Below are 115,343 nucleotides of genomic sequence, written 5' to 3'. Positions count from 1 at the left end.
GCTCTCGATAAGCCTGGGGCGTCACTGACAAGGCCCGCAGAAAGCTGCGGCGCAAAGTCTCTTCACAGCCAAAACCGCATTGCATGGCGATACGTTTGATGGAGGTCGTGCTGTCTGCCAGTTGCCGGCGTGCGTTTTCGACGCGAATCAGTTCCACGGCCCGCGCCGGTGTTTGGCCAGTCTCGGTGCGGTAATGGCGTACAAAGCTGCGCTCGCTCATGCCAGCCTGGGCTGCCAGGGTGGCGATGCTCAAATCCAGCGTCAGGTTATCGGCGATCCAGGCATGCAGCTCGGCAAAACGGCTGTCGCTTTTTTGCAGAGATAACGTCACGCTGAATTGCGACTGACCGCCAGGGCGCTTGAGGAACACCACCAAGTGGCGCGCCACCTCCAGGGCAATCGCACGCCCCAGGTCATCCTCTACCAGGGCCAGGCACAGGTCGATCCCGGCGGTCACGCCAGCAGACGTCCACACCGCGCCCTGCTGGATGAAAATCGGATTGGCCTCCACCGTGAGTGCAGGGAACTTGCGCGCCAGTTCTTCACAGCGCGTCCAGTGCGTGGCCACGCGGCAACCATCAAGCAGACCACTGGCGGCCAGCAGAAAAGCCCCGGTGCAGACCGAGGCCATGCGCCGGGTGTGCAGGGATTTATCACGCACCCATTGCACCAGCGTCGGGTCCTCGGCAACACCGTACACACCCCAGCCACCGGCGATCACCAGCGTGTCGCAGGGCTGGTCAATGGCGGGCAGCAGCTCGGCCAGCAGCGCCAGGCCGGCCGACGTCATTACCGGCCCAGCCTGAGTAGCAATGACGTTGACCGCGTAGGGCAATGGCAAACCACGTTGGCGCGCGAGATCGTTAGCCGATGCGAACACTTGTAGAGGCCCGGTGACATCGAGCACCTGGGCATTCTCAAACGCGAGTACATGAATAATTTTTGGCATGATTGGCGAGATTAGTGGGCTCAATGGCGTATTCGCCAAAGCCTAGGCTTCTACAGTGAGGACGTCCATTCCTTTTCGGAGCTTGAACCATGACCTTGCAGATCGGTTTTCTATTGTTCCCCGGCATCCAGCAACTGGACCTTACCGGCCCCTATGATGTCCTCGGTTCGCTGCCAGACGTGAAACTGCACCTGGTGTGGAAAGACCTCGCGCCGATCACCTCCAGCACGGGCTTGGTGTTCACGCCGACCATCACTTATGCCGACTGCCCGAACCTGGATGTGCTCTGCGTACCCGGCGGCGCCGGTGTGGGCCCTTTGATGGAAGACCCGCAAACCCTGGATTTTCTCAAGGCCCAGGCACAGACAGTGCGCTACATGACCTCGGTGTGCACCGGTTCATTGGTATTGGGCGCGGCAGGGTTACTGCGCGGTCGCAAGGCCACCACCCATTGGGCCTACCACCACCTGCTCGCCCCGCTCGGTGCTATTCCCGTACAGGAACGTGTGGTGCGTGACGGCAACCTGTTTACCGGCGGCGGGATCACCGCCGGCATCGACTTTGCCCTGACTCTGGCCGCGGAGTTGTACAGCGAAGCGGCGGCGCAACTGGTACAACTGCAGATCGAATACGCGCCGGCCCCACCGTTTGACTCAGGCCGCCCGGAGACGGCGCCCCGGCATGTGCTGGAGGAAGCCAACAAGCGCACGGTGGAGTCACGCAGAGTGCGCGGGGAGATTGTTGCGCGGGCAGCTGCGCGGCTGGGGTGAATGTTTATTCGTGGCGAGGGAGCTTGCTCCCGCTGGGGCGCGAAGCGGCCCCGTTCTTGGTTCGAGAAGAATGGGACTGCTACGCAGTCCGGCGGGACGGTTCGACGCCTCGACAAGCTCCCTCGCCACAGTACAGCGCTGCTTCTTAACTGACGGGCATCGCCGTTACTGCGCTCGCGTCTCGCCGCCTCCCTCTACTACCCGATCAACCAGCAACTGAACGCCCTCCACCATTCGGCAAATCCCCAGCACTACACTGCGCTGCGAACCTTCAACCTCAAAGGCCAGGTGCGCCGCAATGGCATTGATGGAGTCCAGATCCTGAGAGGCATTGACCAGCAGGGTTTCGGTGTCGAGGTTGGGATGGAGGGTGAAGAGCAGGTTTGAATCTGAAGGAGGATTGGGGCTGTCTTTGATCATGATGTAGTTCCTGAGAGTAATGGACTACCACCGAGTTTTTCTCACGAACTGAAGGTGGCAGCTGTACGCGGAGTGAGAAAACCAAGACCCCAGGAGCTTGGCCACGCCGAAGCGTGCCCGCGCACAGCCGCCATAACAGCGAGCCGAAAAGCGCGTGCACTGTATACGGTGAGCGCTTTTGCGCCAATGGAGTAGTTCGGATTTCTCACGTCCGGTCGCTGAATTGGCAGCGACTGGGCAAGACTAGTGATGACCATTCTTAGCAGCAACCTTAAAGGGTTGTGGGAAAAAACCGGCTTCAGCGCCTGGACGCAAGGTGAGTCCTAGGCTGCTGTACGAAACTTCTTGCGATTCTTTCGGTGCTAAACGGCCTGTCCGGTTGTAGCCGACTGTAACCACGATGCGAAGCGAGCCGCTCTTGATCTTGATCTTGATCTGCTTTTGATCTTAGGCGCCCCGTTAAACCACGCTGGCCGGAATTCGACAGGGATTTGGGGGGTAAACCGGCAGGGATGCCGGTTTAGCCGCCCCGCGCCATGGATGGCGCGTGGCGGCGGCCCCCCAAATCACTGGCGGATTACGGGCACACCGAGCCTAAGCGAGGTGCCGAGTGGTGGGGCAAGAGCGCTTTGCTTACTTTCGCGCTTTTCGAAAGTGAGCCGCCGTCAGGGCGGAACCCTAAGTAGCCGTTACCGCAGGAATGGATATGCTCTCGGTATAACTGCGTCGCCTGTTAGGCCGCCTTCGCGAGCAAGCCCGCTCCCACAGTTTGATTGCGGGGTGCCAAGTAGATAGGCGTCGGCTGGCATGCCGTCATCGCAGGCAAGCCAGCTCCCACAGTTGGATTGCGGGGTGTCTGGTAGATGAGCATTGGCTGTCGGGCCGTTGCGGAAGCAAGCTCCCCCGCCACAAAGAAACTTGCTTGGCTTCCCGCCTGTCATTCAGGCAGGACGCGACATCACCGCCAAGCGCACGGCCAACGCCGTCAGCACCGCTGCCAAGCCCCACTTCTGCAGCCAGGCGCTTTTGGTGCGCTTGGCGAAGAAGCGGCTGAGCGCCCCGCCAAACAGGCCCAATAGCATGTGAAACACGCTCGCGATCAACGTCAGCACGCCGCCCAGCACCATCAGTTGCAAGGCGATGGGCCCCGCCTCGGGCCGCACAAACTGTGGCAGGAACACCATGAAAAACAACAACGCCTTGGGGTTGAGCAAACTGTTGAGCATGGCCTGCAGAAACACTCGGCCCAACGCCACGCGGCCGACGTGAGCGGTGTCCAGGCCGGGGCGTTTTTGCAAGGTTTTGAAGGCCAGCCACAGCAGGTAAATCACGCCCGCATAACGGATCAGGTCGAACGCTGGCGGCCAACTGGCGACCAACGCCGTCACCCCCATGGCGGTCAACGCTGTCAGCAACAGGTCGGCCACGCCAATGCCCAGGGCCGAAGCAACGCCGCCGCGCCAGCCATGGGTGACGCCCTGACTGATGACAAATGCCATGTTCGGCCCCGGTGACAGCAACAACAGCAACACAGCGCCGGAAAAAACACCAAGTGTGACGAGGCTGATCATGGTCGAACCGTCCGCTGGGAAAAAATCCAGATTAATCGGCGCTGGCAGGCGCTACAAAAAATTGTGCTGGATACATTGCTCACGCAGCGAACCGAGTGATTGCTGAATGCCACAACCAACGTCTAGAATGCGAAACATTATCAATTAAGCCTGCTGCGCCAGGATGACCATGTCGAGCAATCACCCACTGGACCTTGCTGCCATCGGCCAGCTTTACCAAGCCCACCATTCCTGGCTGCGGGGCTGGTTGAGCCGGCGCACGGGTTGCCATGAGCGCGCCGCCGACCTCGCGCAGGACACCTTCGTGCGCCTGCTCAACGCGCGTCAGCAACAGACCTTGCAGCAGCCGCGCGCGTACCTGAGCAGCATCGCGCGCAGCTTGATGATCGACCAATACCGGCGCCGCGAACTGGAACGCGCCTACCTGGAAAGCCTGGCGCACTTTGCGCAAATGGAGGTGCCGAGCGAGGAAACACGGCTGCTGATCCTCGACAGCCTGGAGCGCATCGACCGTTTGCTCGACCAGCTCAAGCCACGGGTGCGCGAGGCGTTTCTGTTGGCCCAATTGGACGGCCTGACCTGTCCACAGATCGCCCTGCGCCTGGGCGTGTCCAAGGCCACAGTGGAGCGCGACCTGTCCAAGGCGCTGCACGCCTGTTACCGGTTGCGCTATGCCGACTCCTGACTCGCGCCTGGTCGACCAGGCCATCCAGTGGATGATCAAGCTGCGCTACAACACCGCCGACGACGCCAGCACCGCGGCCTTTGAGCAGTGGCTGCAGACCAGCGAGGCGCATCAGCAGGCCTGGCAACGGGTCGCCACCCTGAATGACGATTTCAACCACTTGCCAGCGCATGTCAGTCGCCATGCACTCGACGGCGCACGCCGGCACATCAGCCGTCGTGAAGGCCTGAAAATGCTCGGGCTGTTTGCCGGCGCCGCAGGTTTAGCCTGGCTGGGCCGCGACTACACGCCCCTGCCCGCCTTGATGGCGGACTACCGCACCGCCACTGGCGAGCGGCGCTGGGTAGCATTGGAGGATGGCAGCAAAGTCCAGCTCAACAGCGCCAGCGCCGTCGACATTACCTCCAGCGCCGAACAACGGCTGGTGAACCTGCGCCAGGGTGAAATATTGATCAATACCGGCGTCGACCGCCGTCCGCTATGGGTGCATACCCGCGACGGTTACCTACGCGCCCTGGGCACACGCTTGCTGGTGCGCGAAGAACCCCAAGGCACCCTGCTGGCCGTGCAGCAGGGTGCGGTGGCGGTGTTTGCCGACCGCCATGACGGCACGGCACGCCAAGTGATCAAGCCTGGCGAACAGGTAGTGTTCAACCGTAGCGGTATCCGCCCGTCCCCCAACAACGGCCTGGACCCTTGGGCCTGGAGTGACGGGGTGATCAGCGCCCACAACATGCGTCTGGAGGACTTCCTGGCCGAGCTGGGCCGCTATCGCAATGGGTTGCTGCGTTGCAGCGAAGCCGTGGCGGGGCTGCGGGTGTCGGGTACTTACCAACTGGACGACACCGACCAGGTGCTCAAGTTGGTGGCGCAATCGCTGGCAATCGATGTGACCTACCGTAGCCGTTACTGGGTGACCGTCTCCGCTCGCGTGTGACCTTGCAAAATAAATGAGGTGAATTCTCATTGCCATTCGACCTGTAAGGAGAGGCCGATCAACAGGCCCGTGTTGTCCACTTCCTTCAGGAGCATCCCGCGGTCATGCAAGCGTTCCCCTCCAAACGTTCACCCCTCAGACACGCCCTCAATGCCACCCTCCTTGGCGCGTGCGTGGCGGCCAGCGCCTTGCCGTATACCGCAAGTGCCCAGGAGCCCGGCAGCGAGCGCCAGGCCCGCGCCTGGAATATTGCGCCTGGGCCGCTGGCGGGCGCCCTTGATCAGTTTGCGCGGCAGGCCGGTATCAGCCTGTCGTATGACGCTGGCAGCGTGGCAGGCAAAAGCAGCCCGGGGCTGAGCGGCACCCTGGCCCCACAACAGGCCCTGAACCGGTTACTTCAGGGCCAGGGTTTGCAGGCGCAAAGCCAGGGCCAGAACGCTTGGTTACTGCTACCCCAGCAGCAAGCCGGCTCGACGCTGAACCTGGGCGCCACCACCATCACCGGTGATCGTTTGGGCGCCACCACCGAAGGCACCGGCTCCTACACCACCGGAGCCGTGACCATCGGCAAGGGCGAACACAGCCTGCGACGCACGCCGCAATCGGTGAGTGTGATGACCCGCAAGCTGATGGATGACCAGAACATCACCACCATCGACCAATTGCTGGAGCGCACCCCAGGCATCACCAGCTACGAATCACCCATGGGCGGCAAGTATTTTTACTCCCGGGGCTTCAAGATGCTCGGCCAATACCAATTCGACGGCGTGCCACTGGATATCGGCAAGGACTACGTACAGGCCGACAGTTTCAGCGCGAACATGGCGATCTATGATCGGGTGGAAGTCCTCAAGGGCGCTGCTGGCATGCTCAAGGGCGCCGGCACCGCCAGTGGTGCGGTGAACTTCGTACGCAAACGGCCCCAGGACAAGCCCACCACCAGCCTTGGCCTCTCGGCGGGCACCTGGGATAACTATCACACCGAATTCGACACCGGCGGCCCATTGAACGACAGCGGCACGGTGCGTGGCCGCGCGGCGGTTAGCCAACAGAATCGTGGCTCGTACATGGACCTTGCCAAGCGTCAGGACCAGGCGTTTTACGCGGCCCTGGACATGGATGTCAGCCCTGATACCACCCTGGGCTTCGGGGCCAGCTATGAGGATGTCGACTCCACGCCGTGCTGGAGCGGCCTGCCGCGTTATCGCGACGGCAAAAGCCTCGGCCTGAGCCGCTCCACCTGCCTGGGCCAGGCCTGGAACGATTGGCAAAGCCAGCGCACCACGCTGTTCGCCGATCTGACCCATCACTTCAACGACGACTGGAAGCTCAAAGTCAGCGCCGTGCATAGCCGCAACCTGCAAGACATCAAATACGCCGCCAGCGAAAGCACCGTGGACTATGGTAACCCGGCCCCCACGCTCACCAGCTATGCAGCCTTGCTGGACTACGATCACAAAGACTACGGCCTGGACGCCTACATCGATGGTCAATTCGAAGCCGTTGGCCTGCAACATGAGTTGATCCTCGGCGCCAATGGCAGCCGTGGCACCCAGGACGATGTCTATGCGATCCGCAACCTGCCCCAGCGCCAAAGCGTCTTCAACCCCAACCACCACTTCCCGGAACCTGCCGACGACACCTTCTGGCCCAACATGTACCGTGGCGGCACGGTCAAGGAAACCGCCACTCAATACGGTGCCTACGCCACCTTGCGCCTGCGTCTGGCCGAACCTTTGATGCTGGTTTTGGGCAGTCGCGTCAGTTGGTATGAAAACCGCCGTGAGTCCCTGAACCTGGCCTGGGGCGAGTGGACAGACCAGGATGCACGCACCAAGGAAACCGGGGTGGTCACGCCGTTCGCCGCGCTGATCTACGACCTCAATGACAACCTTTCGGTGTACACCAGCTACGCCGATATCTTCCAGCCACAAAGCTCCTACGCTACGGTCAGCGGTTCGGCCCTCAAGCCGAAAATGGGTGAGAACTATGAGTTGGGCATCAAGGGCGAATGGTTTGACGGGCGCCTGAACAGCTCCCTGGCGCTGTTTCGCGCCGTCGAAAAAAACGCCGCCCAAACCGATTTCGAGACCCGCTGCGGCAGCTCCTCCGACGGCTACTGCTACACCGACACGGGCAAAGTTCGCGCCCAAGGGGTCGAGGCCGAGCTGAGCGGCGAATTGATCGAGCGCCTGCAAGTGTTTGGCGGCTATACCTACACGCAAACCAAGAACCTGAAGAACATCGACAGCGCAGCCGAAGGCGCGGTGTCCAACACTTACGTGCCACGGCATATGCTGCGCTTGTGGGGCGACTACCAGTTGGACGGTGCGCTGTCGAAATGGACAGTCGGCGCAGGGGTCAACGCCCAAAGCAGCAACTACCGGCTGCAAACCATCAAACTGGAACAGGCCGGGTATGCGTTGTGGAATGCACGCCTGGCGTATCAGGTGGATGACACCTGGACCGTGGCGCTCAATGGCAACAACCTGTTCGATAAAAATTACTACCAGACCGTGGGCACCTCAGGCTGGGGTAATCTCTATGGAGAGCCGCGCAACCTGACCCTGAGCCTCAAAGGCAACTTCTAGGCACTGCCCCTCCTGTAGGAGCGAGCATGCTCGCTCCTACAACTTCCCCTTCCTGCCATCGTCAGAAAGCTTTTTTTCGCTGCCAGGCAAATCCCTACGTTTGTTCCTACACTCCAAAAAGCCAGCATCAATTCTCGATTTTTCTGAAAGCGCCCCCTCTTATGTCAATTAATCGTCATATCATGGAGGCCTTACGAGAGCCATTGACGGCAAAGGCCAAAAAGCCAAAACATTGACACGGACCCTCAAGAGAGCCACTATTTAGCCATCACTCCGTAAATTCCTGCGTCTGAACAGGCATTACGTATTACCCAGCAACAGCAGTTGTTCGATTTGCACCACTTGTAAAGCAAAGCTGCCTTATGGATGAGCAAACGAATAGGAACGTTCTGGTGGTGTATTGAGGATCTGATTTATGCGCGGTAAATCGTCGGTCGATAGCCTGTTTCTGACTCGTCCCGGTTTCGTTGAGTTTTTTGTCGTTTTCGTGAAACTGATCCACGGCCTTACGGCTGTGGTGCCGGCCATTATTCTGTTGTTCTACCCGGACCCCGTCGCCGAGCACATGCGCAACCACTACCTGGGCCTGCTGGTGTTTTTTGCGCTCCTGACCATCATTCTGTTCCAGGCTCTGGGGGTGTACTCCGAGGATCTGTTCAGCAACCGCCTGCGTTTTCGCGTGATGCTGGTGGCCTGGGTCTCGGCGTTTTGCATCCTGCTGTTCATGTACCAGATCCTGCTGCTCTTCCCACAGTTGAGCCCACGCAACCTGGCGGCCTGGTTTTCCATGAGCCTGGTGCTGTTTGGCGTGGAGCGGATATTGATGCTGCGCCTGTACCGCCATCTGATGGATAACGGCAAATTCCTCCAGCGCACCGTGATCCTGGGCTTTACCGACACGGCCGTGCATGTGGCTGAACACCTGTCGCGCAACAGTGACATCCGCTCCGGCCTGATCGGTTTTATCGACGACCGTACCGAGCGCATTCCCAAGGAATTGAGCCGCCTGCCGTTGCTGGGCAATACCCGCGACCTGGAAAAGCTGATCCGCTCCGAACAGGTCAACCAGGTGATGATCACCCTGCCCTGGGCTGCCGAGCAGCGCATCAATGGGTTGGTCAAGCGCCTGCGGCAGATGTCGGTGAACGTCATGCTGGTGCCGGATATGGCCGCCCTGCGCTACGGCCATAACCGCATCACCGATGTGGGCGGCATCCTGATGTTCAACACCTCGCAGTTGCCACTGCGGGGCTGGTCGCCCTTTATCAAACGTTGTGAAGACCTGCTGCTGGCCAGCATCGGCCTGCTGCTGCTGTCGCCGGTGATGCTGGTGACCGCCATCGCGATCAAACTCGATTCCAAGGGCCCGGTGCTGTTTCGCCAGAAGCGCTTTGGCTACAACGACAACCTGATCCGGGTATTCAAGTTCCGCTCAATGTACGTCGAACAGACCGACCTCAACGCCGAAAACCAGACCACGCGCCAGGACCCGCGCATTACCCGGGTCGGCAGGATCATCCGCAAGACCAGCATCGATGAGCTGCCCCAGCTGTTCAACGTACTGCTGGGCAATATGTCGATGGTCGGCCCGCGCCCCCACGCCACGGCCACCAAGGCGGCCGGGATTCCTTTCGAGCAAGCGGTCAGCGAATACAGCTCGCGCCATCGGGTCAAGCCTGGCATCACCGGCTGGGCGCAGATCAATGGTTACCGCGGCGAGACCGACACGCTGTTCAAGATTCAGAAACGGGTCGAATACGACCTGGAATACATCGCCAAATGGTCCGTGTGGCTGGACCTCTACATCGTTTTCATGACGGTCCCGGCCGTTCTTTCCACCAAGGAAGTCTATTGATGAACCCACTTAACGGATTGATCCCGTGCATCATCTCCGGTGGTTCGGGTACGCGGCTGTGGCCGGTTTCGCGGCAGAACATGCCCAAGCCGTTCATGCGCATGCGCGACGACCAGAGCCTGTTGCAGAAGACCTTCCTGCGGGCCAGTCACTTGCCGGGCGTCGACAGCATCCTGACCGTGACCAACCGCGACCTGCTGTTTCGCACCCTGGACGACTACCGCGCGGTGAACACCCAGCGCCTGGGCCTCGACCTGCTGCTGGAGCCGTTTGGCCGCAACACCGCCGCCGCCATCGCCGTGGCTGCGTTGCATGTGCAGGAGCATTTCGGCGCAGACGCGCAGTTGCTGGTGATGCCGGCCGATCATCTGGTCCTCGATGAAGACGCCTTTGCCCAGGCGGTGGAAAAAGCCCGCGCATTGGCCGAGGCCGGTTACCTGGTGACCTTTGGCATCCAGCCTGACCGAGCAGAAACCGGCTTTGGCTATATCGAACAAGGGCCGGCACTGGGCGCTGGGTTTCGGGTGCAGCGCTTTGTCGAAAAGCCCGACCAAGCCACCGCCCAAGGCTACCTGGACGGCGGCAAGCACCTGTGGAATGCCGGCATGTTCTGCTTCAAGGCAGCCACCCTGCTGGAAGAATTGGCCAGCCACGCCCCGGCGGTTCTGGAGGCGGCCAAGGCGGCACTGGAGCACAGCCAGAGCCTGCAAAACAGCAGCAGTCGCCAGCGCGAACTGAGCCCTGAAGGTTTCGGCACCGCGCCGGATATCTCCATTGATGTGGCGCTGATGGAAAAATCCGCCCAGGTCGCGGTCGTGCCCTGCGACATTGGCTGGAGCGATATCGGCTCCTGGGAAGCCCTGCGCCAACTCACGCCCAGTGATGACAATGGCAACCAGATCAATGGCGAGGCGATCCTGCACGACGTACATAACTGCTACATCGATTCGCCCAAGCGGGTACTCGGTGCGGTGGGCGTGCGCGACCTGATCATCGTCGACACCCCGGACGCCCTGCTGATCGCCGACGCCCATCGCAGCCAGGACGTGCGGCATATCGTTGCCGAACTCAAGCGCCAGAATCACCCGGCGTTCAGCCTGCACCGCACTGTCACCCGGCCTTGGGGCACCTACACGGTGCTGGAGGAAAGCACGCGGTTCAAAATCAAGCGCATCGTGGTCAAGCCCAAAGGCTCGCTGTCTCTGCAAATGCACCATCACCGCAGCGAGCATTGGGTAGTGGTCAGCGGCGCAGCGATGATCACCAATGGCGAACGCGAGATCCTGCTCAACATGAACGAGTCCACCTACATTCCCGCCGGGCACAAGCACCGCCTGACCAACCCCGGCATCATCGACCTGGTGATGATCGAGGTACAGAGCGGTGAGTACCTGGGTGAAGACGACATCGTGCGTTATGACGACATCTACGGCCGCGCGCCAGTTGAAGTGAAGCCCTGATGCGTACGTCATTGATCATCCCCACCCGCAACGCGGCCAGTCACCTGGACCGCCTGTTGCCAGCGCTGCGCATGCAGACGTTGCAACCGGACGAGATGCTGGTGGTCGACAGCGCATCGAGCGATGACACCGTGGCGCGCTTTCGCGAGTTTGGCGCACGTGTGGAGGTGATTGATGCCCGCGACTTCAACCACGGCGGCACCCGGCGCTGGGCCAGTGAACAGGTGGGCGGCGACGCCTTGATCGTGATGACCCAGGACGCGATTCCCGCCACCGCCGAGACCTTCGCCAACCTGATCAGCGAGCTGCAACTGGAGCCGCTCAATGGCGTGGCCTATGGACGGCAGCTGCCGCACCCCGGCGCCGGCGTGCTCGGCGCGCAGTCGCGGCACTTCAATTACCCGGCGGCCAGCCGCACCAAGCGCCTGGACGATGCAGCGCAACTGGGCATCAAGACCTGCTTCAGCTCTGACTCGTTTTCGGTGTACCGGCGCAGCGCCCTGAGCGCGGTGGGCGGTTTCCCCCAGGATGTGATTGGCAGTGAAGACGCCTATGTGGCCGCGCGCATGCTGCTGGCCGGTTACCAGGTGCGCTATGCCGCGAGCGCGCAGGTGTATCACTCCCACGATTACCGCTTGCTGGAAGAGTTTCGCCGCTACTTCGATATCGGTGTGTTCTACGGCCGCGAACCGTGGATTCGCCAGGCGTTTGGCGACGCCGGCGGCGAAGGCAAACGTTATGTGCTGGCCGAACTGCACGCATTGCGCGAGGCCAACGCGCTGTATCGCGCCCCCGAAGTGGTGGTGCGCAGTGCCTTTAAATTGCTGGGCTATCGCCTCGGCCACCTTGAACGCCACCTGCCCAACGCGCTTAAACGGCGCCTGGGCATGTTTTCCACCTACTGGACTTGAGCCGTCATGAAGACTATCAACCGACGTTTCCGTCTTACCCTGCTCGGCCTTTTGAGCACCTCAATCTGGCTGGCCGGTTGTTCGACCCCCGCGCGGGTGCCGCTTCCTGACAACACTACGCTCAAGGCCGGCCATCAAGCGGCGCTGACCCTGGCCGACCTGCCACCGCCGCAGGTGCTGATCCAGAGCGGCGACTCGCTGCGTATCGTGCGTGATGCCCAGGAGCCGGCGGCGGCCGATGACATGACGATATTCGTGGTGCGCCCCGACGGCGTGATCTCGGTACCCAACATTGGCCGGGTCAAGGCGGCCTTGCGCACGCCCGAAGACCTGGGCAAGGAGATCACCGAGAAGTACAAGCGCATCTACCGCGAACCTGCGGTGACGGTGAACATCGCCAGCGCACCGAGCAACAAGGTGTTTATCGGCGGCGCGGTGTCCAACCCGGCGTTTTTCGACCTGGCCGGCAACGTCAGCGTCGAGCAGGCGCTGCTCAGCTCCGGTGGTGTATTGCCCTCGGCGGATGCCTCCAACGTGGCCTTGCTGCGTACCGGGCCCGACGGCAAGTACAGGACGTACTTCATCAGCCTGGAAAGCATGCTGACCAACCCCAATCACCCGCGGGTGGCGTTGCAGCGCGGCGATTTGATCTTTGTGCCGCAGTCGGGCATCGGCGCGACGGTGGAGGCCGTGGACATGTACTTCACCAAGCTGTTTCCGATCAACAAAGGGATTGGCATTGGCTTGAATTACGACCTGAACAAGAGCGACGTGAAAAACAGCGGCAACACCATCTACAACAACCCAACCATCAACGCAGGCCAAGGATTATGAAGCGGGCTTCGTATCACTCGAACCAAGCGTTCCCGCCTTTCGTAACCCCCATATGCAATGGAGTGATCCTGTGATCGAAATCCGCTCTCTTCGCGACCTGCTGCGGCTGTTTTTCATCTACCGCCGCGAATTCAAACTGGCCGTGATCACCACGATCGTCGTTGCCGTGCTGGGTGCCTTCCTGTTGCCGGCTCGCTACGAGTCGGACGCGCGCTTGCTGGTCAAGCCGGGCCGGGACAACACCACGTTGCCGATCGAAGCCGCCAACCGTCAGACGCTGATTGCCCCGAGCACCCAGCACGACCCGATTGTCGACGAAGAAAAAATGCTCACCGGCCGGCCCATCGTGCATATCGTCGCCGAGCGCTATATGGCGATGACCGCCGAACCGCCGCAAGGCTTCTGGAAGGTCACCAAGTTCTACATCAAAAAGGGCGTGGGCGAAGTCATCAATGGCATTCGTAGTGTGCTGCAGTTCGTCGGCCTTGCCGAGAAACAAAGCCCGCTGGAACGCCTGGCGACCTCACTGGAGAAGAACTTCACCGCCGGTCACGAGCCGGGTTCTTCGGTGATCGAGATTTCCTTCACCTGGGACGATCCGGCGGTGGCGCAAAAAATCGTCGAGGAATGGGTCAATGCCTACCTTGAAGAGCGTGCACGAATTCTCGGGCGCAAGAGCCTGCACACCTTCTATGAAACCGAACGCGCCAAGGTGGCAGAGAACATCCAGAGTCTGAAAGATCAGTTGCAAGGCCGCTTGAAGCAGATCGACTCGATCAGTGTCGATGCACGCCTGAAGAACCTGACCAACCAGATCGACCGCGTCACCGATGCCAAGGTCAGCGCACAGAACCAGATATCGGGGATTCGCAGCCTCCTGGCCAACGCCAGCCAGCAGATCAAGAGCCAGCCGGCAGACGTGGTCACGATGCGCGAAACCAGCCTCAACCCCACCCAGCTCGACCTCAAGCGCCAGCTCAATGCGCTGCAAGTGGAGCGGGCTCGGCTGCTGCGCACTTACCTGCCGGGCACGCCGCAGGTCAATCAGATCGAGCAGAACATCCGCGACATGGAAGCCCTCAGCGCCCAGGAAGCTACACGCCTGGAACGCTCGCAGAACACCGCGCCCAACAGCCTGGTGATCAACGTTAAACAGCAAATGATCGACGCCCAGTTGCAAGAGCGCAAACTGGCCGGGGAAATCGAGAACTACGACAAGACCCTTGCCGAACTGCGCGCCCAGCGTGACCAGGCGATGACCGATGAACCGCAACTCAACACCCTGAGCCAACAACTGCGCACGGCCGAAAAGAGCTATGCGTTGTACTCGGACAATCTTGAACAGGCGCGAATCGACCACGAACTGGACAATAGCCAGATCAGTAACATTGCCCTGATCGAACACGCCACCCTTAACCCGGCCCGCGTGTTTCCCAAGAGCCTGCTGATGCTGTTGTTCGCCATTCCCGCCGGCGTGGCCGTGGGCTTGCTGACCATCTATGTGCTGTACCTGCTGGACCAGCGCATCCACGATGGCACGCGCTTGCAGGAGATGTTCCATGTGCCGCTGTGGAGCAGCATTCCCGATGTGCAAGACGCAACGCCGGCAGCCGTCACCGCCAGCCTCTACCGCTTGTACAGCCTGCTGCCCCTGGATCGCATTGCCGCCGAAGGTTTTGCCCTGGGCCTAACCTCGGCGCGCCATGGCGAGGGTGTGACCTTTATCGCCTCGCAACTCAAGCGTCTGCTGGAGGAACGTGGTCACCGCGTCTCGGTCGATGGGGCGAGCGCGCCAACGCCGGGTGAGGTGTTGCTGCTGGACGCCTCGGCGCTGTCCTCCAACCCGCAGGCCTTCCTGACGCTGCGCCGCGCTGACCAGATCGTACTGGTGATCGAGGCCCGCACCAGCACCGTACCGACGATCGAAAATGCCGTGTCGTTGCTGACCACCGCGTTCGGCAAAGTCGACGGCATGATCCTCAACCGCCGTCGCTTCGAAGTGCCGGCCAAGGTGCTGGCACGACTCAACAGCTGGCGCGGGGCGGCCTGATGCGTATCGCACTGCTGGCGCCGCTGCCACCGGAGCAGACCGGGATCGCCGATTACGCCGCGCATCTGCGCCATGCGTTGATCGAACAGGGGCTGGAGGTGGTGACCCCGCTCGCCGGCTGCCTGGAATTGCCTGAACAGTTGAAGCGCCTGCAGGCCTTCGACTGGCGCGGCGTGGACCTGGTGCATGCCGAACTGGGGGGTGGGCGCTTCGGTGAGTTCCAGGCGCTGGAGTACCTGCGCCGGGCGCAACCGCACCTGCCGTTGACCGCCACGGTGCATGACCCGGAGCGCCTGATCTGGCGCCGAGCCAAGCTGTTTTTCCCCTTGACCCTGCTTGAACGCCTGCCCCACCCGCTGCCCCATGCGGCAGCGCTGCTGGCCGACCCGTTGACCTTGCACGAGGAACGGCGCCTGGCCAAAGGCATGCGCCGGCTGATCACCCTCACCCGCCTGGGCGGCGACTGCCTGCGCCAGCGCATGGGCCTGCGCCCGCAACAGGTGGCGGTGATTGCCCATGGCAACCTGCCCATCGTGCCCCAGGCGTTGCCGCCATTGGCGCCACTGCGCCTGTTGTATTTCGGTTTTATCTACCGTGGCAAGGGCATTGAAGACCTGCTCCAGGCCCTGGCCCAGTCACTGGCCGCCCACCCGCAATGCCGAAGCCAGGTACGCCTGACCCTGGCCGGTGGCACCGCGCCGGAAATGACCTTTGACCCCGCCGGCAACTACCTTGATGGCCTGCGCGAGCAGATCAGCGCCCTGCATCTTGAGGATGTGGTGGACTGGCAACTGGACCTGCCATCGGCGCAGATCCCTTCTACGATCCAGGCGCACCACGTGATGGTGCTGCCCTATCGCGAATCGAAAAAACTCAGTTTCCTAGGGCAAATGCGCGGCACCAGTGGCGCGCTGTCGTGGGCCAATGCATGCGGGCGCGGGGTGATCACCTCCAACGCCCGCGCCTTTGCCGAAGAGGTGGCTGGCGGTAATGGCATCACCTATCAGCAGGGCGATACAGCGTCCTTGAGCAACGCCTTGAGCCGATTGATCCTCGACCCGCAACAGGCGCAGCAATGGGCCGCCCGGGCTGGAGAAATCGGCCACCAACGCCAGTGGGCCAACACGGCCCAGCGGTTTGCTGAATTATTTCGGGATGCTTGTGAGGAGCCGTTGCGATGAACCTGTCATCCGTTCGCCCACTGTGGCGCTACTTGCCGCTGGCGCTGTCAATCGCCGTCGGTAGCGCCCTGCTGTTGAGTGAAAAAGTCGATGCGCAGCCGGTGAACCTGGCCCCGGAGCGCACCGTCGTCTGGAAGGACTTTCTCGGCGTAAACGCACACTTTCTGTGGTTCACACCCGAGCAGTACCACAAGCAGATCAAGCAGTATAAAAAGCTTGGATTGCAATGGGTGCGGGTCGACCTGCACTGGGATCGCCTGGAGCCCAAAGAAGACGGTTATCAGCTCAACACCTTCGATGAACTGGACCGCACCCTGACCGCTGAAAAAATCCGCTCGGTGTTTTACCTGGTGGGCTCGGCGCCCTTTATCACCACCGCCCCCAAGGGTGCGCAGTTCCAGGATCAGTACCGACCGCGGGATCCGGAAGTGTACGCGCTGCGCCTGGCACTTCTGGCCAAACGCTACCCCACTATTGATGCCTGGCAGGTGTGGAACGAGCAGAACCTGCCGAACAACTGGCGCCCCAAAGTCGACGCCAAGGAGTACGGGCAATTGTTATTGGCCAGTCACCAGGCCCTGAACCTTGCCGCGCCCGGCAAACTGCAGGTCATGGGCGGCATGGCGTACTACAGCCAAATGCCGCCGCGTGGCAAAACCCTGATGTTCGAAGCACTCGGCGCGCTGGGTGTGCAAAACCTGGGCATGGTCGCGGCCTATCACCCTTATTCGATGACCCCGGAAACCGATGAGCCGGGCAAGAACGAAGTGCTGCTGCGCGGTGATCAACTCAACTCAATGCTGCACGGCGCCGGGATCAAGAACGTATGGGCCACCGAGTGGGGCTGGTCCAGCTACGCCGGCCCCAAGGAGATGCAGGACCTGATCGGTATCGACGGGCAGGCCGACTACACCTTGCGCCGCCTGGCGTTGATGGCGTCCCAGGACTACCAGAAGATTTTCCTGTTCGCGCTGTCCGACCTCGACCAACGCGCCTCGCCACGCGACCAGCATTACGGCCTGTTGAACCTTGATGGCGAACCCAAGCCGGTATACACCGCCCTCGCCCGCTTCCTGGAGATTACCGGCCCCACGCTTGAACCCGGCAACACGCCGCAGTTGCAGGATGTACCGGACAGCTTCTACAGCGTGGCCTGGACCCGCCCTGACGGAAAACACCTGCTGATGTATTGGAGCGCCAAAGGCAGCAGCATCAGCCTGCCCGGCATCAAACACGCAGAACTGCTGGACCCGCTGACCGGCGCCCGGCAAACCCTGAGCGACGACAACGGTATTCGCCCAGCGGTGAAGCCAAGTTTGCAGATACTGGTGTGGTAGCCCCGGGCATGGAGAGCTGTACATGAGAATCCTCTGGATTGTGCCCTACCTGCCGTGGCCGACCACCAGCGGCGGCAAGACGCGGCAGTACCATTTGCTGCGCACCTTGAGTGAGCGCGGGCATCGCATCACGCTGCTGGCGCAATCGAAAACGCCGGCCGATGACGCGGCGCATGCGGCCTTGGAGCCGTTACTCGAACGCCTGATCGTCGTTCCACGCCGGCCGCTGAAACATCCGCTGACCCTGCTCGGCGGCCTGTTCGCGCCCTGGCCGCTGTTGACCACGGTCAACGGCCTGTCGGCACCGTTGCAGGCCCAGTTTGCGCAATTGTTGAATGAGCGCTGGGACGTGATTCAGGTAGAACACAGCTACAGCCTGCAGCCGTTTCTGCGCACCTTGCAGCAGCAACGGCGCGAGTTTGTGCTGACCGAGCACAACCTGGAATCGAGCCTCGGCGGCGCCACTTACGACCGTTTCCCCAAGTGGGCCACACCGTTTGTACAGTATGACCAGTGGCGCTGCCGGCAATGGGAACGCAAGGCGTTCGATGCCGCCGCTCATGTGGTCGCCGTGACCGAGGCGGACGCTCAGGCCATGCGGCCGTTGTCGTCGACGCCGGTAAGCGTGGTGGTCAATGGGGTCGACAGCCGCGCCTTTGCCGAGGTCAGCGCCGATGCGCAGAGCCAGCGCCTGTTGTTCGTCGGCAATTACGAGTACGCACCGAACCTGGACGCCGTGCAGTGGCTGCTCGACGAGATCTTCCCCAGGCTCTGGTTGCAGTGCCCGAGCGCACGCCTGGCAGTGGTCGGCTATGGCTTACCCGAACACTGGCGCGAGCGCTGGCCCGATGAACGTATCGAGTGGCTGGGGTTTGTTCCCGACCTGTGTGCCTTGCAACGCCGCTGCGCCGGTTTTGTCGCCCCGTTGCGCCATGGCGGCGGCTCCAAGCTCAAGGTGTTGGAGGCGATGGCCGCCGGCTTGCCGCTGCTGAGCACGGCCCAGGGCGTGTCCGGGTTGGCGGTACAGCCACAGGTACATTACTTGGCCGGCGAAAACGCTGAGGCCCTGGCCGACGCCGTTGTGCGCCTGCTGGATGAACCGGCGCTGGCCGGGCGACTGGCCGATGCGGCACGCGACTACGCGCGGCAATACCACGACTGGGCGGTGGCGGCTAATGAACTGGAGCACCTCTACCGCAGCTTGCTCACCGCCAAGGAGTCTCAGCCATGCGTGTAGCCCTGGACTATCGCCCCGCCACGGTTGCGCCGTCTTCGGGCATCGCCCGCCAGGTCGTGGCCCTGGAAGACGCCCTGCGCGCGCGGGGCAACACCGAGGTGGTGCTGTTCAGCGAAGCGCCCCTGGAGCATCCGCAGCGCCAGACTGCCGTTTGCCCGGCCTGGGCCAGCCCGCTGGACGGCCTGCAACGCCCACAAGTGCGCCTGCGGTTCGAGCGCGGGTTCTTGCCCAGGGCGCTGCACGAGCAGCAGATCGACCTGTACATCGCCACCGCCAATATGGGCTTGCCGTTGTGCCGTAAACCCGCCGGCACCCGCTATGTACTGGTGCTGCATGACCTGTTTCAGTTGACCCACCGCAACTTCCATCGCTCCAAACTCAAGGCCCTGGCCTACCGCCTGATCGACGGGGCCTCGATTGCCTGGTCGGTGTGGCAGGCTGATCGGGTGTGGTGCCCGTCGCAGTTTTCCTGCAATGAAGCCGCGCGCCTGTTCCCCTGGGCACGGGCCAAGTTCCGCGTGCTGAACAACTTGGTGCCCGAATTGAATGCAGCGCCAGAACCGCTGCCCGCCAACCTGCCGGCGCGTTACTGGCTGGTGGTGGGCACGCGGGAGCCGCGCAAGAACATGGAGTTCTTTCTGCGCCAATGGCAGGCCTGCCGTGCGCTGAACCCTGATGTGCCGGACTTGGTTCTGGTGGGCCACGCCAGCGATGTACCGGCGGCACTCGGTGAGCTGCCGGGCCTGCATTGGTGCAGCGGTTTATCGGACGGGCAACTGCAAGCGCTCTACCGTCATGCCGCGTGCCTGTGGCAGCCATCCTATGCCGAAGGCTTTGGCCTGCCGGTGGTGGAAGCCTTGAGTGTCGGCACGCCAGTAGCGGTGGCACGCGGCAGCGCCCTGGATGAAATCGCGCCGCCCGATGCCCCGCGCTTCGCCCCCCATGACGCCGAGCAACTGCACAAGGTCATGCAACAACTGGCCGGCGCCGAGGCCACGCAAGACGGCGAAACACACCGCGCCTGGGCCCGGCAATTTGCCGAACCGGCTTATCGCGCGCGCCTGGACACTTTGCTCAAGGAATTGGACCGCTAATGCTGCCAGGAAAATTCGTCAGTCTGCTGCTGGGCCTGGTGTTCGGCGGGTTGCTGTTGGCCCTGTCGCCGATCAAGGTCATGCTGGTGGTAGCCGGTGTGGCCGTGGCCTTGACCCTGATCCGCTTTCCCCTGTGGGGCTTGCTGATTTTCGCGGTACTGGCCACCAGTATTCCCTACACCACCTTGCAACTGGGCATCCGTACCACCGTCAGCGAGGCGGTGTTGGGGCTGACCTGGGTCGGGGTGTTCTGGCAATCGTTCATCGGCAAGACCCGCGGTTTCATGCTGTGGCGACCGACCGAGCGGGCGCTGATGTGGCTGATGCTGTTCAGCACCATTCCGTTTATCTGGGGCATGCTGATCATCCATGCCGAAGGCAACGGGCCGGTGAACTGGGTGCGCTGGCTGATGAACCTGTCGATGTTGTTTATCGTGCCGCTGTTGCTGCGCACCGACGCCGACCGCGACAAGGTGGTGGTCGCCCTGTTGCTGGGTAACCTGGCGATGCTGCTGCTGTCGATCTTCATGTTCCTGAAGACGCGCAATGCGATGTCGATGATCGATATTCTCACCGACCTCAAATACGCCCACCCGGAAGCGGTGAAGGATATTTTCTCTGCCAACTACACGCGCATGGCCTCGCCCTGGGTGCACCCCAACCTGACCGGTGGCGTGCTGGTGCTGTTTATTCCCCTGGCGCTGTTCTATGGCTGGACCCGCAGCGGCGGGCGTCGGGCCCTGGGCCTGGCGGTGGCGGTGCTGGGGTGTGCCGGCCTGCTGCTGAGTATTTCCCGTGGTGCCATCGTGGCCCTGGCGCTGGTATTGATCTGGCTGGCCTACAAGCGCGTGCCGAACAGCGGACGCATTATCGGTATCGGGGCGGCGTTCGCCGTTGCGCTGGTGATGTTCTATCCGCCGTTGCAGGAGCGCTTGCTGACCATCTTCTCGACCACCAACGCCAGTACCGAAATCCGCTTTGACGAGTACGCCCGGTTCCCCACCGCCATGGCGACCTACCCCCTGGGGATCGGCTTCAAGATCGACCCGCCCGTGCCCGGCTCCAATCTGTTGGGGATCTCCAACCTGTGGCTGAACTTCATCTACAAAGTCGGCATTCCAGGGATGCTGCTGTTTATCACCGTCACCCTGTTGTGGTGGCGCGAAGTGCGCCCCCTGGGCCAGGTGCGCAAAGTCACCGCCGACAATGCGCTGTGGCTGGGGTGCCTCTGTGGTGTGTTGGCGGCACTGCTGACGGGGATTTTCGACCATTATTTCAGCTTCACCTTTGTACTGATCGCGCTGTTCTGGCTGTTGATGGGCATGAGCCTGCAACAGGTGCGTCTGCGCCCCTCCATTACCGCCCCTGTTGCTGCTATTGCGCCAAAGGATAACCAACCATGAAGCACCGGATGATCCACTCCACCGACTTGCGTGACCGCCTCCCCACGCTGGCCGCTGAAATGGGCGTGAGCCTGCCGGACCTGGAAGAGGCGCTGGACTGGTGCCTGGCCAACGACGTGGTATTTGAAGAAGGCGAAGGCGACAACAAGCGCTTCTGGATCAGCTCCATCGATCTGGAAACCGCGATTGAGCACCCGGTGGCGCGCCGCCTGTTCCACCGGATGAAACAGGACCTTGCGGCCCAGCTACTGCCGCGTTACGGCAAAAACTGGGCGACCGTCAAAGACCGGTGGCGCAGTGTCTGGGACATGGCCTACAACATCTTGATCAACAAGATCCCCAGCCACCATGTACGCATCGCCTGGCTGCGCCTGGGTGGCGCGAAGATCGGCAAGGGCTCCAGCTTGTGGCGTAACACCGAGGTGCTGGGCATGCACAATCTGGTGGTCGGCGACGATTCGGTAATCGGTTGGCATTGCCAGGTGGACGCCCGCGCCGGGCTGGTGATCGGTAACCACGTGGCGATCGCCTCCCACGTGCTGATCATCGCCGGCAGTCATGATTTGCAGGCACCAGAGTTCTGGTCGATTTCCGGGCCGATCTACATCGACGACTACGTATGGATCGGCAGCCGGGCATTGATCGGCTACGGCACGCACCTGGGCTATGGTTCAGTGATCAGCGCCAATACCGTGGTGGCCAAGGCAGTAGCCCCCTACAAAATCATTGGCGGTTCCGGGGCCAAAATCATGGGCGAACGTTGCCATGATCTGAACTACAAGGTGGGTGGCAAAGGCCTGTTCACCCTGTTTCACTGATGTTCGGCAGCACGCTCTGGCTGACCATCGCGACCCTCGCAGGGCTGGTCGCCGGTTTCGCCCGCGAATGGCTGCTGGTGGCGGCCTGGGGCGCGGGCAGTCGCAGCGACGGGTTTCTGGTGGCGGTGTTTTTGCCCGAAGCATTGCGCATGACCCTGGCCGCCGGCTTGCTTGCGGCGGCTGCCCTGCCCCTCTATCAACAACGCGACCCACACCGCCAGCAGGCCTGGCTGGCCAGCCTATCCCCACGCCTGCTGGGAGTGGGCCTGGCGCTGTTTGCCGTACTGGCGCTGGGCGCGCCACTGTGGGTGCGCCTGATCGGCCCCGGCCTGGACGTGGCGGCCCATGCCGAAGCCGCCGCTAACTTGCGTTGGCTGGCAGCCTGTGCGCCGGGCCTGGTGATGCATGGGCTGTTCAGTATTCCCTTACAGGCACGCCAACGTTTTGTCCTGCCGGGCCTGGGCTCTTTACTGTTCAATCTGCCACCGGTGCTGTACCTGTTTATCCGTGGCAGCTCCAGCGACAGTGCCGAACTGGCCATGAGCTTTTTTGCCGGCAGTGTGTTGATGTGCCTACCGTTGCTGGTGCCGGTCTGGTCTTTCGGCTGGCGGCCGTGGCAGATCAGCGGCGACCCGCTGGCAGGCCGCGAATTGCTGGGCCGCATCGGCCCGTTGTTGGCCAGCAACGTGGCCAGCCAGGGCCTGGCGCTACTGGAGCGATTGATCGCCAGTTTCCTGGGGGAAGGCGCGGTGACGTGGGTTAACCTCGCACGCAAGCTGATCAACCTGCCATTGATCGCCCTGATGAGCCTCAACCAAGTGCTGCTGGGCATGATGAGCGGCGAACAAGGTCAGCAGCGCCTGGCCCTGCTGCGTCGCGGCCTGGATGCAGCGACCCTGCTGAGCCTGCCTGCGGCCTTCGGCCTGATTGGCGCCAGCCCCACGCTGATCCATCTGCTGATGCCCGCCCAGAGCGTCGATGGCCCACTGCCGGCGCTGCTGGCCTGGTTCGCCACGCCTCTGGTGTTTGGCGCCTGGAACGCGATGCTCGCTCGCTATGCCTATGCCAGCGGCGACACGCGCCTGCCGCTCAATTGCGAACTGCTGGGCAGCCTGGTCAACGCCGCCTTGCTGGTGGTGCTGCCCTATTGTATCGGCCTGCCGGGGATCGCCTTGGCGGCGTTGGGTGGCGTCGTGGTGACGAACTTGTTGCTGATGCACCGCCAGCAACTGCTCGGCCAACTGGGCTGGCCATTGCAGTGGGGCTTGAGCGGGGTGCTGTTGGGTGTGGCGGCGCTGGCCCTGCACCCCTTGCACAACGATGGGTGGCAGTTGGGGTTGAGTAGCCTGGCCGGCGCGCTGGTGTTGGTGGGGTTGGGGCTTTGGCTCAAGCCGTGGAAAGCCTGAGGCCGGTTCCCACCAGAACGGTGGGAGGGGACCTGTTCAATCTTCCAGCGGCTTGGGGGCTTTGTTGCCGGGCTTGGCGGGCTTGGTGCCCTTGGCCGCAGCCGCTGGCGCGGCTGGAACAGGCTCCGGCTCCGCAGGTGCGGCAAGCTCCTTTTCCGCCTGAGGCATCTGGTCAATGGCGCTGAAGAACTCCTTCAGGTCAAGGCTGTCCGGTGGCACGGTTTTTTCGAGTTTCTTCTCACCGTCCTTGCCGATCAGAATCACCTTGGTGCCGCTGCCGACGCCGAGCTTGAGGGCGCGGATCAGCGCGTTGGTTTCAGGCGGCGTGAGCTTTTTGCTGTCCTTTGGGTCCTTGGCGAACTTCTCTCCTTCAGCGCCAATGCTGCCGAACTTCACGGTATAGAACACCATGCTGCGCTCTTCGAAGGACTGCTTGGTGGCAGCCTCTTCCAGTTGTTTCTTCAGCGTTGCCAGTGTCGGGTTTCCAGCATCAAGCTCCACGACCACCAGGGGGCGCGTCTTGCCCAACTCCTGCTTGAGCGGATTATCATCAGCGGCCAACAACGGCCCCGTAAAAGCCATCAAGGTAGCCAGGGTCAGCGACCGGATGAGCATGCGCACCTCCTTTGAATTCCATGCAGGGTTCTTGAGTTTCATGTCTGCGACAGCCAAATTCAAGGATGATTCCTACACCACCTTGAGAAGCGTAGGTCAGGAAGCCCGCTACGCAAGGGCTTGGACAGTGGCCTGGTCATTGTTTCTTCCGGTTACGAGACCTTCCACTGCGGCCAATGCCGGGCAAAAACGGGGGCCACGACAGGGTCGGCGTCTACCCGCTCCAGGCTCTGCGCAAAGCCCGGCGCCAGGTTGCCGAGCACCTCGCGCGCATCGTCCCAACGCGATACCGCCGCCGCCATGATGCCCAGTGCATTCGGCGCGTTGCTGGGTGTAAACAGTTGGCCGGCAAACTGATCGGCAAACACGACCCAGGCCTGATGCAGGTAGCGCCGTGTGCCGCTGACCAGTTGTGCTTGCTGCGCCTCATCGGCATTGCCCAACCAGCGTTGCGGGTAGTCGATGATGCCGATCGCCGAATAGCAGTTGGCGGCGATGTACAGCAAGCCGCGCAGGATCTGCGTACGATCGCCGGCCAGCAACTCGGCCTTGGGATACTCCAGGCCGAGGTGGATCAGGATCGCGGCGCTTTCGGTCAGTACCTGGCCATTTGGAGTGACCAGGGTGGGGATCTGCTTGAGTGGATTGATACGTGCAAGGGCGTCGCTACCCTCGCCGTCCTGCCAGGAACTGGCCTGCACGCGATGCCACGGCACTGCGCAGCGCTGCAGGGCGATTTCGATCATGCAGGATCCGGATTCGTCGGTGCCGTAAAGGGTGTACATGGGCGTTTCCTCCTGAGCGATGGGCAATATTGAGCCTGTGGTGATTACCTAGAATAGCCCCATCTGCCCGCCTACCAGGGTACCGAAATCGTCATTCACGAACGGCAGGATTGCGTCAGCCACGGGCTGCAATTGGCGCGTGACGTAGTGGTCGTAGTCGATGGGCGCCTGCCGCACTTCCAGCGGTTCCGGGCCGTTGACGCTGATCACGTAGCTGATCCAGCCACCGCGCTGGTACTGGCGCGGGCGGCCCAGGCGATCGTTGTACTCGTCCGCCAGGCGCGCGGCGCGTACGTGGGGCGGGACGTTGCGTTCGTAGTCGTGCAAGGGCCGGCGCAGGCGTTTGCGGTAGATCAGCAACTCATCGAATTCGCCGCTCAAGGTACGCCGCACGTAATCGCGTATGTAGTCTTGATGGGGTTGGCGATGGAAGATGCGTTGGTAGAGTTCCTGCTGGAATTGCCGGGCCAGGGGCGACCAGTCGCTGCGCACGGTTTCCAGGCCTTTGTAGACCATTTCTTCGCCGCCATCTTCGCGCACGACCAGGCCCGCATAGCGCTTTTTGCTGCCCTCCTCGGCGCCACGAATGGTCGGCATCAGGAAGCGGCTGAAGTGGGTTTCGTATTGCAGCTCCAGGGCGCTTTGCAGGCCGTACTCGTTGCTCAGGTGCGCGCGCCACCAGTCGTTGACGTGCTGCACCAGCGCCAGGCCGATGCGATTGGCGTCCTGCGCAGAGTGCGCGCTGCCCAGCCAGACGAAGGTGGAGTCGGTGTCACCGTAAATCACCTCGTACCCTTGGGCCTCAACCAGCGCGCGGGTCTGGCGCATGATCTGGTGCCCCCGCAGGGTGATCGAGGATGCCAGCCGGGTGTCGAAGAACCGGCAGCCGCTGGAGCCGAGCACACCGTAAAAGGCGTTCATGATGATCTTCAGTGCCTGGGACAACGGCGCATTGCGCTCGCGCTTGGCCTCTTCGCGGCCTTCGGACACCCGGGTGACGATGGACGGCAGGCAATGCCGGGTGCGGGAGAAGCGTGCGCCGCGAAAGCCTTCCACCGAGTCGCTGTCGTCAGGATGTTTGAGGCCTTCGATCAAGCCGACCGGGTCGATGAGGAAACTGCGGATGATCGATGGGTAAAGGCTTTTGTAGTCCAGCACCAGCACCGATTCATAGAGGCCCGGGCGCGAGTCCATGACAAACCCGCCGGGGCTGGCTTGGGGCGGTTTGTCACCCAGGTTCGGCGCGACGAAACCCTGGCGGTGCATCAACGGCATGTACAGGTGGGTGAAGGCGGCCACCGAGCCGCCGTTACGGTCGGCCGGCAACCCGGTGACGCTGGCGCGTTCGAGCAAGAACTTGAGCAGCTCGGTCTTCTCGAAAATCCGCGTGACCAGTTCGCAGTCCTTGAGGTTGTAGCGCGCCAGGGCGGGTTTGTCCTCGGCGAACATGCGGTTGATTTCGTCCATGCGCTGGTACGGCGTGGAGATGTCCTTGCCTTCGCCAAGCAGGGTTTGCGCGACGTTTTCAAGGCTGAAGGATTCAAAACTCCAAGTGGCCGAGCGCAACGCTTCGATACCGTCGATGATCAACCGCCCCGCCGCCGCCGCAAAGTAGTGATTGCGGCTGCCATGTTCGCGCCAGGCCATGGTTTCACCGCCACGCCCCAGCAACAGCGGCACGTTCAGGCGCTGGGCGTGTTCGTGGAGTACGCGCAGGTCGAACTGCACCACATTCCAGCCGATGATCGCGTCGGGGTCGAAAGTGGCCAGCCATTGGTTGAGGCGCTCGAGCAGTTGAGCACGGGTGTCGCAATAGTCGAGCTTGAAATCCACCGCGTCGGTTTTGTTCGGCGGGCCGAGCATGTACACCTGGCGCTCGCCGCAGCCTTCGAGGGCGATGGAATAGAGATCGCCCTGGGCGGTGGTCTCGATATCCAGGGACACCAGCTTCAAGGGCGGGCGATAGTCGGGGGCAGGCTTCATCTGCGCGTCGAGCACGGTGCCGCTTGCATCAGCGGTGCCCCCGAACCAGACGGGAGCGGTGATAAAACGCTCCATCATGTAGCGCTCCGGCGGGCGCACGTCACCTTCGTAGACATCGACTCCGGCAGCGCGCAGGCGCTTCTCGATATCCATCAACTGGCGGTGCTGGCGCGCATAGAGGCCCAGAACCGGGCGGTGATGAAAGTCGCATAGCTGCAAGGGGCGCAACTCGAGATCACGTTCACCCTTGAGCAGCCAATCGAGCGGCTTGCGGTGGGCTTGCGGGATGAACACCACCGAGGTCTGCACGGGTAGGCGAATGCACCGTGGCCCTTGGTCGGTGGCCAGCCAGAAGCTGACCTCGGTACCCGCCGGGGTATCGCGCCAATGCCGGGTCAGGACAAACCCCTGCTGTAAATCCACCGTACCGCACCTCAAGAATCGCGTTCAGGGCGTGATTCTACTCGGCATCCGGGCCAAGGCGTCGGGTAAACGCACATCTAGCGCGCAATATCATAAAAAGGATGTCATCGCTTTTTAGGATAAGAATGCGCTGGCAATATCAAATGGCTATATAGGAAGATAGCGCGATTCAAGAAAAGGATTTCGCGCATGTCGTTCGTCCCCCGCCGTCTGGCCCTGACTATTTCGTTGATTGTTTCCGGCGCCTCGCTTTCTCCTGCCAGCCTTGCTCAAGCATTCATCGATACCCCAACCAATACCCCGCTCACCGTGGGCAGTGGCTATTTTTACAATCCCAGTTTGTGGGTGACCAAGACCGGCAGCATCACCACCCATACGACCGCCGTCAGCGTTCGCCAAAACCTGCCTGATTGGCAACGCAATGTCTTCATTCAAAATGACGGCTCGATCAGTGCCGATAAATTAGACGCGATCAGCCTGGGCGCTGCGACCGATGTGCGCATCGACAACACCGGGGTAATCTCGGGCGCCCGGCATGCAATCTCAGGCGAACAACTCAATTTGCTGAGCAATAATGGCACGCTTACCGGACGTGACGGCGCTGGGGTTTCGATAACGGGTGATGCCACGGTTTACAACGACGGCACGATCACTGGCGCACGAGAAGGACGCCTGGAGAATATCGACGGCGATGGCCTACGCATAGGAGGCATTGCCCACATCGAAAACTCTGGCGTTATCCGGGCATTGGGCGCCAGTGGAGCGGACAATAATGGCCGAGCCAACACCAGCGATGGGGTATCGATTGGCGGTGGCTACCTGTTTAACGGCGGCAGGTTTGATCCTTCCACAGGCATTCCACGTACCGGCTCAATCACAGGTACCAACAATGGCCTCTTAGTCAGTGATGGCCATGATGGGCCGGCAACCGGCGCAACGGAGCTGAGAAATTTCGTCGACCTGCGTGGGCTTGATGGCTATGGCGCACGCTTTATCGGTAATTTCGACGACCGGGTATTCAACGGTGCCCTGATCAGCGGGAGTAATGGTGTAGCCCTGGACATGGGGGGCGGCAACGACACCTTGACGCTGTACCCCGGCGCCCGTTTTGAGGGGTTAGTTGACGGCGGCGCAGGGCATAACACCATGATTCTGGAGGGCTACCAATATTATCCTTCAGATACGCGTGAACCCGACGGGACGGTCGAGGCGACGCGCAATTTTGACGTACTACAAGTGAGTCGCGGCTACTGGGTACTCAATGGTCGCGGCGATTTCAGCGAAGGCGCACGCCTCTCTGCCAATGGTCACTTAAACAACCAGGGCAACATCGCTGGTGACGTGATCGTCGACCAAGGCGCGACTTACCGGGGCCGAGGCTCAGTCAACAATCTTACCGTCAGCGGGAGATTGATCACGGATACCGTTGTCGGCGCTCCTCAGGTCAACGGCAACCTGATCATGAAGCCAGGCTCTGCATTCGAGTTCGCTACTTATCCCGACGGCAGTGCTGCGACCACCCATGTGGTCGGCAATGCCAGCCTCAACGGTGCCTATTTGTGGCCGCAGCCGGGTTACTCGATGGACTATCCCTGGCACAGCACGTACACGGTCCTGCAAGCAGGCAGCATCACGGGGACCTTTGATGACTCCAACCTGCGCAGCTACTACGCCTTCCTGACGCCAACACTCAGCTACGACAATAACCGGGTGAACCTGAGCTACACACGCAACGATGTCGAGTTCATCGATTACGCCCGTACCCGTAACGCCGCCCACGCAGTCAACAGCATCGAGTCCATCACGTGGCGCCACTGGAGCAACTGGGATGGCAGTTTCCCCCCGCCCTCCATGATGCGAAACCCCAACCCGCTCTACGACGCGCTGCTGGCCACCTCGGAGACTACGGCCAGCGCCGCGCTCGAGGCCCTGGCAGGCAGCAGCAACGCCAACCTCGCCAGTGCCACACTGGCGGCCAGCAGCCAGGTGGCCACGTCCATGCTGTCGGCCATGCGCCAGATGAGCAGCAGTTCAAGCTTGCTCGTCGGGCTTGATCCAGTACAAACACCTGAGCTGGCCATAAGTGGCATCCCCAGCAGTGCCCGCAACTTGAATGATCCAAACGCGCGAGGCCGCGTGTGGCTGCAAGGTATCGGCAGCTACGGCAAGCTTGATGGTCAACACGGCAATGCGTCTTCACAGCAACGCACACAAGGCAGTCTGCTGGGTATTGACTGGTCCTTGTCGCCTCTCTGGCGCCTGGGTGTACTGGGCGGCTATTCGAAGACCGATATGGACAGCCACAACGTCGATAATTCATTGCGCAGCTGGCACGCGGGGGCATATGCCGTACGCCAGGATGGCCCAGTTGCGTTGCGCCTGGGGGCTGCGTACAGCCAGCACAGGGGTAACAACAAGCGCACAGTGGAATTCGCAGGTTTCAGCGAGCGCCCCAAGGGTGATTACGATGCCAATAGCCAGCAAGCCTTTGCCGAGATGGGTTACATGCTGGGTAACGGCCGATTGAATATCGAACCCTTCGCCAACCTCGGCTATCAGCGCTATCACCGCGACAACTACCGCGAGAAAGGCGGCGATGCTTCACTCAAGGTGGATGCACAAACCCAGGACAATGTCAGCAGTACCTTCGGGGTGCGCCTGGCTCATCTGAGCCAACTGGACAATGGCATCAGCCTGACCCCGCAGGCCAGCTTCGGCTGGCGGCACCTCTATGGCAATGTCGACAGTAAGACTCGGCAGGCTTTTTTGATTGGCGGCGACGCGTTCAATATTGAAGGCAGCGCACTGGACCGCGACGGCTTGATGGTTGAAGTGGGGTTGGCGGTGGGTTTGTCTGCGCAGCAGAACCTGAGTGTCGGTTATAACGGCGAGCTGGGTAGCAATAGCCGCAATCATGCGGTGGTCGGCCAGTGGCAGATGAGTTTCTAAAGCAATCGAATGCACGCTGGCGTGAAGCCGGGCATCAACCATGATGCCCGTTCGGGTCAGGCTTGATTCAGATAGCTTTCGATATTGCTCATTTGTTCGTCCCAGCCACGGGAGTTCATCTTGAAGGCTTTCTGGCGCCGCGCTTCGGGGATCTGGTCAAAACCGGACTCGACGACCCGCAAGAGGATGCCTGGAGCGCGATCCTCAATCGTGAACTCCACCAGCGTCGGTGTTTCCTTGTCGTAGTCGACGCCCTCTTCCACTGCAAAAGGATGCCACCAGAAAGAAAACAGCGTTTGGGGCAGGATGCGTTCGATCCTGGCCTTCCACACGACATGTTCGTAACCTGGGTAGGTAATTGGCGCTTCGATGGTTTCTCCGGCCACAAAGGTTTTACCTTTAAGCGCGATACCGAACCAGTTACCAAATTGCTCGGCCTGCGTGAGTGCCTCCCAGACCTGTTTACGTGATGCGCTGAGCAGCACCTTGCGTTCGATGCGATCTAATACGTGCATGAGTCACCTCCTTCACTGAACACTAGGCGACATCAACCAATGCGCAACCTTGCGTTGTGCGCGATGATGATGACCCCCTCCTTGCCTGGCCATAGGTTATGACTGACCCACTGAATGGAAGTTGCTTGTGCAAAGGTGTGCGCTACCAAGTCGACAGCCTGGACATGCCCATCAGCCACTGCCACTGCGAAAGCTGCCGCAAGGCACACGCGGCCGCGTTTGTTGCCACGGCCGGGGTGATGCGTGAGCATTTTCGCTGGACGCAGGGTGAGGAGTTGCTGTCGTCCTTTGAATCTTCGCCGGGCAAATTCAGGCATTTCTGCTCGCGTTGCGGCGCGCATCTGATTGCTGAACGTGGGCATCAGCCCCACGTGATCGTGCGGGTGGCGACGCTAGATGATGATCCGGGCGTCAGGCCCACCTCGCATATCTGGACGGCCCATGAAGTGCCTTGGCTGGCCTATGACGGCGTAGCGCGCTGGGACGAGTGGAAGGTCTGAGTCAAACCCGTGGATCACCCGGTGCCTTGGCCGGCGCCGCATATTGCGGCTTGAGGTGGCCTTCCTGGTCGAGCAGCCAGGCATCCATGATCTGGCGCACCACAGGCCCGGCTACACGGCCGCCGGCCTCACCGTTTTCGATCATAACTGAAATCACGATTTTCGGATGTTCGGCCGGCGCGAAGCCGACGAACAAGGCGTTATCGCGATGCCGCTCCAAGGTCTTGTTGCGGTTGTAGCGCTCACCCTGTTTGATCGCCACCACCTGGGCGGTGCCACTCTTGCCGGCGATGCGGTATTGCGCGCCTTGCGCTGCCGCTCGGGCGATACCGCGGGGATCGTGCATCACCAATTGCATGCCGTGGTTGACCTGCTCCCAGTCACGCGGGTCCTTGAGCACCACGTTGGGCATTGGGTGCTCATCTACAGGCGCCACGCCATTGATGGTCTTGGCCAGGTGCGGGCGGTTCCATACACCTTTGTTGGCAATCAATGCTGTGGCCTGGGCCAATTGCAGTGGCGTCACCTGCATATAGCCTTGGCCAATGCCGAGGATCACGGTTTCGCCTGGGAACCACGGCTGGCGACGGGTCGCACGCTTCCAGGCTTGGGATGGCATCAGGCCGGCAGACTCTTCGAACATATCCAGGGACACTTTCTGGCCCAGGCCGAACTCGGCCAGATAGTCGTGCAGGCGGTCGATCCCGAGCTTATGGGCCAGGTCGTAGAAGTAAGTGTCGTTGGAACGCATGATGGCCGCGTCCATGTCCACCCAGCCGTCACCGCTGTGGTTCCAGTTGCGGTATTTGTGGTCAAAGTCTGGCAACTGATAGTAACCCGGGTCGAACACTCGGGTTTGTGGGGTAACGACACCGCTGTCGAGACCGGCAATGGCCACTTCCGGCTTGATGGTTGAACCTGGCGCGTAGAGCCCGCGTAGCACGCGGTTGAACAGCGGCCGGTCAATGGAGTCGTGCAGCGCGGCGTACTCCTTGAAGCTGATGCCGGTGACGAACAGGTTCGGATCGAAACTCGGTTTACTGACCATAGCCAGTACTTCACCGGTTTGCGGGTCCAGGGCGACCACTGAACCGCGACGGTCGCCCAAGGCCTCTTCGGCGGCTTCCTGTAGCTTGACGTCGAGGCTCAGGACGATGTTTTTGCCAGGGATCGGATCGGTGTGCTTGAGCACGCGCAGCACACGGCCCTGTGCGTTGGTCTCGACCTCTTCATAACCGACATGGCCATGCAGTTCTGACTCGTAAAAGCGCTCGATTCCGGTTTTGCCGATGGATTGGGTACCGCGGTACTCCACCGAATCCAGGGTCTTGGATTCTTTTTCGTTGATGCGGCCGACGTAGCCGATGGAGTGGGCAAAGTGCGCGCCCAGGGGGTAGTGGCGAACGAATTGTGGCTCGACGTCCACACCAGGTAGACGGAACTCGTTAACGGCCAAAACGGCGATCTGCTCTTCGGTCAATTCGTAGAACAACGTGACGGGAACAAACGGGTGACGGGCCTGCTTGAGCGCCTTATCAAACACCGCACGGTCTTCGGCAGGCAGGTGCAACAGATTGACGATTTCGTCCAGCTCACCCTTGAGGTCGGCGGTGCGCTCACGGGTGATGGTCAGGTTATAACTAGGGCGGTTGTCGGCCAGCACCACGCCATTACGGTCATAGATCAAGCCGCGAGTCGGTGTGATAGGCAGTACGTGGACCCGGTTGTTCTCCGAAATTGTGGAGTGGTAGTCGTACTGCACCACCTGCAGGAAATACATGCGCCCTACCAGCGCACAGGTGATCCCAATCACCAGCACCGCACAGGCGAGCAAGCGCTTGTTGACCAGGCGGTTTTCTTTTTCGTGATCTTTGATAGGTATCGGTTCAGGCATTTCTACAGCATCTCGTTGGAAAAGGTCGACGCCGCATCCTGCGGATAAGGATCAATCCTTGTGAAAATGTGCTGCACCATAGCAAAAATGCAGAAACACTTTGTATCGAATTCCCTCAACGGCAGCTTATTTAATGTTGCCAGAAGCGCTGGAATTTTCGAGCGCCCAAAACAAAACCCCAACTGCTTTCGCAATTGGGGTTTCGGAATTTAATCTTGACGATGACCTACTCTCACATGGGGAAACCCCACACTACCATCGGCGATGCATCGTTTCACTGCTGAGTTCGGGATGGGATCAGGTGGTTCCAATGCTCTATGGTCGTCAAGAAATTCGGGTACTGAGTCGTGACCAGTTGGTCTCGCTTCAGCAAATTGGGTATGTGATAGATCGTGGTGTTTGTGAGCGTCGAACTTTCGGTTCATTGCGTCTTCACACACCGCAATCTGGTCTCTCTCGAGTTCGCAAATTGCTTGGGTGTTATATGGTCAAGCCTCACGGGCAATTAGTATTGGTTAGCTCAACGCCTCACAGCGCTTACACACCCAACCTATCAACGTCGTAGTCTTCGACGGCCCTTCAGGGAACTCAAGGTTCCAGTGAGATCTCATCTTGAGGCTAGTTTCCCGCTTAGATGCTTTCAGCGGTTATCTATTCCGAACATAGCTACCCGGCAATGCCACTGGCGTGACAACCGGAACACCAGAGGTTCGTCCACTCCGGTCCTCTCGTACTAGGAGCAGCCCCTCTCAAATCTCAAACGTCCACGGCAGATAGGGACCGAACTGTCTCACGACGTTCTAAACCCAGCTCGCGTACCACTTTAAATGGCGAACAGCCATACCCTTGGGACCGGCTTCAGCCCCAGGATGTGATGAGCCGACATCGAGGTGCCAAACACCGCCGTCGATATGAACTCTTGGGCGGTATCAGCCTGTTATCCCCGGAGTACCTTTTATCCGTTGAGCGATGGCCCTTCCATACAGAACCACCGGATCACTAAGACCTACTTTCGTACCTGCTCGACGTGTCTGTCTCGCAGTCAAGCGCGCTTTTGCCTTTATACTCTACGACCGATTTCCGACCGGTCTGAGCGCACCTTCGTACTCCTCCGTTACTCTTTAGGAGGAGACCGCCCCAGTCAAACTACCCACCATACACTGTCCTCGATCCGGATAACGGACCTGAGTTAGAACCTCAAAGTTGCCAGGGTGGTATTTCAAGGATGGCTCCACGCAGACTGGCGTCCACGCTTCAAAGCCTCCCACCTATCCTACACAAGCAAATTCAAAGTCCAGTGCAAAGCTATAGTAAAGGTTCACGGGGTCTTTCCGTCTAGCCGCGGATACACTGCATCTTCACAGCGATTTCAATTTCACTGAGTCTCGGGTGGAGACAGCGCCGCCATCGTTACGCCATTCGTGCAGGTCGGAACTTACCCGACAAGGAATTTCGCTACCTTAGGACCGTTATAGTTACGGCCGCCGTTTACCGGGGCTTCGATCAAGAGCTTCGCGTTAGCTAACCCCATCAATTAACCTTCCGGCACCGGGCAGGCGTCACACCCTATACGTCCACTTTCGTGTTTGCAGAGTGCTGTGTTTTTAATAAACAGTCGCAGCGGCCTGGTATCTTCGACCGGCATGAGCTTACGGAGCAAGTCCTTCACCCTCACCGGCGCACCTTCTCCCGAAGTTACGGTGCCATTTTGCCTAGTTCCTTCACCCGAGTTCTCTCAAGCGCCTTGGTATTCTCTACCCAACCACCTGTGTCGGTTTGGGGTACGGTTCCTGGTTACCTGAAGCTTAGAAGCTTTTCTTGGAAGCATGGCATCAACCACTTCGTTACCTGAAAGGTAACTCGTCATCAGCTCTCGGCCTTGGAATCCCGGATTTACCTAAGATTCCAGCCTACCACCTTAAACTTGGACAACCAACGCCAAGCTGGCCTAGCCTTCTCCGTCCCTCCATCGCAATAACCAGAAGTACAGGAATATTAACCTGTTTTCCATCGACTACGCTTTTCAGCCTCGCCTTAGGGACCGACTAACCCTGCGTCGATTAACGTTGCGCAGGAAACCTTGGTCTTTCGGCGTGGGTGTTTTTCACACCCATTATCGTTACTCATGTCAGCATTCGCACTTCTGATACCTCCAGCAAGCTTCTCAACTCACCTTCACAGGCTTACAGAACGCTCCTCTACCGCATCACTTACGTGATACCCGTAGCTTCGGTGTATGGTTTGAGCCCCGTTACATCTTCCGCGCAGGCCGACTCGACTAGTGAGCTATTACGCTTTCTTTAAAGGGTGGCTGCTTCTAAGCCAACCTCCTAGCTGTCTAAGCCTTCCCACATCGTTTCCCACTTAACCATAACTTTGGGACCTTAGCTGACGGTCTGGGTTGTTTCCCTTTTCACGACGGACGTTAGCACCCGCCGTGTGTCTCCCATGCTCGGCACTTGTAGGTATTCGGAGTTTGCATCGGTTTGGTAAGTCGGGATGACCCCCTAGCCGAAACAGTGCTCTACCCCCTACAGTGATACATGAGGCGCTACCTAAATAGCTTTCGAGGAGAACCAGCTATCTCCGAGCTTGATTAGCCTTTCACTCCGATCCACAGGTCATCCGCTAACTTTTCAACGGTAGTCGGTTCGGTCCTCCAGTTAGTGTTACCCAACCTTCAACCTGCCCATGGATAGATCGCCCGGTTTCGGGTCTATTCCCAGCGACTAGACGCCCTATTAAGACTCGCTTTCGCTACGCCTCCCCTATTCGGTTAAGCTCGCCACTGAAAATAAGTCGCTGACCCATTATACAAAAGGTACGCAGTCACCCAACAAAGTGGGCTCCCACTGCTTGTACGCATACGGTTTCAGGATCTATTTCACTCCCCTCTCCGGGGTTCTTTTCGCCTTTCCCTCACGGTACTAGTTCACTATCGGTCAGTCAGTAGTATTTAGCCTTGGAGGATGGTCCCCCCATATTCAGACAAAGTTTCTCGTGCTCCGTCCTACTCGATTTCATGACTAAGAGATTTTCGCGTACAGGGCTATCACCCACTATGGCCGCACTTTCCAGAGCGTTCCGCTAATCTCAAAGCCACTTAAGGGCTAGTCCCCGTTCGCTCGCCACTACTAAGGGAATCTCGGTTGATTTCTTTTCCTCAGGGTACTTAGATGTTTCAGTTCCCCTGGTTCGCTTCTTGCACCTATGTATTCAGTACAAGATAACCATCTTATGATGGCTGGGTTCCCCCATTCAGACATCTCCGGATCAAAGTCTGTTTGCCGACTCCCCGAAGCTTTTCGCAGGCTACCACGTCTTTCATCGCCTCTGACTGCCAAGGCATCCACCGTATGCGCTTCTTCACTTGACCATATAACCCCAAGCAATCTGGTTATACTGTGAAGACGACATTCGCCGAAAATTCGAATTTCTCAATTAAGAGAACTCACAAATTTTACCTTAGCCTGATCCGTTACCAGTGAAAGTAACGTTCAGTCTATCTTTCTATCACATACCCAAATTTTTAAAGAACGATCTAATCAAAGACTAGAAATCAATATTCGCTTCAGAATATTCATTTCTAAACTCTAACAGCAGAAGCAGTTAATGGTGGAGCCAAACGGGATCGAACCGTTGACCTCCTGCGTGCAAGGCAGGCGCTCTCCCAGCTGAGCTATGGCCCCATAACAAAATTGGTGGGTCTGGGCAGATTCGAACTGCCGACCTCACCCTTATCAGGGGTGCGCTCTAACCAACTGAGCTACAGACCCAATTTCGAGCGCGTAACTGATTAGCTAAGAGCTATCAGCTTGGAGCTTAAAGCTGCTTCTATCGTCTTCTTCAATGAATCAAGCAATTCGTGTGGGAACTTATGGAGCAGCTGATGTCGTCGATTAAGGAGGTGATCCAGCCGCAGGTTCCCCTACGGCTACCTTGTTACGACTTCACCCCAGTCATGAATCACACCGTGGTAACCGTCCTCCCGAAGGTTAGACTAGCTACTTCTGGTGCAACCCACTCCCATGGTGTGACGGGCGGTGTGTACAAGGCCCGGGAACGTATTCACCGCGACATTCTGATTCGCGATTACTAGCGATTCCGACTTCACGCAGTCGAGTTGCAGACTGCGATCCGGACTACGATCGGTTTTATGGGATTAGCTCCACCTCGCGGCTTGGCAACCCTCTGTACCGACCATTGTAGCACGTGTGTAGCCCAGGCCGTAAGGGCCATGATGACTTGACGTCATCCCCACCTTCCTCCGGTTTGTCACCGGCAGTCTCCTTAGAGTGCCCACCATGACGTGCTGGTAACTAAGGACAAGGGTTGCGCTCGTTACGGGACTTAACCCAACATCTCACGACACGAGCTGACGACAGCCATGCAGCACCTGTCTCAATGTTCCCGAAGGCACCAATCTATCTCTAGAAAGTTCATTGGATGTCAAGGCCTGGTAAGGTTCTTCGCGTTGCTTCGAATTAAACCACATGCTCCACCGCTTGTGCGGGCCCCCGTCAATTCATTTGAGTTTTAACCTTGCGGCCGTACTCCCCAGGCGGTCAACTTAATGCGTTAGCTGCGCCACTAAAAGCTCAAGGCTTCCAACGGCTAGTTGACATCGTTTACGGCGTGGACTACCAGGGTATCTAATCCTGTTTGCTCCCCACGCTTTCGCACCTCAGTGTCAGTATTAGTCCAGGTGGTCGCCTTCGCCACTGGTGTTCCTTCCTATATCTACGCATTTCACCGCTACACAGGAAATTCCACCACCCTCTACCATACTCTAGTCAGTCAGTTTTGAATGCAGTTCCCAGGTTGAGCCCGGGGATTTCACATCCAACTTAACAAACCACCTACGCGCGCTTTACGCCCAGTAATTCCGATTAACGCTTGCACCCTCTGTATTACCGCGGCTGCTGGCACAGAGTTAGCCGGTGCTTATTCTGTCGGTAACGTCAAAATTGCAGAGTATTAATCTACAACCCTTCCTCCCAACTTAAAGTGCTTTACAATCCGAAGACCTTCTTCACACACGCGGCATGGCTGGATCAGGCTTTCGCCCATTGTCCAATATTCCCCACTGCTGCCTCCCGTAGGAGTCTGGACCGTGTCTCAGTTCCAGTGTGACTGATCATCCTCTCAGACCAGTTACGGATCGTCGCCTTGGTGAGCCATTACCTCACCAACTAGCTAATCCGACCTAGGCTCATCTGATAGCGCAAGGCCCGAAGGTCCCCTGCTTTCTCCCGTAGGACGTATGCGGTATTAGCGTCCGTTTCCGAACGTTATCCCCCACTACCAGGCAGATTCCTAGGCATTACTCACCCGTCCGCCGCTCTCAAGAGAAGCAAGCTTCTCTCTACCGCTCGACTTGCATGTGTTAGGCCTGCCGCCAGCGTTCAATCTGAGCCATGATCAAACTCTTCAGTTCAAACATCTTTGGGTTTTTAAGAAACCCTAAACTTGGCTCAGCAATCGTTGGTTACATCTTTGATTTCTCGCGGAGTAACTTGTGATGCTGATAATCTTGTTGACTATCAGTCTGACTCCACAAGCACCCACACGAATTGCTTGATTCAGTTGTTAAAGAGCGGTTGGTTAAGATCTTTCGTCTCAACCGAGGCGCGCATTCTACAGCAGCCTCACTTGCTGTCAAGTGGTTATTTTCAGAAGTTTTCGAAGATTTCTTCAACAACTTCAACCACTTGCGCTTGCGATCTCTCGTAAGCGGGAGGCGAATTCTACAGCGTTACACGCTGCTGTCAACACCTCTTTTTCAACTTCCTTTTGGCTTCGATGAACTGAAGCAACTTGCTGTCGAGAACTGCGTAACTCATTGTTTACCAAGGAGTTTTCCGTTTCGACTGCGCCGGAAGTGGGGCGAATTATAGGCTTCCAGAATCTGCCGTCAACCCAATTATTCGGTTTTTCTATCAAAAACCTCGAAAAACCGATGCTTCCACTATATAGATAGCTACGAGTCAGCATTTGAGCAATATATTGCTCATTCATTGACAGTTAAGCATCATAGCGCCACGTATTTATCGATCATGACTTCGGAAGAACTCCCGCAATGACCACCCCTCCTCGCAGCCTGGCATCCGCATTGTTTCCGATCGGCCTGCTATTGATCGCCATGGCGTCCATCCAATCCGGTGCGTCATTGGCCAAAAGCATGTTTCCTATTGTTGGCGCACAAGGCACCACTGCTCTGCGTTTGATTTTCGCCAGTGTGATCATGCTGGTGCTATTACGCCCATGGCGCGCCACGCTGACGGCCAAGTCCTTGCGCACGGTGATCATTTACGGGATGGCGCTGGGCGGCATGAACTTCCTCTTCTATATGTCCCTTCGTACCGTACCGCTGGGGATTGCAGTAGCACTCGAATTCACAGGCCCGCTTGCCGTCGCTATCTATGCCTCGCGCAGAGCTGTCGACTTCCTGTGGATTGCCCTGGCGATCATCGGCCTGCTGCTGTTAATTCCGATGGGCGAGGCCAGTAGCGGTATCGACTGGGTCGGCGCGGCTTACGCACTGGGCGCAGGCGGATGCTGGGCCCTCTATATTTTATTCGGCCAAAAGGCTGGGAACGACAATGGTGTTCAGACCGCTGCACTCGGCGTGATGATTGCGGCCCTGTTCGTCGCACCGATCGGCATCGTGCATGCGGGCGCCGCGCTGCTGACGCCCGCCCTGATCCCTGTCGCCATTGGCGTCGCAATTCTGTCCACCGCCTTGCCCTACACCTTGGAGATGGTCGCACTGACTCGCCTTCCCGCTCGCACATTCGGCACGTTGATGAGTATCGAACCGGCGTTCGGCGCCCTCTCCGGCCTGTTCTTTCTGCATGAGCATTTATCCCTGGCCCAATGGCTGGCCATCACCTGCATTATCCTGGCTAGCGTAGGCGCGACGTTGACGATGCGCAACGAATCCAAACCACTGGTGCCTGCCGACTGATCATCTTTAAAGCCAGCTCTGGTATTTGCCGCTCATTTAGGCCATGTTTAGGCCGTAACCGAATGTCATTCATGGAGAATTTCGACACGGACAGCATGAACGCTTCGCTCGAGAGCGAGTAAAGCGGCTCTGTTCTTTTGCAGGGCGGCTATTAAGGATGGGAATGAAACGAATTTTGATACTGTTGCTGGTTGTGGGCATCGCTGGCTGTGCTGCAACCACAAAAACAGAAGTGAAACGGGGAAAAAAAGGGCTGCATATCAACTGTTCAGGCCTGTCCTCCTCCTGGGACCAGTGCTACACCAGTGCAGCCAACTCATGCGGTGCCAAGGGCTACCGGGTGATAGCCAAATCCGGCGACAACTCCGAAGAGCCTGGGGACTATCCTTTCGGCCTCAACCCAGCTGGCTATACCAGCCGCAGTATGATCGTCATTTGCAAATAGCTGCCCGAGCAGTCTTTCCTGACTGCTCATCTTAAATTCAGGCCAGTTGCGGCACGAAGGCTAAACTCCTGCTCGACCATCGAGCCAATGGAGTTCCCATGCCGCACAACAAGAAAATCGTATTAGTAGTGGGTGCCGGTGACGCGACCGGCGGCGCCATAGCCAAACGCTTTGCCCGCGAAGGCTACATCGCCTGCGTCACCCGTCGCAGCGCCGACAAACTGCAGCCCCTGGTAGACAGCATTCAGTTGGCGGGCGGTGAAGCCCATGGTTTTGCCTGTGATGCACGTAAAGAAGAGGACGTGATCGCACTGGTCGAGCAAATCGAAACCGAGTTGGGGCCTATTGAAGCGTTCGTCTTCAACATCGGCGCCAATGTGCCTTGCAGCATTCTGGAAGAAACCGCACGCAAGTACTTCAAGATCTGGGAGATGGCGTGCTTCTCCGGCTTCCTGAACGCACGGGAAGTCGCCAAGCGCATGGTCACGCGTAACCGCGGCACTATCCTGTTCACCGGAGCCACCGCCGGCTTACGCGGAAGCGCGGGGTTTGCTGCCTTCGCTGGCGCCAAGCATGGGATACGCGCCCTGGCACAAAGCATGGCGCGGGAGTTAGGCCCGATGAACATCCATGTCGCCCATGTGGTGGTGGACGGTGCCATCGATACCGACTTCATTCGCGAGAACTTCCCGCAAAAATACGCCCTCAAGGATCAGGACGCCCTCCTCAACCCTGACCATATTGCCGACAACTACTGGTTCCTGCATCGCCAGCCACGGGACGCCTGGACGTTCGAACTGGACCTGCGCCCCTGGAATGAAACCTGGTGACTCCCTCTATAACAATAAGCAGTGAGTACAGACCATGAGTAAAACCCTGGAGTTCTTCTTTGATCTCGGCAGCCCCGCCACTTACCTGGCCTATACCCAGTTGCCGGCGCTGTGCGCTAAAACCGGCGCACAGGTGGTGTATCAACCGATGCTGTTGGGCGGTGTATTCAAGGCCACGGGCAATGCCTCGCCGATCATGGTGCCCGCCAAGGGGCGCTATATGCTCGATGACCTGGCGCGTTACGCCAAACGCTACAACGTGCCGCTCAGGTTCAACCCGCACTTTCCCATCAATACCTTGGTGCTGATGCGCGCCGTCACCGGCATTCAAATCCACCAGCCTGAGCGCTTCCTCGACTTCATCGACTGCCTGTTCCGCGCACTCTGGGTGGAAGGCCGTCACCTGGGCGACCCAGAGGTCGTGGCCAATGTGCTCACCGAACAGGGGTTCGATCCCGAGCAGGTACTGGCCCTGTCCAATGATGCAGCCGTCAAGGACGCTCTCAAGGACAAAACCGAACAAGCCATTAAGCGCGGCGTGTTCGGCGCTCCCAGTTTCTTTGTAGGAAACCAGCTGTTCTTCGGCCAGGACCGCCTGGACTTTGTGCGTGAAGCCCTCAGCTAGGTGTTGATTGCAGCCGGCAATGCCTTGGCTGCAACCGATCAAATCGCCGCAGTGCGCACCTGCAACCATTCAAGCGCTGCACCATTGAGCAGCGGGCTCAAACGCTCACGCACCTGGGCGTGATACGCGTTGAACCATTCGCGCTCATCCGCCGTGAGCAACGACGGCTCCAGGCAGCGGGTATCAATTGGGCACAGGGTCAGGGTTTCGAACTTGAGGAATTCGCCAAACTCGGTCTTGCCCGCTTCACGGTTCAACACCAGGTTCTCAATGCGCACGCCCCAACGGCCAGGGCGATAAGTACCCGGTTCAATTGAAGTAATCATCCCTGGCTGCATCGCCGTTTGTGGCGCCGCGGCAGCCTGATAGGCAATGACCTGCGGACCTTCATGTACGTTGAGGAAATAACCCACGCCGTGGCCTGTGCCGTGACCGTAGTCCACGCCTTCTGCCCATATCGGCGCACGGGCAATGGCATCCAGCAACGGTGAAAGAATGCCCTTGGGGAACTGCGCACGGGACAGAGCAATCACACCCTTGAGCACCCGCGTGCAATCGCGTTTCTGCTCCTCACTCGGTGTACCGATAGGCACCATCCGCGTGATGTCCGTGGTTCCGCCCAGGTATTGGCCGCCCGAGTCGATCAACAGCAAGCCATCACCTTCGATCAGCGCATGCTCTTCTTCGGTGGCGTGGTAATGCGGCATCGCGCCGTTGGCGTTGAAGGCGGCAATGGTGTTGAAACTTAGCGATACATAGCCTGGGCGGCGAGTACGTGCAGCGGTCAGGTGTTCGTCAATCGTCAGTTCGGTAATGCGCTCGCGACCCAGGGCGCTGTCGAGCCAGGCAAAGAATTCGCACAGCGCCGCACCATCCTGCTCCATGGCTTGGCGGATATGTTCCGCATCCGCCAGGCTCTTGCGGGATTTAGCCAGTGTGGTGGGGTTGAGGCCTTCAACCAGCTTGACGCCCGCGTCGAGGTTTTCCAGCAAGCCGGCGGTGACGCGGGCAGGGTCTACTTGCAAACTTGCGCCCGCCGGTACCGCTCGCAGCGCTTGCGCCACCTCGCTGTAATCACGCAGGGTCACGCCATCCTGCTCAAGCACCGCCCGCAGTTGCGCATCGACCTTGCCCAACGCCACAAACAAAGTGGCCTGTTGCTGATTGATCAAGGCAAAGGACACAAACACCGGATTGAACGACACATCAGCGCCGCGCAGGTTGAATAGCCAGGCGATGTCATCCAGCGTCGCGATGAAATGCCAATCGGCGCCCTTGTCTTTCAAACTGGCACGCAAGGCGGCCAGTTTCTCGCCACGACTGACGGTGGCTTGGGGCGGCAGATGCTGATAGATCGGCTGGTTCGGCAACGCTGGGCGGTCTTGCCAGACTTCATCGAGCACATCGATATCGGTACGCAGACGCGCGCCACGCTCGGCCAATTTGCCACCCAGGGTACGTGCCGAGGCCACGGCCATGACCGCACCGTCCACCGCCACCACGCCACCCTCAGGGGTTTGCTCGGCCAGCCACTCCAGCGGCCCGGGCTGACCCGGTTGCAGCTTCACCAGCTCGATACCGCTGCCCTTGAGCTCCTTGGTCGCCTGTTCCCAATAACGGCTATCCGCCCAGACCCCGGCGAACTCCGCCGTGACGATCAGAGTGCCCACCGAGCCATGAAAACCGGACAACCACTGGCGCCCTTGCCAGTAACCCGGCAAATATTCGGACAAATGCGGGTCCGCCGATGGCACCAGCAAGGCATGAATGCCTTCGCGGCGCATCAGTTCACGGGTGTGCGCCAGGCGCTGGGGAACCGTTCCATGGGTCAAAGGCTGCGTACTCATTGTGTCTCCTGCTAACCACTAATAATTGTTATGTACTGCGATGATAAATCAGACTGCCCAGAACGCTGGCGCACTCGCCAATGCGGCCTTGATCAACTGCGCGGCCTGGTCGATATCCTGTTCGGTGGTAAACCTGCCCAGGCTCAAGCGAATAGTGCGAGCGGCACTGCGAGCGTCATGCCCCAAGGCCAGAAGCACATGGGACGGCGCATTGCTGGCCGAATTGCACGCCGAAGTCGCGGAAAAGGCAATGCCTGCACTCAATGCGGCTGAATTGAATTCGCCTTCGCTGAAGGTAAGGCTCAATGTGTGTGGAATACGCTGGGTTGAGCTGCCATTAAGACGCAAGCCGGCAACCGACGCCAATTGATCCAGCAAGCGCTGGCGCAGCGCGACAATCGTGGCCTTCTCATCCTCGAAAGACGCCGCCGCCAGAGCAAACGCCGCGCCCATGCCGGCAATCTGATGAGTCGCCAGGGTGCCGGAGCGCAAACCGCCTTCGTGGCCCCCCCCGTGAATCTGCGCCAATACCTTCTGCTGCGCCCGAGGCCCGACATATAACGCGCCGATACCCTTGGGCCCATACAGCTTGTGAGCAGAGAACGACATCAAGTCCACCGGCCACCGGGCCAGGTCGATAGCCACTTTGCCTGCCCCTTGCGCCGCGTCCACATGGAACAACGCGCCGTGCTCACGTACCCGCGCACCAATGGCCGGGATATCGTTGAGGGTGCCCAGTTCGTTGTTGACCAGCATCAGCGAGACAAGAAAGGTATCCTCGCGCAAGGCTTCGCTGACCGCTTCGACGCTGATCAAGCCGTCTGCATCCGGTACCAGGTAAGTCACTGCCACTCCGGCTTCCTGCAATTGCCGCGCGGTGTCCAGCGTGGCCTTGTGTTCGATCTGGCTGGTGATGATATGCCCACCCGCCACACCACGGGCCTGGGCCACGCCCTTGAGCGCAAGGTTGTTGGATTCCGTGGCACCGGAGGTCCAGACTATCTGCTCGGGCTCGGCCACCACCAACTCGGCCACCTGGCGACGCGCCTGTTCAACCTTCTGCCGGGCCGCTTGGCCGAATGCATGGGAACTGGACGCAGGGTTGCCGAAGTGGGCGTTGAAACCCAGACACTCGACCATCACCTGGATAACTCGCTCATCCACCGGCGTGGTGGCGGCGTAGTCGAAATACAGCGGACGTTTATTCATGAGGTTAAAACTCGCAGAGCGTATTCCCAAGAACAGCGTCTCGGGGGGCATCGACCAGAACAGAGGTCGTCAGGTTTAACCGATCGAATGCCATTAAAGAAGGTAACTTTATTTAAATGTGCGTAGGAACGCTCCTGGAATTGAGCTTAACAGGCTGAAGTAGCCCCATGGCAAACAAAAAGCCCGAGGTTCCTTGTGGGAAACCTCGGGCTTTTTGCTGCATGAAGCGCGCTCAACTGGGCCGACCATGCAAAACCACGCTGCGCTCGGCGTTCATTTCACCCTGGTGATCAAAGCCGAAGGGCTTTGGCTGGCCAAGCAACGCGGCGCGTTGGCGTTGATAGTCGTCAAACGACAAGCCGCGACGGCCCAGGGCCTCCAAAGCCAACTGCTTGGTTTCGTCGGCCGTATAAGGGCGCATTTCCGGGGATGGCTGGGTCGCACACCCCGCAAGGACAGAGGTGACAAGTAAAAGGGAAACAGCGAGGAAACGGTTCATGGCGATGGCCCTGCGAAGATGGTTTCGAGTCAATGAACACAGGCTACTCCCGCCCCTTCTCGCTGAAAAATCATCGTCCGTGATAGTCGCTATCACGCGTATCGGCGTCCACAGGAGGAACGCCTTTATATTCATTTAAGTTCTATAAATATAGAAACACCTTCATTTACGAATTAAGACGATACCTCTATAAAGACCTTGCGCGCAGCCCACTGTCCACCCGGCAACAGCCCTTCAACAAAGCTTGAATTCCCATGAGAGGTCACCATGCAGCTGTTCACCCTGCCGCCCTCGCCTGCCCTCGCGACCTCGATCCGCGCCACAGCCCAGGTCTTCGAAGACCCAAAGTCCCAGGCCCTGCTCGACCATATCCAGCAAGTGGCCCCCAGCGAGGCCAGCGTGCTGATCATCGGCGAAACCGGCACCGGCAAAGAGCTTGTTGCGCGGCATATCCACCACCTCAGTACGCGGCGAAATCGGCCCTTCGTGGCAGTGAACTGCGGGGCTTTTTCGCAAGCACTAGTGGAAGCCGAGTTGTTCGGCCATGAGAAAGGCGCCTTTACCGGTGCCCTCAGCGCCAAGGCCGGCTGGTTCGAAGAGGCTGACGGCGGCACCTTGTTTCTGGATGAGATCGGCGATTTGCCGATGGCCATCCAGGTCAAACTGCTGCGGGTGCTACAGGAGCGTGAGGTGGTGCGCCTGGGTTCGCGCAAAAGCATTGCAATCGATGTGCGAGTCCTGGCCGCCACCAATGTACAACTGGAACAGGCCATCAACGCCGGGCATTTCCGTGAAGACCTCTACTACCGCCTCAATGTAGTCAGCCTGGAACTGAGCCCGCTGCGCGAACGTACCGGCGATATCCTGCCGCTGACCCGGCACTTCATCCAAACCTACAGCCAGCGCCTGGGCTACGGTCCGATCAGCGTGAGCCACGAGGCCGAGCACAAGCTCAAGCGCTACAGCTGGCCGGGTAATATCCGTGAGCTGGAAAACGTGATTCATCACACCCTGCTGGTCTGCCGCAACGCTGTGATCGAACCCGACGACCTGCGCCTGTCGAACCTGCGCATCGAACGCCAGAACGACAGCGACACCGATACCTGTGCAGAAGCCCTGCTGGCGCGGGCGTTTCAAAGGCTCTTCGAGGAACAGTCCGGCGCCCTGCATGAAAAGGTCGAGGACGCCTTATTGCGCGCTGCTTATCACTTCAGCCACTACAACCAAGTACACACCGCCACCTTGCTGGGACTGAGCCGCAACGTCGCTCGCGCTCGCCTGATCAAGATCGGCGAACTGGCGGTCAACAAGCGCAGGCCCGGGAAAAATGCGCAAGGCGAACGGATGCTGCACCTATCCATTTAGTCGGCAGTGCAAGGCATCGTCCTGACTGCGCTCAAAACTGCGCAGTACCTGGAATGCGCCAAAGGTCACGGCCGTGGCCCGGTGGGCGCGGATCAGCGTCCAGAAATCTTCGCCGCCCTGCTCAAAACATTTGAAGGCCGCCTCACCCTCTTCCCGCGATTGCCATTGCAAGTAATTGAGCACCCTGCGTCCGTCATCGCTGACCTGTACGCTGGCACTCAAGAAGCCGCCATGGCGCACGGCCAGACGCTCGCTCTGGGTGGTCAAGGCGGCCACCAGGGCGGATTGCTGACGGGGTTCGATGTGAAATTCGATCAGCTGAGTGAAGCTGCGACTCTTCTCTGATACCTGCATGAAAACCCCCTCTCTCTGTAGGAAGAATCTTGCGATTCGATGCCACGCAGGGTAAAACCTCTAGTTAAGTCGAGGTCAAGCACTGTTTGGGAGCCTTACATGCTCAGCAACGAACTCAGCGTCGGTCAGTTGGCCGCTCGCAGCGGCGTGGCGGTCACCGCGCTGCACTTCTACGAATCCAAAGGGCTGATCAAGAGCAATCGCAATGCCGGCAATCAACGACGATATCCACGGGATGTACTGCGCCGGGTGGTGCTGATCAAAATCGCCCAACGTCTGGGCATTCCGCTGGCGACCATTGGCGAGGCCTTGCGGGCCCTGCCCGATGGGCGCACACCGAACGCTCACGACTGGGAACGGCTGTCGGCGTTGTGGCGTGAAGATCTGGATGAGCGCATCAACAAACTGATGCTGCTGCGCGACAAGCTCAATGGTTGCATCGGGTGCGGGTGCCTGTCGATGGAGGCGTGCCCGCTGCGCAATCACGATGACCAGCTGGGTGAGCGTGGCCCTGGTGCGCAGTTGCTGGAGCCCACGCCTGATGCTGATCGGTAAAGCCAGTTGCGCAATGCAACGTGACCTATAGTGAAAAGGCTGTAACCCCATAACCACAATCAAAGGAGAACGTTATGAGCGTTAAACCTATTCCCGAGGGTTATCACGGCATTACCCCCTATCTGGGCATCAACGAGGCCGCAAAGGCGATCGAGTTCTACAAGAAGGCCTTTGGCGCCTCAGTGTTCATGCGCCTGGACATGCCCGACGGCAGGGTCGGCCATGCGGAGCTGCGTATTGGCGAAGCGGTGATCATGCTGGGCACGCCCTGCGATGAAACGGCCCTGCGCAATCCGGACGCGCATCCCAGTGTCGGTTTGCACCTGTATGTGAATGATGTGGACGCACAATTCAAACAAGCGGTTGATGCCGGCGCCAGCGCAGTGTCCGAGCCGCAGGATCAGTTCTATGGGGATCGCTCGGCGAGTGTGAAGGATCCGTTCGGGCACCTGTGGTTCCTGGCCACCCATAAGGAGGACCTGACCGAGGAGCAAATCCGCCAGCGTGCCATGGAGATGTTCAAGCAACATTAACCCTGTGGGCGTGAGCTTGCTCGCGCCTGCAACACGCCACGCCTTGCCTCAGGTTCCAACCGGCCTGCTCCGGCAAAGTAAAGGCCTGCGTGGCGTTTGGAACACTTCAAGGGTTTGTCGATCTGACACCCCGGTAGGCATTGCGCCCCAGCCATATCGTCATGACCAACAAGGCGGTCAATGGCAGCCCATGGAACAACACGATCACCTGGGCCGGCGTCCACGTCACATAGAACGGCCCGACCACCAGCATGCCCACGCCAAAACCGGCCATCTGGATCAGGGTCAAGAGGCTGAACAGCGGCAAGCGCAAGCTATCGGGCTCGCTTTGCGCACGGGAGATCAACGCCACCTCGGACAATCCATCGCCCAGCCCCGCCCACACCACCAGCAACAGCGCCAGCCACAGTTCGGTCTGCTGGAATGTGAGGATAAAGCCGCTGGACATCAACGCCACACCGAGCATGAACAAGCGCTCCATGCCTTGGGTGCCACGACCTTTCAACACTGCACTGGCGATGCGCGCGCCAACAAACTTGCCACAGGCCCACACGGCCAGCAGATAGCCCATGACCGTTTTGGCCGTGTCCGGTGAAATGTACTGCGACAGCACTGGCCAACCGACGTTATGGGCCGCGCTGCCGAGGGTGTCTAACATGCTGATCAGCAACATCGCAGCCAGCACCGGCGCACCGCGCAACCCCTTGGTCAGCTCATGCCATTCGGCGGCGAGTCCGCGATGCGCGGCAACAGCAACGCTAAACAACGCGCGCAAGGGCAAGACCAGGCAAGCGGCAATCACATAGGTGCCGATGTTGACCGCAAACACCGCTTCAAATCCGCCCGTGGCGATCAGCAAGCCGGAGAGCAAACTGCCGAAGACCGCGCCGGTGGCGGCCGCCGAGGTGATCCATGCGTTGGTATTCACCCGCTGCTCAAGCGCGACCCAAGTGGGCAACTGACTGTTGAGGCCAATGGCAAACAGCGAATTGCACAGGCCAATACCGAAGGCGATAAAGGGAAGAAGGGTAAGTTGATGGGCCGGTAACAACACCAGCAGCGGCATCAGCAACAGCGCCCGGGCCAGGTCCAACCCCGCCAACGTCCCACGCCCGGCAAACCGCCGGAAAAACGGAATGCCAAACAGGCTCGCGACAATCCCGCCGGTGACCCGGCACGCCAGGAAGATGCTGACAAACACCACGCTCTGGCTGAGCCAGTACACATAAGTGGACAACGCCACCATGTTAAGGAATGCGCCAAAATCCGACACACCGCGGGCAAAGATGATCAGGCGAGCGTTGCGGGTCGACAGATTCAGTTGTTGATCGTGACTCATGCAGGCTGTGCCCCCTCGACACTGCGCAGGCTTACCAAGAGCACATCGCGCCAGGCCGGGTCCGTCTCTACCCGCGGTCGCACCTCCCCGGCCCGATGGTAGAACCCACGGTCGTTGATCACGATAGTCTCCAGAAATTTCTCCATCGGCAGTTTCAGTAGCCGGCTGTGCTCCGTTTCGTCGGCAAACACCTCCGACACCACCGGCACCGTGTTGCATTCGCCAATAAAGTGCATGAACACCCAATCCAGGCCGTCCTGGTGAATCCCCGATGTGGTCGGGCTGCTCGATGACACGTCCGCCCGCACCCGGAACTGATGGATATCGATCGTATAGGTCTGTTCGCCCAGGTGCGGGGCAATCACCGCGAGGTCCGTCGCCAGCAGCTTGTGCATGAGGGGATGCTCGATAAAGCCCTCCTCGCTATAGCTCAGGTGATTCACGCCCTGGCGATAGTTCACCGCGTAGGTGACCGGCGATTTGAACGCCGTATTCCTGTCGATCTGCAATTGCCGTGACGGTAACAGACGATAGCGCAAGATGCGCCGTTCGCGGTGGGTGTAAGTCCTGAACGCCTCGTCGCGCACCAGGTTATCCCAATACGCGCGAAAGCTTTGTTCCTCACCGGGTTCAACGTTGACCAGTTCGCGAAAGTCCGGGCGATGACAGAAGTGATGTTCGCGCAAAAGCGCCGAGATCTGAGGGATGTCCATATCGCTATCCTGCAACCGGTGGATCGATGAGGATGCGCAGATGTTGCTGCAACGCATCGTGCAAGGCATGGGCGTCGGCGGCATTGCCAACCTGGGCCCAGCATTTGAGCAAATAATGCTCCTCGATATCCGCGTCAATGTAGTGGCCGGGGTCCTGCGGGGCGTATTCCAGCACCGAGCGGTGTTGGTCGAGGAACTGCAGGCCGTCAATGCCCCTGAAAAGGCCACTGTGCTGCGGATAAATCGCCAGCATCGCGTAGTGTTGCCCCGCATCGGCAACCTTATGTGCGCCAGCCTCCAACTGTGCATTGATGCCCTTCTCGCCCAACAACAATCCCATGTACAGCTGATAAGGATCGATACCGGCCAGGTCGCGGAACGCCGAGTTCACATACAGTCCGCCCAGACGCGGGTTGATCTCGATGGCCACCGGCCCTGCGTCCGTCATACGAAACTCGAAATGCACCACAGCGTTGGTCAGGCCCACCGCGTGCAGGCAGTCCACCGCGTACTGGCGGATCTGCTCGCACTGGGCCTGGCTGAACGACGTCGGCGGGGAAATCAGCAGGTTCTCCAGGACCGTGCCGCTGCGCTCGGTCAGCAGCAGTTTTTCATTGATCAGCAGCGGATGGACACGCTCGCCGACAATCACACATTCCACACTGCCTTCGATGCCAGGAATATAACCTTCCAGCAGAATGCTGTGGCCTGGCAAGTATTCACGCCGCAGCCCATCCTCAAGCGGCAGGGCGTGCGCACAGCCGTAGAAGTCCGCATAAGCGGCGGCGCCATGATCACTTACGAAATGCCAATAGTGGCTGCGTAGCTCCTCCCAGCTCGAGCATTTTTTGATAAACGCCGAAGCCCCGCCAAAGGGCGGTTTGGCGATCAGTGGATAACCCACGCGCTCGGCGCCTTGCTGGAGTTCCTGTTCGTTGTTGCACAGCACGAACGGTACCGAACGCAATTCATGCTGTTTCAACACGCGGCGCATCAAGAACTTGTTATTGCACGCGGCAATCGCCTCCGGGTGGCTGTAGACCAAGCCCAACCGCTGACACGCCTGCGCGACGATACAGCCCACCTCCCCTTGTGCGGACGGGTGCCCGGCCTGGCAGAAAATCCCACGCACCTGATAACGCCCGTCCAACTGTCCGACCAACTCCAGGACAGACTGCTCACTGAGCGTTTCGAGCAGGAACACTTCGTCACTGTCGTCCCTGAGACGTTGCAGGTGCTTGCGCCCCGCCACGGCGGCCGTCAAACACGCCAAACCGTGGGCGCGGGCCACCGTGAAATGCGGTTCCCGGTAGCGGTAGCGAGCGCAAGCACCGTCATCTACATCAATAAACAGAATCGCATCCTGTTTCATACCGCATCCTGCCAACTGCACCATTGGCCCTCCCAGTTGCGAAAACGGTAAGTCCGCTGCCCATCGCGGACTTCAAAATGCGGTAAGTCTTCAGGCTTTTCAAAGTCCAACAATGGCACGGTGAACTTGCCTTGTGCATGAGGCAGTACATACTCGGGCAGGGCAATATTCGATACACGGCGTTTGAGCCGATCCATGATGGCGATGGCTTGGCTGATCGACGCCTTATACTCTGAAGCACCGGGTGAAAACGGCATGAAGTGATATAAGTAATATGGCTTTACGCCCAAACGATAAAGATCAATGAATAATTTATGCAACGTCGCTTCATCATCATTCACGCCACGCAACAGCGGCATGTTAGAGAATACAATCGGGACCACACCCTGAATCCGTTTAACCGCGACGGCAAAATCAGCACTGAGCTCAAGCGGGTGGCAGACATGCACACCAAATGCATTGACCTTGTACTTCTCCAGCATCGCCACCAACTCATCGGTCACGCGAAACGGGTTGAAACTCAAGGCCCGCGAATGAATGCGTATCAGCAGATCATCACGAATGCCGCGCAATGCGGCCAGCATCTCCTCAAGCTTGCGGTCGGCCAGCATCAGTGGGTCACCGCCGCTGAGAATCACCTCTTCAATCGCTGGATTACCGCGGATGTACTCCACCGAATCCTTGAACGAGTCAGTGTTGGCGTTAGCTTTGTCGGTGCCCACCTGCAGCGTGCGCAGCGCCTCGAAACAGAACTGGCAATAGGCATTGCACGTGTTGGTGGTGCGCAGGATCACGCGGTTGTCGTACTTGTGCTGGCAGATGGGCGTCTTCATCTCATGATTGAGTTCCCAGTTTTCGGAACTGCCGTCGTAGTCGCCCTGCACCTGTTCGCTCCAATACGGTACTACCTGGCGCCACAGGGGGTGGTCCATCACCTCTGCGCTGGTGAGTGAACGCTTGATTAAATCAATGTAATAAGGCGTGATCTGCATCTTGCGATCTTGCAAGTTGTGCTCGATATGCGCCGTTGTGGCCTCGTCCCATCCACCGCAGGCATTGCGCAGTGCAGGTTCATCGCGGATGGCATTCTTCTGCTGCCAACGCCAGTCTTGCCATTGAACTGAACGATGCATGGCTTGATCAAAAATCGACATGAGTTTGAACTCTCTGTTAAGGCATAGGGACGCGTACTTTTCCAGCACAGGAAAAGTATGATTCGCAGCAATGACAATCGACGGGCAGGCGACAGACCACGATCAAGTAACTAACTTGATCACCGGCACCAGAGAGATATAACAGTTCACCACGTGATGGCGCGAATAAACGACTAGCACGGTCATGCGATTAACTTCCTTTTTATACTATTGCGACTTCCAAGTCCGCACTCACTAAAGCCGATGCCCGCCAATGTGTCAATACAATAACCTTGTCATTCCTCTGGAATTAACCTGCACCCGCGCCAACACCCCGTAATGACAAGGGGCGCTTTCGTTCAAGCCCAGCTATTTGAAAAACAAATAATACTGAAAGCAACACGCTCAGTGAGTATAGAGAGCGTTATTTCTACTTATATAACTACGTAGCCGCACTTCAGCTGAGCCAGGGGTTGGCCGCGAGGAAGTGGCGCTCAGATGCGTGGCTGCTGACGACATCACACAGCGGCATGATCACGTCCTTGGAGGTCTGCCCCGGCCTAACGCAAGCCGCTGAACGCCTGCGGGCTGGCGTACTGCGTGTTCGATCAGCGCATAAATGCGGCCTGAATGTGAACCTGAAACATTTTCTTTCATATCCACCTTAGGGATTTCTCATGCTCATCCGTCTTAACTTAGATACAGCCTGTCGCGTCAGCAAAAGCTACGACTGGCCTTTTCCGGGCCTCTATTGCCCCCTCCGATCAAGACCCTCATTCATATGTCGAAGAAGTCACGCTCCAAACTCTGGTTTCTCGTCCATAGCTGGCTGGCGTTGCCCATCTGGTTCTTTGTACTGATCGTCTGCGTCACCGGCACCCTGGCCGTGGTGAGCCAGGAAATCGTGTGGCTGGCCAACCCGGATATCCGCGCCAGCAAGCCGTCGGATGACGCTCAGCCGCTGAGCTTTGACCAGGTGATCGCGGCCATCAAGCACGATGAGCCCAAGGCCATCGTCCAGTCCATCATCCGCCCGGATGAATCGCACTTCGCGCTAAGCGTCGGCCTCAGCTACCCGGACGGGCGCTCCGTGGAGGTGTATGCCAATCCCTACACCGGCGCGCTCCAGGGCATCAGCCCCTCGTTCAACTTCCAGCAATTCACCCGCGCCCTGCATGGTTGGTGGCTGGTGCCGTTCACCAATGGGTACAGCTGGGGCTGGTACCTGGTGTCTGCGTTGGGCTTGCCGCTGCTGGCTTCACTGGTCACCGGGCTGGTGGTGTACAAGCGCTTCTGGAAAGGCTTCCTGCGCCCTACCCTGCGCATCCGCCACGGTGCGCGGATCTTCTGGGGCGACTTTCACCGCCTGAGTGGCATCTGGTCGATCTGGTTTATCGCGGTCATTTCTATCACCGGCACCTGGTTCCTGATCGAGGCTGTCCTGGGCGACAACCAGATATCCATTTCCAGTGAACCCATCGTGCCAGTGATCGCACGGGATAAGGTGCCGCTGTCGGCGCCGGGCGTGCCGGCACCGATGATCCCTATCGACAAGGCGATCGACATCGCCGCCGAGCGGATCCCCGGCCTGGACGCCAGCTTTGTGTTCATGCCAAGCAACGCCTACAGCCACCTGCAGATCGGCGGGCGTGGCTGGTACCCGTTGATGTTCCAGACCGCACAGCTGAACCCCTATGACGGTGAAGTCGCGGTCTCGAACCTGTTGTCCGACCGTACCCCGCTGGAATTCGTCACCGAGTCGATGCGCCCACTGCACACCGGGGACTTTGGCGGTTTGTGGATCAAGCTGATCTGGGCATTCTTCGGCCTGGTGCTGAGCATGATGGTATTGAGCGGCTTGCTGATCTGGACCAAGCGCACCGCTCTGGCCACCCTCAACGCCCTCAAGCGCGAGGCCAAGACACAACGTCAGCACGCGCCCATCCCGACCATGCACGCCGACACCTCGGAGGCCCAGCGATGAGCAAGGTTGCAACCGTACCGCCGTCCCCGCTGCGCGCCTTTTGGCTGAAATGGCGTTTCCATATCAACATCCTGCTGTTGCTGGTGCCGCTGGGGTTCATGCCCAAATACTTTGCCGACGCCGCGTTGTTTCGCGGGGATACCGGCATCGGCGAGCGCGTGGCCGGGCAGGTGCAAGTCGGTCCCTGGAGCCTGACGCTGGCTGAGTTTCGCAACGAAGGCCCGAGCCCGAACCCGGCTGGCCCGATGAAGTTCTTCAACGCTGCCCTGTGCGATACCTGTGCCGAGCAGGTCAAGGCCACTTACCTGCGTATCGGCAAACCCCGCAGCCTGCGCGCCGCCGGAGTGATCTTCTTCGGCACGCCGTACCGCATGGGCGCCGCCCTGCCGATCCCAGAACGCACCCCGGCGGACGCCGAAATATGGGTGACCATGGAAGGGTGGGACGGCAGCATGCACCAGGGTTCCATCCCGCTGAGCCAGGCCTCGCCTGCCACCATTGCCTGGCTGAACAAGCAAGGAGTCAAACCATGACGTTCAAGCGCTTCACCCGCGCCGCGCTGTTGCTGTGCGCCGGCCTGAGCACCACCGCCTTCGCCCACAACCCGATGTGCGAATGCAAGGAAATCCCCGGCGAGCAGATCCAGTGCAAAGGCGGCTTCTCCGACGGCAGTGGCGCCCCCGGCGTAACCCTGGATGTGATCGGCTACGACGAAACCATCCTGGTGCCGGGCAAGCTCGGCGAAGATTCGACCCTGACCTTCAAGAAGCCCGCCGCCGAGTTCTACGTGCTGTTCGATGCCGGCCCCGGCCACGTGGTGGAAATCGACCAAGCGGATATCCCGTCGCAATGAGTACCACACAGGTTGTACGCCCCGCGGGCGCGGGCCATGAAACCCTTTATGTGTTGCTGTTGTGCCTGATCATCCTCGCGGTGGCGGGCACGGTCGTGGCGCTGCACGGGGAAACCCAGGAAGTCGCGGCAGTGCCCAGCCACCAGCTGGACGCCCGCCGCGACCTGAGCGCCGCCGAGCAAGGCATCTACGCCGACCTGCGGGTGACCCTGGATGAAATCCACCTGTTGCAGCAGGAACACAGCGCCCTGCCGACGCCTGAGCAACTGGCCGAAGAAGGCTTCGCGCCCTTTGCCCAGGATGCCAGTTCGGTCAGCCGTGGCGGCCATCGCTGGCAGCTGCTGGCACCCGCCGCCTACCTGGGCTTGAGCCAGGCGCCGGCCACCAGCGGTTCGCTGCTGATGCGCGTGCAAGGCAGTGAGCCGGATATCTGGCTCAACCGCAGCGCCAACCTTGCCGCCCCTTCCGACCTCACTGACCAGGCGCTGATCGCGGCCGGCTGGCAGCAGGTGGTCGCGCAATTCGATGCTGGCGTCACCCGCCAGCACCGTCACTGAACGAGAAGACCGATTGCCCATGTCCATGTCATCGCCCCTGTTGCGCCTTTTACTGGTTGGCCTGTTCAGCCTGATGCTCACCCCCCTTGCCAATGCCGAGGCGGCCAAGCGCCTGCGTATCGGCATTACCTTGCACCCCTATTACAGCTACGTGGCCAATATCGTGGGCGACAAGGCCGAGGTGGTGCCGCTGATTCCCGCCGGTTTCAACCCGCACGCCTACGAGCCGCGCGCCGAAGACATCAAGCGCATCGGCACCCTGGATGTGATCGTGCTCAACGGCGTCGGCCATGACGACTTCGCCGACCGCATGATCGCCACCAGCGAGCGCCCGGACATCCCGGTGATCGAAGCCAACGCCAACGTGCCGCTGCTCGCCGCTACAGGTAACGCGGCACGCGGTGCGGGCAAGGTGGTCAACCCGCACACCTTCCTGTCGATCAGCGCGTCGATTGCCCAGGTCAATAACATTGCCCGTGAGTTGGGCAAGCTCGACCCGGACAACGCCAAAACCTACACCCAGAACGCTCGCGCCTACGGCAAGCGCTTGCGCCAGATGCGCGCCGACGCCCTGGCCAAGCTGACCAGCGCGCCCAACCCCGACCTGCGTGTCGCCACCGTACACGCGGCCTACGACTACCTGTTGCGCGAGTTTGGCCTGGAAGTCACCGCCGTGGTCGAGCCGGCCCACGGTATCGAGCCAAGCCCCAGCCAGCTGAAAAAGACCATCGATGAACTGCGTGCTCTGGATGTGAAAGTGATCTTCTCGGAGATGGATTTCCCGTCCACCTACGTCGATACCATCCAGCGTGAATCCGGGGTCAAGCTGTACCCGCTGTCGCATATTTCCTACGGCGAATACAGCGCAGAGAAGTACGAAGTGGAGATGACCGGCAACCTCAACACCGTGGTACGGGCGATTCAGGAGTCGGGAGCATGACCGCCGCGCAGCACCTGAACGCCGTCAACGTCGGCCCCACCCTGAACTTCGACCAGGTCTCGCTGACCCTGGGGCGCACCGCAATCCTCGATGGCGTGAGTTTCCAGGTACAACCGGGCAGCATCCACGCACTGGTAGGTCCCAACGGCGGCGGTAAAAGCTCGCTGATCAAGACCCTGCTGGGGCAGACGCCGCACCAGGGGCGTTTGAGCCTGGAATGGCCAACCACACCCGGCACCATCGGTTACGTGCCCCAGGCGCTGGAATTTGACCGCGGCTTGCCGATGACCGTGGACGATTTCGTGGCTGCCATGTGCCAGCGTCGTCCGGCGTTTCTGGGCCTTTCCAGGCATTACGCAGCGGCGATTGGCGATGCCCTTGAGCGCGTTGGCATGCAAGACAAGCGCAAGCGCCGCATGGGCGCGTTGTCCGGCGGTGAGCGCCAGCGCGTACTGCTGGCCCAGGGGCTGATTCCTGCGCCGCAGTTGCTGGTGCTGGATGAGCCGATGTCGGCCCTCGACGAGGCGGGTATCCAGGTGTTCGAACGGCTGTTGAACGACTGGCGCCTGGCCGGGATTACCGTCCTGTGGATCGAGCACGACCTAGAGGCCGTGGGCCGCCTGGCCGACCGCGTCACCGGTCTTAACCGCCGCGTGCTGTTCGACGCCACACCGAAAGAGGCGCTGACCCCGGACCGCCTGCTCACTCTGTTCTCCACCCACCCTCGGAGCCCGGCCCCATGAGTTATGAAGCCTTTCGCTTGATGGTCCAGGGCTGGGCCTCTGCCGGTTACCTGCCCGAAGCCCTGGCCTACGGGTTTGTGGTCAACGCCCTGCTCGCCGGCTTGTTGATCGGCCCGGTACTCGGCGGCCTGGGTACGCTGGTGGTGGTCAAGCGCTTTGCGTTTTTCTCCGAAGCGGTCGGCCATGCCGCGCTGACCGGCGTGGCCGTGGGCATCCTGCTGGGCGAACCCTATACCGGGCCTTATGGCAGCCTGTTTGGCTACTGCCTGCTGTTCGGCATCCTGCTCAATTACCTGCGTAACCGCACCGGCCTGGCGCCCGATACCTTGATCGGCGTGTTCCTGTCCGTGTCCCTGGCACTGGGGGCAAGCCTGCTGCTGATCCTGGCCGGCAAGATCAACGTGCACATTCTCGAGAACGTGCTGTTTGGCTCGGTGCTGACGGTCAACGGCAACGACCTGCTGGTACTGGCCATTGTCGGCTCGCTGGTGATGGCCCTGGCATTGCCGCTGTACAACCGCATCATGCTGGCCAGTTTCAACCCGCAATTGGCAGCAGTGCGCGGGGTGGCGGTGAAAAGCCTGGACTACCTGTTCGTGATCCTGGTGACCCTGATCACCGTGGCCGCGGTCAAGGTTATCGGCGCAATCCTGGTCGGTGCCTTGCTGGTGATTCCTGCCGCTGCGGCGCGCCTGTTGAGCCAGTCACTCAAAGGGTTTTTCTGGATCTCGGTGCTGATCGCCACCGTCAGCACCCTGTGCGGCATCCTGCTGCCGATCATCTTCGACCTGCCCATCCCATCCGGCGCCGCCATCATTCTGGTTGCCGGTATCGCCTTCGCCTTCGCGGCCATCGCCCGTGGCGTTGCGCCCAGCCTCAAAGGGAATCTTGGATAATGCGCCCTGTCTTTCGCCCACTGGCCCTGGCCATCGCTTGCTTGATGAGTACGTCGGCACTGGCCGTCGACGGTTTCGACGCCAAGGACTTCAAAGTCAACCAGGGCCTCGGTCACGCAGCCCTGACCAAGACCAAGCCGCCGGTCAAGGTGCTGGCGTCGCTGCCGATTACCTACGGCTTGGCCGAGGCGCTGCTCACAGGCACCAACGTAGCGCTTGAACGCGCCGCGCCGGCCAACCTACCGGGTTCGCGGCAGGTGTCCTACTTCACCGGCCGCGGTGCTGCGGCATTGAACAAGTTGGCGCTGGACGCCGACGCGGCCATCGGCCTGCGCTCGCTGTGGGCCGATGACCCGCTGTACCCCGTGGCGCGACGCAGCAATATCCGCATCGTCGAAGTCGATGCCGCACGCCCGGTGGACGGCGGCTTGCCGGGTATCGCAGTACAACCGGGGGTCACCGATGGCTTGAACAGCCAACCCTGGCAATCGAGCAACAATATGGGGCGCATGGCCGACGTGATGGCCGCCGACCTGAGCCGCCTGGCGCCGGCTGCCAAATCGAGGATCGACGCTAACCTGGCCGCGCTCAAACAGCGTTTACTCAAGCTCACCGCCGACAGCGAGGCGCGATTGGCCAAGGCCGACAACCTGAGTGTGCTCAGCTTGAGCGATCACTTCGCGTACCTGGTCAGCAGCCTGAACCTGGAAGTGCTCAGCACCGATGCACGGCCCGACGCCGAGTGGACGCCCGAGGCGCTGCAAAAACTCAGCAGCGCGTTGAAGGATAACGATGTGGCGGTGGTGCTGCATCACCGTCAACCCAGCGATGCAGTCAAAACCGCCGTCACTGCCGGCGGCTCCAGACTGTTGGTGTTGAATGTGGACGGCGCCGACCCGGTAACGGAGTTGGAAACCAATGTAGACCAAGTGATCAAAGCACTCACACCCTAGGCAAGCCACCGATCCGTCAGAGAAAAACTCGGTTCAATGTGGGAGCTGGCTTGCCTGCGATGCGGACGCCTCGGTTTATCAGGCGCACCGAGTCGATGCCATCGCAGGCAAGCCAGCCCCCACATGGGTTCGCGGTGCACCAGCCGCTACACCACATCCACACCCACATGAATCGCATCATGCCGCCAGAACTCCAGGTCGCAGTCGATCAGGCGTTGATGCTGGTCGTAATTGACCCGGGCGATGCGCAAGCCCGGGCTGCCTACCGAGACGCGTAGCGCAGCGGCCGCTTCCACCGGTAGCGAGGTGGGCACAATCTCGAAACGCACCCGCCCGTAGTGCAAGTCATATTTGCTGGCATACAGCTCAGTCATCGACTGATTCAAATCACACGCCAGGATCCCCGGAAAATACTGCGGGTTCAGATAGTGCTCCACATACAACACCAGGCGCCCGTCAATCCTGCGCCCCCGGCAAATCTGGATCACGCTCGACAACGCCGGCAACTGCAACCACGCGCACACCGCCGCCGACGCCGGTTGCAGGCGTGCGGAGATGACCTGCGTGGAAGCCTCGCGCCCCTGATCGCTGACCATGGCGTGAAAGTGGCTGCGCTGCATCAGGTTATAGGCCAGCCGTGGCGGCGAGACGAACCATCCCCGACGCTCTTCGCGGTAGATCTGCCCTTGAGCCTCCAGTTGTAACAAGGCTTCCCGCACGGTAATCCGAGTGGTACCAAACAACTCGCTGAGCTTGCGTTCGGCGGGCAGTTTGCTGGCAGGCGGCAACAGGCCGTGGTCGATCTGCTCCTGCAGCGCCAGGCCGATGGAAGTTACCGCCTTGATTGCCTCATCACGCATCAACGTTACCTATCTGGACTAGACCAGCACCGTTCAGGTGCATAAAACGCGCTCTATCTGGGCTTTTGCTGCTGGGTGCCAGCCTAGGCACTCCAGATGACCGACAGATGACAAAGGCTGTCGACTGCGTCTTCCACACCCTGCAATACATCGGCCAAGTCCAAGGCCTGCGGGCACTTGGGCATGGTCTACGCTAAGTCAGAGCTGAACGACATCAGCGCTTCAAAAACGACATCGACATGAAACTGTCATCCAGGGGGCCTAGATTGGCTCAGGTATTGCTGACCTAGACCAAACCACCGCTAACGTTCAGATAAAACGCCGCGTTGAAAACGCCCAAAGGAGCTTCGGATGAAACAGCTTTTCCTGGCATCACTGTTAGGCTCGACCATTGCCATGTGCACCGCCGCCATGGCTGCTGATACCGATCTAAAAACCTTGGAAGCCGCCGCCAAAGCGGAAGGCGCCGTCAACAGCGTCGGCATGCCCGATGACTGGGCCAACTGGAAAGGCACCTGGGAAGACCTGGCCAAAACCTACGGCCTCAAGCACATCGACACCGACATGAGCTCGGCCCAGGAAATCGCCAAGTTCAAAGCCGAAAAGGACAACGCCAGCGCCGATATCGGTGACGTGGGCGCGGCCTTCGGCCCGATCGCGGTAAAGCAAGAAGTGACCCAGCCGTACAAACCATCCACCTGGGCACAGGTGCCGGATTGGGCGAAAGACAAGGACGGTCACTGGGCCCTGGCTTACACCGGTACCATTGCCTTTATCGTCAACAAGAAGCTGCTGCACGGCTCCGAAGTGCCCACCACCTGGGCTGACCTGCAAACCGGTAAATACAAGGTATCGGTGGGTGACGTGAGCACCGCCGCCCAGGCTTCGAACGCAGTACTCGCCGCGGCCATCGCCAACAAAGGCGACGAGAAAAACATCGCGCCGGGCCTGCAATTTTTCACCAAGATCGCCCAGCAAGGTCGCCTCTCGCTGTCCAACCCGACCATCGCTACCATGGAAAAAGGCGAAGTCGAAGTGGGCCTCGTCTGGGACTTCAACGGCCTGAGCTATAAGGCCAAGATGGCCAACCCCGATGACTACGTGGTGCTGATCCCCTCGGATGGCTCGGTGAAATCCGGCTACACCACCCTCATCAACAAATACGCCAAGCATCCGAACGCCGCCAAGCTCACCCGCGAATACATCTTCAGCGATGCCGGCCAGCTCAACCTGGCACGCGGCAATGCGCGTCCGATCCGGGCTGAAACCGACTTGAAACTGCCGGCAGACGTTGCCAAAAACCTGATCCCGGGCGAGCAGTACACCAAGGCCAACCCGCAGCCGATCAAGGATGCCGATGCGTGGGAAGCGACGTCCAAGAAGCTGCCACAGATGTGGAACGAGCAAGTCATCGTAGAAATGAAGTAATCGGTCTCTCTGATCCAAAGGCGGTCAGTGTGGGAGCTGGCTTGCCTGCGATAGCGGTCTGACATTCAACATTTGTGTCCACTGATACACCGCCATCGCAGGCAAGCCAGCTCCCACATTTGATCCCATTCCACGTTGATACTGAGCCATACCCTCTGTTGCGGAGCCCCAGCCCCCATGAAGCACACTGTCATCCTTGTGGTGCTCGACGGCCTCAACTTCGAGGTTGCCCGGCACGCCATGGGGCATTTGCAGGCCTATGTCGGCGCAGGACGCGCAGCTCTCTACACACTGGAATGTGAACTGCCTGCCCTGTCCCGCCCGTTGTACGAGTGCATCCTCACCGGCGTGCCGCCGATCCAAAGCGGTGTCGTGCACAACAACGTCTCGCGCCTGTCCACCCAGCGCAGCATTTTCCATTACGCCACCGACGCCGGCTTGAGCACCGCGGCGGCGGCTTACCACTGGGTCAGCGAGTTGTATAACCGCACGCCCTTTCTCGCCGCCCGCGATCGTCATACCGACGACAAGGCGCTGGCGATCCAGCACGGGCATTTCTACTGGAATGACCACTACCCCGATTCCCACCTGTTCGCCGACGCCGAAAGCCTGCGGCTCAAGCACGCGCCAAACTTTTTGCTGGTGCACCCGATGAACATCGACGACGCCGGTCACAAGCATGGCCTCGACACCGCGCAATACCGCAACAGCGCACGCTCGGCTGACATTATCCTGGCCGACTACCTGCAAGACTGGCTCGATGCCGGCTACCAGGTACTGGTCACCGCCGACCACGGCATGAACAACGACCGCTCCCACAACGGCCTGTTGCGCGAAGAACGGGAAGTGCCACTGTTTGTCATCGGTGACGCCTTCAGCCTGGACACCGACGCTGCGCCGAAACAAACCGACCTGTGCGGCACCATCTGCGAACTGCTGGGCGTGCCCCACAACAAGCCTGTGTGCCGGGAGCTGCTCAAGTGATTGCATTGACCCGCGGCAAATGGCTGGCCCTGCTATGCCTGCTGCCCTTCGCACTGTTCTTTATCGTGTTCGAGATCGCGCCGCTGGTGTGGGTGCTGATCAGCAGCCTGCAAACCGAAGAGTCCGGCTGGAGCCTGGAAAACTTCACCCGCATCTTCACCTCGAAGTTCTACCGGCAGGCCATCCAGTTCAGCCTGGAGATCAGTTTCTACTCCAGCATCTTCGGCATCATCATCGCCACCCTGGGCAGCTACTCATTGCGCCGAGTGGATTCGCCGCTGCGCAACTTCGTCACCGCATTCGCCAACATGACCAGCAACTTCGCCGGAGTCCCCCTGGCCTTCGCGTTCATCATCCTGCTGGGGTTCAACGGCAGTATCACCCTCATGCTCAAGCAGGCCGGAATCATTGAGGACTTCAACCTGTACTCGAAAACCGGCTTGATCATCCTCTATACCTACTTCCAGATTCCCCTCGGCGTACTGCTGCTCTACCCGGCCTTCGACGCATTGCGCGAAGACTGGCGCGAGTCGGCCGCCCTGCTCGGTGCGAATGGCTGGCAGTTCTGGCGGCATATCGGCCTGCCGGTGCTCACCCCGGCGCTGCTCGGTACCTTTGTGATCCTGTTGGCCAACGCCCTCGGCGCCTATGCCACGGTCTATGCACTGACCACCGGCAACTTCAACGTACTGCCGATTCGCATTGCCGGCCTGGTCTCCGGCGATGTGTCGCTGGACCCGAACATGGCCAGCGCCCTGGCCGTGGTGCTGGTGGCGCTGATGACCGTGGTCACGGTGGTGCATCAACTGCTGCTCAAGAGGAGCTACCATGTCTCGCGCTGAAGCCGGCTCGGCCTCCCTCTACCATCGGGTAGTGGTGTACCTGTTGTTCCTGATCCTGGTGCTGCCTTTGGTAGGCACCTTTGTCTACTCGATTTCCAGCAGTTGGTCGGCAACCATCCTGCCCGCCGGCTTCAGCGTGAAATGGTATGTACAGCTGTGGAGCGACCCGCGCTTTCTGATGGCCTTCGGGCAATCGTTGCTGGTGTGCGTGGGCGCACTGATCCTTTCGGTGGTGTTGATTTTGCCGCTGCTGTTCGTGGTGCACTACCACTTTCCCAAGCTCGACGCGTTGATGAACATCCTGATCCTGCTGCCCTTTGCGGTGCCGCCGGTGGTGTCCTCGGTGGGTCTGCTGCAAATGTACGGGTCCGGGCCGCTGGCGATGGTGGGCACGCCGTGGATTTTGATCGGCTGCTACTTCACCGTCGCGCTGCCGTTCATGTACCGCGCGATCACCAACAACCTGCAAGCCATCAACCTGCGCGACCTGATGGACGCTTCGCAACTGCTCGGCGCCAGCACCTGGCAGGCCGCGATCCTGGTGGTGCTGCCCAACCTGCGCAAGGGCCTGATGGTGGCGCTGCTGCTGTCGTTCTCGTTCCTGTTCGGCGAGTTCGTGTTCGCCAACATCCTCGTCGGCACCCGGTACGAAACCCTGCAGGTGTACCTCAACAACATGCGCAACAGCAGTGGCCATTTCACCAGCGCCGTGGTGATCTCTTATTTCTTCTTTGTGCTGGTACTGACCTGGGCCGCCACTCTCTTGAACAAGGACAAAAGCCAATGAGCTTCGTCAGCGTCCAACACCTGCAAAAAAGCTACGCCGGCACCCCGGTGTTCAGCGATATCAATTGCGAGGTCGCCAAAGGCGAGTTCGTCACCCTGCTCGGCCCGTCCGGTTGCGGCAAATCCACTTTGCTGCGCTGCATCGCCGGGCTTACGCCGGTAGACAGTGGCCAGATCCTCCTGGATGGCCAGGACATCGTGCCCCTGAGCCCACAGAAACGCCAGATCGGCATGGTGTTCCAGAGCTACGCGCTGTTCCCCAACATGACCGTGGCACAGAACGTCGCCTTCGGCCTGCGCATGCAAAAGGTCAACGCCGACGACAGCAACAAGCGCGTGCAAGAAGTGCTGCAACTGGTGGAGCTCAAGGACCTGGCCGGCCGTTATCCGCACCAGATGTCCGGTGGCCAGTGCCAGCGCGTCGCCCTTGCCCGCTCCCTGGTGACCCGCCCGCGCCTGCTGCTGCTGGATGAACCGCTGTCGGCATTGGATGCACGTATTCGCAAGCACTTGCGCGAGCAGATCCGCCAGATCCAGCGCGAGCTGGGGCTGACCACGATCTTCGTGACCCATGACCAGGAAGAAGCGCTGACCATGTCCGACCGCATCTTCTTGATGAACCAGGGCAAGATCGTGCAGAGCGGTGATGCCGAAACCCTCTATACCGCGCCGGTGGATGTGTTCGCTGCCGGGTTTATCGGCAACTACAACCTGCTCGATGCCGACAAGGCCAGCCAACTGCTGCAGCGGCCGATCAGCGGGCGCATCGCGATTCGCCCCGAGGCCATCGAGTTGAGCCGCAGCGGCGAGCTCGATGCGTTGGTGCGTAGCCACAGCCTGCTGGGTAACGTGATTCGCTACCGCATCGAAGCCCGTGGCGTCGAGCTGGTGGTGGACGTGCTCAATCGTTCGGCCGACGACCTGCACCCGGATGGCCAGCGCCTGGCACTTTCCATCGACCCCAGCGCACTGTGTGAAGTAGCCTGACAGGCAGCGACCTATTGAGAGAGAGCATCACCGATGGCATTGGTAATTTTTGATCTGGACGACACCCTGATCCACGGCGACTGCGCCACGCTGTGGAGCGAACAGATGGGCCGCCTTGGCTGGGTGGACCCTGAGTCGTTCATGCGCAGGAACAACGAGCTGATGGATGCCTACAGCCAGGGCAAGCTGCGGATGGAAGATTTCATGGATTTCAGCCTGGAGCCGATGATCGGCCGTACCCCGGAAGAAATCGAGCACTTGGTGGAGCCGTGGGTCGAGGACGTCATCGAGCCGCTGATCTACAGCGACGCCACCAAGACCATCGCCCGCCACCGCGCGAATGGCGACCGGATCCTGGTGATTTCCGCTTCGGGCACTCACCTGGTCACGCCGATTGCTGCGCGTATCGGTATCGAGGAAGTGCTGGGGATTAACCTGGAAGTCAGCCACGGCGTGTACAGCGGCCGTACCGTCGATGTACTGACTTACCGTGAGGGCAAGATCACGCGCTTGCTGGAATGGCTGGAGCAGGAAGGCGAAACCCTTGAAGGTGCCTATTTCTATTCGGACTCGCGCAATGATTTACCGCTGCTGCTCAAGGTGGATCACCCGCAGGTGGTGAACCCGGACCCGGTGTTGCGCGCCCATGCCGAACAGGCCGGCTGGCCGATCCACCACTGGACCTGAATCAATAGAGATCAACCCGCAAGAGATGGCTTGCCTGCGATAGCGGTGCAACAGTGAAGAATTCTTCATCTGGTGCACCGCTATCGCAGGCAAGCCAGCTCCCACACTGACTGCATTTCAATCTAGGATTCGGTCAGGCTATTGGCAATATGGACTACACCGGACGTAGGACGAGGTTGTTCTAGCCCCCCACATCACCGTCAACGCCTTGCAATGCTTTCACAGTGCCTCCATAGTGAGTCTGGACTGAGCCCGGTGCTGTAGCGCCGGGCTTTTTGCATTATGCGACCGGACCATATGGAACCGGCTCCCTCAAAGACGGCCTAATATGCGTTATCAATTGCCCCCGCGTCGAATCAGCATGAAGCATCTGTTCCCCAGCACCGCCCTCGCTTTTTTCATTGGTCTCGGCTTCGCGTCGATGTCGACCAATACGTTCGCAGCCAATAGCTGGGACAACCTTCAGCCTGATCGCGATGAGGTGATTGCCAGCCTTAACGTCGTCGAGTTGCTCAAGCGCCATCACTACAGCAAGCCGCCGCTGGACGACGCTCGCTCAGTGATCATCTACGACAGCTACCTCAAGCTGCTGGACCCCTCGCGTAGCTACTTCCTGGCCAGCGATATCGCTGAGTTCGACAAGTGGAAGACCCAATTCGACGACTTCCTCAAGAGCGGCGACCTGCAGCCCGGCTTCACCATCTACAAGCGTTACCTGGACCGCGTCAAAGCGCGTCTGGATTTCGCGTTGGGTGAGCTGAACAAAGGTATCGACAAGCTCGATTTCACACAGAAAGAAACCCTTCTGGTGGACCGCAAGGACGCTCCTTGGCTGACCAGTACCGCGGCGCTGGACGACCTGTGGCGCAAACGCGTCAAGGACGAAGTGCTGCGCTTGAAGATCGCCGGCAAAGAGCCCAAGGCCATTCAAGAACTGCTGACCAAGCGCTACAAGAACCAGCTGGCACGCCTGGATCAGACCCGTGCCGAGGATATCTTCCAGGCCTACATCAACACCTTTGCGATGTCCTACGACCCGCACACCAATTATCTGTCGCCAGATAACGCGGAAAATTTCGATATCAATATGAGTCTGTCCCTGGAAGGCATCGGTGCCGTCCTGCAAAGCGACAATGACCAGGTGAAGATCGTACGTTTGGTGCCGGCAGGCCCTGCTGACAAAACCAAGCAAGTGGCACCGGCCGACAAGATCATCGGCGTGGCCCAGGCCGACAAAGAGATGGTCGATGTGGTCGGCTGGCGCCTGGACGAAGTGGTCAAGCTGATCCGTGGGCCTAAAGGCAGCGTGGTGCGCCTGGAAGTGATTCCGCACACCAATGCACCGAACGACCAGACCAGCAAGATCGTGTCCATCACCCGTGAAGCGGTGAAGCTCGAAGACCAGGCCGTGCAGAAGAAAGTCCTCAACCTCAAGCAGGATGGCAAGGACTACAAGCTGGGCGTGATCGAGATCCCGGCCTTCTATCTGGACTTCAAGGCGTTCCGTGCCGGTGATCCGGACTACAAGTCCACCACCCGCGACGTGAAGAAAATCCTGACAGAACTGCAGAAAGAGAAAGTCGACGGCGTGGTCATCGACCTGCGCAACAACGGCGGCGGCTCCCTGCAGGAAGCCACCGAGCTGACCAGCCTGTTTATCGACAAGGGCCCGACCGTGTTGGTACGCAACGCTGACGGCCGTGTCGACGTGCTCGAAGACGAGAACCCAGGGGCCTTCTACAAAGGGCCGATGGCGCTGCTGGTCAACCGCCTCTCGGCCTCGGCCTCGGAGATTTTCGCCGGCGCCATGCAGGACTACCACCGTGCATTGATCATCGGCGGCCAGACCTTCGGCAAGGGCACCGTGCAGACCATCCAGCCGCTGAATCATGGCGAGCTTAAACTGACACTGGCCAAGTTCTACCGGGTATCCGGGCAGAGCACCCAGCATCAAGGCGTACTGCCGGATATCGATTTCCCGTCGATCATCGACACCAAGGAAATCGGCGAAAGCGCCCTGCCTGAAGCCATGCCGTGGGACACCATCCGCCCTGCGATCAAGCCGGCGTCGGATCCGTTCAAGCCCTTCCTGGCGCAGTTGAAGGCTGATCATGACACCCGCTCCGCCAAGGATGCCGAGTTCGTGTTTATCCGCGACAAGCTGGCCCTGGCCAAGAAGCTGATGGAAGAGAAGACCGTCAGCCTCAACGAAGCGGATCGCCGTGCACAGCATTCCAGCATCGAGAATCAGCAACTGGTACTGGAAAACACCCGCCGCAAGGCCAAGGGTGAAGACCCGCTCAAAGAGCTGAAGAAAGAAGATGAAGACGCGCTGCCGACCGAGGCGGATAAAACCAAGCCGGAAGACGACGCTTACTTGGCCGAGACTGGCCGGATCCTGCTGGATTACCTGAAAATCACCAAGCAGGTGGCCAAGCAGTAAATGATGGCGATTTAATGTGATCGCTCCTCGGAGTGTCATCATATAGACATCATTCTGTCGTGAAATAAAAGGACCGCAGGTTTACGCCTGCGGTCCTTTTTTTTGATCGAGACCGCCATGACCATGACCGAACAGCTGAATGCATTGGGCTCAATCCTGGCTCAAGGCAGTTTGCACAGCCTGTTCCAACCGATCATCTGCCTGTCGGAGCGGCGCATCCTCGGTTATGAAGCCCTCAGTCGTGGCCCGTCCAACAGCCCGCTGCACTCCCCCGTTGCGCTGTTCTCGGTGGCCAGCCATGCCGGGCGCCTGAGCGAACTGGACATGGCGTGTCGAGAGAGTGCGTGCCGGCGCTTCAGCGAGCAGAAACTGCCCGGCAAGCTGTTCCTCAATATCTCGCCGGAATCCTTGATGGAGCACGCACATCAGCCAGGGCGCACCCTGCAACTGTTGCGCGACTTCGGTATTTCTCCCAGCCAAGTGGTGATCGAGCTCACCGAGCAAGCGCCCACCGACGATTTCGCGCTGTTGCAAACTGCCTTGCACCACTACCGCGACATGGGTTTTGCCATCGCACTGGATGACTTGGGCGCCGGTTATTCCAGTTTGCGGTTGTGGTCGGAACTGCGCCCGGACTACGTGAAGATCGACCGGCACTTTATCGACGGCATTCACCAGGACGCCCTCAAGCGCGAGTTTGTCGGCTCGATCCTGCAGATCGCCAGGGCATCCCGCGCCCAAGTGATTGCCGAGGGCATCGAACTGCCAGAAGAACTGGCGGTGTTGACCGAGATGGGCGTCGACCTGGTCCAGGGCTACCTGCTCTGCCGCCCTCAGGAAAAGCCGCCACAGGAAGCGCGCCTGATGCTGCCCAAGCCGGATAGCGCCACGCTGGCCCTCAATGACGAAGGCAGTGACCTGAGCGCACTGCTCAATGAGCAACCCGCCGTGGATCAAGACACCGCCACCGCCCAAGTGCTGGAATCGTTCCGCCGCCAGGCCAACCTCAACTCGCTGGCGGTGTTAGACGGCCGTGGTTGCCCGGTCGGCATTGTGCACCGGCACTCGTTGTCGGACGCGTTGCTCAAGCCGTTCGCGACCGATCTGTTTGCACGTAAACCCATCAGTCGCTTGATGAGCGATGATTTTTTGGCGGTGGAACTGAGCCAGTCCTTGCAACAGGTCAGCCGCTTATTGACCAGCCGCGCGCGGCAACGCATCGAAGAGGATTTCATCATCACCCTGAACGGTGATTACCTGGGGCTGGGTCGGGTCATTGACGTGCTCAAGTTGATCACGGAGCTGAAAATCCAGCAGGCCCGCTACGCCAACCCGTTGACCTTGTTGCCTGGCAATGTGCCGATCCAGCAATGCCTCACCCGGCTGCTGCAGCAACAGCGCGAGTCGGTGATCTGCTATGTGGATATCGACAGTTTCAAACCGTTCAACGACATCTACGGCTACGGGCGCGGGGATGAAGTGCTGCTGTGCCTGGCGCAGTGCCTCAACGACCGGGTAGACCCCAGCCGCGACTTTGTCGGGCACATTGGCGGCGATGACTTTCTGCTGGTGCTGGGCCCGCAGGACTGGCGCAAGCGGCTCAACCAACTGCTGGACGATTTCCACACCCAATGCCGACGCTTCTACCGCGCTGAACACCTTGAGGCTGGGTGCTTCGTGGCCCTCAATCGCCAGGGCGCGCGCCAGGAGTTTGCGTTGCTGTCGCTGTCCATCGGTGTAGTGCATTTGTATCCTCAGGCCTGCGCACAACTCGATGCCAGCCAGTTGGCAGAGCTGGCTTCACAAGCCAAGCACCATGCCAAGGATGTTGCGGGCTACAGCATCCACGTGATCGACAGCATGGACACCTGCGCCCAGGCGCTTTAGGCCTCGGCGGATTCCGGGTACTCGTACTCGAACACCCGCACCACTTCGGATGCATGCCAGGACGCGGCGGCCACACCATCGGAAGGCCCGCTGAACCGCCCCAGGCGCTCAACACACTCAAAAAAACCGGTGCGCGGCAGGCGGCTGGCACCCTGGCTGATCACCAGGGAACTGCGCAGCGGTTGCTCCGCCTTGGCATCCAGTGCCGCCAGGTGCTCCAGGGCCGCAGCCAGGGTCTGCATGGCCGGCGTCGGGAATTGCAGGCGCTCAAGCAGCGCACGGTAGGTGAGCAAATGGCGCTGGCGCCGCGCCTGATCCAGTTCGTTGAGCAACCCATCCCAGTGTTGACGACTAATACGTAAGCTCAAGACTCATCCCTCCAACCTGCAACGCCCAATTCCCAGGCCAGGCTGCGGCGAATGGCGGCATCCGGCTGGCGTTCACCACTTTCTATCAATCCAAGATACGAAGGGCTGATGCCCACGGTACGCGCCAGGGCCTCGATTGCCAGGCCCTTGGCCTCACGCAGGCCGCGCAGGGCTGCAAGCGGACGCAGGTCCTGCTCGATAGCGGTGGGTGCAACAGAAGGAGAAGCGCGTGTTGGTTGCAATTGACCGGCAGCTTTTAGCAGCGCCTGGTACTGGTCCCATGGCAACACCGCGTATTCGGGTGCGCCATCGCGTGAAATGATCTGGATATCCATGACTGCCCCGTAGGATAAAAACACTTACTAAGTAAGTTATTTCCTTAGGAGTGTAATCCTAACAGCCACAAAGGTCGCAGGGGATACCGGGCAACATTAGTTTTTTTGCGGGTTTTCCCGGGCCAGCAGCTCAGGCGTCGCTGGCAGGCGCTCAACCACCGCAAGTTTTTCCGGGCGCTGCCCATCGCGCCAGGCACGAAACGCGCTCAGTTCGCCGCTCAGGGTCTTCATGACCCATGCCAGCACGGCGATGTCATCGAGCATGCCGAACATAGGGAGGAAGTCCGGAATGGCATCAATCGGGCTGAGAAAGTACATCAGCCCCGCTACCACCGAAATCAGCGCCTTGGGGCTGATAGCACGGTATTCGCCACGCCAGTAAGCCAGGCAAAGGGCCTGAAGCAATTTGAGATCGTCCTTGAGCTGGCCGAGTCGATTGCCTTGGCTTGAACCTTTGGCAGCGACGGCAAACAGCAAGGTTGGCAAACGCCCCCGACCGAGCAAGCGTGCGGCCATAGGCAGGAAACGGGTGAAATTGAACGGTGGTTTCATAGGGCACTCCAGTTCCAGGCGACATAAAAGGTTATCCACACAAATTGTGGATAACCTTGTGAACAGAGCCTGTTTTATCGGCTGAAAGCCACGGACTACAAGGCCTACAGTCAGATCGGGCGTTTTTTGCGCACATAAAAAAAACCCAAGAATTCATTGACTTGGCATGTATGTGCGGCTACCCGTGCTCGAGTCTTATATCAGACTGTGTCCGGTTGCAGACGTTCGTTTGGATTTGCAGAGGCTTCAACGTAGGGGCTGGCTGGCGTGCGATAGCCATAGACATCTACACGACCCGGTACGACGTGGCAGCCTGCCAGCCGATGCCTATCTCCCAGACACCCCCGGCTCCAAATGTGGGAGCTGGCTTGCCTGCGATTGCCTTAGGCATCAACACAACTTTACAGGCTGTAGCAGCCAACGCTAACCACGATGCGAAGCGAGCCGCTCTTGATCTTGATCTGCTTTTGATCTTAGGCGCCCCGTTAAACCACGCTGGCCGGAATTCGACAGGGATTTGGGGGGTAAACCGGCAGGGATGCCGGTTTAGCCGCCCCGCGCCATGGATGGCGCGTGGCGGCGGCCCCCCAAATCACTGGCGGATTACGGGCACACCGAGCCTAGGCGAGGTGCCGAGTGGTGGGGCAAGAGCGTTTTGCTTACTTTGCCGCTCTTGCAAAGTGAGCCGCCGTCAGGGCGGAACCCTATGTGGCCGTTACCGCAGCAATGGATATGTACACAATCCAACTATGTTGACTGCCAGGCCGCCTTCGCGAGCAAGCCCGCTCCCACAGGTTGATCGTGGTGTGTCAGTTAGTAGGTGTAGGCTGGCAGGCCGTCATCGCAGGCAAGCCAGCTCCCACATTTGGAGTGCTGAGCGTCTGGCGGTCATCACAGCGATGCGGCAACCCGACAAGCCAGCGCCCACAGAAGATTTTTGCATCCTTTGATACACACCCGAAAACAACAACGCCCCGTCGAGACGGGGCGTTGTGTGTTCAGGCGCCGATTACTTCTTGGCGGCTGGTGCAGCAGGTGCGTCAGCCGCTTCTGCCTTGGCTGGATCCTTGATGGCCAGCAGTTCCAGGTCGAATACCAGCACCGAGTTGGCCGGGATCGCCGGGCTCGGGCTCTGGGCGCCGTAGGCCAGGTCGGACGGGATGTACAGCTCGACCTTCTCGCCAACGTGCATCAGTTGCAGGCCTTCGACCCAACCCGGGATCACGCCGCTGACCGGCAGGTCGATCGGGCTACCGCGATCTACGGAGCTGTCAAAGGTAGTGCCGTTGGTGAGCTTGCCGGTGTAGTGAACAGTCACCACGTCGGTCGGCTTAGGCTGGGCGCCGTCGGCCTTCTTCACGATCTTGTACTGCAGGCCGGAAGCGGTGGTGACAACACCGTCTTTCTTGGCGTTGTCTTCGAGGAATTTCTTGCCAGCGGCTGCCGACTCTTCGCTCATTTTGGTCATGCGCTCTTCAGCACGCTTTTGCAGTGCGGCAAACGCTTCAACCAGCTCATCGTCCTTGAGCTTCTGCTCTTTCTTGCCGACGGCATCTTCGATGCCCTGGGCAACAGCTTTGGAGTCCAGGTCGTCCATGCCTTCTTGGGCAAGGCTCTTGCCCATGTTCAGGCCGATGCCGTAGGAAGCTTTCTGCGCCGGGGTTTTCAGCTCTACGCTGGTCTGCGAATCACAACCCGCAAGTACCAGGCTAACCAGGGCCACCGCCGCCGCCAACCGATGCTGTTTCATGCTATTTCCTTGTTCATGCGCCATAAGGGCATTCGAATAAAGTCGCGAGCTTATCAGGCGGCCACGACCAATGGCTACCGGCATGTGAGCAGGAAACTTCTGATAAGTTCACGTGTTTAAAAGCATTTCCATTTATCATGGGGCCCCGCGACGGATCGCGGAACCGCCTGATAGCGGGCCAATTGCTACTTGCCGCACCTGTGGCGCAGTGGCATAACAACGCGACAATTCGACAAGGATAGTTATCTTGCGCATTTTTTCCCGTGTTTTACTCCTGATACTGATCGCACTGGGCCTGATTCTGGCCGTGGTGCTCTACTACACCCTCAACCCCAAGCTGCCGGACTACGTGCCAGTAAAGCAGGTGCACTACCAGGAGCAATGGAGTGCCGACGACCGCCAGACCTACTACTTCACGCCCCAGGGCACCCAAGTAAAAGGCCTGCACTACGACTGGTTCACCGCCCTGGAACTGCCGTTTTCCGAGCAACGCTTTGCCGCGCCGGAGTACCTGGCGCGCTTTGGCTTCCTGGTCGACCCCAAGCAGACGCCCACCGCGCAAAACCCTGGCAACCTGCCAGTAGGGTTCGCCCGGCACCAGAACGCCGACAGCAGGGCTCAGTACCTGGATATCACCTGTGCGGCCTGCCACACCGGCGAATTGCACTACAAGGGCCAGGCCCTGCGCATCGACGGTGGCTCGGCGCAACACGTACTGCCCTCCAGCGTTCCCACGTTGCGCGGTGGCAGTTTCGGCCAGGCCCTGGTCGCCAGCCTGGCCGCTACCTATTACAACCCATGGAAGTTTGAGCGTTTTGCTCACAAGGTGCTGGGGGATCAGTACGATGCCCGGCGCGATCAACTGCGCAAGGACTTCAAGCAATCGCTGAACCAGTTCCTCAAAGTCGCCTGGAATGACACCCACCGTGGCCTTTACCCCACCGAAGAAGGCCCGGGCCGTACTGACGCCTTTGGACGCATCGCCAACGCCAGTTTTGGCGACGCCATTTCCCCCGACAATTATCGCGTCGCCAATGCGCCGGTGGACTACCCGCAGTTGTGGGATATCTGGACCTTCGACTGGGTGCAGTGGAATGGCTCGGCACAGCAGCCCATGGCGCGCAACATCGGCGAAGCCCTTGGCGTAGGCGCGACTCTGGCGTTCTTCGACGCAGCCGGGCAACCGCTCAAGGGCGATGCCCGCTACCCATCCAGCGTACGGGTGCGCGACCTGCACCTGATCGAAGAAACCCTGCAACGGCTCAAGCCGCCGACCTGGCCGCAAGACTTGTTCGGTGCCATCGACAAACCCCTCGCCGCCCAGGGCCGCGCACTCTTTGCCGAGAACTGCGCCGGCTGCCACCTGCCCACCGTTACCGAAGAAAACGGCCGACCGGTGCAGCAGTTGAAAATGCTGCCGGTGGACTACATCGGCACCGACCCCGGCACAGCCAACAACATTGCCGACCAACGCTATGACCTCAGCGCGCTGCAATGGGACCCGGCCGAACTGGCCCGGCTCAATGTCGAACTGCACCCCACCCCCACCGCGCCGCTGGACCTGAAAAAAATGTCGGTGGCCCAAGGCCTGGCCTATGTCACCGCCTTCGTCGAAGAGCATGCCTACCGTGCGGCGGGCGTGACCCCGGCCGAGCGCCCGGGCCTGGACGGGTTCGGCCTGCCCATCGGCGTACGCGAGTTGCGTGCCTACAAGGCGCGGCCACTGGCAGGCGTATGGGCCACCCCACCGTTCCTGCACAACGGTTCGGTGCCGACGATCTACCAACTGCTCTCGCCCCAGGACGAACGCAGCACCACTTTCTATAAAGGCACCTTCAACTACGACCCGCGTCACCTGGGGTTTGAGACCACCGCCTTCAAGAACGCCTTCCTGTTCGATACCAGAGTCACCGGCAACCACAACAGCGGCCACGAATTCCGTGCCGGCGAACGTGGCAATGGCGTTATCGGCCGTGGCCTGCTGCCGCAGGAACGCTGGGCGCTGCTCGAATACCTCAAAGTGCTGGGCGGCCCGCTGGAGCAACAACTGCCATGATTATCCGATCGCAAAACAAGGACCGCTCCATGCTTGCTCGTCTCTGGCTGCGCCTTGGCGCCTTTGTGGGCAAAACCCTGCTGTGGCTGCTGGGCCTGGGCCTGCTGGGCTGGGTGTTGGCCACGGCCTGGTTCGCCTGGCAGCACAGGGGCCCGGTGTCGGTGAAGGAACAGATCCCGCCGGGTGAGGCGGCGATGACCCAAGGCATCATCCAGACCGCCGTGCGCATCGTTGACCAGCATCGCGAAGGCACTCGCTACCTGCGTGATGCCCATGCCAAGGCCCATGGGTGCGTGAAAGCCGAGGTCAGCGTTCTGGCGGATCTCGACCCGGCCTTGCGCCAGGGTGTGTTCGCCGAGCCGGGCAAGACCTGGCAGGCGACGATGCGCCTGTCCAACGGCAACGCCTACCCGCAATTCGATAGCATCCGCGATGCCCGCGGCATGGCGATCAAGCTGTTGGATGTGCCGGGCAAGCAACTGATGGCCGACCAGCAAGCGCGCACCGAGCAGGATTTCGTGATGTTCAGCCATCCGAACTTCTTTGTCAGCGATGTCGCGGAATACGCGCAGAACATCGGTGCGCAAGCGGATGGCAAGAAGGTCCTGGCGTTCTTTCCCAAGCTCGATCCGCGCAGCTGGCAAGTGCGTCACTTGTTTATCGCCCTGGCAACCCTGGCGCCCGCCCCGGCCAGCCCGACGCAGACGACTTACTTTTCAGTGTCGCCTTATAAGTTTGGCGCGGCCAACGCCAAGTTTCGCGTGGCGCCCGACCCGCAAAGCTGCCCGGATTATGTGTTGCCCAAACAGAACCAGGACCTGCCCAACTTCCTGCGCAGCGCGCTCAACCAGCAACTGTCCACCGACCGCGTAGACGCGTGTTTTGTGCTGCAGATCCAGCGGCAAAACCCGCAGGCCTTCATGCCCATCGAAGACACCAGCATCGAGTGGAAGGAAAGCGACGCGCCGTATGAAACGGTGGCCAAGGTCAGGATTCCCGCCCAGGACTTCGACACGCCGGCGCAGAACCTGGCGTGCGATAATCAGTCGTTCAACCCCTGGTTCGGTTTGGAAGCGCACCGCCCCATCGGCGGGATCAACCGACTACGCAAAGCGGTGTACGAAGCCGTCAGCGATTACCGCCACAGCCGCAACGCGCCGTAAGGTGCGTTAAATCGCAGGCGAAAAAAAACCCGCTCAATGAGCGGGTTTCTTATGGCTACCTGGCGTTCAGCGTTCCAGGTGACCGAATATGGCGCAGCGGACGGGACTCGAACCCGCGACCCCCGGCGTGACAGGCCGGTATTCTAACCGACTGAACTACCGCTGCGCGTAACACTTGAAGCGAATGGTGGGTGATGACGGGATCGAACCGCCGACCCTCTGCTTGTAAGGCAGATGCTCTCCCAGCTGAGCTAATCACCCTTCGTTTCGGTGTGGGCGCATCATACACCAAAAAATCGTAATGTCTTGATTTAAATGCAATTTATTTAAAAAAAGTTTAGCGCGCGATTTTTTGCCATATTTCGGGCAGAAAAAAGCCCGCTCGATGAGCGGGCTTTCTTTGGCTACCTGGCGTTCAGCGTTCCAGGTGACCGAATATGGCGCAGCGGACGGGACTCGAACCCGCGACCCCCGGCGTGACAGGCCGGTATTCTAACCGACTGAACTACCGCTGCGCGTAACACTGAAGCGAATGGTGGGTGATGACGGGATCGAACCGCCGACCCTCTGCTTGTAAGGCAGATGCTCTCCCAGCTGAGCTAATCACCCTTCGTTTCGGTGTGGCGCGCATTCTACGGAGCGACCCTAAGTCTGGCAAGCACTTTCTTGAATCTTTTTTTTCAGCCCTTCCAATGGCTTAGGCAGGGTTGGCCTGCGGCGTGATCAAGAGAATAATGCCCCCCTTTGTATAGAGGAGAGACTCACCCCATGTGGTTCAAGAACCTGCTTATCTATCGCCTGACCCAAGATCTGCCTGTTGATGCCGAGGCGTTGGAAGCGGCCATGGCCACCAAGCTGGCGCGCCCTTGTGCAAGCCAGGAGTTGACCACTTACGGTTTCGTCGCACCTTTCGGTAAAGGTGAAGATGCTCCCCTGGTTCACGTCAGTGGAGATTTCCTGCTGATCGCCGCCCGCAAGGAAGAACGCATCCTGCCGGGCAGCGTGGTGCGTGATGCACTTAAAGAGAAAGTCGAAGAGATCGAAGCCGAGCAGATGCGCAAGGTCTACAAGAAGGAGCGCGACCAGATAAAGGATGAAATCATCCAGGCCTTCCTGCCGCGTGCCTTTATTCGTCGCTCGTCGACCTTTGCTGCGATCGCGCCGAAACAGGGCCTGATCCTTGTCAATTCGGCCAGCCCAAAGCGCGCCGAAGACCTGCTGTCGACCTTGCGCGAGGTGATCGGCACCCTGCCCGTCCGTCCGCTGACGGTGAAGACTGCACCAACTGCCATCATGACCGACTGGGTCACCACCCAGAAACCGGCCGATGACTTCTTCGTCCTCGACGAATGCGAACTGCGCGACACCCACGAAGACGGCGGCATCGTGCGCTGCAAGCGCCAAGACCTGACCAGCGAAGAGATCCAACTGCACCTGACCACCGGCAAGGTCGTGACCCAACTGTCCCTGGCGTGGCAGGACAAGTTGTCTTTCATGCTCGACGACAAGATGACCGTCAAGCGTCTGAAGTTCGAAGACCTGCTGCAAGACCAGGCGGAACAGGACGGCGGCGATGAAGCCCTGGGCCAACTGGATGCCAGCTTTACCTTGATGATGCTGACTTTCGGCGATTTCCTGCCAGCGTTGGTTGAGGCACTGGGCGGCGAAGAGACGCCACAGGGCATCTAAGCAACACCGATCCAATGTGGGCACGGTCAGTGTGGGAGCTGGCTTGCCTGCGATAGCGGAGTGTCAGCCAGAGTAGTGCCGACTCATACACCGCTATCGCAGGCAAGCCAGCTCCCACATTTGATTGCATCGACAACTCAGAAATCGAATAAAAAAGGACATCCCCATGCGCGCACTCGCCGCCTTGAGCCGCTTCGTCGGCAACACCTTTGCCTACTGGGTGTTGATCTTTGCCGTTGTCGCCTTTCTCCAACCCAGCTGGTTCATCGGCCTGAAAAGCGCCATCGTCCCACTGCTGGGCCTGGTGATGTTCGGCATGGGGTTGACCTTGAAACTGGAAGACTTCGCCGAAGTCGCTCGCCACCCCTGGCGCGTAGCGTTGGGCGTGGTCGCGCATTTCGTGATCATGCCGGGCGTGGCATGGTTGCTGTGCCAGGCGTTCCATTTGCCGGCGGAAATTGCCGTTGGCGTGATCCTGGTCGGCTGTTGCCCAAGTGGCACGTCGTCCAACGTGATGACCTGGCTGGCCCGGGGTGATCTGGCCTTATCGGTAGCGATTGCCGCCGTCACCACCCTCCTCGCCCCGCTGCTCACACCGGCGTTGATCTGGCTGCTGGCCTCGGCCTGGCTGCCCGTATCGTTCATGGAGCTGTTCTGGTCGATCCTGCAAGTGGTGCTGCTACCCATCGTACTGGGCGTGGTCGCGCAGCGCTTGCTCGGTGATCGGGTAAGGCATGCGGTGGACGTGCTGCCACTGGTGTCGGTGGTCAGCATTGTGATCATCGTCGCGGCCGTGGTTGCCGCAAGCCAAGGCAAGATTGCCGAGTCGGGCCTGCTGATCATGGCCGTGGTGATGCTGCACAACAGCTTCGGTTACCTGCTGGGCTACTTCACCGGGCGCCTGTTCAAGTTGCCCTTGGCGCAACGCAAGTCGTTGGCGCTGGAAGTCGGTATGCAGAACTCCGGGCTGGGTGCCGCGCTGGCCAGTGCACACTTTTCGCCGCTGGCGGCAGTACCCAGCGCGTTGTTCAGCGTCTGGCACAATATTTCCGGCGCATTGCTTTCTACCTACTTCCGTCGCATGAGCGAGAAGGAAGACCGCCGCGCATCAGACGCCGCGTAATTTCAGCTCTCCAGAGAACTTCGCGGGGATGACCTCGCGACGCACCAAGCGATTGCCCTACCTATAACGAACGTGGCGCAAGCAAGTGCAGGGCCTTGCTTGCACCTATGCTTCAACACCGCTGAGCGATGTATTAATGCCTTAGTCGAAGTATCTTTGACGTAGAGGCAAATTCAACTCCGCCAGCAGAGCGTTTTCGTTATACGGCCACGGGTTGTAGGTGGAGGCCGAAAAGTTACGACCGAGGAACTGAAAAGGCTGATGACTGGTAGGAAGTCCAACGGCCTGGCGTTCCAGGTTTCTCTCCCAGGCAAAATTCGGATCAGGATGGCCTACAAACGTATAGCCCGGTAGAAAGGTACCCTGACCGCCGTTGACCGCATGACTAAGCTCATGGTAGAGAATCACGGCAGGGGGGCGCCCGTGTCCGGGAGTGATGAAACTTCGCTCATGAATCAGCACGGGATTAGTCGCAGGCGCCCCTCGGACACCGTTTGATATAAAGCCGTACGCGGGGTCATTTTCGAGACGATTGGCGTCTTGAGGCGAGGGAGGGCTATCTGGATCGCGGTGATGGTATGAGCTTCCATCCAATCCCTCTCGAAGGGTTATCGGCGCGGCAAGGGAATCGATTTCTGCCAGCATCCCCTGCCCTGTGGGTGAGCTGCGCAGAAACTCCAGGTTGTCTTCCATGTTTTGGATGAAGTCTTCGCTCCCCTTGATCTTGATGCTGCTACCGTTACTCGAAGCGCCTAAATGACGAACGCTTGCAGGTGAACGCACACCATTAAAATTATCCACCCCGCGTTGCCCATATACGATATCGGATGGGTTATAAGTCGTGACGGTGTCCTGCCCTCGTCCCGTGTATATAACATTGCGGTCACCACCATTAATGATGTCGTCACCGCCCCCGCCATGCAATATATTGCGCCCTCTGCCGCCATAAATTAAATCGTTACCCTGTCCTCCGTCCAAGTAGCTGATTTTTGCATCCGGACCACCGCCCGCACGCAGCTCATCACTCCCCTTGCCACCATATATCACCGTATTGCCAGTACCGCCGGTGATGAAGTCATTGCCATCATTTCCCTCTGCATAGCTATCACCGCTGCCCAGGTTGATGATGTCAGAACCGTCTCCACCAAATACATTCGTCCGGCCTGCCCCGCCATAAAAGATATCGTTACCCGCGCCGAGATTGACAAAGGTTTGCTCACGCCCTCCATAGTCGAGACTGACGCCATCGCGCCCACCCCCGGTATCAATGTAAAGACGCTGTTGATCAGCAGAGTTATTTTGGAAAGGCAGGTGGTACGACTGTCCATTAACGTGTGCAACAAGCCCTCCATCTCTGCCTCTTTCAACATGGACTCTGTCGTCGCCATCACCGGTAGATAACAGAACATGCTCACTTTGCTTTGAAGGGTCATCAGCGTCATTGGCGGAGCCGCGCTCAATGGTGACATTGTCATCTTTATAACGGTTAGTACTGATGCGAGCAGGCTCTTGCCCGGCAAAATTTATTTGTCCTTGCTGACCACGGGCAGCAGCCTTGACTTCCTCTCGACTAGGACCAGACCGGTAGTACGGTTCGCCCTGCGGCGCAGCAGCTTGCCTCGCCTGCCGCTGAGACTCATTATCGCCGCTGGTGTTTTCACCATAGGTAATCGGTCCCGCCCGGGAAGAATTGAACTCTACCGGGGGAGCATCATTTGCGTTGTTAAACATCAGCTGCACATTCGCCGTGTTTGGAGCAGCGCGTGCTTCCTGCCTGGCAGGATCAGCCGCCTGGCGATGACTTTCGTTGTTATTTTCATTTTCGTAAGATCGTGAACCGGGTGATGCTGCAACAGAAGAAGTTTCCATTGTGTACCTCCAATTAACACTCGGGCTTACGAACCTTATGTGGTGTTACGGGTGGAGGCCGTTCCTTGCCATTGGGCGAAAACTTCCTGACTCCTGCGCTAAAACATAGAACTCAACCTGCACACCGGCGATTTCTCCCAACCCCCTCGATTTAAAAATGGGCAGCCATTGACGTCGCATGAGCGAGCACAAAACAGCCGTGCGCTGGAAGCCGCGCCGTAAACTTGATCACCTGATTTAATTTCGGCACTCTAGCGAGCTACGCGAGGACGACCTCGCGACGCTATCAAGCGCTTACCCGGGGACGACCCCACTTTGATAGAAGCGAGGTCATCATGTCCTGGATCATTCTGTTTTTTGCCGGGTTGTTTGAAGTGGGCTGGGCCGTCGGCCTGAAGTACACCGACGGTTTCAGCAAGCCACTGCCCACCGCCCTGACGATTGCCGCCATGGCTGTCAGCCTGGGGTTGCTGGGGCTGGCCATGAAGGAGTTGCCGCTGGGCACCGCCTATGCCATCTGGACCGGCGTGGGCGCCGTGGGCACCGTAATTGCCGGGATTATCCTGTTTGGGGAGTCCATGGCGTTGTTTCGGTTGGCAAGTGTGGCGTTGATTATTTGTGGGTTGATAGGCCTCAAAATCAGCGCCTGAGTCATTGGTCGCTCCCGGCATTGGGAGCGACTTCCTTTAATCAGCGAGCAAAGTACCGCTCACGCAACGAAGTTCCCAGCTCGTCAGCAAGGCCATTCTCAGTGGCCCATGCCGGGTTTGTATTCGTAGGTGGCGTTGAAGGATCGTTGTCGAAGTCGAAAGGTGGCGCATTAGTCGGCTGGCCTACTGCCTGCCGCTCCCTGTTTGACTCAAATTGCGGCCGGTCAGGATCAGCTTGATCAGCCCCTACAAAAGTTTCACCAGCCAATGCGGTGCCATTGACACCGTTATAGGCATGCCCCATCTCGTGAAACAGCGGAATAATGGGCGGCCGCTTATGCTCTTCCACCACAAATGAAGGGTCGAATAGAATCGTTGCGTCATCTGCCGGAGCGCCCGGGATACCGTCATTGATATAACCATGAGCCCAATCATTCGGTGGTTCTTGACGAGGGTCACCCGCGTCGACCCCTTTACGCCCATAGTTATAAAAAGCGCCCTCCCCTTCGGGCTGTTGCACAACCTTGATTCGCTCAGGCGTTTTATCCAATGCACCCAACATTTTCTGTCCCGTTGGAGAACTTTGCAAAAATTCAAGGTCGTCGTTAAAACGCTGCTTGAATTCCTCAGTCCCCTCGACATTAAAGGCCTTACTGCCGACTTCTGTTGGAGACACTATCTTCAACTGCGAACCGAACGTTCGCTTGATACCGTCGCCGTCTTTCGCATAGATAGAATCGACATCCGATACTGAGTTGATCGTGTCAAGCCCTCTACCGCTGTAAAAGATGTTACGCCCCTTCCCACCAATGAGAACATCATCATCCCTGCCACCGTGCATGACGTTATGTCCGGAGCCGCCCTCTAATAGATCATTTCCGCGCCCCCCATCCATGTAACTGCCGCCGCTCCCGCCACGTAGTTTGTCGTTGCCGTTACCCCCATACATGACGCTGTAACCTAGGCCTGCAGTAATGGAGTCATCACCGTCATCACCTTCGGCATAAGCAACCCCTGCGCCCAGCGTCAGCGTATCGTTACCTGCGCCGCCATATACATTGGTCCTGCCCCCGCCGGCTTTGAATCTGTCATTACCATCGCCCAGCTTGACGCTCACCGGCAGCTCAAGATCATCGGCAACAGACACGTCATCGTCTCCGCCATTGGTGTGGATTTCAATCTTTTGACGACTTCTTTCATCCTGATAAAGTGGAATCTCATAGGACTTGCCGTTAATGTCAGCAATCAGCCCTCCATCGTTAGATTTTTTTATATGGACTTTATCGGCTGCATTTCCCGTCGTGATGACCAAATTCTCTTCTTTTGGTGGCCCGAAAAATCCTTTGCCACCTCTAACATTCAGCTCTATCTGTATTCCATCCTCACTGAAAGGCATATTTGGAATGATCTTCACGGGTGCCGACGTCACGCCAGATTTACTTTGAGATTTATCAATACCCGTCAAATAATTTAGCTGGCCCGTAACGGTCCCTTGGGCTGGAGAGTGGTGAAGAGACGGAGAACCAACAGGCATATTCATAGAAAGTCATCCTTAGCATTAATTAGCTGCGATGACTATGTGGCGGGCCTGACGAAACCGTTCCGTCAGCTGAATGACTTTTTACCCTATGCAGTAAGTTTCGAGAATTTTCCGACAGCAACATTCACATTTCTCAGGGCCTTACTTGAAGCATTACAACAGGCCCTGAGCGTGCAGATCATGCGCAATGGTACTGATGACTATTCGAAATACCTAGGCCGTATCGGCAAACCGAATTCCGCCAGCAGCGCATTTTCATTATAGGGCCATGGGTTGTAAGTGGTGGCTGGCAGCCCAGGCCCGTTGAAGTGATAAGGTGAATGGTTGGACGGGAGTCCGACCGCCTGGCGCTCGTTATTGGCCTCGTAGGCAAATCTTGGATTAGAGTGGCCGATATAAGTGTTCCCTGACAGAAAGGTGCCTTCGCCACCATTGATCGCATGAGCCAATTCATGATGAAGCACAACGGCTGGAGGCCGCCCGGTTCCAGGCGTAATGAAATTACGCTGATGAGTCACCAATGGGTTTGTCGCCGGCGTACCCGCAACACCGCCTGATATATAGCCGTCTGCAAGTCCTATACGGCGATTCTCATCATCGCGCGCATTCCCACTGCCGGGATCACTGTAATGATAGAAACTGCCATTGAACCCCTCCCGGATAACGAGAGGTGCGGGAAGCGAATCAATCTTTGCTAGCGTATACTGCCCTACCGGTGAGCTGCGGTAAAACTCCAAGGTGTCTTCAATGTTTTGCTTGAACGCTTCGCTCCCCTCGATTCTGATACGGCCACCGTCATTTGAAATGGGCAGATGACGAACGCTCGCAGGTGAGCGCACACGGCTCAAATCATCAGTTCCGACTTGCCCGTATACGGTGTCGGACTGGCTATTAGTCTCGACAGTATCTTCTCCTCTGCCCGTGTAGATAGTATTGCTGTCACCACCAAAGATGAAATCGTCATCGCGCCCGCCATGCAAAATATTGCGCCCTCTCCCGCCGAATATTGAATCTCTCCCGTTTCCGCCATCCACGTAGCTCACTTTTGTGTCCGAGCCACCGCCCGCACGCAATTCATCACTACCATTGCCACCAAAAATAACCGTATTGCCGGTACCGCCCGTAATAAAGTCATTCCCGTCATTACCCTCTGCGTAGCTGTCACCGCTTCCCAAATTAATGATGTCAGAGCCATCGCTCCCAAACACACTCGTTCGGCCTGACCCGCCATAAAAAGAATCGTTACCCCGCCCGAGATCGACAATCGTGTCCTGGTCGCCGCCATAATCGATATTGACGGCATCCTTCCCATCGCCGGTACTGATGAGAACGCGTTGTTGATTAGCGGAGTTCTCAATGAACGGTATCTGGTATGACTGTCCATTGACGTGCGCAAGAATCCCGCCATCGCTGCTTCTTTCAACACTGACGTTGTCGTCACCCTGACCGGTAGATATTTGCAGAATTTCATTACGCTTGAGACGGGCGTTCGGGTCATTGGCTGAGACCGAGGAGAAATCAATACGAACATTGCCGTCCTGATAGTGAGGGGTGGTGATGGGAGTCGGCGGCTGCCCATCAAAGTTTATGGGACCTTGCTGGCCGCGGGCAGCGGCTCTAACCTGGTCTCGACTGGGAGCATTCCGGTTGTATGGCTCATCCTGCGACGCATCGGATTGCCTTGGCTGCCTCTGAAGCTCGTTATCGCCACCATAGGTCACCGGCCCCACCCGGGCAGAGCTGGTCTCTACCCGGGAAGCATCATGCTCATTGCTGTACATAAAGGGCACACTGGCCGTGTTCGGAGCAGCCTGAGCACCCTGCGCTGCAGGGTCAGCCGCCTGTCGATAGCCTGCGTCGTTTTTTTCATCTTCGCTGGAGCGTGAAGCAGTCGATGGTGCAACAGGCGACGTTTCCATCACTAACCTCCGAACATGCATTTGGGATTACGACGGTTAGGTGGTGCTACGGACCGAAAACGTTCCTGAAACCGAGTGGAAATTTACCGACGCCTGTGCAGAAGATACTCATCAAGCACCAGACCAGCGCACAATCCGGATCGTTGATGAGCCTCCATTACCGACGAAAAACTACCTTAAACTTCCGCGTAATTTTCCAACCAATGCGTGCAAAGCATTCGGTGTCACCGTCTCACTTTCCACCGGCTCACCCGCCACCAACACCACCCGCGACCAGATCCGATGGAAAAAGCCCTTGTTCGGATCGCGGCTGAAGAAACTCCCCCACAACCCCTGCAACGCCATGGGGATCACCGGCACCGGCGTCTCCTCCAGGATGCGTGTCACCCCGCCACGAAACTCATTCATCTCGCCATCGGCTGTCAGCTTGCCTTCCGGGAAGATGCACACCAACTCGCCATCCTTGAGGTACTGAGCAATGCGCGCGAACGCCTGTTCGTAGATCTGAATGTCTTCATGGCGCCCCGCAATCGGAATCGCACCAGCGGTGCGGAAGATAAAATTGAGCACCGGCAAGCGGTAGATCTTGTAGTACATGACAAAGCGAATCGGCCGACGTACTGCACCGCCAATCAACAGCGCATCGACAAACGACACATGGTTACACACCAGCAACGCCGCGCCTTCATCCGGGATGGCTTGCAGGTTGCGATGCTCCACGCGGTACATGGAATGGCTGAGCAGCCAGATCATGAAGCGCATGGTGAACTCGGGGACGATTTTGAAGATGTAAGTGTTAACTGCGATGTTGAGCAGCGACACCACCAGGAACAACTCGGGGATCGACAGCTTGGCCACGCTCAACAGCAGGATGGACACGATGGCCGAGACCACCATGAACAGTGCATTGAGAATGTTGTTGGCCGCGATCACCCGAGCCCGTTCGTTCTCGGCGGTACGCGACTGGATCAGCGCATACAGCGGCACGATGTAAAAGCCGCCGAACACACCCAGGCCGAGGATATCGAACAGCACCCACCACGCCTGGCCGTAGCTGAGCACCGCGAGCCAATCGTTGGCTTGCACGTTCTGCGGGAAGCCGCCGGAGTGCCACCACAGCAGCAGGCCGAACACGGTCAGGCCAAACGAACCAAACGGCACCAGGCCGATTTCCACCTTACGCCCGGAGAGTTTTTCGCACAGCATCGAGCCCAGGGCGATGCCCACCGAGAACACCGTGAGGATCAAGGTCACCACGGTTTCGTCGCCGTACAGCCATTCCTTGGCATAGGCCGGGATTTGCGTGAGGTAGATCGCGCCGACAAACCAGAACCATGAGTTGCCGACAATCGAGCGCGACACCGCCGGCGTCTGCCCCAGGCCCATGCGCAACGTCGCCCACGACTGAGTGAAGATATTCCAGTCCAGGCGCAGCTGCGGTGTCGACGCCGCTGCGCGCGGGATGCTGCGGCTGGCCAGGTAGCCCAGCACCGCCACGGCCACAATCGCCACCGCCACCACCGGCGCGTAATGGGTGGAAGACATCATGATCCCGGCACCGATGGTGCCCGCCAAAATTGCCAGGAACGTGCCCATCTCCACCAGGCCGTTGCCGCCCACCAACTCATCGTCGTGCAAGGCCTGGGGCATGATCGAGTACTTCACCGGGCCGAACAGCGCCGAGTGAGTGCCCATGGCAAACAGCGCCAGCAGCATCAGTTCAAGATGATTGGTCAGAAAACCCGTCGCGCCCACCGCCATGATCACGATCTCGCCGATCTTGATCGCGCGGATCAACGCGTCCTTGTTGAATTTCTCGCCAAACTGCCCGGCCAACGCCGAGAACAGGAAGAACGGCAGGATAAACAACAAAGCACACAGGTTGACCCAGATGGAGCGGTCACCCTCGATGGTGAGCTTGTAAAGGATGGCCAGAATCAGCGACTGCTTGAAGATGTTGTCGTTGAACGCGCCCAGCAACTGGGTAATGAAAAACGGCAAGAAGCGCCGCGTGCGCAGCAAGGTAAATTGGGAAGGATGGCTCATCGTCGTCCGTGTTCCTGCGTGGCCTTTATTTATCAGGCCACGACTTTACCTAATCCTGCTTACTTATTCGCTAGCCCGGCAATACAAGGCGAAACAAAAAGCTCGCCTTTATAAGCGCCCTGCACGGTGCGCTTGGCCACGATCAGCCACATCAGCGCCAGCGCAACCACCAGCACACTGCCAAACACGCTGAAAAACGCCAGCTGTAACAGGCTCGCCAATTTAAGCGTGGCCAAGGCGTAAACCCCCAATGGGAAGGTAAAACCCCACCAGCCCAGGTTGAACGGGATACCGGCGCGCAGGTAACGCAGGGTGATCAACACCGCAATCAACATCCACCACAAACCGAAGCCCCACAGGGTAATGCCCGCAATCAGGCCCAGGCCGTGGGCCATTTCACCGACACTGGCCAGGCCATTGGCGGCGAAGATCCCAGGGGCATCCGTACCGAGCAGCAACATGCCCAAGGCACCGGTACCGATCGGGCCCAGGGCCAACCAGCTCGACGCTGCCATATTGGCGTGAGGCAACTTATGCAAGGCCATGCGCAGCATCAGGATGGTCAGAATGCTGAACGCTACCGGCAGGGAAAACGCCCACAACACGTAGCTGGTCACCAACATCACCAGTTGCGAATGGGCACCGGCCAAGTGCGGCGCGAGCAAGCCACCGCTGGCCGCTGCCACTTCGGCCGCCACCACGGGCAACAGCCAGACGGCGGTCATCTGGTCGATGCTGTGCTCCTGGCGGGTGAACATCATGAACGGGATCAGCACGCCGCAGGCCAGGGACATGGCCACGTCCAGCCACCACAAGGCTTCGGCCAACGGGATCACATCACCGCCCCAGCGCGGCAGGCCGAACAGCAGCAAGCCGTTGAGAATAGTCGCCAGCCCCATGGGGATGGTGCCGAAAAACATCGAGACCGTTGAGTGCCCGAAGATGCGCCGCGCCTCGTGGAAAAACATCACCCAGCGGGCGGCATACAGCACGCTGAACAGCACAAACAGGCCAATGGTGAACAGCCACAGGCCCTCGGCGACGGCATGCAGGCCTGGCAGGCTGACTGGCAGCTGGGCCAAGGCCAGCGCCAGCACACCGGTGCCCATGGTCGCGGCAAACCAGTTCGGGGTGAACTGGCGAATCACTTCCCGGGGACGGGCCAAGTGACTGAAGGGTTTGTAGCGGTGAGTGGTCGAGCAGGTCATGGGTTAATCCTCTTCCTCATTTGAGGTTGGGGCCATGATAGAACCTGATCGAATATCTATATAACGGGTAATATCTCTAACTGTTATCTATTTTACCTATATTAATCGTAATCATGCGCTGGCCCTTGCCTGCGCCGTGTCCCGCCACAACAACCCAACAAGCGCGCCGAGAGACAGCAAGATAAGCACCGCACCGTAGCCGTCCGTGGTCGCGATCAGGCCAAAGACGCGGCTCAGGTTACCCGCCAACAGCGCCGGCACGCAGAACGCCAGGTAGCTCAATACATAGAACGCCGACATCAGGCCCGCCCGCTCATGGGGCAACGCCAGGCCCACGATACTGCGCACACTGCCCATGAAACCGCCGCCGAAGCCCAGGCCTGCGATCACACTGGCGACAAAGAACAGCCACAGGCTGGCGGTGTTTACGGCAACCAGCAGCAACCCCACGCCCACGGCCAGCAGTGCAGCCGACAAGCGCATCACCCTGTCAGCCGCGTGATTGCGCAGGCTGTAGATCATCACCGCGCCGCTCAAGGTCACCACCGCCACCAGCCCGCCGCCGATCAAGTGCGAGGTCGACCCGGTGGCGACGCGCACCAACGACGGCGCCAACGAGGAAAAGAACCCACCCAGCGCCCACACGGCCACATTCAATGGCATCGCCAGCCACAAGGCGCGGCGCGCCTGCGGCGGCACATGCAGGGTTGGCGCCAGGGACTGCAAGGCGCCGGGTATACGACTGACCGTTTCAGGCAGGCGCCATACATAGAGAGCCTGCATCACCATCAAGCCCAGCAGGGTGTAATAGATCAATTGGGTTGGCCATGGCGCGTACTCCACCAGTAACCCGCTGCCCAGGCCACCACTGGCCATGCCGAGCATCGGTGCAAGGCTGTTGAGCATCGGGCCGCGGACGCGGTCGGTATCGAGCAGCGTCGCACTCAATACCGCTGTGGCAGTGCCAGTCGCGAAGCCCTGTAACGCGCGGGCGGCCAGCAGGCAGGCGGTGCTGTCAGCGTGGATAAACAGCAGCATCGCCACACTATTGAGCAGCAGCGCGGCGAAGATCACCGGCTTGCGCCCCAGGTAATCCGCGAGCGACCCCACCGTCAGCAGGGCCGCCAGCAGGCTCACGGCATAGACACCAAAGATGGCCGTGAGCATGGCCGCCGAAAAATGCAGGTGGTCTTGGTACACCTGGTACAAGGGCGTCGGCGCGCTGGAGGCGGCGAGAAAGGTCAGCACCATGATCACTAGAAACGCCAGGCTGGACCGCTGAGAGATGACACTGGACATGGGCACGCTCCGCTAAAGCTAATATTTTGCTTTTGTGCAGTGTGCTATTCGCTGGCGCTTAAAGCAAATTCTTTGTGTTAAGGTCTTGCCCATGGCGATCAAAGAAGGCCTCCGCCCGGGGGGCCGCAGTGCCCGGGTACAAGAATCCGTCCACAGAGCGGTGCGCGAATTGCTGGAAGCCCATGAGCGTTCCAGTGTCACCGTGCCGATGATTGCGGCATGTGCAGGCGTCACGCCGTCGACCATTTACCGGCGCTGGGGCGATCTGTCAGTACTGCTCGCCGACGTCGCCCTGGCCCGAATGCGTCCCGATACCGAACCGGCCAACACCGGCAGCCTGCGTGGCGACCTGCAAGCCTGGGCCGAGCAATACCTGGATGAGATGAGTTCGGACGTAGGCCGCAACATGATGCGCGACGTGCAAAGCAGCCCGACGCCAGGGTATTGCGTGAGCATCCTGAGTGGGCAGTTGCAGGTGATTGTTGACCGCTACCCGCAGGAACAGCCACCGAGCGTTGACCATCTGATCAACCTGCTCGCCGCACCTACGGTGTTTCGTATTCTGTTTTCGGCAGAGCCTTTGGCGGTAGAAGAACTGCATGCCCTGATCGAGCTGGCACTGAAAAACTGAAGCGCGTGCGCCGACACAAAATGTGGGAGCTGGCTTGCCTGCGATGCAGACACCTCGGTACACCCGTCAAGCGAAGTCGATACCATCGCAGGCAAGCCAGCTCCCACATTTGTTCGGTGTGCATCCAATAAAAAACGGCCTCTGATGAGGCCGTTTTGTTATTTCCAATCCCACATCATGTACGCATCCCACGCCCACTCACCAGCAACCGCGCACAACCGATATACAGCACCACGGTCGCAACGATCATAAAGGTGATCGCCACACTGATCTTGATATCCGACACGCCCAGAATGCCGTAGCGGAAGGCGTTGACCATGTGCAGCACCGGGTTGGCCAGGGACACCGTCTGCCAGAACGGCGGCAGCAAGGTGATGGAGTAAAACACCCCGCCCAGGTAGGTCAGCGGCGTCAGCACGAAGGTCGGGATGATGGAAATATCATCGAAGTTGCGTGCGAACACGGCGTTGATAAAGCCCAGCAGCGAGAAGATCGTCGCCGTCAGCACGACCACCAGAATGGTGACCCCCAGGTGATGCACCTGCAGGTGGGTAAAGAACAGCGACAGCAGCGTCACGATCACCCCCACCATCAGGCCACGCAACACGCCGCCCAGGGTGTAGCCGATGAGGATGATGTGCGGTGACACCGGCGAGACCATCAGCTCTTCGATGGAGCGCTGGAACTTGCTGCCAAAGAAACTCGACACCACGTTGCCGTAGGAGTTGGTGATCACCGACATCATGATCAGGCCCGGCACGATGTACTCCATGTAGGTGAAACCACCCATGTCGCCGATTTGCCGGCCGATCAGGTTACCGAAGATCACAAAGTACAGGACCATGGTGATCGCCGGCGGCAGCAGGGTCTGCGGCCAGATCCGGGTAAAGCGCTTCACTTCGCGATAGACAATGGTTTGCAGCGCGACAAGGTTGGGTTGCAGTTCGGAACTCATACCGCCACCTTCGCCAGATTTTTTTCCACCAGGGACACGAACAACTCCTCAAGGCGATTGGTTTTGTTACGCAGGCTCAACACTTCGATGTTCTGAGTCGCCAGCTGGGTGAACAGCGCGGTGATGCCCATGGCCTTATCCACCTGCACCTCCAGGGTGTGGCTGTCCACCAGCCGGCTGGGGTAGCCGAGCAACTGCGGCGCCACCGAGAGATTGTTTTTCAAGTCGAGCAGGAAGGTTTCCACATGCAACTGGCCCAGCAGGTTGCGCATGCTGGTGTTCTCGACAATGGTGCCGTGGTCGATGATGCCGATGTTGCGGCACAACTGCTCAGCCTCCTCCAGGTAGTGGGTGGTGAGGATGATGGTGATGCCCTTCTCGTTCAGTTCGGTGAGGAAGGTCCACATCGAGCGGCGCAGTTCGATGTCCACGCCGGCGGTAGGTTCGTCGAGGATCAACAGGCGCGGCTCATGCACCAGGGCACGGGCGATCATCAGGCGTCGCTTCATGCCACCGGACAGCGAGCGCGAAGGCACGTCACGCTTGTCCCACAGGCCCAGTTGGGTGAGGTACTGCTCGGCGCGTTCCTTGGCGACTTTCGCCGGAATGCCGTAGTAGCCAGCCTGGGTCACGACAATGTCGAAGGTCTTTTCGAACTGGTTGAAATTGAATTCCTGGGGCACCACGCCAATGGAGCGCTTGAGCGCCGCCGGGGATTTGTCCAGGTCATGCCCGAAGATATTCACCGTGCCGCTGGTCTTGTTGACCAGGGTGGAGAGAATACCGATGGTGGTGGATTTGCCGGCACCGTTGGGGCCCAGCAAGGCGAAGAAGTCACCTTCGGCAACGTCCAGATCGATACCACTCAGGGCCTGGAAACCGTTGCCGTAGGTTTTGGTTAGCTGCCGGATGGACAGAGCGGAACTCATATCGGAATACGCACCAAAGAAGGGAATAGAAAGAATAGATGAGGGCACACCGCAGGTAGTTCAACCGGCGATGCAATGCGAGCATGGTGCTTGCCCATGCCGCACAAGTACAGTCACCCGTATTAATAGTGTGTATTAAGTCAACGCGGTCATCACCGCCTTGCGGTAGGCCGGGCGCTGTTGCAAGCGCTGGTACCAGGCCTCCAGATTCGGCATTGCCGGGCGTTCGATGGGCATCTCGAACCAGGCGTAGATGAAGCAGCCCAAGGGAATATCGCCCATGCCGAACGTCTGGCCGGACAGGTAGGGTTGCTCGGCGAGGGCTTGTTCGACGGTTTTGAGCGCGTCGATACAGGCTTGGCGCCCGGCATTGATGCTGTCCCAGTTTTGCTGGTCAGCCGGGGTGCGCACGATGCCCCAGAACACCGCCTTGAACGGGTCGGCGAGCGTGGAAGTGGTCCAGTCCATCCACTTTTCGGCGTTGGCCCGGGCTTGCAAGTCGCTGGGGTAAAAGTCCGATGCCTGCTTGGCGCACAGGTAACGCACGATGGTGTTGGACTCCCACAGCACAAAGTCGCCATCTTCGATCACCGGCACCCGGCCATTGGGGTTCATGGCCCGGTATTGGGGGGTATCGACCACACCAAAAGCCCCGCCCGCATCAATTGCTTCATAGTCCAGGCCGAGTTCCTCGGCGCACCACAGTGCTTTCCTGACGTTTGATGAATTTTTACGACCCCAGATCTTCAGCATGACCGCGCCTTATTGTGGATGAACTTGGCTGGATGAAGGCAGCAGCATACGCCGGTTCAGCCGCGGCTTAAATCGCTCTGCATATCGCCGAGCAGGGTGGGCGCATCGTCGGCAAACAGGTGCGGGTAGCACTGACGGATATGCCCGAAGAAAAATGCTTCAGGCACGTCAGCAAATTGCCCGTGGTCCACCACGTACTCCATCGAACGCTGACCCTGGCGATTGAACGCGTGGAACACGCTGTCGTGCAGGCCATCGAATTCCAGCGGCGGCACGTCGAACACCTCGCACAGTTGCTGGTTGAACGCCGGAGTGGCCTTGACCCAGCGGCCGTTCAGGTAAAGCTCGGTATAACCGTGCATGGCGAACACGTCACTCTTGAGCAGCGCGAGCAGCCGCGGTGTGGACAAGTGGTTGCGCACGTCCGCCAGGCCAATGCGTGCGGGAATGCCGCAGTGGCGCGCGCAAGCGGCGAGCAACGTAGCTTTGGGCACACAGTAGCTTTCGCCGGCCGCCAGGGCGAAGCTGGCACTCAAGGTGTTGGGGTCACGGCTGAAGGTATAGGGGTTGTAGCGAATGGCCTCACGCACCCCGTAGTAAAGACTGACTGCCTGGTCACTTAAATCCGGGCGGGTTCCGCGATGTTTCTCGGCGAACTCCACCACCACAGGGTGGTCACTATCGATGAAGCGGCTGGGACTCAAGTACGTATTCATGAGCTTGATCTCCGAGGGGAGCCTGGAGTTTAACCACCAGGCCTGCCAGAGAGATAACGACGATTCGGCCAAATGCCGGCGCCGGCTGATGGGTTGCCCAGTACACCTTGTTACACCCTGATCACCCGGCTTGTTCGGATGCCGACTAAGCTCCCTGGTGGTTTCGCCCCTGGTTCACGGAGGATTGAATATGCTGTTGTTGTGGATACTGGTGCTGGTGGTCGGCATTGCCTACCTGGCACACCGCCGTACTGCCCCCCTGCCCGCCCTGGGCGTGGTCGCCGTCTACCTGCTGGCGATGGGCGCCTGGAGCCACGCACCGGGTTGGCTGCTGCTGATCTTCTGGGTGCTCCTGGCCGTGGTGGCCGCGCCTTTGTTGCTGCCCGACCTGCGCCGCCAATACTTCACCAAGCCGCTGTTCAGCTGGTTCCAGAAAGTGCTGCCGCCGATGTCCGAGACCGAGCGCGATGCGATCGATGCCGGTACCGTATGGTGGGATGGCGAACTGTTCAGTGGCCGCCCCGACTGGGACAAATTGCTGGCCTACCCCAAGGCGCAATTGACCGAGGAAGAGCAGGCGTTCATCGACGGCCCCACCGAAGAACTCTGCGCCATGGTCAGCGACTGGGAAATCGGCCAGGCCATGGACCTGCCGCCGCAAGCCTGGGAACACATCAAGACCCATGGTTTCTTCGCCCTGATCATTCCCAAGGAGTACGGTGGCAAGGGCTTCTCCGCCTATGCCCACTCCCAGGTCGCCATGAAGCTCGCGACCCGCAGCGGTGACCTGGCCTCCACCGTGATGGTCCCCAACTCCCTCGGCCCCGCCGAACTGCTGCTGCACTACGGCACCGACGAACAACGTAACCACTACCTGCCGCGCCTGGCCCGCGGCGACGACATTCCGTGCTTCGCCCTCACCGGCCCGCTGGCCGGCTCCGATGCGGGCGCCATGCCCGACACCGGGGTGATCTGCAAAGGGGAATGGGAAGGCAAGGAAACCCTCGGCCTGCGCCTGAACTGGGAAAAGCGCTACATCACCCTCGGCCCGGTCGCGACCTTGCTCGGTCTGGCCTTCAAGGCTTATGACCCAGACCACCTGCTGGGTGAGGAAGAGGACCTGGGCATCAGCCTCGCGTTGATTCCTACCGACACCCCTGGCGTGGAAATCGGCCGTCGTCACCTGCCGCTTGGCGCCGCCTTCATGAACGGCCCCAACTTCGGCAAGGATGTGTTTATCCCTCTGGAATACCTGATCGGTGGCCAGGAGATGCTCGGCAAGGGCTGGATGATGTTGATGAACTGCCTGTCGGTCGGCCGTTCGATCTCGCTGCCCGCCGTCGGCACTGGCGCTGCCAAGTTCACCAGCCTGGTGACCGGCCAATACGCCCAGGTGCGCGAACAGTTCAACGTACCGCTGTCGGCCTTCGAAGGGATCCAGGAAGCCCTGGCACGCATCGGTGGCAACGCCTGGCTGATGGACAGTGCGCGCATGCTCACCGCCAACGCCGTGGACCTGGGCGAGAAGCCGTCGGTGTTGTCGGCGATCCTCAAGTACCACCTGACCGAGCGTGGCCGTGAGTGCATCAGCCACGCCATGGACGTGCACGGCGGCAAGGGCATCATCATGGGCCCCAACAACTACCTGGGCCGCAACTGGCAGGGCGCACCGATCTTCATCACCGTGGAAGGCGCCAATATCCTCTCGCGTAACCTGATGATCTTCGGCCAGGGCGCCATTCGCTGCCACCCCTTCGTGCTCAAGGAAATGGCCCTGGCCGGCCGCGAAGACCATGACCAGGCGTTGAAGGAATTCGACGGCCTGCTGATGCAACACATCGGCTTTGCCGTCAGCAACGCCGCCAGCACCCTGGTGCTGAACCTGGGCTTCGGGCACTTCGAAAAAGCCCCGGGCAACCGGTTGAGCCAGGGCTACTTCCGTGCCCTGAACCGCCAGGCGGCTGCGTTTGCCCTGCTGGCCGACCTGAGCATGATGTTGCTGGGTGGCGAACTCAAGCGCCGCGAACGCCTGTCCGCCCGCCTGGGTGATGTGCTGAGCCACATGTACCTGGCCTCGGCGGCGCTCAAGCGTTATCACGACCTGGACTCGCCGGACCATCTGGAGCCGCTATTTGCGTGGGCCATGGAAGAAAGCCTGGGCGAATCGGAACGCGCACTGGATGAGCTGCTGAGCAACTTCCCGAACAAGGTGCTGGGCTGCCTGCTGCGGGTGATCGTGTTCCCATTCGGGCGTCGTCATACCGGCCCGTCCGATGCGCTGGATGCCGAAGTGGCAGCCGTGATCGGCCGCGCCAAGGGCGACCCGACCCTGGAAGAATTGCTGGCCGGCTGTTATCGCCCGCAATCAGCAGAAGATCCCGTGGGCGCCCTGCAACATGCCTACGACCTGCTCGGTGCCAGCCACCCCTTGCAGAAAAAACTCCACAGCGCGCTCAAAAGCGGCCAGGTCAAGCCGGCTGCCGGCGAGCATGCCATCGACGCGGCCCTGCAGGCCGGCGTGCTGCAACCGGCCGAGGCGCAAACCCTGCGCGATGCCGAGGCGGCGCGACGCAAGGTGATCGACGTGGATGATTTCAGCAAGGAAGAGCTGATGCAGGCAGAAGGTAAAGTCCGCTGAGTCGAGCGGTCATATAAAAACGGGCGCGAGAGGCTTATACTCTCGCGCCCGTTTTTGCTTTAGAGGCCTTATCTCGTGTCCAACGTCGTTGCCGATCATCTCGTCTTGCTCGACCACTTGCGCAGCATCCTGGTTGCCGTCGGCGAAGCCGAACAGGTACCCGAGGAAAGCCACTCGCTGTTCCTGGAGCGTTTCGACGAACTGCGCGCCCTGTTGCCAATCGACCCGATCGAAAGCCAGTACCTGGGCCAGGACCTGATGAGCCAGGTCATCCTGCGCTACCCGCAAATCGCCCACCTGGTGCCCCGCGACCTGCTGTGGTTCTTTGGCGGCGACTGCCTGCACTTCATGCCCGACGAAGAACTGGACCTGTACCAGGCCCTGGAAGAACGTCGCTATGAAGCCGAACAGAACGACGAACCGTTCGACTGGAACCAGGAAAAACAGCTGCTGGCGATGCCTCAGGACCAGAGCAAACACTGACGACTATGCTCGTTCCTACGCTCTGCGTGGGAACCTATCCTGTGACGCTCTGCGTCACCCGTGCACAGGCATAAAGGCAGGACGCGGAGCGTCCAGGTGGCATTCCCACGCAGAGGGTGGGAACGAGCAACCGCGCTCCTACCGTCGGTGCAGCGTGGGCTCCCTGGCCATGCACTCCACCAGATAATCGATAAACACCCGCAACTTCGGCGGCAGGTAACGTGTGGGCGAATGCAGCAGCCACGCCTCGCCATGGTACGAGGCAATAAAATCCCACCCCGGCAACACCTGCACCAACTCCCCCGCTTCCAATGCATGCCGCGCGGTGAAATACGGCAAGCTGGCAATCCCGACATGCTGCAACGCCGCCTCCAGCCGCACCCCGGTGTGGTTCGCCGCATACCGGCCGCGTACGCCGACCGTGACCGCCTTGCCAGCCTGGCGAAACTTCCAGCGTGAATCTCCCGGTGTTTCACCCAGATAAATGCAACTGTGCCCAAGCAGATCATGGGGATGGCTCGGTGTACCGTGCTCGGCCAGATATTGCGGCGTCGCGCACAACAAATGTTCGATGGGCAACAGCTGGCGCCCGACCAAGCCTGGCGGTGGGCTGTCGGTGATGCGGATGCTCAAGTCGACGTTGTCGTCGATCAAATCCACATGCCTATCTTCCAGGATCAATTGCACATCCACCTTGGGATAGCGCCGCAAAAATTCCGGCATATGCGGGTGCACCACAAATCGCCCCACCGCCTTGGGCACACTGACCCGCACCAGCCCCTCGGCTTCATGGGTAAATTGCCCACTGATTTCCATCACCGAGCGCGCCGCATTGACCATCTCCTGGCAACGCTTGAACACCTCCTCGCCGCCCTCGCTCAGGCGCAGCTTGCGCGTGGTGCGTTGCAGCAGGCGCGTGGCCAGGGCTTGTTCCAGGCGCGAGATGCTGCGGCTCACCGCCGAAGGTGAAACGCTGAGTTGCCGCGCCGCTTCGGAGAAGCTGCCGGTTTCCACGACCTTGACGAAAATCGCCATTTCACCCAATAACGGTAAAGGAAGATTGATGCTCATGACGCACAGGTCCATTGATAATTGAGCGGATTATCACCCATCTGCGCACTATTTATACTGCCCACAGAACCCTGATGCGGATGTAGATGATGACCGAGCGCCTGTTTTTTACCCACGACCACCTGACGGCCGAGCTGGAAGTGCTCAGTTGCACCCCGCACGAAGAGCAATTCGCCGTGATTGTGCAGTCGACCATTTTCCACCCCCAAGGCGGCGGCCAGCCGTTCGACACCGGCTGGCTCGGCGATAGCCAGGTACTGCGGGTCGTGCAGGAAGCCGAACAGGTGGTGCACTACGTCGACCAGCCCCTGGAACCAGGACCCGCCATTGCACGAGTCGACGCACAGCGGCGCGCCTTGCACACCCGCCTGCATTCGGCGGGGCACTTGATTGGCAATGCCGGCGAACGCCTGGGCTGGATGCCGATCAAGGCTCACCACTGGCCCGGCGAAGGCAAGATCACCTTTATCCGTGGCCAGACCGCGCAAGACATGGATGCGCAGACGCTCCAGCAGTGGGTCAACACATGGATCGCCGCCGACTATCCCCGCTATATGACGCTGGAAGATGGCACCCGCGAAGTCGGCTTCGGCGAATTACCGGCTTACGCCTGTGGCGGTACGCATGTTCAAGCGTTGAGCGAACTGGGCCAGGTAACGATCCTGGCGTTGTCGGAGAAAAAAGGCGCACTCTCGGTGCGCTATGAAATCAATGTGGGGGGAGGCTTGCCTTAATGCCATTCAGTTAAGCTCAGTTCCCCTGTGGGAGCTGGCTTGCCTGCGAAAGCGTTAGTGCAGTAGCAGATGCAGTGACTGACACACCGCTATCGGGGGCAAGCCCCCTCCCACATTGGATCGCCCCAAAGAAACAGGCTACACGGCAATCGCCCCCGCCCTGCTCGGCTCAACCACGAACGACTTCAACGTCGACACCGTCGCCGCCGGGTCACGCGGATCACTGATCGTACGAAAATTCGTCAACATGCTATTGGCCACCAACTCCACCGACACATACCCACGCTGGCGACTGTCGAAAAACTTCACATGGGGGTTGAGCGGCATGATCTTCATGAACGCGTCATAGGGCGGGCCGTCGGAGGTCACCGACGAGCCAACAAACTCGGTGGCGACCACCGCCGAGTCCGGCCTTTCTGCGTCGGCATGCAGGTCGGTGGCCCAGAACGAATGAATATCCCCTCCCCAGAACACCGGGTTCTTCACGCGATTGCGCACGATCGACGCCAGCATCCGTGAGCGGTTCGCCATGTAGCCATCCCAGCCATCGGTCCAGCGGCCAAGCTTATGGTTGGTGAGGTCACGCTGCATCAGCGGCGCCACCAGCAGGTCTTGTGCGATCACATTCCACTGCGCTCCAGACTGGGCAAAGCCCTGGTCCAGCCAGGCTTCCTGCTGCCAGCCGAGCAACGTGCGGCCAGGGTCACGCAGGTCGCTGCAGGGGGCGGTGACAATATGCCCCTGGTGGCTGCCATTGGCCGCGATGCACGGTTGCTCGGAACGGTACTGGCGACCGTCGAGCACATGGAAACGCGCAAGCCGGCCGTAATCCAGGCGCCGGTAAATGCGCATGTCCGGCCCCTTCGGCACGCTGCTGGCACGCAGGGGCATGTGTTCGTAAAACGCCTGATAAGCCGCCGCGCGTTGTTTGAGAAACTGCGCCACCGCCACTTTCGGGTCCTGGGACCAGCGGTTGGCGTAGTCATTCTGTACTTCGTGGTCGTCCCAGGTAACGATGCTAGGGGCTGCGGCGTGCAGGGCCTGCAGGTCTGGATCAGTCTTGTAGAGTGCGTAGCGGTTGCGGTAATCACTCAGGCTTTGCGCGTTGCCGCTGCCGTGAGAACGAAACACCTTGCCCGACTCCGCCGCATAGGAGCTGTCGTAGATGTAATCACCGAGGAAAAACACCAGGTCCGGCTGCTCGGCGGCAAGGTGTCGGTAGGCGCTGAAGTAACCGCGCTCCCAATGCGAGCAGGACACAAACCCCAGCCGGGCCGAGGCCATGGCCTGCAACGGCGGCATCGTGCGCGACTGGCCCACCGGGCTCTGCGCACCGAGCCCTTCAAACTGGTACCAATACGGCCGATCTGCCGCCAGCCCCGCCACCTCGACATGCACCGCATGAGCGAAACGCGGCGTCGCCAATACTTCGCCCTGCTTCACAATGCGCGTCATCGCCGCATCGCTGGCTACCCGCCAACGCAGCGGCACCGAGCGACTGAGGCCGACACGGCCATCCGCAGCATTGAACAACGGCGCCAGGCGCGTCCAGATCACAAAGCCATCTGGCAACGGGTCGCCGGAAGCCACGCCGAGGGTGAACGGATAATCCACCCCGGCACTGCGCGCAAACGGGCTGAGGATGGAAAAGGCGGTAGCGACCACCAACCCGCCGAGGACCCGGCGTCGGCCGTGGTCGACGTCGCCGCTCACAAGCAGCGCTCCCAGTCATCACGCACGCTGGCAAACCCGAGCAAGTCCTCATACACGCCGTTCTTCAGGAACGCCTGGTGCATGCAGCCTTCATAGCGCAGGCCGATCTTCTCCATGACCCGCGCCGATTCCTTGTTGCGCGCGAAACACTGGCTGCCCACGCGCTGCAACCCTAGCGCCTCGAAGCCGAAGTCCATCACCGCACTCGCCGCTTCAGCCGCATACCCCTGGTTACGGCAGTGCGCTGCCACCCAGCCACCCAAATGCCCATAGTGATGGCGAGCATTAATGCGCAGGCTGACCATGCCGACCAATTCGTCGGTGCCGCGCACATGCATCCCCAGGTTCAGCAGCTCACCGGTGCGGTACTTGTCAGCGATCCCCGCAATAAAATCCTGCGCGGTTTCCAAGGTGTAGGGCGATGGAATGTTCGCCGTGTTGTCGGCAATTTTCGGCCCGTTGGCAAGCGTGAAAAGCACCTGCGCCTGGTGCATATGCAGGGCGCGTAACAGCAGTCGCGGGGTCGTCAATTGAGGCAGTGCAGTGGGCATGGGAGCCGGCTCTCAAGATAAATTTCTCAAGCATGGAGGCCCCGAGTGTCAGTTTCATTACGCCCGAAAACTGACCGGTAAGTTTTCTGAAAGACGCGTCCTAGAGCCTCTAAACGGTCAATTAAAGTTAACCAATCGGTCATTTTTGGCTGTTAGCGTTTTGCCCCTAATTCAATGACGGGGTAACGGAATGAGAACCTGGGACGAACCCAAGAAACGCAAGGCGCACATCGAGCTGATCCCGATGATCGACGTGATGATGTTCCTGCTGGTGTTTTTCGTACTGGTGAGCCTGAACGTGATTCCCGCGCTCGGCATGAAGACCCAATTGCCCAGCGCCAGCAGTTCGCAGCAGCTCAAGCCGCAAAACAAATTCATCCTCACCCTGGGCCTGGAAGGCCAGTTGCAACTGGACGGCAAGGACCTGACGGTGGAGGCCCTGGTGCCGGCGCTGAAGGCGGCCGAGAAGCCCGATACCAAGTCGACGATCATCGTCAACAGCGATAAAGGCGTGGAGGTTTCGCGCCTGGTGGAAGTGATGGACACCCTGCGCCTGGGTGGCTTCACCTCCGTGTCCATTGCTACGCGTAAGTCCTGACCATGTACGCTCTGTTTCGCGTGCGTCAGCTGCTGGGCAGTGTGCCGGCCCTGATCGCCTTGGTGCTGATTGCACTGGGTATCCAGTCCCAGACGTTGAAGGTCGAGCCGGTGTATGACGAGTCGGCGGTCGAATTGGCCTTGGTCGAGCCGGAACCGCAAGTCATACCGGAACCGGTGGTGGAGCAAGAACCGCCGCCGCCGATGATCGAAGAGGAAGAGGCCGAGCCGGCGCCCCCGCCGCCACCGCCCAAGCCGCTGCCCAAACCCAAACCTGAACCCAAGCCAAAACCTGTGCCCAAGCCTGCCCCCGTGGTCGCCAAGCCCGTGCCGACGCCGCCACCGGTGGCCGCCAAGCCAGCCCCGGCCGTCGTCACCCAAGCGGCACCGACGCCTGCCCCACCGGCGCCACCGAAGGTCGATGGCCAGGCCCTGGAAAGCGGTTACCTCAAAGGCTTGCGCAACGAACTGGACACCTACAAGCAGTACCCCACCGGGCGCCAGGCGTCCCTCGAACGCCCGAGCGGCGAGGTGGTGGTGTGGTTGCTGGTAGACCGTCAAGGCCGTGTCCTCGACTCGGGTTTACAAACCCAGGCCTCGAGCATGCTGCTCAACCGGGCCGCCACCAATAGCTTGCGTCGCATCAAGCAAGTCAAACCGTTCCCCGAGCAAGCCTTCGGGGGGCGCAATGAGCAGCGCTTCACCGCCACCTTCAACTACAGCGTGCAATAAGCACCCGACACCAGGACGACAGTGATGAAGTTCACCCGTATTCATCTGGCACTAGTGGCCGCGACCAGCATGACCCAGGGAATGGTCATGGCAGAGACCAGCGACAGTGACGTCGGCACCATTGGGGTACAAGGCAAGGCGACCGCAGGAGGCGGTTACATGGTGCCGGAGGAAAGCATCAAGGGCCGCTCCACGGTAACCAAGGAAGCACTGGATAAACAGGCGGCCACCGGCAATGCCATCGACAAGCTCAAGTACACCCCCGGCTTGAACATCTCCAGTGAAGACAACACTGGCCTGTCGGGCTTTCGCTTCACCATGCGCGGCATGAACTCCGACCAGGTGGGCATGTCGGTGGACGGCATGCCGATCAATGATTCGGGCAACTACGCGCTGTATTCCAACCTGCTGGGCGATCCGGAAAACATCGACCAGATCTTCGTCACCCAGGGCGCTGCGGAATCCGACGGCCCGCACATTGGTTCCAGCGGCGGCAACATTGGCATCGTCACGATTCGCCCGACCAAGGAAACCGGTGCCTTCGTCAAACAGGTCGTCGGCAGCAACGCCACGCGCAAGACTTTTGCCCGCCTCAACACCGGCGAAATCAACGGCCTGAGCAACTGGCTGTCGGTGTCCCACACAGAAGGTGAAATGTGGCGCGGCTCGGGCGCGGTACGCGCGGACAAGGTGGAGTGGAACAGTTTTTTCGACGCCGGCAATGGCAACACCGCCAACCTGATCCTCAAATACCACGAGCAGGACAACAACAGTTACAGCCAGTTGACCAAGGCGCAGTTCCAGCAATATGGCCGCAAGTACGACCCTTACCCTGCCACCCCCAGCGTGGGCAGCAACGGCAAATACAACAGCTATTACGCCCTGGCGCAGAACCCGTTCCAGACCTTCACCGCCGTGCTCAACACCCAGTTCAAACTGGCCGATAACCTCGCGCTGTCCGTGATCCCGTATTACTACTGGGGCAATGGCAGCGGCGTCGGTTCATCCAGCTATGCCCTCAACCGTGGCTCCAACCAGGGCGGTGTGTTCGACCTCGGCAACCTGCCCACGGCCGCCCAATACAACGCCGACGGCACACCCAACAGCGGCGTGTACTACCGCCCTTCACGCACGCAAACCTGGCGTCCGGGTATCACCACCAAGCTGACCTGGGACCTTGGCGACCACAGCCTGCAATTCGGCTACTGGTACGAGCGCGCACGCCAGAGTCAAACCCAGCCGTTCATTCCGCTCAAGAGCAACGGCAAGCCAGTGGACACCTGGCCGGACTCCAACAGCGCCATCGTCGATGCCAACGGCAACACCGTGCAGGGCCGCGACCGTTTCACCGTGACGCCAGCGCAAAAGGTCTGGGCCCAGGACACCTGGTACATCAACCCGGACTGGACCTTCATCGCAGGCCTGGCCTACATGAACGTCGAGCGTGAAGGCACCAACCACGGCAGTCTCAACGAACGCCCGGAAAAACGTAACCAGACCTACAACAAACTGCTGCCCAACGCCGGCCTGAAATACCAGCTGGACGAGCGTGACCAGTTGTTCTACAGCGTGTCGCGCAACATGCGCGTGCCGCAGAACTACGTGCTCTACGACAAAGGCGCCGGCTCGATCGACGCCGAGCCGGAAACCAGCTGGAACCATGAACTGGGCTGGCGCTACAGCGGCGACGACATGAGCCTGGCCGCCACCCTGTTCTACATGGACTTCAAGAACCGCCAGGTGTCGTCCCGGGACATCAACGGCGACTTTGCCGACATCAACGCCGGCTCCGTGGTCAACAAAGGCCTGGAGCTGGAGTGGAGCGGCCAGTTGCCCCACCACTTCAATTACTACACCTCCTACACCTACACCAAGGCCGAGCAGCAGGATGACCTGACCGTCTACAACGCCGGCAAACCCATCGTGCTGCCCACCAGCGGCAAGCAGTTCGCCAACGTGCCCAAGAACATGCTGGCGGCCAACATCGGTTATGACGACGGGCGCTTCTACGGCACCTTCGGCGGCAAGTACACCAGCAAGCTCTACGGCGACCTGACCAACGACGAGGCGATTTCCGGTCGCACCGTGTTCAACCTCGGCGCCGGTATTTACCTGCCGGTGGACAAGAAGGTGGTCAAGGACGCGACCCTGCGCCTGAACGTCGACAACCTGTTCGACAAGAAATACCTGGACGGCGTGTACACCACCAAGACCAACGCGGCCAGCTACAGCGGCTTCCGCGATGGCGACCCGGCGTACATCGTCGGCCTGGACCGTACCGTCACGGTTTCGCTGGAAGCGAATTTCTAAGACTCACCCCAAGAGGAACACCATCATGGATATGAACCTGCTCCACGACGTCACCTTCTATGTGATGTACGCGGCGATGGCCATTGCGATCTTCATCGCCATCGAACGCGGTATCTACTTCGCCTACGTACGCCGCCAGGCACGCGCATTGATCGACGCCCTGGGCGCCAATGTGCACAGCGAGCGTGACCTGCCGGAAAACCTGACCCGTCGCGACAGCCTGCCGCTGAACATGATCTTGCCGGTGCTGGCCCAGAAGGCAACCCACGGTTCGCGCAAAGACCTGGACGACGAAATCGATACCCAGTACCTGAAGACCCGCGCCCCACTGGCCCGCAGCCTGTGGATCATCGAGACCATCACCACCGCCGCCCCGCTGCTGGGCCTGCTGGGCACCATTCTCGGCATCATCGACACCTTCAAGGCACTGGCCACCGCGGGCGTGTCGGACCCAGGGCAGATTTCCGGGGGTATCGGGACGGCGTTGTTCGCCACGGGATTAGGTATCGCCATCGCACTGTTTTGCGTGGTGTTTCACAACTTCTTCCAAGACAGCCTGGAGCGCATCAACGACCAGTTGAAGATCCTGTTGATCCGCGCCGCCACCGGTGCCCGCGCACAGGATGAAGTGCCCCATCGCGTGCCCACCCCGCTGCACAGCCGCACGGCTTGACCTACAGGGCGGGCGCCTTGGGCGCTCGCCTTTTCCTTTGGTGCGATGAGACGCTTATGTCCCTTTCGATGAAGTTGCGTATCGCCGGCCTCACCGGCTTGCTCCTCAGTCCGCTGGCCCAGGCGGACTTTTCCATTCCAGGCTTTGAACTGGTGCATACCGTACCCGTGGACACCGCCCTGGGCACCGACGATCTGCGACAGCCCGGCCCGGTATGGATCGAGCTGTTCGACGGCGCCAAAAGCCGCATTGATATCGGCCAGTTCTACGCCGCGGACCACCCTGGTTCGGTGATGAACACGGTGCTTGAACACCTGGAAGCCGCCGGCAAACGCGGCGTGAAGATTCGTTTCCTGCTCGAAGAAAAAGGCATCAAGCTGTCGGATGCCGCCACCCTGGAACGCTTGCGCGCCATTCCCAACCTGACCTTGCGCGTGCTGCCCTACGGGCAACTGAGCGGCGGCATCATCCACGCCAAGTACCTGCTGGTGGATGGCAAGCAGGCGTTTGTCGGCAGTCAGAATTTCGACTGGCGCGCCCTGGAGCATATCCACGAAACCGGGCTGCGCATCACTGACGAAACGGTGGTGGGCCAGGTGCAGGCGATCTTCGAGCAAGACTGGCAAGCCCAGGCCGCGCTGGCGGGTAAACAACCGGTGCCGCTACCCGCCAGTGGCCCGGCACCCGCACGTACCGGCAACTACTTGGTGGCCAGCCCGCAACGCTACAACCCGCCCGGCGTGGGCGACTCACAGTTGGAACTGCCGCGCCTGCTGGGCGAAGCCAAAAAAGAAGTACGCGTGCAATTGCTCGACTACGCGCCGCTGTCCTACGGACCGGATCGAACCCGGCCGTACTACGCGGTGATCGACAACGCCGTGCGCGCTGCTGCTGCCCGTGGCGTGTTGATCAAGCTGATGGTATCCAACTGGAACACCGACCCGCTGGAACTGCCTTATCTCAAGAGCCTGGCGGTACTGCCCAATGTCGAGATCAAGATCGTCACCCTGCCCGAAGCCAAGCAAGGCTTCATCCCTTATGCGCGGGTGATCCACAGCAAAACCATGGAGATCGACGGCCAAGTGGCGTGGGTCGGCACCAGCAATTGGTTGGGCGGCTACTTGGATAATTCGCGCAATCTGGAAGTGGTGATGCGCAGTGAGGCGATGGCCAAGCGCGTAGGCCAATTGCATGAACAACTGTGGGATGGGCCTTACGCTAGAGCCTTGAGCGTGACGGAGGAGTATCCCGCGGCCCATCCTGGCCAGCATTGACCTTGGGCACCTGAGTAATGGTAGTGTGTGGAAATGTTTCTGACTCTTCCGTCAGAAACCTCCTACTCACTACCTGCAAAGGAATGCCTTTAACCATGCACTTTCCACTGAAAAAACTGGTGGCTGCCACCTTGTTCGCCGCGAGCCTGTCGGCAGTTGCCACTCCCGCATCCGCTAACATCACCGCAGACCAAAGCGCAGCCATCCTGAAGCATTTCAGCGAGAACTCGGCCACCGATTTTCGCAGTTTCCTCGGCACCCTGGCCAAGAGCGAACTGGGCAAATCGGCTGACACCGGCCCTGCTATCAGCGCGTTTCTGGGCAACAAACCCCTGAGCGCCGAGCAGCAGAACGAGATCAATCGCCTGCTGGGCATTTATACCCGCGTGAAGTACGGCAAAGCCGCGCTCGAAACCCTGCGCGAACTCGTGGAAATCCCGACGTTCAACGTGGACGGCCTGCCACAGTATAAAAACCCGGAATTCCTCAAGATCGCGGCGAAGATCGAGGCCTTGGCCAAGTCCTTCAACCTGAACTTCCGTAACGTCGATAACCGCGTGTACGAAATTTCCCTGGAGGGCAGCGGTGATGACGTCGTGGGTGTGCATGCCCATGCCGATGTGGTGCCCGTGACCCCGGAAAACTGGGTGCTGCAAGACGGTACCAAACTCGACCCGTTCAAGGTCACGCTGATTGGCGACCGCATGTATGGCCGCGGTACCGAGGATGACAAGAACGGCATCGTGGTGACGATGTACGCCATGAAAGTCATCAAGGAAGAAAAACTGCCATTGGCGCGCACGTTCAAGCTGCTGGTGGACACCACTGAAGAAACCGCCGGTGATGCCATTCCTTACTACTTCGAACGCAATCCCGTGCCGCAATACAACCTGGCGCTGGATGGCGGTTACCCGGTGGTGATCGCCGAGAAAGGCTCGGGTACGGTCATGGCCACCTTCCCGGTGCGCAAGGGCGAAGGCAAAGGCGCGCAAATCATCGCGATGACCGGCGGCAAGGCGAACAACCAGATTCCATCGGCCTCGGTGGCCACGCTGGTCAGCGATACGCCAGCCGAATTGGCCGCCAGCTTGCAACAGGCCGGTGACGACTATGCCAAGCGCAATGGTGGCAATTTCCAGGTGACGGCCAAGGTCGATGGCAAGGACGTCAAACTCACGGTTACCGGCGTATCCGCTCACTCCTCCGAGCCTGAAACCGGGGTCAACCCGGTGGCGCGTATGCTGGACCTGATCCACAGCCTCGACGGCAAGGTCGCCCTCCAGCACAACCACATCACCGATGCCGCGCGGTATGCGGCCGACAACTGGGGCCTGGATTACCTGGGCGGCAAATTGGGTGTGGGCTACGCGGATGATTTCATGGGGCCGTTGACCACCTCGCTGACGTTTGTGGGGCAGGATGACAAAGCCTTCAAACTGGCCGTGAACCTGCGCGCACCGAAAGGTAAAACCCCGGAGGCGCTCAAGGCGCAAATCGAGCAGAAGCTGAACACCTGGGACAAGAACGCCAAGGTCAACGTGAGCTTCACTTACTCGCTGGACACGCCGATGTACCGCAACCCTGAAGGGGAATGGGTAAAAGCCTTGCTGGCAGTGGCCACTGAAAACCTGGGCATGGCGCACAAGTTCGGCACCTCGGCCGGCGCAACCTCGGTGCACGACCTGCCCAACGGCGTGCAATTCGGCCTGGCCCGCCCGGAAGAGAAGTACACCGGGCACACTGACAGTGAGTTCAAGACGGTTGAACAGTTCTTGCTGGACCTGCAGATCGTCACCGAAATGATGGGCCGCGTCGGGCAATTGCCGAAGCTCTGACCCAGTTGAAGCCCCAGCGAGGCTGCGATGGCGGCGGCACAGGCACCCTCTTCAGCGCCTGAACCACCGCTTTCGCAGCCTCGCTAAAGCTCGGGAGATCGGCGTATGTAGAATCACGCTTTGCAGGGCCATCGAGCCAAACACAACTCCCGACAACAACACCGCCCCAATGTGGGAGCTGTCGAGCCCCGGCGAGGCTGCGATGGCGCCGGCACAGTCAACCTCTTCATCGCCTGAACCACCGCTATCGCAGCCTCGCTAAAGCTCGACAGCTCCCACAGGGGATCGGCTGTGTATGTGGAATCCCGCCTTGCAGGGCCATCGAGCCAAGCACAACTCCCGACAACAACACCGCCCCAATGTGGGAGCTGTCGAGCCCCGGCGAGGCTGCGATGGCGGCGGCACAGGCACCCTCTTCAGCGCCTGAACCACCGCTTTCGCAGCCTCGCTAAAGCTCGACAGCTCCCACAGGAGATCGGCGGTGTGGGTGAGATCTCGCTTTGCAGGGCTATCGCGCCAAGCACAACTTGGCAACATCAGCCTTGCAACATCAGCATGTCTTCAAAGAAACCACCGACCGGCTCCGTGGGATGGCACAGCTGTATTTCCAGCACCCAGGCCATTTCACTCGGTGGGATCTCCAGGTCAGCCAACACTTTGCTCTCGAACAACGCATGGGGGAAATCTGCAAGGCGGTGCCCTGCCAGGTTGCGTGCCAATCTCCAGCCTTTGGACAGGGCGCTCTGCTCGGCGAAGTCGTAGAGTTCACGCCCAGTCAGGCCACGCAGCCACGCCTGGCGTGTTTCATCAAACACTTCGTGCACGGCCGTTTTGCAGGACTGGTGCAACGGCGCATCGCCGAACACAAACGTATCGCCATAGTCCCCTTCGTAGCCATCCCACACCGGGCCAAGATCGACCACGGCAATGTCATTAGCGCGCAGCCTGCGCTGACGATCAACACCCTCGCGCGGTGGGCGCACAGTGTCGGCGCCAAAACGAATGTAGGTCGGATGCCAGGTGTGCGAAGCGCCCATGGCCTGCAGTTGCCTTGCGGCCATCTCAAGGGCCTCGCCGGTGGTCATGCCGATCTTCAACTGGCTGGCAATGGCCCCCAGGGCACGCATGGATTTTTCCCGCGCAGCCAACATGCCGTCCAAGGAATAACGCGGGCCGACTTTCTCCCAGACCGGGTCGAACGACAGGGAAACCGTTTCCGCACTTGACCGACCACTGGCAACAAACGCCTCCGCGATAAACCGGTGGCTAGCCAACCCCGCTTCAAGGCAATGGGTGCGCACCTGGCTGAGCATTGCACCATTACCGCACGCATACACCTGGACCTGCTCCCAGCGATGCCCGTGACCCGATGCAACCTCCTGCACCCTGCCCTCTGATGACCGCACGGGATGCCAGCGAAAACGGGGATGCTCAAGCATCGCGTGGTCGAGGAAGGCGCTGTCATAAAAGTCCGCCGATTGCGCGCCACCCCAATACAACGTCACTTCGACATCGCGCTTGAGCGCGGTCAGCAGGATAGGCTTGATGCCCGCGTAACCAGTGCCCGTGGCAAATAGGACCACGGGCGCCGCCTCATCGTCCTGCCAGGTACAGGCACCAAACGGCCCTTCCACGTGAAGACGCTCACCCGCGCCGAGATCACCCAGGATACCCTCGGAAAAGTACCCGCCACTCACCCTTCGAATCTGGAAGATCAACCGCCCTTCATCATCGGCGGGCAGGTTGGCAACCGAAAAGCAGCGCGTGTCACCGTCCGCCAGGCGGAACTTGAGGTATTGACCAGGCCGCACCGCCACTGGGCTTTCGGGTATCAATACCAACTCGATCACATCGGGGCCCAGCGCACGCTTGCTATGCACTTGCGCCGCCACTACCAGCGCGGGCGTATCCAGCGACCAGCCGGGAATACGCAGGCGCATGTCGCCGCAGGCGTGGCTCTGGCATAACAACATTTCATTGGCTGCCAGAGGATAAGAAGGCGCCGGCGCACCCGGCGCAAGGCGCTTGGCCCGGTACGCACCTTCGGCGACCACCACCTTGCACGAACCGCAGGCGCCACGGCGGCAGGAGAACGGCACGGCCAAGCCGCTGGCGAGCATGGCGTCGAGCAAGAGTTCATCGCCCGCTTCAAAGGTTTTCCCCGAGGGCGACAGTTCGATGACATGACGTTTATTCATAAAGACCTCGGGATAAGTAAGGCTTGATTGTTGCGCTAGACTAGGCCCATTAAAACCTCCAGATTTGGATACTTCAGATGGTCCAGATGCGTAAATGGCGTCCACTGCTCCGGCTTGAAGAAGGTGCAAGCCAGGCGACTTACCGCAAGATCGCCGAAGGCTTGGTCAATGCCATCCTCGAAGGCCGCCTGCCGCCCGGGACGTTACTGCCGGGCACGCGGGAAATGGCACACTTGCTCGACGTCAACCGCAAGACGGTGATCCTGGCCTACGAAGAAGCCATGACCAAGGGCTGGCTGATCAGCGAGCCGCGCCGTGGCACCTTCGTCAATGCGCAGTTGACACCCACGCAACTGCCCAGCGTTACACAACCGTCTTTCGCACCGCAGTTACTGGACCAACCAGCGGTACCCTATTTCACCCATAACGCCCAAGTGGTCGCGCTTGAGCATCGACACGGCGCGCTGTTTTTCGACAACGGCACCAGCGACCACCGCCTGCTGCCCCAGGCCGTTTTGCACCGTTACTATCGCCATGCATTGCGCAACAGTTTCGCCTCCAATACCGTGCGTTACGGGAGTGCGGGCACCGGCTATCATTTGCGCTGTGCCCTGGCCGAGATGCTGCGTAACAACCGTGGGCTGACGGTCACTGCCGAAAATATCTGCCTGACCCAGGGCACCCAGATGTCCCTGTACCTGAGCGCCAGCCTGCTGCTCAAGCCCGGCGACGTGGTACTGGTGGAACGCTTGAGCTACCCACCGGCCTGGGAAATTTTCCGTCAGCTCGGGGCTCAGTTGGTCACGGTCGACATCGACGATGAAGGTTGCCGCACCGACCAGGTCGAGCGCTTATGCCGTGAGCACAAGGTGCGCATGATTTACCTCACGCCCCATCACCAGTTCCCCACCACCGTGAGCCTGCATGCCGCCCGCCGGCAACACTTGCTGGCGTTGGCCGCGCTGCATGACTTGTGCATTATCGAAGAGGACTACGACCACGAATATCATTTCAGTGGCCGCCCTTACCTACCGCTGGCCAGTGACCGCGCCCAACGCCATGTGCTGTATATCGGCTCGTTGTCCAAAGTGCTGGGCTCGACGTTCCGCTGCAGCTATATCGTCGCGCCCACCTCTGTGATTGAAGCCCTGCAGCGCAATGCCGCGCTGATGTTGGGCGATGCCGACGCGGTCGCTCAAGCCATGCTGGCAGACCTGATCAATGACGGGGAGTTGAAGAAGCATGTGCGCCGCGTGTCGAAAGAATATCGGGCGCGCCGATCCGTGCTGCAGGACTGCCTGGACCAGGCGTTTGGCGCTCGCATACAGGTACGCGAACCCGAGGGGGGCTTGGCGCTATGGGTACGTTTCGAGGAAGAAATAGACGTCGATAAGTTGGCAAGCGCCGCATTGGACCACGGCGTCGTGGTGCGCAGCGGTCGTCAGTTTTCACCCGACTACCAGCCGGTAAACGCGCTGCGCCTGGGCTTTGCCTCCCTCGACCGGGATGAAATCCAGCAAGCCACGCGGCGCCTGGCCCAGGCGATGAACGCCGTAGGCAGGCGTTGAAAAACTTACCCAGCGGCCCCCAGGAACGGCAGCGCCAGGTACAATTTGATCACCACCGCATTGGCGATATCGATGAAGAACGCGCCCACCATCGGCACCACCAGAAACGCGATCTGCGAGGGCCCGAAGCGCTGCGTTACCGCCTGCATATTGGCAATCGCCGTGGGCGTTGCGCCAAGCCCGAAGCCGCAATGGCCTGCCGCCAGCACCGCCGCATCGTAGTTGCGGCCCATTACCCGGAACGTCACGAAAATCGCGAACAGCGCCATCAGCAATGCCTGTGCGGCCAGCAGAATGACAATCGGCAAAGCCAGTGCCGCCAAGTCCCAGAGCTTGAGTGACATCAGCGCCATCGCCAGGAACAACGACAAACTGACATTGCCCAGCACCGAGACTTCGCGCTCGAACACCTGATGCCAGCCGAGCATCGACAGCCCATTGCGCAGCACCACACCGACGAACAATACGCACACGAACGTCGGCAATTCGAACGCGGTGCCTTGGATGGCGGCATTCAACAAGTTGCCGCCCTGCAGACTGATCGCCACCAGCGCCAGGGTCTCGATAAACGAAAACGCGGTGATCAGGCGCTCTTCATTCGGTTGTTCGAACCCCTTGGCCAGGCTCGACTGCGGTTGCCCAATACCTGGCACCTCGACCCGCTTGATCAGAAAACGCGCCACGGGCCCGCCGATCAGGCCACCGAGCACTAGGCCAAAGGTCGCCGAGGCAATCGCCAGTTCAGACGCAGACGCCACGCCATACTGCTCACTGAACACCGCGCCCCAGGCCGCACCGGTGCCATGCCCACCGGACAGAGTCACCGAACCCGCAAGCAGGCCCATCAATGGGTCAAGCCCGAGCGCCGAGGCCAGCGCGATACCCATGGCGTTTTGCACCACCAGCAAGCCCGTTACCACCAGCAGAAACACCGCCAGGATCCGCCCGCCTTTCTTCAGGCTGGCAAAATCGGCGTTCAAACCGATGGTGGCAAAGAACGCCAGCATCAAGGGGGTTTGCAATGAAGGATCGAAGCGTACTTCGATATCGGCAAACCCGCGCAACGCCAGAAGCAGCATGGCGACCAACAGGCCACCGGCTACGGGTTCCGGAATGTTGTAGGTACGTAAGAAGCCGATGCGAGCCACAAGCCCGCGCCCCAGCAATAGCACCAGTGAAGCGGCAACGAGGGTTGAATAGAAATCGAGTTGAAGCATCCGGTCAGTTCTCTGAAGTGGACAAGGAGAATGGGTGGCCAGAGTAGAGAGCACAGGGCGAAAAGGCATCCACCCTACAAAAAACACAGACTTTCCCTACAAGCTTCACAATAATAACCTACAACCGCCTGCACCTCGCCCATCCAGAGATACGCACAGTAGACTTATCGACGACGCCTTCGCAGCAGAGGCCAGTTTGAGGCGATCTCACCCGGCTCAGCGTCACGCCCTGCGACTCGCACCAGGTCTGGAAACTCAAGCAACAGGGCACGATTACCCCGGCCAATGTGCTCCATCACCGCCAGGGTAATATTTTCCCGCACCATGCCCGTCGAAACGTAGTACATGGCCCAGGCCTGTTCTGGCGTACACAGGCCGATCTGCTCTTCAATCTCTTTGTAGGCCTTGTAGTCGTCCGACTCTAAATAGCGCTGATCACCGCCCTGGCGCATGCTGTCTCCCTCCCCGACCTCGTCCCCGTCACGTACCGCTTTTGACCTTGGTCCAGACCCGTGTGCGAATGCGCTCCGCCTTCAGCGGCAAGGGCTCAAGCGGAACCAGTGTGGCCATGGTCTTTTTATCGGGATAGATCCAAGGGTTATCCCGCAACTTTTGTTCGACGAACTCAGTGGCGTCTTTATTGGCGTTGGGATAGAGCATGTAGTTGGATGTCTTGGCTATCACCTGTGGCCGCAGCATGTAGTTGATGAACGCCAGAGCTGCCTTTGGGTGGCGAGCGTCCTTGAGCAACACCCAGTTTTCAGACCAGACCAAGGCGCCTTCGCGCGGCAGGCTGTAGGCAATCTTGCGGCCACTGTTGGACTTTTCATTAATCGCCTGCGCCGCCAGGGCACCATTGGCCCAGCCGACGACTGCACAGATATTGCCGTCCGCCAGGTCGGTGTCGATTCTGGACGAATCGAAATAGAGCACATAGGGACGGATTTTCAACAACAGCGCCTGGGCCTTCTGGTAATCCTCGGGATCAGTGCTGTTGCTGGGCAGCCCCAGGTAGTGCAGGGCAATGGAAATGATCTCGCTGGGGGAGTCGAGCATGGCCACGCCACAAGACTTGAGCTTGCTGATGTTTTCTTCTTTGAAGATCAGGTCCCAGCTGTCCACCGGGGCGTCATCGCCCAGCGCCGCCTTGACTTTATCCACGTCGTAGCCAATGCCGGTGGTGCCCCAGACATAGGGCACGGCGTAGCGGTTACCGGGGTCATTGACCGCCAGCAGGGAGAGGATGTCAGGGTCGATGTGCGAAAGGTTACTCAACTGCGCGCGATCCAGCGGCTGCAGCACCCCGGCCTTGATCAAGCCCGGCAATACATTGGAGGTGGCCACCACCAGGTCATAGCCGGTGCGCCCAGCCATGACCTTGCTCTGCATGATTTCGGCGCTGTCGAAAG

At 59.7% G+C, this 115,343-nt stretch carries 95 protein-coding genes, 6 tRNA genes and 3 rRNA genes (2 of these 104 cut by a window edge); 57 read left to right on the top strand and 47 right to left on the bottom strand.

The window, feature by feature from the left end:
• Positions 1 to 949, bottom strand: partial view of a GlxA family transcriptional regulator gene (locus GH769_RS06130; RefSeq protein WP_032903770.1) — the 5' portion only. 20 nt of this gene lie to the left of the window's left edge; only the first 949 of its 969 coding nucleotides appear in the window; the start codon lies at positions 947 to 949; its stop codon lies beyond the left edge, outside the window.
• Positions 950 to 1,038: 89 nt separating this feature from the next.
• Here GH769_RS06130 and inhA point away from each other — a divergent pair, with 89 nt between their 5' ends.
• Complete coding sequence (gene inhA / locus GH769_RS06125; protein ID WP_019818712.1) at positions 1,039 to 1,719, top strand: isonitrile hydratase; 681 nt, start codon at positions 1,039 to 1,041, stop codon at positions 1,717 to 1,719.
• 165 nt (positions 1,720 to 1,884) lie between these two features.
• Here inhA and GH769_RS06120 read toward each other — a convergent pair whose 3' ends face one another.
• Both GH769_RS06120 and GH769_RS06115 read right to left on the bottom strand, forming a co-directional pair.
• Entirely contained in the window at positions 1,885 to 2,139 is a 255-nt protein-coding gene (locus tag GH769_RS06120) for a DUF6124 family protein (RefSeq protein ID WP_019818714.1), read from the bottom strand.
• A gap of 941 nt (positions 2,140 to 3,080) precedes the next feature.
• Entirely contained in the window at positions 3,081 to 3,710 is a 630-nt protein-coding gene (locus GH769_RS06115; protein WP_014717845.1) for a LysE family translocator, read from the bottom strand.
• Between the two features lie 169 nt (positions 3,711 to 3,879).
• Here GH769_RS06115 and GH769_RS06110 point away from each other — a divergent pair, with 169 nt between their 5' ends.
• The 15 genes from GH769_RS06110 to GH769_RS06040 all read left to right on the top strand — a co-directional run bounded on the left by GH769_RS06110 (position 3,880) and on the right by GH769_RS06040 (position 23,509).
• Positions 3,880 to 4,395, top strand: a complete 516-nt coding sequence (locus GH769_RS06110; RefSeq protein ID WP_014717844.1) for a sigma-70 family RNA polymerase sigma factor — start codon at positions 3,880 to 3,882, stop codon at positions 4,393 to 4,395.
• Positions 4,382 to 5,332, top strand: a complete 951-nt coding sequence (locus GH769_RS06105) for a FecR domain-containing protein (RefSeq protein ID WP_014717843.1) — start codon at positions 4,382 to 4,384, stop codon at positions 5,330 to 5,332. The genes GH769_RS06110 and GH769_RS06105 overlap by 14 nt, the downstream gene beginning before the upstream one ends.
• Before the next feature lie 104 nt (positions 5,333 to 5,436).
• Complete coding sequence (locus tag GH769_RS06100) at positions 5,437 to 7,923, top strand: TonB-dependent siderophore receptor (RefSeq protein WP_153649496.1); 2,487 nt, start codon at positions 5,437 to 5,439, stop codon at positions 7,921 to 7,923.
• A gap of 415 nt (positions 7,924 to 8,338) precedes the next feature.
• The gene (locus GH769_RS06095) at positions 8,339 to 9,778 is read left to right on the top strand and encodes an undecaprenyl-phosphate glucose phosphotransferase (RefSeq protein ID WP_014717841.1); all 1,440 of its coding nucleotides are present in this window, start codon (positions 8,339 to 8,341) and stop codon (positions 9,776 to 9,778) included.
• A complete protein-coding gene (locus tag GH769_RS06090; RefSeq protein ID WP_032903768.1) occupies positions 9,778 to 11,238 on the top strand; it encodes a mannose-1-phosphate guanylyltransferase/mannose-6-phosphate isomerase in 1,461 nt (486 codons plus the stop codon). The genes GH769_RS06095 and GH769_RS06090 overlap by 1 nt, the downstream gene beginning before the upstream one ends.
• Positions 11,238 to 12,149 carry a glycosyltransferase family 2 protein gene (locus GH769_RS06085; RefSeq protein ID WP_032903767.1) on the top strand — a complete coding sequence of 304 codons (912 nt, stop codon included), beginning with the start codon at positions 11,238 to 11,240 and terminating at the stop codon, positions 12,147 to 12,149. The genes GH769_RS06090 and GH769_RS06085 overlap by 1 nt, the downstream gene beginning before the upstream one ends.
• Before the next feature lie 6 nt (positions 12,150 to 12,155).
• The gene (locus GH769_RS06080; protein WP_032903766.1) at positions 12,156 to 12,983 is read left to right on the top strand and encodes a polysaccharide biosynthesis/export family protein; all 828 of its coding nucleotides are present in this window, start codon (positions 12,156 to 12,158) and stop codon (positions 12,981 to 12,983) included.
• Between the two features lie 70 nt (positions 12,984 to 13,053).
• On the top strand, positions 13,054 to 15,033 hold the full coding sequence (locus GH769_RS06075; protein WP_020302539.1) for an exopolysaccharide transport family protein: 1,980 nt from the start codon (positions 13,054 to 13,056) through the stop codon (positions 15,031 to 15,033).
• Positions 15,033 to 16,214, top strand: a complete 1,182-nt coding sequence (locus tag GH769_RS06070; protein WP_032903764.1) for a glycosyltransferase — start codon at positions 15,033 to 15,035, stop codon at positions 16,212 to 16,214. The genes GH769_RS06075 and GH769_RS06070 overlap by 1 nt, the downstream gene beginning before the upstream one ends.
• A complete protein-coding gene (locus GH769_RS06065; RefSeq protein ID WP_032903762.1) occupies positions 16,211 to 17,551 on the top strand; it encodes a beta-xylosidase in 1,341 nt (446 codons plus the stop codon). Before GH769_RS06070 ends, GH769_RS06065 begins: the two co-directional genes overlap by 4 nt.
• A 22-nt stretch (positions 17,552 to 17,573) precedes the next feature.
• On the top strand, positions 17,574 to 18,788 hold the full coding sequence (locus GH769_RS06060; RefSeq protein WP_032903760.1) for a glycosyltransferase family 4 protein: 1,215 nt from the start codon (positions 17,574 to 17,576) through the stop codon (positions 18,786 to 18,788).
• The gene (locus tag GH769_RS06055) at positions 18,779 to 19,882 is read left to right on the top strand and encodes a glycosyltransferase family 1 protein (RefSeq protein WP_032903758.1); all 1,104 of its coding nucleotides are present in this window, start codon (positions 18,779 to 18,781) and stop codon (positions 19,880 to 19,882) included. Before GH769_RS06060 ends, GH769_RS06055 begins: the two co-directional genes overlap by 10 nt.
• The gene (locus tag GH769_RS06050; protein WP_153649495.1) at positions 19,882 to 21,285 is read left to right on the top strand and encodes an O-antigen ligase; all 1,404 of its coding nucleotides are present in this window, start codon (positions 19,882 to 19,884) and stop codon (positions 21,283 to 21,285) included. Before GH769_RS06055 ends, GH769_RS06050 begins: the two co-directional genes overlap by 1 nt.
• Positions 21,282 to 22,103 carry an acyltransferase gene (locus GH769_RS06045; RefSeq protein ID WP_014717831.1) on the top strand — a complete coding sequence of 274 codons (822 nt, stop codon included), beginning with the start codon at positions 21,282 to 21,284 and terminating at the stop codon, positions 22,101 to 22,103. Before GH769_RS06050 ends, GH769_RS06045 begins: the two co-directional genes overlap by 4 nt.
• Entirely contained in the window at positions 22,103 to 23,509 is a 1,407-nt protein-coding gene (locus GH769_RS06040; RefSeq protein WP_032903756.1) for a lipid II flippase MurJ, read from the top strand. Before GH769_RS06045 ends, GH769_RS06040 begins: the two co-directional genes overlap by 1 nt.
• Positions 23,510 to 23,545: 36 nt before the next feature.
• Here the strand turns inward: GH769_RS06040 and GH769_RS06035 are convergent, their stop codons facing one another.
• The 3 genes from GH769_RS06035 to GH769_RS06025 form a co-directional block, all read right to left on the bottom strand.
• Positions 23,546 to 24,124 carry a DUF4174 domain-containing protein gene (locus tag GH769_RS06035; protein ID WP_019818734.1) on the bottom strand — a complete coding sequence of 193 codons (579 nt, stop codon included), beginning with the start codon at positions 24,122 to 24,124 and terminating at the stop codon, positions 23,546 to 23,548.
• A gap of 152 nt (positions 24,125 to 24,276) precedes the next feature.
• Positions 24,277 to 24,909, bottom strand: a complete 633-nt coding sequence (locus GH769_RS06030) for a glutathione S-transferase N-terminal domain-containing protein (RefSeq protein ID WP_032903754.1) — start codon at positions 24,907 to 24,909, stop codon at positions 24,277 to 24,279.
• Between the two features lie 48 nt (positions 24,910 to 24,957).
• Complete coding sequence (locus GH769_RS06025; protein ID WP_032903753.1) at positions 24,958 to 27,315, bottom strand: DNA polymerase II; 2,358 nt, start codon at positions 27,313 to 27,315, stop codon at positions 24,958 to 24,960.
• A 189-nt stretch (positions 27,316 to 27,504) separates the two neighbouring features.
• Between GH769_RS06025 and GH769_RS06020 the strand changes: the two genes are divergently transcribed.
• On the top strand, positions 27,505 to 30,264 hold the full coding sequence (locus GH769_RS06020; RefSeq protein WP_032903752.1) for an autotransporter domain-containing protein: 2,760 nt from the start codon (positions 27,505 to 27,507) through the stop codon (positions 30,262 to 30,264).
• Positions 30,265 to 30,320: 56 nt separating this feature from the next.
• On the opposite strand, the gene GH769_RS06015 is transcribed toward GH769_RS06020, so the two are convergent.
• A complete protein-coding gene (locus GH769_RS06015) occupies positions 30,321 to 30,779 on the bottom strand; it encodes an SRPBCC family protein (RefSeq protein WP_019818740.1) in 459 nt (152 codons plus the stop codon).
• Between the two features lie 98 nt (positions 30,780 to 30,877).
• Between GH769_RS06015 and GH769_RS06010 the strand changes: the two genes are divergently transcribed.
• Positions 30,878 to 31,279 carry a GFA family protein gene (locus tag GH769_RS06010; RefSeq protein ID WP_003190187.1) on the top strand — a complete coding sequence of 134 codons (402 nt, stop codon included), beginning with the start codon at positions 30,878 to 30,880 and terminating at the stop codon, positions 31,277 to 31,279.
• Position 31,280: 1 nt separating this feature from the next.
• On the opposite strand, the gene mrdA is transcribed toward GH769_RS06010, so the two are convergent.
• The 6 genes from mrdA to GH769_RS05980 form a co-directional block, all read right to left on the bottom strand.
• Positions 31,281 to 33,173, bottom strand: a complete 1,893-nt coding sequence (mrdA, locus tag GH769_RS06005) for a penicillin-binding protein 2 (protein ID WP_014717825.1) — start codon at positions 33,171 to 33,173, stop codon at positions 31,281 to 31,283.
• A gap of 213 nt (positions 33,174 to 33,386) precedes the next feature.
• Positions 33,387 to 33,502, bottom strand: a 5S ribosomal RNA gene (gene rrf / locus GH769_RS06000).
• A gap of 155 nt (positions 33,503 to 33,657) precedes the next feature.
• Positions 33,658 to 36,549, bottom strand: a 23S ribosomal RNA gene (locus GH769_RS05995).
• Positions 36,550 to 36,786: 237 nt separating this feature from the next.
• A tRNA-Ala gene (locus GH769_RS05990) sits at positions 36,787 to 36,862 on the bottom strand.
• Between the two features lie 10 nt (positions 36,863 to 36,872).
• Positions 36,873 to 36,949: transfer RNA gene (locus GH769_RS05985), tRNA-Ile, on the bottom strand.
• A gap of 124 nt (positions 36,950 to 37,073) precedes the next feature.
• Positions 37,074 to 38,610, bottom strand: a 16S ribosomal RNA gene (locus GH769_RS05980).
• The 16S, 23S and 5S rRNA genes sit together here with 2 tRNA genes alongside, the layout of an rRNA operon.
• A gap of 642 nt (positions 38,611 to 39,252) precedes the next feature.
• Here GH769_RS05980 and rhtA point away from each other — a divergent pair.
• The 4 genes from rhtA (at position 39,253) to GH769_RS05960 (ending at position 42,040) form a co-directional block, all read left to right on the top strand.
• Positions 39,253 to 40,140: a threonine/homoserine exporter RhtA gene (rhtA, locus tag GH769_RS05975; RefSeq protein ID WP_014717824.1), complete on the top strand. Its 888-nt coding sequence runs from the start codon at positions 39,253 to 39,255 to the stop codon at positions 40,138 to 40,140.
• 163 nt (positions 40,141 to 40,303) lie between these two features.
• Positions 40,304 to 40,585 (top strand): hypothetical protein, encoded by a 282-nt coding sequence (locus GH769_RS05970; RefSeq protein WP_003190182.1) that lies wholly within the window; start codon positions 40,304 to 40,306, stop codon positions 40,583 to 40,585.
• A 98-nt stretch (positions 40,586 to 40,683) separates the two neighbouring features.
• Positions 40,684 to 41,415, top strand: coding sequence for an SDR family oxidoreductase (locus tag GH769_RS05965; RefSeq protein WP_014717823.1), 732 nt, complete (start codon positions 40,684 to 40,686; stop codon positions 41,413 to 41,415).
• Positions 41,416 to 41,449: 34 nt separating this feature from the next.
• Positions 41,450 to 42,040: a 2-hydroxychromene-2-carboxylate isomerase gene (locus tag GH769_RS05960; RefSeq protein WP_032901924.1), complete on the top strand. Its 591-nt coding sequence runs from the start codon at positions 41,450 to 41,452 to the stop codon at positions 42,038 to 42,040.
• A gap of 38 nt (positions 42,041 to 42,078) precedes the next feature.
• Here GH769_RS05960 and GH769_RS05955 read toward each other — a convergent pair whose 3' ends face one another.
• The 3 genes from GH769_RS05955 to GH769_RS05945 form a co-directional block, all read right to left on the bottom strand.
• Positions 42,079 to 43,887: an aminopeptidase P family protein gene (locus GH769_RS05955; protein WP_032901925.1), complete on the bottom strand. Its 1,809-nt coding sequence runs from the start codon at positions 43,885 to 43,887 to the stop codon at positions 42,079 to 42,081.
• 48 nt (positions 43,888 to 43,935) lie between these two features.
• Positions 43,936 to 45,096 (bottom strand): cysteine desulfurase family protein, encoded by a 1,161-nt coding sequence (locus GH769_RS05950; RefSeq protein WP_014717820.1) that lies wholly within the window; start codon positions 45,094 to 45,096, stop codon positions 43,936 to 43,938.
• A 232-nt stretch (positions 45,097 to 45,328) separates the two neighbouring features.
• Positions 45,329 to 45,595, bottom strand: a complete 267-nt coding sequence (locus GH769_RS05945) for a hypothetical protein (RefSeq protein WP_014717819.1) — start codon at positions 45,593 to 45,595, stop codon at positions 45,329 to 45,331.
• Between the two features lie 267 nt (positions 45,596 to 45,862).
• On the opposite strand from GH769_RS05945, the gene GH769_RS05940 reads away from it, so the two are divergent.
• Positions 45,863 to 46,960 (top strand): sigma-54-dependent Fis family transcriptional regulator, encoded by a 1,098-nt coding sequence (locus tag GH769_RS05940; RefSeq protein ID WP_019817255.1) that lies wholly within the window; start codon positions 45,863 to 45,865, stop codon positions 46,958 to 46,960.
• On the opposite strand, the gene GH769_RS05935 is transcribed toward GH769_RS05940, so the two are convergent.
• On the bottom strand, positions 46,949 to 47,314 hold the full coding sequence (locus tag GH769_RS05935) for an antibiotic biosynthesis monooxygenase (protein ID WP_019817256.1): 366 nt from the start codon (positions 47,312 to 47,314) through the stop codon (positions 46,949 to 46,951). The two genes, GH769_RS05940 and GH769_RS05935, sit on opposite strands and share 12 nt — an antisense overlap.
• Before the next feature lie 99 nt (positions 47,315 to 47,413).
• On the opposite strand from GH769_RS05935, the gene soxR reads away from it, so the two are divergent.
• On the top strand, positions 47,414 to 47,869 hold the full coding sequence (gene soxR, locus GH769_RS05930; protein ID WP_014717816.1) for a redox-sensitive transcriptional activator SoxR: 456 nt from the start codon (positions 47,414 to 47,416) through the stop codon (positions 47,867 to 47,869).
• Positions 47,870 to 47,943: 74 nt separating this feature from the next.
• A complete protein-coding gene (locus tag GH769_RS05925; protein ID WP_032901927.1) occupies positions 47,944 to 48,402 on the top strand; it encodes a VOC family protein in 459 nt (152 codons plus the stop codon).
• A 106-nt stretch (positions 48,403 to 48,508) separates the two neighbouring features.
• Here the strand turns inward: GH769_RS05925 and GH769_RS05920 are convergent, their stop codons facing one another.
• Genes GH769_RS05920 through GH769_RS05905 form a run of 4 tightly spaced genes read right to left on the bottom strand, consistent with a single transcriptional unit; the run spans position 48,509 to position 52,980 of the window.
• A complete protein-coding gene (locus GH769_RS05920) occupies positions 48,509 to 49,741 on the bottom strand; it encodes an MFS transporter (RefSeq protein WP_014717814.1) in 1,233 nt (410 codons plus the stop codon).
• The gene (locus tag GH769_RS05915) at positions 49,738 to 50,454 is read right to left on the bottom strand and encodes a 2OG-Fe dioxygenase family protein (RefSeq protein WP_020301061.1); all 717 of its coding nucleotides are present in this window, start codon (positions 50,452 to 50,454) and stop codon (positions 49,738 to 49,740) included. The genes GH769_RS05920 and GH769_RS05915 overlap by 4 nt, the downstream gene beginning before the upstream one ends.
• 4 nt (positions 50,455 to 50,458) lie before the next feature.
• A complete protein-coding gene (locus GH769_RS05910; protein ID WP_032901928.1) occupies positions 50,459 to 51,826 on the bottom strand; it encodes an acetyl-CoA carboxylase biotin carboxylase subunit family protein in 1,368 nt (455 codons plus the stop codon).
• On the bottom strand, positions 51,823 to 52,980 hold the full coding sequence (locus GH769_RS05905; protein WP_014717811.1) for a KamA family radical SAM protein: 1,158 nt from the start codon (positions 52,978 to 52,980) through the stop codon (positions 51,823 to 51,825). Before GH769_RS05905 ends, GH769_RS05910 begins: the two co-directional genes overlap by 4 nt.
• A 760-nt stretch (positions 52,981 to 53,740) precedes the next feature.
• Here GH769_RS05905 and GH769_RS05900 point away from each other — a divergent pair.
• The 8 genes from GH769_RS05900 to GH769_RS05865 are packed head-to-tail and all read left to right on the top strand — an operon-like array spanning position 53,741 to position 59,885.
• On the top strand, positions 53,741 to 54,943 hold the full coding sequence (locus tag GH769_RS05900; protein WP_032901929.1) for a PepSY domain-containing protein: 1,203 nt from the start codon (positions 53,741 to 53,743) through the stop codon (positions 54,941 to 54,943).
• On the top strand, positions 54,940 to 55,476 hold the full coding sequence (locus GH769_RS05895; RefSeq protein ID WP_019817260.1) for a hypothetical protein: 537 nt from the start codon (positions 54,940 to 54,942) through the stop codon (positions 55,474 to 55,476). Before GH769_RS05900 ends, GH769_RS05895 begins: the two co-directional genes overlap by 4 nt.
• Entirely contained in the window at positions 55,473 to 55,796 is a 324-nt protein-coding gene (locus GH769_RS05890; protein WP_020301064.1) for a hypothetical protein, read from the top strand. The genes GH769_RS05895 and GH769_RS05890 overlap by 4 nt, the downstream gene beginning before the upstream one ends.
• Positions 55,793 to 56,353 (top strand): DUF6162 family protein, encoded by a 561-nt coding sequence (locus tag GH769_RS05885; RefSeq protein ID WP_014717807.1) that lies wholly within the window; start codon positions 55,793 to 55,795, stop codon positions 56,351 to 56,353. The genes GH769_RS05890 and GH769_RS05885 overlap by 4 nt, the downstream gene beginning before the upstream one ends.
• Before the next feature lie 19 nt (positions 56,354 to 56,372).
• Positions 56,373 to 57,293, top strand: a complete 921-nt coding sequence (locus tag GH769_RS05880) for a metal ABC transporter substrate-binding protein (RefSeq protein ID WP_032901958.1) — start codon at positions 56,373 to 56,375, stop codon at positions 57,291 to 57,293.
• Positions 57,290 to 58,036, top strand: coding sequence for a metal ABC transporter ATP-binding protein (locus tag GH769_RS05875; protein WP_032901930.1), 747 nt, complete (start codon positions 57,290 to 57,292; stop codon positions 58,034 to 58,036). The genes GH769_RS05880 and GH769_RS05875 overlap by 4 nt, the downstream gene beginning before the upstream one ends.
• Positions 58,033 to 58,932, top strand: coding sequence for a metal ABC transporter permease (locus tag GH769_RS05870; protein ID WP_153649494.1), 900 nt, complete (start codon positions 58,033 to 58,035; stop codon positions 58,930 to 58,932). The genes GH769_RS05875 and GH769_RS05870 overlap by 4 nt, the downstream gene beginning before the upstream one ends.
• Positions 58,932 to 59,885, top strand: coding sequence for a metal ABC transporter solute-binding protein, Zn/Mn family (locus tag GH769_RS05865; RefSeq protein WP_032901933.1), 954 nt, complete (start codon positions 58,932 to 58,934; stop codon positions 59,883 to 59,885). Before GH769_RS05870 ends, GH769_RS05865 begins: the two co-directional genes overlap by 1 nt.
• Positions 59,886 to 60,031: 146 nt before the next feature.
• Here GH769_RS05865 and GH769_RS05860 read toward each other — a convergent pair whose 3' ends face one another.
• Entirely contained in the window at positions 60,032 to 60,745 is a 714-nt protein-coding gene (locus GH769_RS05860) for a UTRA domain-containing protein (RefSeq protein ID WP_003190151.1), read from the bottom strand.
• Between the two features lie 351 nt (positions 60,746 to 61,096).
• Here GH769_RS05860 and GH769_RS05855 point away from each other — a divergent pair, with 351 nt between their 5' ends.
• The 8 genes from GH769_RS05855 (at position 61,097) to GH769_RS05820 (ending at position 70,789) form a co-directional block, all read left to right on the top strand.
• Positions 61,097 to 62,173: an ABC transporter substrate-binding protein gene (locus GH769_RS05855; RefSeq protein WP_014717801.1), complete on the top strand. Its 1,077-nt coding sequence runs from the start codon at positions 61,097 to 61,099 to the stop codon at positions 62,171 to 62,173.
• 177 nt (positions 62,174 to 62,350) lie between these two features.
• On the top strand, positions 62,351 to 63,157 hold the full coding sequence (locus tag GH769_RS05850) for an alkaline phosphatase family protein (RefSeq protein ID WP_014717800.1): 807 nt from the start codon (positions 62,351 to 62,353) through the stop codon (positions 63,155 to 63,157).
• Positions 63,154 to 63,999: an ABC transporter permease subunit gene (locus GH769_RS05845; RefSeq protein ID WP_032901935.1), complete on the top strand. Its 846-nt coding sequence runs from the start codon at positions 63,154 to 63,156 to the stop codon at positions 63,997 to 63,999. The genes GH769_RS05850 and GH769_RS05845 overlap by 4 nt, the downstream gene beginning before the upstream one ends.
• On the top strand, positions 63,986 to 64,786 hold the full coding sequence (locus GH769_RS05840) for an ABC transporter permease (RefSeq protein WP_032901937.1): 801 nt from the start codon (positions 63,986 to 63,988) through the stop codon (positions 64,784 to 64,786). The genes GH769_RS05845 and GH769_RS05840 overlap by 14 nt, the downstream gene beginning before the upstream one ends.
• Positions 64,783 to 65,772, top strand: coding sequence for an ABC transporter ATP-binding protein (locus tag GH769_RS05835; RefSeq protein ID WP_020301072.1), 990 nt, complete (start codon positions 64,783 to 64,785; stop codon positions 65,770 to 65,772). The genes GH769_RS05840 and GH769_RS05835 overlap by 4 nt, the downstream gene beginning before the upstream one ends.
• A 33-nt stretch (positions 65,773 to 65,805) precedes the next feature.
• Positions 65,806 to 66,459: an HAD family phosphatase gene (locus GH769_RS05830; RefSeq protein WP_072435546.1), complete on the top strand. Its 654-nt coding sequence runs from the start codon at positions 65,806 to 65,808 to the stop codon at positions 66,457 to 66,459.
• Between the two features lie 361 nt (positions 66,460 to 66,820).
• Positions 66,821 to 68,902, top strand: coding sequence for a carboxy terminal-processing peptidase (locus tag GH769_RS05825; RefSeq protein ID WP_224796967.1), 2,082 nt, complete (start codon positions 66,821 to 66,823; stop codon positions 68,900 to 68,902).
• Between the two features lie 117 nt (positions 68,903 to 69,019).
• Entirely contained in the window at positions 69,020 to 70,789 is a 1,770-nt protein-coding gene (locus GH769_RS05820; protein ID WP_020301074.1) for a bifunctional diguanylate cyclase/phosphodiesterase, read from the top strand.
• On the opposite strand, the gene GH769_RS05815 is transcribed toward GH769_RS05820, so the two are convergent.
• From GH769_RS05815 to GH769_RS05800, 4 genes are all read right to left on the bottom strand, one after another.
• Positions 70,786 to 71,157, bottom strand: a complete 372-nt coding sequence (locus GH769_RS05815; RefSeq protein WP_005786715.1) for a hypothetical protein — start codon at positions 71,155 to 71,157, stop codon at positions 70,786 to 70,788. The genes GH769_RS05820 and GH769_RS05815 overlap by 4 nt on opposite strands.
• Positions 71,154 to 71,492, bottom strand: coding sequence for a helix-turn-helix transcriptional regulator (locus tag GH769_RS05810; RefSeq protein WP_014717794.1), 339 nt, complete (start codon positions 71,490 to 71,492; stop codon positions 71,154 to 71,156). Before GH769_RS05810 ends, GH769_RS05815 begins: the two co-directional genes overlap by 4 nt.
• A gap of 96 nt (positions 71,493 to 71,588) precedes the next feature.
• Positions 71,589 to 72,044: a YkvA family protein gene (locus tag GH769_RS05805; RefSeq protein ID WP_020301075.1), complete on the bottom strand. Its 456-nt coding sequence runs from the start codon at positions 72,042 to 72,044 to the stop codon at positions 71,589 to 71,591.
• 1,009 nt (positions 72,045 to 73,053) lie between these two features.
• Positions 73,054 to 73,794 (bottom strand): FKBP-type peptidyl-prolyl cis-trans isomerase, encoded by a 741-nt coding sequence (locus GH769_RS05800; RefSeq protein WP_003190133.1) that lies wholly within the window; start codon positions 73,792 to 73,794, stop codon positions 73,054 to 73,056.
• A 247-nt stretch (positions 73,795 to 74,041) separates the two neighbouring features.
• Between GH769_RS05800 and GH769_RS05795 the strand changes: the two genes are divergently transcribed.
• Complete coding sequence (locus GH769_RS05795) at positions 74,042 to 75,850, top strand: di-heme-cytochrome C peroxidase (RefSeq protein WP_032901939.1); 1,809 nt, start codon at positions 74,042 to 74,044, stop codon at positions 75,848 to 75,850.
• 29 nt (positions 75,851 to 75,879) lie between these two features.
• Positions 75,880 to 77,013, top strand: a complete 1,134-nt coding sequence (locus GH769_RS05790; RefSeq protein WP_032901960.1) for a catalase family protein — start codon at positions 75,880 to 75,882, stop codon at positions 77,011 to 77,013.
• A gap of 89 nt (positions 77,014 to 77,102) precedes the next feature.
• On the opposite strand, the gene GH769_RS05785 is transcribed toward GH769_RS05790, so the two are convergent.
• From GH769_RS05785 to GH769_RS05770, 4 genes are all read right to left on the bottom strand, one after another.
• Positions 77,103 to 77,179, bottom strand: a tRNA-Asp gene (locus GH769_RS05785).
• A gap of 19 nt (positions 77,180 to 77,198) precedes the next feature.
• Positions 77,199 to 77,274 (bottom strand) — tRNA-Val (locus GH769_RS05780).
• A 177-nt stretch (positions 77,275 to 77,451) separates the two neighbouring features.
• Positions 77,452 to 77,528, bottom strand: a tRNA-Asp gene (locus GH769_RS05775).
• Between the two features lie 18 nt (positions 77,529 to 77,546).
• Positions 77,547 to 77,622 (bottom strand) — tRNA-Val (locus tag GH769_RS05770).
• 159 nt (positions 77,623 to 77,781) lie between these two features.
• Here GH769_RS05770 and rdgC point away from each other — a divergent pair.
• Both rdgC and GH769_RS05760 read left to right on the top strand, forming a co-directional pair.
• On the top strand, positions 77,782 to 78,702 hold the full coding sequence (gene rdgC / locus GH769_RS05765; protein WP_020301078.1) for a recombination-associated protein RdgC: 921 nt from the start codon (positions 77,782 to 77,784) through the stop codon (positions 78,700 to 78,702).
• A gap of 166 nt (positions 78,703 to 78,868) precedes the next feature.
• Positions 78,869 to 79,825 carry a bile acid:sodium symporter family protein gene (locus GH769_RS05760; RefSeq protein WP_020301079.1) on the top strand — a complete coding sequence of 319 codons (957 nt, stop codon included), beginning with the start codon at positions 78,869 to 78,871 and terminating at the stop codon, positions 79,823 to 79,825.
• 141 nt (positions 79,826 to 79,966) lie between these two features.
• On the opposite strand, the gene GH769_RS05755 is transcribed toward GH769_RS05760, so the two are convergent.
• Entirely contained in the window at positions 79,967 to 81,694 is a 1,728-nt protein-coding gene (locus GH769_RS05755) for a M91 family zinc metallopeptidase (protein WP_014717788.1), read from the bottom strand.
• 335 nt (positions 81,695 to 82,029) lie between these two features.
• On the opposite strand from GH769_RS05755, the gene sugE reads away from it, so the two are divergent.
• The gene (gene sugE / locus GH769_RS05750; RefSeq protein ID WP_003190128.1) at positions 82,030 to 82,344 is read left to right on the top strand and encodes a quaternary ammonium compound efflux SMR transporter SugE; all 315 of its coding nucleotides are present in this window, start codon (positions 82,030 to 82,032) and stop codon (positions 82,342 to 82,344) included.
• A gap of 40 nt (positions 82,345 to 82,384) precedes the next feature.
• Here sugE and GH769_RS05745 read toward each other — a convergent pair whose 3' ends face one another.
• The 5 genes from GH769_RS05745 to GH769_RS05725 form a co-directional block, all read right to left on the bottom strand.
• A complete protein-coding gene (locus tag GH769_RS05745) occupies positions 82,385 to 83,884 on the bottom strand; it encodes a M91 family zinc metallopeptidase (protein WP_020301081.1) in 1,500 nt (499 codons plus the stop codon).
• Positions 83,885 to 84,084: 200 nt separating this feature from the next.
• Positions 84,085 to 85,803 carry a M91 family zinc metallopeptidase gene (locus GH769_RS05740; protein WP_032901942.1) on the bottom strand — a complete coding sequence of 573 codons (1,719 nt, stop codon included), beginning with the start codon at positions 85,801 to 85,803 and terminating at the stop codon, positions 84,085 to 84,087.
• A 171-nt stretch (positions 85,804 to 85,974) separates the two neighbouring features.
• On the bottom strand, positions 85,975 to 87,849 hold the full coding sequence (locus GH769_RS05735) for an MFS transporter (RefSeq protein ID WP_014717785.1): 1,875 nt from the start codon (positions 87,847 to 87,849) through the stop codon (positions 85,975 to 85,977).
• Between the two features lie 59 nt (positions 87,850 to 87,908).
• Positions 87,909 to 89,057, bottom strand: coding sequence for a TDT family transporter (locus tag GH769_RS05730; protein WP_032901943.1), 1,149 nt, complete (start codon positions 89,055 to 89,057; stop codon positions 87,909 to 87,911).
• A gap of 111 nt (positions 89,058 to 89,168) precedes the next feature.
• Complete coding sequence (locus tag GH769_RS05725) at positions 89,169 to 90,356, bottom strand: MFS transporter (RefSeq protein WP_153649493.1); 1,188 nt, start codon at positions 90,354 to 90,356, stop codon at positions 89,169 to 89,171.
• Positions 90,357 to 90,447: 91 nt separating this feature from the next.
• Between GH769_RS05725 and GH769_RS05720 the strand changes: the two genes are divergently transcribed.
• Positions 90,448 to 90,987, top strand: coding sequence for a TetR/AcrR family transcriptional regulator (locus GH769_RS05720; protein WP_014717782.1), 540 nt, complete (start codon positions 90,448 to 90,450; stop codon positions 90,985 to 90,987).
• A 175-nt stretch (positions 90,988 to 91,162) separates the two neighbouring features.
• On the opposite strand, the gene GH769_RS05715 is transcribed toward GH769_RS05720, so the two are convergent.
• The 4 genes from GH769_RS05715 to GH769_RS05700 all read right to left on the bottom strand — a co-directional run bounded on the left by GH769_RS05715 (position 91,163) and on the right by GH769_RS05700 (position 94,340).
• The gene (locus GH769_RS05715; protein ID WP_153649492.1) at positions 91,163 to 91,942 is read right to left on the bottom strand and encodes an ABC transporter permease; all 780 of its coding nucleotides are present in this window, start codon (positions 91,940 to 91,942) and stop codon (positions 91,163 to 91,165) included.
• Positions 91,939 to 92,871 (bottom strand): ABC transporter ATP-binding protein, encoded by a 933-nt coding sequence (locus GH769_RS05710; RefSeq protein WP_014717781.1) that lies wholly within the window; start codon positions 92,869 to 92,871, stop codon positions 91,939 to 91,941. The genes GH769_RS05715 and GH769_RS05710 overlap by 4 nt, the downstream gene beginning before the upstream one ends.
• Before the next feature lie 135 nt (positions 92,872 to 93,006).
• A complete protein-coding gene (locus GH769_RS05705) occupies positions 93,007 to 93,624 on the bottom strand; it encodes a glutathione S-transferase family protein (protein ID WP_032901945.1) in 618 nt (205 codons plus the stop codon).
• 56 nt (positions 93,625 to 93,680) lie between these two features.
• Entirely contained in the window at positions 93,681 to 94,340 is a 660-nt protein-coding gene (locus GH769_RS05700; RefSeq protein WP_014717780.1) for a transglutaminase family protein, read from the bottom strand.
• A 190-nt stretch (positions 94,341 to 94,530) separates the two neighbouring features.
• On the opposite strand from GH769_RS05700, the gene GH769_RS05695 reads away from it, so the two are divergent.
• Positions 94,531 to 96,978: an acyl-CoA dehydrogenase gene (locus tag GH769_RS05695; RefSeq protein WP_032901946.1), complete on the top strand. Its 2,448-nt coding sequence runs from the start codon at positions 94,531 to 94,533 to the stop codon at positions 96,976 to 96,978.
• Positions 96,979 to 97,053: 75 nt separating this feature from the next.
• Complete coding sequence (locus GH769_RS05690; RefSeq protein ID WP_003190109.1) at positions 97,054 to 97,461, top strand: PA2817 family protein; 408 nt, start codon at positions 97,054 to 97,056, stop codon at positions 97,459 to 97,461.
• A gap of 138 nt (positions 97,462 to 97,599) precedes the next feature.
• Here the strand turns inward: GH769_RS05690 and GH769_RS05685 are convergent, their stop codons facing one another.
• Positions 97,600 to 98,532, bottom strand: coding sequence for a LysR family transcriptional regulator (locus GH769_RS05685; protein ID WP_020301086.1), 933 nt, complete (start codon positions 98,530 to 98,532; stop codon positions 97,600 to 97,602).
• Positions 98,533 to 98,621: 89 nt separating this feature from the next.
• On the opposite strand from GH769_RS05685, the gene GH769_RS05680 reads away from it, so the two are divergent.
• Positions 98,622 to 99,266 (top strand): serine-tRNA(Ala) deacylase AlaX, encoded by a 645-nt coding sequence (locus GH769_RS05680; protein ID WP_032901962.1) that lies wholly within the window; start codon positions 98,622 to 98,624, stop codon positions 99,264 to 99,266.
• Positions 99,267 to 99,404: 138 nt separating this feature from the next.
• On the opposite strand, the gene GH769_RS05675 is transcribed toward GH769_RS05680, so the two are convergent.
• Both GH769_RS05675 and GH769_RS05670 read right to left on the bottom strand, forming a co-directional pair.
• On the bottom strand, positions 99,405 to 100,979 hold the full coding sequence (locus GH769_RS05675; protein WP_032901947.1) for an alkaline phosphatase: 1,575 nt from the start codon (positions 100,977 to 100,979) through the stop codon (positions 99,405 to 99,407).
• Complete coding sequence (locus GH769_RS05670; RefSeq protein WP_032901948.1) at positions 100,976 to 101,530, bottom strand: GNAT family N-acetyltransferase; 555 nt, start codon at positions 101,528 to 101,530, stop codon at positions 100,976 to 100,978. Before GH769_RS05670 ends, GH769_RS05675 begins: the two co-directional genes overlap by 4 nt.
• Before the next feature lie 190 nt (positions 101,531 to 101,720).
• Here GH769_RS05670 and GH769_RS05665 point away from each other — a divergent pair, with 190 nt between their 5' ends.
• From GH769_RS05665 to GH769_RS05640, 6 genes are all read left to right on the top strand, one after another.
• A complete protein-coding gene (locus GH769_RS05665) occupies positions 101,721 to 102,128 on the top strand; it encodes a biopolymer transporter ExbD (protein ID WP_014717774.1) in 408 nt (135 codons plus the stop codon).
• 2 nt (positions 102,129 to 102,130) lie between these two features.
• Complete coding sequence (locus tag GH769_RS05660) at positions 102,131 to 102,859, top strand: energy transducer TonB (RefSeq protein ID WP_032901949.1); 729 nt, start codon at positions 102,131 to 102,133, stop codon at positions 102,857 to 102,859.
• Between the two features lie 24 nt (positions 102,860 to 102,883).
• Positions 102,884 to 105,169 carry a TonB-dependent receptor gene (locus GH769_RS05655; protein WP_014717772.1) on the top strand — a complete coding sequence of 762 codons (2,286 nt, stop codon included), beginning with the start codon at positions 102,884 to 102,886 and terminating at the stop codon, positions 105,167 to 105,169.
• Between the two features lie 25 nt (positions 105,170 to 105,194).
• Positions 105,195 to 105,842, top strand: a complete 648-nt coding sequence (locus GH769_RS05650; protein ID WP_003190096.1) for a MotA/TolQ/ExbB proton channel family protein — start codon at positions 105,195 to 105,197, stop codon at positions 105,840 to 105,842.
• Positions 105,843 to 105,898: 56 nt separating this feature from the next.
• Entirely contained in the window at positions 105,899 to 107,116 is a 1,218-nt protein-coding gene (locus GH769_RS05645; RefSeq protein ID WP_014717770.1) for a phospholipase D-like domain-containing protein, read from the top strand.
• A gap of 95 nt (positions 107,117 to 107,211) precedes the next feature.
• A complete protein-coding gene (locus GH769_RS05640) occupies positions 107,212 to 108,951 on the top strand; it encodes a dipeptidase (protein ID WP_032901953.1) in 1,740 nt (579 codons plus the stop codon).
• A gap of 536 nt (positions 108,952 to 109,487) precedes the next feature.
• Here GH769_RS05640 and GH769_RS05635 read toward each other — a convergent pair.
• Positions 109,488 to 111,149 carry a M24 family metallopeptidase gene (locus GH769_RS05635; protein ID WP_032901955.1) on the bottom strand — a complete coding sequence of 554 codons (1,662 nt, stop codon included), beginning with the start codon at positions 111,147 to 111,149 and terminating at the stop codon, positions 109,488 to 109,490.
• 77 nt (positions 111,150 to 111,226) lie between these two features.
• On the opposite strand from GH769_RS05635, the gene GH769_RS05630 reads away from it, so the two are divergent.
• On the top strand, positions 111,227 to 112,717 hold the full coding sequence (locus tag GH769_RS05630; RefSeq protein ID WP_032901957.1) for a PLP-dependent aminotransferase family protein: 1,491 nt from the start codon (positions 111,227 to 111,229) through the stop codon (positions 112,715 to 112,717).
• A gap of 5 nt (positions 112,718 to 112,722) precedes the next feature.
• Here GH769_RS05630 and gltS read toward each other — a convergent pair whose 3' ends face one another.
• The 3 genes from gltS to GH769_RS05615 all read right to left on the bottom strand — a co-directional run.
• Complete coding sequence (gene gltS / locus GH769_RS05625; RefSeq protein WP_014717766.1) at positions 112,723 to 113,934, bottom strand: sodium/glutamate symporter; 1,212 nt, start codon at positions 113,932 to 113,934, stop codon at positions 112,723 to 112,725.
• A 164-nt stretch (positions 113,935 to 114,098) separates the two neighbouring features.
• Positions 114,099 to 114,386 carry a hypothetical protein gene (locus GH769_RS05620; RefSeq protein ID WP_014717765.1) on the bottom strand — a complete coding sequence of 96 codons (288 nt, stop codon included), beginning with the start codon at positions 114,384 to 114,386 and terminating at the stop codon, positions 114,099 to 114,101.
• A 28-nt stretch (positions 114,387 to 114,414) separates the two neighbouring features.
• Positions 114,415 to 115,343, bottom strand: partial view of a polyamine ABC transporter substrate-binding protein gene (locus GH769_RS05615; RefSeq protein WP_014717764.1) — the 3' portion only. The gene runs 175 nt beyond the window's last position; only the last 929 of its 1,104 coding nucleotides appear in the window; its start codon lies off the right edge, out of view; the stop codon is at positions 114,415 to 114,417.

The organism is Pseudomonas sp. CFSAN084952 (genome assembly GCF_009648855.1).
Lineage (GTDB): Bacteria > Pseudomonadota > Gammaproteobacteria > Pseudomonadales > Pseudomonadaceae > Aquipseudomonas > Aquipseudomonas paracarnis.
This window is presented reverse-complemented; position numbering and strand designations above follow the sequence as displayed.

Bases quoted from the DNA above. Each gene is read 5' to 3' on its own strand.
- GH769_RS05840 (WP_032901937.1), top strand. From the start codon at position 63,986: ATGTCTCGCGCTGAAGCCGGCTCGGCCTCCCTCTACCATCGGGTAGTG.
- GH769_RS05700 (WP_014717780.1), bottom strand. From the start codon at position 94,340: ATGAATACGTACTTGAGTCCCAGCCGCTTCATCGATAGTGACCACCCT.
- gltS (WP_014717766.1), bottom strand. From the start codon at position 113,934: ATGCTTCAACTCGATTTCTATTCAACCCTCGTTGCCGCTTCACTGGTG.
- GH769_RS06065 (WP_032903762.1), top strand. From the start codon at position 16,211: ATGAACCTGTCATCCGTTCGCCCACTGTGGCGCTACTTGCCGCTGGCG.
- GH769_RS05860 (WP_003190151.1), bottom strand. From the start codon at position 60,745: ATGCGTGATGAGGCAATCAAGGCGGTAACTTCCATCGGCCTGGCGCTG.
- GH769_RS05960 (WP_032901924.1), top strand. From the start codon at position 41,450: ATGAGTAAAACCCTGGAGTTCTTCTTTGATCTCGGCAGCCCCGCCACT.
- GH769_RS05630 (WP_032901957.1), top strand. From the start codon at position 111,227: ATGGTCCAGATGCGTAAATGGCGTCCACTGCTCCGGCTTGAAGAAGGT.
- GH769_RS06050 (WP_153649495.1), top strand. From the start codon at position 19,882: ATGCTGCCAGGAAAATTCGTCAGTCTGCTGCTGGGCCTGGTGTTCGGC.
- GH769_RS06010 (WP_003190187.1), top strand. From the start codon at position 30,878: ATGACTGACCCACTGAATGGAAGTTGCTTGTGCAAAGGTGTGCGCTAC.
- GH769_RS05935 (WP_019817256.1), bottom strand. From the start codon at position 47,314: ATGCAGGTATCAGAGAAGAGTCGCAGCTTCACTCAGCTGATCGAATTT.
- GH769_RS05855 (WP_014717801.1), top strand. From the start codon at position 61,097: ATGAAACAGCTTTTCCTGGCATCACTGTTAGGCTCGACCATTGCCATG.
- GH769_RS05735 (WP_014717785.1), bottom strand. From the start codon at position 87,849: ATGAGCCATCCTTCCCAATTTACCTTGCTGCGCACGCGGCGCTTCTTG.
- GH769_RS05940 (WP_019817255.1), top strand. From the start codon at position 45,863: ATGCAGCTGTTCACCCTGCCGCCCTCGCCTGCCCTCGCGACCTCGATC.
- GH769_RS05740 (WP_032901942.1), bottom strand. From the start codon at position 85,803: ATGGAAACGTCGCCTGTTGCACCATCGACTGCTTCACGCTCCAGCGAA.
- GH769_RS05830 (WP_072435546.1), top strand. From the start codon at position 65,806: ATGGCATTGGTAATTTTTGATCTGGACGACACCCTGATCCACGGCGAC.
- GH769_RS05890 (WP_020301064.1), top strand. From the start codon at position 55,473: ATGACGTTCAAGCGCTTCACCCGCGCCGCGCTGTTGCTGTGCGCCGGC.
- GH769_RS06030 (WP_032903754.1), bottom strand. From the start codon at position 24,909: ATGTACACCCTTTACGGCACCGACGAATCCGGATCCTGCATGATCGAA.
- GH769_RS05895 (WP_019817260.1), top strand. From the start codon at position 54,940: ATGAGCAAGGTTGCAACCGTACCGCCGTCCCCGCTGCGCGCCTTTTGG.
- GH769_RS06020 (WP_032903752.1), top strand. From the start codon at position 27,505: ATGTCGTTCGTCCCCCGCCGTCTGGCCCTGACTATTTCGTTGATTGTT.
- GH769_RS05965 (WP_014717823.1), top strand. From the start codon at position 40,684: ATGCCGCACAACAAGAAAATCGTATTAGTAGTGGGTGCCGGTGACGCG.
- GH769_RS06095 (WP_014717841.1), top strand. From the start codon at position 8,339: ATGCGCGGTAAATCGTCGGTCGATAGCCTGTTTCTGACTCGTCCCGGT.
- GH769_RS05760 (WP_020301079.1), top strand. From the start codon at position 78,869: ATGCGCGCACTCGCCGCCTTGAGCCGCTTCGTCGGCAACACCTTTGCC.
- GH769_RS05925 (WP_032901927.1), top strand. From the start codon at position 47,944: ATGAGCGTTAAACCTATTCCCGAGGGTTATCACGGCATTACCCCCTAT.
- GH769_RS05800 (WP_003190133.1), bottom strand. From the start codon at position 73,794: ATGAAACAGCATCGGTTGGCGGCGGCGGTGGCCCTGGTTAGCCTGGTA.
- GH769_RS06105 (WP_014717843.1), top strand. From the start codon at position 4,382: ATGCCGACTCCTGACTCGCGCCTGGTCGACCAGGCCATCCAGTGGATG.
- GH769_RS05655 (WP_014717772.1), top strand. From the start codon at position 102,884: ATGAAGTTCACCCGTATTCATCTGGCACTAGTGGCCGCGACCAGCATG.
- GH769_RS05755 (WP_014717788.1), bottom strand. From the start codon at position 81,694: ATGGAAACTTCTTCTGTTGCAGCATCACCCGGTTCACGATCTTACGAA.
- GH769_RS05835 (WP_020301072.1), top strand. From the start codon at position 64,783: ATGAGCTTCGTCAGCGTCCAACACCTGCAAAAAAGCTACGCCGGCACC.
- GH769_RS05875 (WP_032901930.1), top strand. From the start codon at position 57,290: ATGACCGCCGCGCAGCACCTGAACGCCGTCAACGTCGGCCCCACCCTG.
- sugE (WP_003190128.1), top strand. From the start codon at position 82,030: ATGTCCTGGATCATTCTGTTTTTTGCCGGGTTGTTTGAAGTGGGCTGG.
- GH769_RS06040 (WP_032903756.1), top strand. From the start codon at position 22,103: ATGTTCGGCAGCACGCTCTGGCTGACCATCGCGACCCTCGCAGGGCTG.
- GH769_RS06045 (WP_014717831.1), top strand. From the start codon at position 21,282: ATGAAGCACCGGATGATCCACTCCACCGACTTGCGTGACCGCCTCCCC.
- GH769_RS05745 (WP_020301081.1), bottom strand. From the start codon at position 83,884: ATGAATATGCCTGTTGGTTCTCCGTCTCTTCACCACTCTCCAGCCCAA.
- GH769_RS05685 (WP_020301086.1), bottom strand. From the start codon at position 98,532: ATGAGCATCAATCTTCCTTTACCGTTATTGGGTGAAATGGCGATTTTC.
- GH769_RS05885 (WP_014717807.1), top strand. From the start codon at position 55,793: ATGAGTACCACACAGGTTGTACGCCCCGCGGGCGCGGGCCATGAAACC.
- GH769_RS05920 (WP_014717814.1), bottom strand. From the start codon at position 49,741: ATGAGTCACGATCAACAACTGAATCTGTCGACCCGCAACGCTCGCCTG.
- GH769_RS05900 (WP_032901929.1), top strand. From the start codon at position 53,741: ATGTCGAAGAAGTCACGCTCCAAACTCTGGTTTCTCGTCCATAGCTGG.
- GH769_RS05910 (WP_032901928.1), bottom strand. From the start codon at position 51,826: ATGAAACAGGATGCGATTCTGTTTATTGATGTAGATGACGGTGCTTGC.
- GH769_RS05725 (WP_153649493.1), bottom strand. From the start codon at position 90,356: ATGTCCAGTGTCATCTCTCAGCGGTCCAGCCTGGCGTTTCTAGTGATC.
- GH769_RS05950 (WP_014717820.1), bottom strand. From the start codon at position 45,096: ATGAATAAACGTCCGCTGTATTTCGACTACGCCGCCACCACGCCGGTG.
- GH769_RS05720 (WP_014717782.1), top strand. From the start codon at position 90,448: ATGGCGATCAAAGAAGGCCTCCGCCCGGGGGGCCGCAGTGCCCGGGTA.
- GH769_RS05865 (WP_032901933.1), top strand. From the start codon at position 58,932: ATGCGCCCTGTCTTTCGCCCACTGGCCCTGGCCATCGCTTGCTTGATG.
- GH769_RS06090 (WP_032903768.1), top strand. From the start codon at position 9,778: ATGAACCCACTTAACGGATTGATCCCGTGCATCATCTCCGGTGGTTCG.
- GH769_RS06080 (WP_032903766.1), top strand. From the start codon at position 12,156: ATGAAGACTATCAACCGACGTTTCCGTCTTACCCTGCTCGGCCTTTTG.
- GH769_RS06015 (WP_019818740.1), bottom strand. From the start codon at position 30,779: ATGCACGTATTAGATCGCATCGAACGCAAGGTGCTGCTCAGCGCATCA.
- GH769_RS06100 (WP_153649496.1), top strand. From the start codon at position 5,437: ATGCAAGCGTTCCCCTCCAAACGTTCACCCCTCAGACACGCCCTCAAT.
- GH769_RS05810 (WP_014717794.1), bottom strand. From the start codon at position 71,492: ATGGATATCCAGATCATTTCACGCGATGGCGCACCCGAATACGCGGTG.
- GH769_RS05945 (WP_014717819.1), bottom strand. From the start codon at position 45,595: ATGAACCGTTTCCTCGCTGTTTCCCTTTTACTTGTCACCTCTGTCCTT.
- GH769_RS06070 (WP_032903764.1), top strand. From the start codon at position 15,033: ATGCGTATCGCACTGCTGGCGCCGCTGCCACCGGAGCAGACCGGGATC.
- GH769_RS05805 (WP_020301075.1), bottom strand. From the start codon at position 72,044: ATGAAACCACCGTTCAATTTCACCCGTTTCCTGCCTATGGCCGCACGC.
- rhtA (WP_014717824.1), top strand. From the start codon at position 39,253: ATGACCACCCCTCCTCGCAGCCTGGCATCCGCATTGTTTCCGATCGGC.
- GH769_RS05705 (WP_032901945.1), bottom strand. From the start codon at position 93,624: ATGCTGAAGATCTGGGGTCGTAAAAATTCATCAAACGTCAGGAAAGCA.
- GH769_RS05620 (WP_014717765.1), bottom strand. From the start codon at position 114,386: ATGCGCCAGGGCGGTGATCAGCGCTATTTAGAGTCGGACGACTACAAG.
- GH769_RS05730 (WP_032901943.1), bottom strand. From the start codon at position 89,057: ATGACCTGCTCGACCACTCACCGCTACAAACCCTTCAGTCACTTGGCC.
- GH769_RS05790 (WP_032901960.1), top strand. From the start codon at position 75,880: ATGCTTGCTCGTCTCTGGCTGCGCCTTGGCGCCTTTGTGGGCAAAACC.
- rdgC (WP_020301078.1), top strand. From the start codon at position 77,782: ATGTGGTTCAAGAACCTGCTTATCTATCGCCTGACCCAAGATCTGCCT.
- GH769_RS06110 (WP_014717844.1), top strand. From the start codon at position 3,880: ATGTCGAGCAATCACCCACTGGACCTTGCTGCCATCGGCCAGCTTTAC.
- GH769_RS05650 (WP_003190096.1), top strand. From the start codon at position 105,195: ATGGATATGAACCTGCTCCACGACGTCACCTTCTATGTGATGTACGCG.
- GH769_RS05825 (WP_224796967.1), top strand. From the start codon at position 66,821: ATGAAGCATCTGTTCCCCAGCACCGCCCTCGCTTTTTTCATTGGTCTC.
- GH769_RS05670 (WP_032901948.1), bottom strand. From the start codon at position 101,530: ATGCCCACTGCACTGCCTCAATTGACGACCCCGCGACTGCTGTTACGC.
- GH769_RS05695 (WP_032901946.1), top strand. From the start codon at position 94,531: ATGCTGTTGTTGTGGATACTGGTGCTGGTGGTCGGCATTGCCTACCTG.
- GH769_RS05850 (WP_014717800.1), top strand. From the start codon at position 62,351: ATGAAGCACACTGTCATCCTTGTGGTGCTCGACGGCCTCAACTTCGAG.
- mrdA (WP_014717825.1), bottom strand. From the start codon at position 33,173: ATGCCTGAACCGATACCTATCAAAGATCACGAAAAAGAAAACCGCCTG.
- GH769_RS06060 (WP_032903760.1), top strand. From the start codon at position 17,574: ATGAGAATCCTCTGGATTGTGCCCTACCTGCCGTGGCCGACCACCAGC.
- GH769_RS05645 (WP_014717770.1), top strand. From the start codon at position 105,899: ATGTCCCTTTCGATGAAGTTGCGTATCGCCGGCCTCACCGGCTTGCTC.
- GH769_RS05680 (WP_032901962.1), top strand. From the start codon at position 98,622: ATGACCGAGCGCCTGTTTTTTACCCACGACCACCTGACGGCCGAGCTG.
- GH769_RS06055 (WP_032903758.1), top strand. From the start codon at position 18,779: ATGCGTGTAGCCCTGGACTATCGCCCCGCCACGGTTGCGCCGTCTTCG.
- GH769_RS06115 (WP_014717845.1), bottom strand. From the start codon at position 3,710: ATGATCAGCCTCGTCACACTTGGTGTTTTTTCCGGCGCTGTGTTGCTG.
- inhA (WP_019818712.1), top strand. From the start codon at position 1,039: ATGACCTTGCAGATCGGTTTTCTATTGTTCCCCGGCATCCAGCAACTG.
- GH769_RS05915 (WP_020301061.1), bottom strand. From the start codon at position 50,454: ATGGACATCCCTCAGATCTCGGCGCTTTTGCGCGAACATCACTTCTGT.
- GH769_RS05665 (WP_014717774.1), top strand. From the start codon at position 101,721: ATGAGAACCTGGGACGAACCCAAGAAACGCAAGGCGCACATCGAGCTG.
- GH769_RS05880 (WP_032901958.1), top strand. From the start codon at position 56,373: ATGTCCATGTCATCGCCCCTGTTGCGCCTTTTACTGGTTGGCCTGTTC.
- GH769_RS05820 (WP_020301074.1), top strand. From the start codon at position 69,020: ATGACCATGACCGAACAGCTGAATGCATTGGGCTCAATCCTGGCTCAA.
- soxR (WP_014717816.1), top strand. From the start codon at position 47,414: ATGCTCAGCAACGAACTCAGCGTCGGTCAGTTGGCCGCTCGCAGCGGC.
- GH769_RS05870 (WP_153649494.1), top strand. From the start codon at position 58,033: ATGAGTTATGAAGCCTTTCGCTTGATGGTCCAGGGCTGGGCCTCTGCC.
- GH769_RS05970 (WP_003190182.1), top strand. From the start codon at position 40,304: ATGAAACGAATTTTGATACTGTTGCTGGTTGTGGGCATCGCTGGCTGT.
- GH769_RS05715 (WP_153649492.1), bottom strand. From the start codon at position 91,942: ATGAGTTCCGAACTGCAACCCAACCTTGTCGCGCTGCAAACCATTGTC.
- GH769_RS06035 (WP_019818734.1), bottom strand. From the start codon at position 24,124: ATGCTCATCCGGTCGCTGACCCTGGCTACCTTGATGGCTTTTACGGGG.
- GH769_RS06120 (WP_019818714.1), bottom strand. From the start codon at position 2,139: ATGATCAAAGACAGCCCCAATCCTCCTTCAGATTCAAACCTGCTCTTC.
- GH769_RS05710 (WP_014717781.1), bottom strand. From the start codon at position 92,871: ATGAGTTCCGCTCTGTCCATCCGGCAGCTAACCAAAACCTACGGCAAC.
- GH769_RS05955 (WP_032901925.1), bottom strand. From the start codon at position 43,887: ATGAGTACGCAGCCTTTGACCCATGGAACGGTTCCCCAGCGCCTGGCG.
- GH769_RS05635 (WP_032901955.1), bottom strand. From the start codon at position 111,149: ATGAATAAACGTCATGTCATCGAACTGTCGCCCTCGGGGAAAACCTTT.
- GH769_RS05905 (WP_014717811.1), bottom strand. From the start codon at position 52,980: ATGTCGATTTTTGATCAAGCCATGCATCGTTCAGTTCAATGGCAAGAC.
- GH769_RS05660 (WP_032901949.1), top strand. From the start codon at position 102,131: ATGTACGCTCTGTTTCGCGTGCGTCAGCTGCTGGGCAGTGTGCCGGCC.
- GH769_RS05640 (WP_032901953.1), top strand. From the start codon at position 107,212: ATGCACTTTCCACTGAAAAAACTGGTGGCTGCCACCTTGTTCGCCGCG.
- GH769_RS06085 (WP_032903767.1), top strand. From the start codon at position 11,238: ATGCGTACGTCATTGATCATCCCCACCCGCAACGCGGCCAGTCACCTG.